The organism is Chitinophaga sp. Hz27, from assembly GCF_042263525.1.
Lineage (GTDB): Bacteria > Bacteroidota > Bacteroidia > Chitinophagales > Chitinophagaceae > Chitinophaga.
In genome coordinates, this window is sequence record NZ_JBHKFJ010000004.1 from 115343 (window position 1) to 230685 (window position 115343).

87 protein-coding genes (2 of these 87 running past the window's edge) are annotated in these 115343 nt (G+C 41.9%); 24 read left to right on the forward strand and 63 right to left on the reverse strand.

Translation table 11 applies throughout. From position 1 onward, the window contains the following. The 8 genes from ACE38W_RS10035 to ACE38W_RS10070 all read right to left on the reverse strand — a co-directional run. Positions 1–63, reverse strand: the 5' end (the start) of a protein-coding gene (locus ACE38W_RS10035) for an RHS repeat domain-containing protein (protein ID WP_375830532.1). The gene continues 1170 nt to the left of window position 1, outside the view; only the first 63 of its 1233 coding nucleotides appear in the window; the start codon lies at positions 61–63; the stop codon falls past the left edge of the window. 327 nt (positions 64–390) lie between these two features. Continuing rightward, positions 391–864 carry a hypothetical protein gene (locus ACE38W_RS10040; RefSeq protein ID WP_375830533.1) on the reverse strand — a complete coding sequence of 158 codons (474 nt, stop codon included), beginning with the start codon at positions 862–864 and terminating at the stop codon, positions 391–393. Positions 865–874: 10 nt separating this feature from the next. Next, complete coding sequence (locus ACE38W_RS10045) at positions 875–2113, reverse strand: RHS repeat-associated core domain-containing protein (RefSeq protein ID WP_375830534.1); 1239 nt, start codon at positions 2111–2113, stop codon at positions 875–877. A 344-nt stretch (positions 2114–2457) separates the two neighbouring features. Beyond that, the gene (locus tag ACE38W_RS10050; RefSeq protein WP_375830536.1) at positions 2458–4176 is read right to left on the reverse strand and encodes an RHS repeat-associated core domain-containing protein; all 1719 of its coding nucleotides are present in this window, start codon (positions 4174–4176) and stop codon (positions 2458–2460) included. Positions 4177–4546: 370 nt separating this feature from the next. Then, a complete protein-coding gene (locus ACE38W_RS10055; RefSeq protein ID WP_375830538.1) occupies positions 4547–4864 on the reverse strand; it encodes a hypothetical protein in 318 nt (105 codons plus the stop codon). 115 nt (positions 4865–4979) lie between these two features. Continuing rightward, positions 4980–5513 (reverse strand): hypothetical protein, encoded by a 534-nt coding sequence (locus ACE38W_RS10060; RefSeq protein WP_375830539.1) that lies wholly within the window; start codon positions 5511–5513, stop codon positions 4980–4982. A 369-nt stretch (positions 5514–5882) separates the two neighbouring features. Beyond that, positions 5883–6224, reverse strand: coding sequence for a CHC2 zinc finger domain-containing protein (locus ACE38W_RS10065; protein ID WP_375830540.1), 342 nt, complete (start codon positions 6222–6224; stop codon positions 5883–5885). Continuing rightward, positions 6211–6420 (reverse strand): SymE family type I addiction module toxin, encoded by a 210-nt coding sequence (locus ACE38W_RS10070; protein ID WP_375830541.1) that lies wholly within the window; start codon positions 6418–6420, stop codon positions 6211–6213. Before ACE38W_RS10070 ends, ACE38W_RS10065 begins: the two co-directional genes overlap by 14 nt. Before the next feature lie 152 nt (positions 6421–6572). On the opposite strand from ACE38W_RS10070, the gene ACE38W_RS10075 reads away from it, so the two are divergent. Beyond that, positions 6573–6914 (forward strand): helix-turn-helix domain-containing protein, encoded by a 342-nt coding sequence (locus tag ACE38W_RS10075; protein WP_375830542.1) that lies wholly within the window; start codon positions 6573–6575, stop codon positions 6912–6914. 63 nt (positions 6915–6977) lie between these two features. Here the strand turns inward: ACE38W_RS10075 and ACE38W_RS10080 are convergent, their stop codons facing one another. The 8 genes from ACE38W_RS10080 to ACE38W_RS10115 form a co-directional block, all read right to left on the reverse strand. Next, a complete protein-coding gene (locus ACE38W_RS10080) occupies positions 6978–7406 on the reverse strand; it encodes a hypothetical protein (RefSeq protein ID WP_375830544.1) in 429 nt (142 codons plus the stop codon). Further along, positions 7396–16032 (reverse strand): RHS repeat domain-containing protein, encoded by an 8637-nt coding sequence (locus tag ACE38W_RS10085; RefSeq protein ID WP_375830545.1) that lies wholly within the window; start codon positions 16030–16032, stop codon positions 7396–7398. Before ACE38W_RS10085 ends, ACE38W_RS10080 begins: the two co-directional genes overlap by 11 nt. A gap of 11 nt (positions 16033–16043) precedes the next feature. Beyond that, a complete protein-coding gene (locus ACE38W_RS10090) occupies positions 16044–16781 on the reverse strand; it encodes a hypothetical protein (RefSeq protein ID WP_375830546.1) in 738 nt (245 codons plus the stop codon). Positions 16782–16785: 4 nt separating this feature from the next. Further along, on the reverse strand, positions 16786–18021 hold the full coding sequence (locus ACE38W_RS10095; RefSeq protein ID WP_375830547.1) for a hypothetical protein: 1236 nt from the start codon (positions 18019–18021) through the stop codon (positions 16786–16788). Positions 18022–18031: 10 nt separating this feature from the next. Further along, positions 18032–24562 (reverse strand): DUF5977 domain-containing protein, encoded by a 6531-nt coding sequence (locus ACE38W_RS10100; protein WP_375830548.1) that lies wholly within the window; start codon positions 24560–24562, stop codon positions 18032–18034. Between the two features lie 40 nt (positions 24563–24602). Further along, the gene (locus ACE38W_RS10105; RefSeq protein ID WP_375830550.1) at positions 24603–25709 is read right to left on the reverse strand and encodes a hypothetical protein; all 1107 of its coding nucleotides are present in this window, start codon (positions 25707–25709) and stop codon (positions 24603–24605) included. Between the two features lie 5 nt (positions 25710–25714). Continuing rightward, positions 25715–27934, reverse strand: a complete 2220-nt coding sequence (locus ACE38W_RS10110; RefSeq protein ID WP_375830551.1) for a hypothetical protein — start codon at positions 27932–27934, stop codon at positions 25715–25717. A gap of 959 nt (positions 27935–28893) precedes the next feature. Continuing rightward, the gene (locus ACE38W_RS10115) at positions 28894–29649 is read right to left on the reverse strand and encodes a carboxypeptidase-like regulatory domain-containing protein (RefSeq protein ID WP_375830552.1); all 756 of its coding nucleotides are present in this window, start codon (positions 29647–29649) and stop codon (positions 28894–28896) included. 180 nt (positions 29650–29829) lie between these two features. On the opposite strand from ACE38W_RS10115, the gene prs reads away from it, so the two are divergent. From prs to ACE38W_RS10135, 4 genes are all read left to right on the forward strand, one after another. Further along, entirely contained in the window at positions 29830–30765 is a 936-nt protein-coding gene (prs, locus tag ACE38W_RS10120) for a ribose-phosphate diphosphokinase (RefSeq protein WP_375830553.1), read from the forward strand. Between the two features lie 369 nt (positions 30766–31134). Continuing rightward, complete coding sequence (locus ACE38W_RS10125; protein WP_375830555.1) at positions 31135–34599, forward strand: SusC/RagA family TonB-linked outer membrane protein; 3465 nt, start codon at positions 31135–31137, stop codon at positions 34597–34599. Positions 34600–34610: 11 nt separating this feature from the next. Next, positions 34611–36095, forward strand: coding sequence for a SusD/RagB family nutrient-binding outer membrane lipoprotein (locus tag ACE38W_RS10130; RefSeq protein ID WP_375830556.1), 1485 nt, complete (start codon positions 34611–34613; stop codon positions 36093–36095). A gap of 196 nt (positions 36096–36291) precedes the next feature. Then, on the forward strand, positions 36292–37011 hold the full coding sequence (locus ACE38W_RS10135) for a DUF2490 domain-containing protein (RefSeq protein WP_375830557.1): 720 nt from the start codon (positions 36292–36294) through the stop codon (positions 37009–37011). Positions 37012–37167: 156 nt separating this feature from the next. On the opposite strand, the gene ACE38W_RS10140 is transcribed toward ACE38W_RS10135, so the two are convergent. The 3 genes from ACE38W_RS10140 to ACE38W_RS10150 all read right to left on the reverse strand — a co-directional run bounded on the left by ACE38W_RS10140 (position 37168) and on the right by ACE38W_RS10150 (position 42278). Further along, entirely contained in the window at positions 37168–37650 is a 483-nt protein-coding gene (locus ACE38W_RS10140) for a YcxB family protein (protein WP_375830559.1), read from the reverse strand. Positions 37651–37678: 28 nt separating this feature from the next. Beyond that, entirely contained in the window at positions 37679–38203 is a 525-nt protein-coding gene (locus ACE38W_RS10145) for a hypothetical protein (RefSeq protein WP_375830560.1), read from the reverse strand. A 748-nt stretch (positions 38204–38951) separates the two neighbouring features. Further along, on the reverse strand, positions 38952–42278 hold the full coding sequence (locus ACE38W_RS10150; protein ID WP_375830562.1) for a vitamin B12-dependent ribonucleotide reductase: 3327 nt from the start codon (positions 42276–42278) through the stop codon (positions 38952–38954). Positions 42279–42625: 347 nt separating this feature from the next. On the opposite strand from ACE38W_RS10150, the gene ACE38W_RS10155 reads away from it, so the two are divergent. Next, positions 42626–43381, forward strand: coding sequence for a geranylgeranylglyceryl/heptaprenylglyceryl phosphate synthase (locus ACE38W_RS10155; RefSeq protein WP_375830563.1), 756 nt, complete (start codon positions 42626–42628; stop codon positions 43379–43381). A gap of 169 nt (positions 43382–43550) precedes the next feature. On the opposite strand, the gene ACE38W_RS10160 is transcribed toward ACE38W_RS10155, so the two are convergent. Together ACE38W_RS10160 and ACE38W_RS10165 are read right to left on the reverse strand one after the other, a co-directional pair. Beyond that, on the reverse strand, positions 43551–44279 hold the full coding sequence (locus ACE38W_RS10160) for a LytR/AlgR family response regulator transcription factor (RefSeq protein ID WP_375830565.1): 729 nt from the start codon (positions 44277–44279) through the stop codon (positions 43551–43553). Between the two features lie 99 nt (positions 44280–44378). Further along, positions 44379–45401: a sensor histidine kinase gene (locus ACE38W_RS10165; RefSeq protein WP_375830568.1), complete on the reverse strand. Its 1023-nt coding sequence runs from the start codon at positions 45399–45401 to the stop codon at positions 44379–44381. 278 nt (positions 45402–45679) lie between these two features. On the opposite strand from ACE38W_RS10165, the gene dxs reads away from it, so the two are divergent. The 3 genes from dxs (at position 45680) to ACE38W_RS10180 (ending at position 50037) form a co-directional block, all read left to right on the forward strand. After that, the gene (gene dxs, locus ACE38W_RS10170; protein WP_375830570.1) at positions 45680–47605 is read left to right on the forward strand and encodes a 1-deoxy-D-xylulose-5-phosphate synthase; all 1926 of its coding nucleotides are present in this window, start codon (positions 45680–45682) and stop codon (positions 47603–47605) included. An 82-nt stretch (positions 47606–47687) separates the two neighbouring features. After that, complete coding sequence (locus tag ACE38W_RS10175; RefSeq protein WP_375830571.1) at positions 47688–48734, forward strand: flavin reductase family protein; 1047 nt, start codon at positions 47688–47690, stop codon at positions 48732–48734. Positions 48735–48870: 136 nt separating this feature from the next. After that, complete coding sequence (locus tag ACE38W_RS10180; RefSeq protein ID WP_375830572.1) at positions 48871–50037, forward strand: PAS domain-containing protein; 1167 nt, start codon at positions 48871–48873, stop codon at positions 50035–50037. Here the strand turns inward: ACE38W_RS10180 and ACE38W_RS10185 are convergent. The 12 genes from ACE38W_RS10185 to ACE38W_RS10240 form a co-directional block, all read right to left on the reverse strand. Continuing rightward, positions 50024–50401, reverse strand: coding sequence for a hypothetical protein (locus tag ACE38W_RS10185; RefSeq protein WP_375830574.1), 378 nt, complete (start codon positions 50399–50401; stop codon positions 50024–50026). The genes ACE38W_RS10180 and ACE38W_RS10185 overlap by 14 nt on opposite strands. A 147-nt stretch (positions 50402–50548) precedes the next feature. Continuing rightward, positions 50549–51283 (reverse strand): HAD-IIB family hydrolase, encoded by a 735-nt coding sequence (locus ACE38W_RS10190; RefSeq protein WP_375830575.1) that lies wholly within the window; start codon positions 51281–51283, stop codon positions 50549–50551. Positions 51284–51421: 138 nt separating this feature from the next. Beyond that, a complete protein-coding gene (locus ACE38W_RS10195) occupies positions 51422–52135 on the reverse strand; it encodes a pirin family protein (protein ID WP_375830577.1) in 714 nt (237 codons plus the stop codon). A 225-nt stretch (positions 52136–52360) separates the two neighbouring features. After that, positions 52361–52771, reverse strand: coding sequence for an OsmC family protein (locus ACE38W_RS10200; RefSeq protein WP_375830579.1), 411 nt, complete (start codon positions 52769–52771; stop codon positions 52361–52363). 163 nt (positions 52772–52934) lie between these two features. Continuing rightward, the gene (locus ACE38W_RS10205; RefSeq protein WP_375830580.1) at positions 52935–53564 is read right to left on the reverse strand and encodes an NAD(P)H-dependent oxidoreductase; all 630 of its coding nucleotides are present in this window, start codon (positions 53562–53564) and stop codon (positions 52935–52937) included. 64 nt (positions 53565–53628) lie between these two features. Next, positions 53629–54156, reverse strand: coding sequence for a YceI family protein (locus ACE38W_RS10210; RefSeq protein ID WP_375830581.1), 528 nt, complete (start codon positions 54154–54156; stop codon positions 53629–53631). Between the two features lie 59 nt (positions 54157–54215). Further along, positions 54216–55088, reverse strand: a complete 873-nt coding sequence (locus tag ACE38W_RS10215) for a pirin family protein (RefSeq protein WP_375830582.1) — start codon at positions 55086–55088, stop codon at positions 54216–54218. A gap of 99 nt (positions 55089–55187) precedes the next feature. Continuing rightward, a complete protein-coding gene (locus ACE38W_RS10220; RefSeq protein ID WP_375830584.1) occupies positions 55188–56063 on the reverse strand; it encodes a helix-turn-helix domain-containing protein in 876 nt (291 codons plus the stop codon). Positions 56064–56085: 22 nt separating this feature from the next. Beyond that, positions 56086–56877 (reverse strand): segregation and condensation protein A, encoded by a 792-nt coding sequence (locus tag ACE38W_RS10225; protein ID WP_375830585.1) that lies wholly within the window; start codon positions 56875–56877, stop codon positions 56086–56088. A gap of 91 nt (positions 56878–56968) precedes the next feature. Continuing rightward, entirely contained in the window at positions 56969–57916 is a 948-nt protein-coding gene (locus tag ACE38W_RS10230; protein WP_375830587.1) for a DUF3078 domain-containing protein, read from the reverse strand. Between the two features lie 93 nt (positions 57917–58009). After that, positions 58010–58441: a large conductance mechanosensitive channel protein MscL gene (gene mscL / locus ACE38W_RS10235; protein ID WP_375830588.1), complete on the reverse strand. Its 432-nt coding sequence runs from the start codon at positions 58439–58441 to the stop codon at positions 58010–58012. A gap of 74 nt (positions 58442–58515) precedes the next feature. Beyond that, the gene (locus tag ACE38W_RS10240) at positions 58516–59262 is read right to left on the reverse strand and encodes a PPK2 family polyphosphate kinase (RefSeq protein ID WP_375830591.1); all 747 of its coding nucleotides are present in this window, start codon (positions 59260–59262) and stop codon (positions 58516–58518) included. A gap of 109 nt (positions 59263–59371) precedes the next feature. On the opposite strand from ACE38W_RS10240, the gene ACE38W_RS10245 reads away from it, so the two are divergent. Next, positions 59372–60247, forward strand: coding sequence for a DMT family transporter (locus ACE38W_RS10245; protein WP_375830593.1), 876 nt, complete (start codon positions 59372–59374; stop codon positions 60245–60247). A 95-nt stretch (positions 60248–60342) separates the two neighbouring features. Here ACE38W_RS10245 and frr read toward each other — a convergent pair whose 3' ends face one another. Together frr and ACE38W_RS10255 are read right to left on the reverse strand one after the other, a co-directional pair. Continuing rightward, positions 60343–60906 carry a ribosome recycling factor gene (gene frr / locus ACE38W_RS10250; RefSeq protein WP_375830594.1) on the reverse strand — a complete coding sequence of 188 codons (564 nt, stop codon included), beginning with the start codon at positions 60904–60906 and terminating at the stop codon, positions 60343–60345. A gap of 126 nt (positions 60907–61032) precedes the next feature. Continuing rightward, a complete protein-coding gene (locus ACE38W_RS10255) occupies positions 61033–62178 on the reverse strand; it encodes a glycosyltransferase family 4 protein (RefSeq protein ID WP_375830595.1) in 1146 nt (381 codons plus the stop codon). A 166-nt stretch (positions 62179–62344) separates the two neighbouring features. Here ACE38W_RS10255 and ACE38W_RS10260 point away from each other — a divergent pair, with 166 nt between their 5' ends. Continuing rightward, a complete protein-coding gene (locus ACE38W_RS10260; RefSeq protein WP_375830596.1) occupies positions 62345–63181 on the forward strand; it encodes a transketolase in 837 nt (278 codons plus the stop codon). Positions 63182–63256: 75 nt separating this feature from the next. On the opposite strand, the gene ACE38W_RS10265 is transcribed toward ACE38W_RS10260, so the two are convergent. Further along, positions 63257–64483 (reverse strand): ABC transporter permease, encoded by a 1227-nt coding sequence (locus tag ACE38W_RS10265; RefSeq protein WP_375830598.1) that lies wholly within the window; start codon positions 64481–64483, stop codon positions 63257–63259. 42 nt (positions 64484–64525) lie between these two features. After that, positions 64526–64924, reverse strand: a complete 399-nt coding sequence (gene rbfA, locus ACE38W_RS10270) for a 30S ribosome-binding factor RbfA (protein ID WP_375830599.1) — start codon at positions 64922–64924, stop codon at positions 64526–64528. A gap of 211 nt (positions 64925–65135) precedes the next feature. Between rbfA and ACE38W_RS10275 the strand changes: the two genes are divergently transcribed. Both ACE38W_RS10275 and ACE38W_RS10280 read left to right on the forward strand, forming a co-directional pair. Beyond that, the gene (locus ACE38W_RS10275) at positions 65136–66968 is read left to right on the forward strand and encodes an ABC transporter ATP-binding protein (RefSeq protein WP_375830600.1); all 1833 of its coding nucleotides are present in this window, start codon (positions 65136–65138) and stop codon (positions 66966–66968) included. A 191-nt stretch (positions 66969–67159) separates the two neighbouring features. Further along, positions 67160–68677, forward strand: a complete 1518-nt coding sequence (locus ACE38W_RS10280; protein ID WP_375830602.1) for a glycosyltransferase — start codon at positions 67160–67162, stop codon at positions 68675–68677. A gap of 109 nt (positions 68678–68786) precedes the next feature. Here the strand turns inward: ACE38W_RS10280 and ACE38W_RS10285 are convergent, their stop codons facing one another. Beyond that, a complete protein-coding gene (locus ACE38W_RS10285; protein WP_375830603.1) occupies positions 68787–69830 on the reverse strand; it encodes a TraR/DksA C4-type zinc finger protein in 1044 nt (347 codons plus the stop codon). A gap of 6 nt (positions 69831–69836) precedes the next feature. Next, the gene (gene ileS, locus ACE38W_RS10290) at positions 69837–73163 is read right to left on the reverse strand and encodes an isoleucine--tRNA ligase (protein ID WP_375830604.1); all 3327 of its coding nucleotides are present in this window, start codon (positions 73161–73163) and stop codon (positions 69837–69839) included. Between the two features lie 354 nt (positions 73164–73517). Here ileS and ACE38W_RS10295 point away from each other — a divergent pair, with 354 nt between their 5' ends. Beyond that, positions 73518–73886, forward strand: a complete 369-nt coding sequence (locus ACE38W_RS10295; RefSeq protein WP_375830605.1) for a PepSY-like domain-containing protein — start codon at positions 73518–73520, stop codon at positions 73884–73886. 440 nt (positions 73887–74326) lie between these two features. Here the strand turns inward: ACE38W_RS10295 and ACE38W_RS10300 are convergent, their stop codons facing one another. Next, a complete protein-coding gene (locus ACE38W_RS10300; protein WP_375830606.1) occupies positions 74327–75250 on the reverse strand; it encodes a helix-turn-helix domain-containing protein in 924 nt (307 codons plus the stop codon). Positions 75251–75423: 173 nt separating this feature from the next. On the opposite strand from ACE38W_RS10300, the gene ACE38W_RS10305 reads away from it, so the two are divergent. Together ACE38W_RS10305 and gyrB are read left to right on the forward strand one after the other, a co-directional pair. Then, positions 75424–77097 carry a hypothetical protein gene (locus ACE38W_RS10305; protein ID WP_375830607.1) on the forward strand — a complete coding sequence of 558 codons (1674 nt, stop codon included), beginning with the start codon at positions 75424–75426 and terminating at the stop codon, positions 77095–77097. Between the two features lie 133 nt (positions 77098–77230). Continuing rightward, positions 77231–79210: a DNA topoisomerase (ATP-hydrolyzing) subunit B gene (gene gyrB, locus ACE38W_RS10310; RefSeq protein ID WP_375830608.1), complete on the forward strand. Its 1980-nt coding sequence runs from the start codon at positions 77231–77233 to the stop codon at positions 79208–79210. Between the two features lie 78 nt (positions 79211–79288). Here the strand turns inward: gyrB and ACE38W_RS10315 are convergent, their stop codons facing one another. Both ACE38W_RS10315 and ACE38W_RS10320 read right to left on the reverse strand, forming a co-directional pair. Continuing rightward, a complete protein-coding gene (locus ACE38W_RS10315; RefSeq protein ID WP_375830610.1) occupies positions 79289–80509 on the reverse strand; it encodes a tetratricopeptide repeat protein in 1221 nt (406 codons plus the stop codon). Between the two features lie 3 nt (positions 80510–80512). Further along, positions 80513–81838, reverse strand: a complete 1326-nt coding sequence (locus tag ACE38W_RS10320; RefSeq protein ID WP_375830611.1) for an AAA family ATPase — start codon at positions 81836–81838, stop codon at positions 80513–80515. A gap of 343 nt (positions 81839–82181) precedes the next feature. Between ACE38W_RS10320 and ACE38W_RS10325 the strand changes: the two genes are divergently transcribed. Then, positions 82182–82640, forward strand: a complete 459-nt coding sequence (locus tag ACE38W_RS10325) for a hypothetical protein (protein ID WP_375830613.1) — start codon at positions 82182–82184, stop codon at positions 82638–82640. A 322-nt stretch (positions 82641–82962) separates the two neighbouring features. Continuing rightward, a complete protein-coding gene (locus ACE38W_RS10330) occupies positions 82963–86184 on the forward strand; it encodes a carboxypeptidase regulatory-like domain-containing protein (protein ID WP_375830614.1) in 3222 nt (1073 codons plus the stop codon). An 83-nt stretch (positions 86185–86267) separates the two neighbouring features. Here ACE38W_RS10330 and ACE38W_RS10335 read toward each other — a convergent pair whose 3' ends face one another. From ACE38W_RS10335 to ACE38W_RS10355, 5 genes are all read right to left on the reverse strand, one after another. Beyond that, positions 86268–86972, reverse strand: coding sequence for an SIMPL domain-containing protein (locus tag ACE38W_RS10335; protein ID WP_375830615.1), 705 nt, complete (start codon positions 86970–86972; stop codon positions 86268–86270). A gap of 344 nt (positions 86973–87316) precedes the next feature. Continuing rightward, entirely contained in the window at positions 87317–90694 is a 3378-nt protein-coding gene (gene mfd, locus ACE38W_RS10340) for a transcription-repair coupling factor (protein WP_375830617.1), read from the reverse strand. A gap of 111 nt (positions 90695–90805) precedes the next feature. Then, positions 90806–91633 (reverse strand): hypothetical protein, encoded by an 828-nt coding sequence (locus ACE38W_RS10345; protein WP_375830619.1) that lies wholly within the window; start codon positions 91631–91633, stop codon positions 90806–90808. Positions 91634–91761: 128 nt separating this feature from the next. Further along, entirely contained in the window at positions 91762–92550 is a 789-nt protein-coding gene (locus ACE38W_RS10350) for a hypothetical protein (protein WP_375830621.1), read from the reverse strand. 224 nt (positions 92551–92774) lie between these two features. Beyond that, entirely contained in the window at positions 92775–92960 is a 186-nt protein-coding gene (locus ACE38W_RS10355) for a hypothetical protein (protein WP_375830623.1), read from the reverse strand. Positions 92961–93128: 168 nt separating this feature from the next. On the opposite strand from ACE38W_RS10355, the gene ACE38W_RS10360 reads away from it, so the two are divergent. Further along, on the forward strand, positions 93129–93848 hold the full coding sequence (locus tag ACE38W_RS10360; protein WP_375830624.1) for a ferredoxin--NADP reductase: 720 nt from the start codon (positions 93129–93131) through the stop codon (positions 93846–93848). Positions 93849–93906: 58 nt separating this feature from the next. Here ACE38W_RS10360 and ACE38W_RS10365 read toward each other — a convergent pair whose 3' ends face one another. The 8 genes from ACE38W_RS10365 to ACE38W_RS10400 all read right to left on the reverse strand — a co-directional run bounded on the left by ACE38W_RS10365 (position 93907) and on the right by ACE38W_RS10400 (position 101340). Continuing rightward, complete coding sequence (locus tag ACE38W_RS10365; protein WP_375830626.1) at positions 93907–95334, reverse strand: glycine--tRNA ligase; 1428 nt, start codon at positions 95332–95334, stop codon at positions 93907–93909. Positions 95335–95417: 83 nt separating this feature from the next. Beyond that, positions 95418–96365 carry a YihY/virulence factor BrkB family protein gene (locus ACE38W_RS10370; protein ID WP_375830627.1) on the reverse strand — a complete coding sequence of 316 codons (948 nt, stop codon included), beginning with the start codon at positions 96363–96365 and terminating at the stop codon, positions 95418–95420. Position 96366: 1 nt separating this feature from the next. Beyond that, positions 96367–96693 (reverse strand): nucleotide pyrophosphohydrolase, encoded by a 327-nt coding sequence (locus tag ACE38W_RS10375; protein WP_375830629.1) that lies wholly within the window; start codon positions 96691–96693, stop codon positions 96367–96369. 132 nt (positions 96694–96825) lie between these two features. Next, on the reverse strand, positions 96826–97308 hold the full coding sequence (locus tag ACE38W_RS10380; RefSeq protein ID WP_375830631.1) for a hypothetical protein: 483 nt from the start codon (positions 97306–97308) through the stop codon (positions 96826–96828). Between the two features lie 86 nt (positions 97309–97394). After that, the gene (locus tag ACE38W_RS10385) at positions 97395–97886 is read right to left on the reverse strand and encodes a hypothetical protein (RefSeq protein ID WP_375830635.1); all 492 of its coding nucleotides are present in this window, start codon (positions 97884–97886) and stop codon (positions 97395–97397) included. A gap of 166 nt (positions 97887–98052) precedes the next feature. Next, positions 98053–98505 (reverse strand): D-aminoacyl-tRNA deacylase, encoded by a 453-nt coding sequence (gene dtd, locus ACE38W_RS10390; RefSeq protein WP_375830637.1) that lies wholly within the window; start codon positions 98503–98505, stop codon positions 98053–98055. A 32-nt stretch (positions 98506–98537) separates the two neighbouring features. After that, the gene (locus ACE38W_RS10395; protein ID WP_375830639.1) at positions 98538–99914 is read right to left on the reverse strand and encodes a hypothetical protein; all 1377 of its coding nucleotides are present in this window, start codon (positions 99912–99914) and stop codon (positions 98538–98540) included. 61 nt (positions 99915–99975) lie between these two features. After that, positions 99976–101340 carry a hypothetical protein gene (locus ACE38W_RS10400; protein ID WP_375830641.1) on the reverse strand — a complete coding sequence of 455 codons (1365 nt, stop codon included), beginning with the start codon at positions 101338–101340 and terminating at the stop codon, positions 99976–99978. 76 nt (positions 101341–101416) lie between these two features. Between ACE38W_RS10400 and arfB the strand changes: the two genes are divergently transcribed. Then, positions 101417–101818, forward strand: coding sequence for an alternative ribosome rescue aminoacyl-tRNA hydrolase ArfB (gene arfB, locus ACE38W_RS10405; protein WP_375830642.1), 402 nt, complete (start codon positions 101417–101419; stop codon positions 101816–101818). Between the two features lie 21 nt (positions 101819–101839). Continuing rightward, positions 101840–103369: a lipopolysaccharide biosynthesis protein gene (locus ACE38W_RS10410; protein WP_375830644.1), complete on the forward strand. Its 1530-nt coding sequence runs from the start codon at positions 101840–101842 to the stop codon at positions 103367–103369. Between the two features lie 59 nt (positions 103370–103428). Here ACE38W_RS10410 and ACE38W_RS10415 read toward each other — a convergent pair whose 3' ends face one another. After that, complete coding sequence (locus ACE38W_RS10415) at positions 103429–104067, reverse strand: MBL fold metallo-hydrolase (RefSeq protein WP_375830647.1); 639 nt, start codon at positions 104065–104067, stop codon at positions 103429–103431. A 56-nt stretch (positions 104068–104123) separates the two neighbouring features. On the opposite strand from ACE38W_RS10415, the gene ACE38W_RS10420 reads away from it, so the two are divergent. Beyond that, positions 104124–107588, forward strand: coding sequence for a hypothetical protein (locus ACE38W_RS10420; protein WP_375830649.1), 3465 nt, complete (start codon positions 104124–104126; stop codon positions 107586–107588). Positions 107589–107643: 55 nt separating this feature from the next. Here the strand turns inward: ACE38W_RS10420 and ACE38W_RS10425 are convergent, their stop codons facing one another. The 6 genes from ACE38W_RS10425 to ACE38W_RS10450 form a co-directional block, all read right to left on the reverse strand. Next, the gene (locus ACE38W_RS10425) at positions 107644–108198 is read right to left on the reverse strand and encodes a DUF1361 domain-containing protein (RefSeq protein WP_375830651.1); all 555 of its coding nucleotides are present in this window, start codon (positions 108196–108198) and stop codon (positions 107644–107646) included. Positions 108199–108372: 174 nt separating this feature from the next. Next, on the reverse strand, positions 108373–108735 hold the full coding sequence (locus tag ACE38W_RS10430; RefSeq protein ID WP_375830653.1) for a diacylglycerol kinase family protein: 363 nt from the start codon (positions 108733–108735) through the stop codon (positions 108373–108375). Positions 108736–109004: 269 nt separating this feature from the next. Continuing rightward, positions 109005–109178: a hypothetical protein gene (locus ACE38W_RS10435; RefSeq protein WP_375830655.1), complete on the reverse strand. Its 174-nt coding sequence runs from the start codon at positions 109176–109178 to the stop codon at positions 109005–109007. Positions 109179–109235: 57 nt separating this feature from the next. Next, entirely contained in the window at positions 109236–110618 is a 1383-nt protein-coding gene (creD, locus tag ACE38W_RS10440) for a cell envelope integrity protein CreD (RefSeq protein ID WP_375830656.1), read from the reverse strand. Positions 110619–110670: 52 nt separating this feature from the next. Then, positions 110671–110973 (reverse strand): winged helix-turn-helix domain-containing protein, encoded by a 303-nt coding sequence (locus ACE38W_RS10445; RefSeq protein ID WP_375830658.1) that lies wholly within the window; start codon positions 110971–110973, stop codon positions 110671–110673. Next, positions 110970–111614 carry a hypothetical protein gene (locus ACE38W_RS10450; protein WP_375830659.1) on the reverse strand — a complete coding sequence of 215 codons (645 nt, stop codon included), beginning with the start codon at positions 111612–111614 and terminating at the stop codon, positions 110970–110972. The genes ACE38W_RS10445 and ACE38W_RS10450 overlap by 4 nt, the downstream gene beginning before the upstream one ends. 133 nt (positions 111615–111747) lie before the next feature. On the opposite strand from ACE38W_RS10450, the gene ACE38W_RS10455 reads away from it, so the two are divergent. Both ACE38W_RS10455 and ACE38W_RS10460 read left to right on the forward strand, forming a co-directional pair. Next, on the forward strand, positions 111748–114255 hold the full coding sequence (locus ACE38W_RS10455) for a DUF5686 family protein (protein ID WP_375830661.1): 2508 nt from the start codon (positions 111748–111750) through the stop codon (positions 114253–114255). Between the two features lie 57 nt (positions 114256–114312). Continuing rightward, entirely contained in the window at positions 114313–115062 is a 750-nt protein-coding gene (locus ACE38W_RS10460) for an SDR family NAD(P)-dependent oxidoreductase (protein ID WP_375830663.1), read from the forward strand. Between the two features lie 55 nt (positions 115063–115117). On the opposite strand, the gene ACE38W_RS10465 is transcribed toward ACE38W_RS10460, so the two are convergent. Further along, positions 115118–115343: the 3' portion of an aspartate aminotransferase family protein gene (locus ACE38W_RS10465; RefSeq protein ID WP_375830665.1), read on the reverse strand. 956 nt of this gene lie beyond the right edge of the window; only the last 226 of its 1182 coding nucleotides appear in the window; the start codon falls outside the window, past its right edge — the gene reads right to left on this strand; its stop codon occupies positions 115118–115120.

Sequence of the window (115343 nt, forward strand, 5' to 3'; positions counted from 1 at the left end):
GGCATCATCCAAATTACCACCACGGTTAGGCATCAACGAACCAAATGGATAATAGTCATGCACTCCCAAAAGGATAGGATCGTAATGATCTATGGTGCTGCCATCCAGCGATATAGGACGCTTACGATCAGATACCGTAGCGAGTACGTTGCCTAAGTGATTGCTTAATTCAAAGAGCTATACTTATTAAAAATAGAAAAAGAACCAGGAACCCCCTCAAATAAATGTAGCACAATGATTGAGAGGGAGAGTTGCAAACAATATAAATAAAAACTTGGTAAGCATTGTACCAGATTATCGATACAATGCTTACCAAAACTTACTTTACATCGATTCTTTTTTAAAAGAGTGCATTCCAAATCTAAACCTTATCTGTTTTTATAATAACAATTACATATTCCAAACAATCTTAGATATATCAATAGATTCATTATTTATAATATTAAATCCTTGAGGATTCTGTATGATTTTATTCAAAATAGAATTAGGTATATTATGTAAATCTAAAACCTTACTAGGTTTTACCACTAAATGATATCTTGGATCGATTGGCCTTGAAGTATACGTCCTATCATAACATACTAGCCCTCTCTTTGCAAAAAATAGAAAATTTTTCAGATAGTTATTTTTTTCATCAACAGTTTTCAATTTCGCAATCCATTCTAATTCTGGATTAACGATTAACTCATTATCAGCCATCTCCGTTAAGTTTTCAAAGAAATCATAAACAGGATCCATATCAATTCCTTCTAATTGACATGGAATTCCTCCGCCATTAGACTTAAAAAGACAAATACGTTTGTTGTGATCTAATGCATACCACTGAAGATCAAGCCAGCTAATAGGTGCAGTAATATTATCCATAAATCTTAAATTATTTATTTAATGTAGAAACACCAATATTCAAGTACCATAAATTCGCTGTCGCCCTCGGCATAGGTGTTTGGAATAGTGTACGGCAATTTCCACACATTGGTATTATTCTCTGACCATAAGGTCGAATTGCATCTGTCCATCTTATGTCTTTAGGACCATACTGTGGATAAGGGCGAAGCAAATCATCTGCGACATGAAACTCTGCACAACAGCCAATCGTATTTCCTGTTTGTGGAGTAACGGTTCCAATTGGCCCCAAATCTCTTTCGGCAGTGTTTTTCAGAATTGGTACAATCTTCTCACGCATTGAACCAGTTACTCCAATCTTGGACACCCCATTAGGCAACATACCTCCAACCATTGCACTTTTTGAGGTATACTTTTTACGCTGCGACTCTGTAACTACTTGGTCAAACAATTCTTCAAGTTCGTGAAATGTGACCTTTGATGCTTTCATTTCAATAACAGGCAACAGAACATTCGACAACGCGTTAAGGTTGGCACCCATTCTCTCCTTATAATTTGTTACTGCAGTACCATCTAATCCATAAGCATGGTTCTTCCCATTAACAATAGTATTATAAGTAATTGTAAACTGATCAGCAATATCATATATATCGGCAGTAAATTCCTTAGCTCCACTCAGCCAGATACCATCTGAGTGTGCCCACTCTTTAATCCTACTTGCCCAATTAGGAGTGTATGTGAAAATCCGATTTTTAGGTGTTACAGCAATTTCTACCTGCATATCTATTTTTTGCCTATTGGCAGAACCGAATTGCACCAATTCTTCTTCTGCTCCATCTCTATCTATTGCTTGAATGGGCTTGTTTCCTGCGAATTGATATGGAGTATACCAAGGATACTCCTTTGTCAATGGATCCTCACTCAAAAACTTTCCCAACCTAGGATCATAAATCCTCATTCCATAATCCTGCTGATTCCCTTCACCCTTCACTTCATTATCATTCTCCTTCCCATTGAACCCATACCTATAACCACCCGCCGTCGCAGTGCCGCTGCTACCACTTCCACCATCCGCAGCTACAACCCATGCGTCAAAAGTATCGGCCTCCTCGGATTCAAAGCCTTCATCAAATGTAATAGAAGACGAAGCATTGTAGACACCAGGCTGGTTGCCCGTACGGCTGTTCACCACCAGGTCCACCGGTATCTGCATGCCGGTGTTCACATTCCAGTTGCCGGCATCATCTAAACTACCACCACGGTTAGGCATCAACGAACCAAATGGATAATAGTCATGCGCTCCCAAAAGGATAGGGTCGTAATGATCTATGGTGCTGCCATCCAGGGATATAGGACGCTTACGATCAGATACGCGAGTACGTTGCTTCAGTGATTGTTTAATTCAAAGGGCTATACTTATTAAAAATAGAAAAAGAACCAGGAACCCCCTCAAATAAATGTAGCACAATGATTGAGAAGGAGAGCTGCAAACAATATAAATAAAAACTTGGTAAACATTGTACCGGATTATCGATACAATGCTTACCAAGTCTAAGTTTAAAGATTTCTTTCAGAAGAACATGCTGGATTGAGATACGGTAGGGAATATTTCATCTACTTTATCCCGCTTACGTAAATAATAGAATCCGGTAAACCATCACGTTTCGCCATAGCCTCAATAGTATCTAAAATTTCATGCTGGAATCGATTTTTCACACGCTGCTCCTCTTTCGGTGACATAAGACTTCTAAGTGCCACATATTCATCTTCTCGAATCGTAGGATTATAGACATCACTCAACACAAGCATACCGCCAAAAGAAACTAAATACATTTCTTCTGGCCCTTGTTTAAAATATATCCTTTTATTATAAACACTATCAAGATCAACCAATTTATTATAATATTCCCATTTTGCAGGCACAGCATATCCTCTTTTTTGAATTAATGTATCTAGATATTGCCTGATTAGTGTTGAGTTCAATGGCGTCTGAATAGGATAATCTAAATCAACTAGGTTCCCTGCCTTATAAATAGAGTTACAGCCAACAATAAACCAGTTCGAAACTATTACAAATAAAATCAAGATGTTTTTTAGCATAAAAATCAATTTATCCTCTTTTTTTGACGGGACAGGTTGCCAATTCCCTTTTTTATCCTTGGTCCACATATTCTCTCTCCTTATCCAATTTCCATCACCATCCTGCTGCATATACTTTTTAAGAAACAATTGATAGTTACCTTCAATTCCTATACCTGTAGCTTCTTTTGTATAATTCTTAAACATAAAGGCAAAGATTGCATCTTTTTTTCCCTTTATAATTTCCCCGAAACTTGTTTTTCCATTCCAAGCGATACTTCTTTCTCCTTTTGTTACAGGCTGGCCATTAAAAGGATCTTTATCCCCAACTTTATAATTATCTAATAGATTACCCAAACCATTCATGGCAGCTTCGTCATACGGTGTAGTTCCCCAATCATCAAAAAGACCTGTCGCCCCTACCGCACCGACTCTATCATATCCTTGATCATGTAGTTTTGCATAGTTATCCGCTGCATCGACGGCTGGTAAATCATAGTCATATTTTGTAGTAAATTTCCCATCTTTTCCAACCTTAAATAGAGAGGTAGCACCAAGGTAATTTCCATATTCAGATTTAAATCTGATGACCGCTACCAAAGCAGCTCTGGCAACCATAGTTTGAATACTTTTAGCATCAAGGGTTTCAGTCCATGAATTCCATTTGGTAATTGAAATATCATAAAATACGCCTGGCCCACGCTTACCATAATCACTATGCTGTTCTGGATTATTCCATATCATGGATCTTTGCATTGTCCCAGCATCTAAATCTATTTTTATTTTGTAAGTCAAGTATTCTAAACCATCCTGATCAATTCCATCTATTGGTCTATTACTTGCAAACTGATAAGGAGTTAACTCTGGATACTGGGCAGTAATCGGATCCACACTCAAAAACCTCCCCAACCTCGGATCATAAATCCTCATTCCATAATCCTGCTGGTTCCCTTCACCCTTCATCTCATTATCATTCTCCTTACCGTTGAACCCATACCTATAACCACCCGTCGTCGCAGTGCCACCGCTGCCACTACCATTACCACTTCCACCATCCGCAGCTACAACCCATGCGTCAAAAGTATCGGCCTCGCCGGATTCAAACCCATCGTCAAATGTAATAGAAGACGAAGCATTGTAGACACCAGGCTGGTTGCCCGTACGGCTGTTCACCACCAGGTCCGCAGGTATCTGCATGCCGGTGTTCACATTCCAGTTGCCGGCATCATCCAAACTACCACCACGGTTAGGCATCAACGAACCAAATGGATAATAGTCATGCGCTCCCAAAAGGATAGGATCATAATGATCTATGGTACTGCCATCCAGCGATATAGGACGCTTACGATCAGATACCGTAGCGAGTACGTTGCCTAAGTGATTGCTTAATTCAAAGAGCTATACTTATTAAAAAATAAAAAAAGAACCAGGAATCCCTTAAAATAAATGTAGCACAATGATTGAGAAGGAGAGTTGCAAACAATATTAATAAAAAGACTTGGCAAGCACTGTACCGGATTATCGATACAATGCTTACCAAGTCTAAGTTTAAAGACTCTATTACAAAAGGAAAGCATTTATAAATTTGCTATAAAAGCCTTATTTTTTCAATACTTTCTATCCTTTATTTTGCTTTTAGCAGCTCCGTATAAAAGTCCTCTATATCTAATTTCGAAGATTTTTCAATACTCAGCATGGTTTCTTCATCTCCAGAGTGCCATATACAATATCCTGTATTTAATCTTAAAAAATCTGTAGAAATTGGGTAATTGACCAAATCAATTTTCAATTGCCCAACCTCAGCATTTAATAAAAAATAGAATTTCACATTATCAAATGCAAGCCAAATCGTCTCTAAAACATTAGCTAAGTCGGTGCTATTGTTCCCATCCAGAATATATACAACTTTTACCTCTGCCCATTTTGATATCCTGTATGCCATTGATGGCTTACTCGCGATGCCAAGATTAGGGCCGTGTATAAATAACTTAGGTCTATGCTACAAAATCGCATAGACCTAAGTTCAAAAAATGATACTGTTCTAAAAGCTATATAAATTACAATCCTGCAAGCATAGCATAAAAATCGTAATACGCATCTCCCCCTGCTATATGGGCACATCGCTCTACCGTAGCTGCTCTCTTCAGATCGTCATTATAAACAACATCATCTAACAAACATTCCCAAAAATACCCATTACAAACTAATAACGCTTGCAAAAATGCAACACTGTTATTAGCACAATCCCATAAAGTATGATTAGGCTGATCATATTCTAAAACCTGAATAATGCCTGATTTTTTATTAATAACCAATAAATCAACTTCCACCGTCCCTATATAAAAATAGGAATCATCTTCGGTTACCGTTTTACTAAATACGACCATTCCTATCTCAACTTTCGACAAATCATATTTATTCAATAAGTCAATTATAACATTATCTGTCAAAGCCTTACCAAACTGAGTATTCAAATTCTTTAAAGGCTCGACTGTACGTTCAATAGTAAACTCTGATATCTTTTTTTCTGCTAAAATATCATCTGAAGGGACTTGAGACTTCAACTCTTCTATAAATTTACTTGCAGTCATTTTTTTACCTATTTATTTTATAACATTAATTTATCAGCGGTGGTTCTATTGCCATTTTCATCATAGTACCACGTTTCTTTTTGAGTTGCAATCTGGCCGGTTCCTACATATTTTTTTGCTTTATCATCCCATTCATAACCGGAATAAACATTATAAGTAATGGTCTTTGTACTTAATTTATTATTGGAAAAAGTCTCTACAACATTAGAGATAGTATAATAAGTTCCTGATGACCGATCCTTGAAGAGGTTTGTATTATCCTTATTATTGAATAAGCGATAAAAGGAAACAAGTGTTTAGCAATGATTTTTAGCAAATGTGAAAAACTTTTGGATGCAACATTTATACCTCAAAAGATGCATTTATGTCTTAAAGGGGTCGAGTTATTTTTGCGGAAGATCTTAGAGGCTGGATCTCCCGTCTCGCACCATGAATGAACTGACCACTATTGTGGCCAATTTCAAGCACTTCATTATTTAGACCACGGCTCTGGATATACGTTTTCGCAGCAATAACATCAAGGGGCTTACCGTGGGTTTTACAGTTAGCACTGAAGCAGTAGGCGGTATGGGTTTTATAATACACCTGCAGGCTCGGTGTCTTATCATCATGGAACGGGCAGTGTAATCGTAGTGACTTATCTGGCTTTAAGCCGTAATGGTGCAGGATTGTAGCAAGGGTTAGCTGCTGTTTGATTTCAGTGATTTCCATCTGCTGCCACTTTTTTAACAATGAGTACCCCGTTTTCTACGGTAATTTCTATAGCATCGCCCACCTGGAACCCAGCGCGTTCTAACCATAATCCTCGTATATTTAACCAGGGTACATTGCGGCCATGATTCCAATGATCTCGAACAGATTGGTAATGACCATGTAATTTGCCTTTTCTGATAAGTTTGTTAGCCATGTGGATAAATTTTTAATCCGTTCACATTTGACCCAAAAATATAACATCTGACTTATCAAAGCAAATTTATTTGACTTTTTACATCCACATTTGAACAGTATTTTTGTAAAAACACTGTTGTAACAGGCTTTTTAAACCATAAATGACCCAATATGAGCAGCTTCGGTAAAAAACTAAGAGAGTGCAGAGAGACTAAAGACCTTTCCCAGAGCGAGTTAGCCAAGCTCCTGAATACTAATCATTCCATCATTGGTAAATATGAACGTGATGAAGTAAAGCCCACCATCGATGTGGTTAAAAGGCTGGCAGAGGAACTGGATACTACCGTGGGATTTTTATTAGGGGAGACCAAGCAGGTTAACGTACTTAAAGACCCTGCCATGCTTAAAAGACTTAATGATATTGATGCACTACCAGAAGAAGATAAGAAGTATATCCTGTATGCTATTGATGGTTTACTCCGCGATGCGAAAACCAGGGCGGCTTATAAATAAAAATGGTTGAAGGGGTTGGGTGTCCTTCAACCATTTTTATTAAGAACAATAAGTTATTTCATATCACTCTATAGCTTTATCCATTCGATGCAAATATTCCTTTCTTATCGAATCACCTTTTAACATATATGGACAATGATCATTTAAGTACATATAAAGCGAATAGTTAAAATCATTCACACTATCTCGAAACTTTTTATCCAAAGTTCCCATATAACCATTGCCATAAAAAGATTCAATATAGTACGCTCGAAAATACTTATTCTCCAATATAAATTTACTATCACATATAACCCTTGCATTATAAAAGTCCTCTTCAGCATGATGCTTTTCCATACAATTACAGTATTTCTGCCCTAAGGCATTCGCGTCAAAAGATGGATCTTTACATCCAGTAGCCATAAATAAAAAAATAAAAAATCCCACTAAGTAAAATACCGATCCGACAATAGATTTGACTACACCTCGGAATTTATATAAATCAATTTTCATCATCATTATTTTTTGTAACAGACTTATCTCCTTTCTGCCCTTCTGGAACAGGCGATTTTTTCACAATCTGATAATAGTTAAAAAAGTTAGGCGTTGAAGACATACCAACCATTAAACTAACATTCTTTTTATTCTTGTTAAACCATTTCATCGTTACCACTAAATCACGCCTATTTTTAGTATCATCTTGAATTCTAGGATTCCTGTAGCTAAATCGTTCACCAAATGCATATCCCTCAAACATAGCCCCTGCTTCATATACGGGATCATCATCAGGACGTCCAAGATTAAACCTACCATAATGGGCCGATTCATGCATAATTGCAACTGTCATGACAAACATAGCCTCTCCAACCGCATTCTCATCACCTTTTTTCAGAGCAGTTTCCAAGTTCTCAATTTGCTCATACCCAATGAAAAGATTATCTCGGAAAAAAGGATCAAATATTCCCCCTCCATCATTAGTAAAAACGTCGGTCCCTAAAGCCATATACCCCATGGATTTATCCTCAGACTCTCTTCTTCGTGGACTTACCCACGGCCCTTTACCATAAGTAACCATTTCATCAAAGTCTTTTACACCTTGTTCATGGTCTTTATAACCTACAGATTTAATCCAAGCTTCTTTAACTGTCTCATTGGCTTTTAATAATGGCATATAGTATCTTAAAACCTTAGCCAAGGTAGGATAACGCTTAGCGAAGAACGGAGATATTTTAAATAAACCATTATAATCAATATAGGATACAGGATCATTTCCAGCGAAACTATATGGTGTCACAGCAGGAAATTTCTTTTCAAATGGATCTGTGGATAAGAACCTACCTAACCTCGGATCGTATATTCTCGCTCCAAAGTCCAGACTATTCCCTTCCCCCTTCACCTCATTATCATTCTCCTTACCATTGAACCCATACCTATAACCGCCCGTCGTCGCAGTGCCGCTGCTACCACTACCATTACCACTTCCACCATCCGCAGCTACAACCCATGCGTCAAAAGTATCGGCCTCCTCGGATTCAAAGCCTTCATCAAATGTAATAGAAGACGAAGCATTGTAGACACCAGGCTGGTTGCCCGTACGGCTATTCACCACCAGGTCCACCGGTATCTGCATGCCGGTGTTCACATTCCAGTTGCCGGCATCATCCAAACTACCACCACGGTTAGGCATCAACGAACCAAATGGATAATAGTCATGCGCTCCCAAAAGGATAGGGTCGTAATGATCTATGGTGCTGCCATCCAGCGATATAGGACGCTTACGATCAGATACAGTAGCGAGTACGTTGCCTAAGTGATTGCTTAATTCAAAGACCTTGTTACCTCTGATAAAGTTATAATTTATTCCCGATCCTGCACCATCTATTATGACAGTATCCGGTAACTTTTTATTATCTACATCTACCTGCTGATTCAACACACCAAGTCTGCTGCTACCATACAAGTCCGTCTCTGTCAGCGTCATTCTTCCGCTGTTCAGCGCCGTATTCCCCTTGCTGTAAACAGCCATCACATTGCCACTGGCATCACGTACATAATAAGTACCAACGCCATCAACATCCTTACTCACACGGTTTCCGGCAGCATCATACGCATAGGCAATCACCGTACCGTTATGCTTCTTGATACGACTAATCTTACCGTATACTGTCCAGTTTATTGAGTCGATACCACCCGCTATATCACTGGTCATATTACCAATCGCATCATACTGATAGTTGCCAGCTTGCTGATTATCTATATCTGATAAGTAATTAGCATCTGCTATGGCATCTTCCACATATTGCAGCTGGTTATTACTGCTGTTGTAATGATAGGTCAGCTTGTCCATGTCCAGCTGATTACCAGCACCGTTACGGTTATACGTTAATATATTCCCGTTGGCATCATAGGTCACATCTTCTTTATAATCACTGATCGCCTGCGGCAGCCAGGTATTATTGGTAGTCGTCAGACCTTTAGCAGCAGTCATTCCGCTGATTCTATTCAACACATCATATTGATAAGTATACAACAATGGATCTCCCAGAGAAGGTAGACTAACACCCATCGCAGCAATATTTCCATTATACAGCGGTTTGAATAAACCATTGGCTCCGGCCGCGCCACGGGTCATCTTATCAGAAGTACCTATCGACTTATAATCACTGTCGCCAAAATAATGCAGGTTAAATCCGAAAGCATCCGTGGCCGTAGTGGCGCCCGCTGCTCCGTCATGGCCCATATCATTGGCCGCGCCTGCGCTGGTACCGTTGATACCTTTCAACCAACCTTGCAGCGTATAGGCGTAATCGATACCCTGTACCTGCTGTGGCCCTAATATGGTACGCGCCAGCGGACCATGCTTGTAGTAATTGTAATGTGCTTCATTCTCCCAATGGAAATCATCAGAACTGGTTTCCACATCTGTGATACGGTTTTCTGCATCATAGGAGTACCTGTGATAGAAAGCATCTACGCGCCCAGGCTGATAGGATACTTTATTTACTTTTCCGGAAATCAGGTCATAATCATAGGCGATTCGCTTATACTGATTATTACTGTTAAACATTTCTCCTGTTTTATAGTTTTGCAGGAGGGTATCCACATTTCCATGGATATCATAGGTATAGATAGAAGAACGCGTAAACAAACTCATATCACTGGAGTTATCCAGGTATGCTACCCAGGAAACCCTGTTACGCACATTTCTTTGGTATAACAGATTGGCAATATCCAATGTCCCAAAATAAGGAAGATCGTAGTTTGTCTGCACGATCTGCGTGCGGCTTGCGCCGGCGGTGTTCAGCCAGGCTTCAAGGTCAGCCGGTTTTCTGCTTACATCATCCGTCATAGCGATGGCAGAAGTAATCTCTCCCACCTCATTGATACGTCCAATATAATCGTACTTCGTATAGCTATAAGCGTTACTCAAACGCTGTTTTGCATTCTGAGAAGCAACCAGTCTGCCCAAACGATCATACCAGAAATGGCTTTGAGCTCCATCCGGCGATAATTGATCTACCACCTGGTTCAAGGAATTATAACGGTAGTTAGTAACCTTTGAATGCAGTGGTGTCAGCTCAGTTCCTGCCGCCCTGGCAGCACTTACGCGTTGTAACCAGGATGCAGTAGTATCCAGCAATACACCTGCCGGAGGTACTGTTTTGGTAAGATTACCCGCCTGATCATAATAATATAAAGCGTAGTGATATTCACTTTTCTTGTGAGCAACTGTGAACTGCTCATTCATCGGCGCTTTCATACAGTTATCTATATAGCGCGCCATGAACTCGTTTTTCACAGAATCCATTTTCGCCAGATATATCTCTGCAACAGTATTACTGATAAAGAAGGTGCTATCAGAGCAATTGTTGATAGTATCACGCGTTGTTGATTCAAATATGGATCTTGATGCACCACATAACAGCGGCCCATAATAAGCATGCACTTCATCACCGCTTCCCGCACCACAACTGGAAGAGCTAACGGTGGATGTTAATGGAATCTGATTAAATGTAAGCGCACCAAATGTACCCGCGTTCAACAAGTTTGATTCAGATGCCGTATAAGAAGAAGTAGAGTACGTGTTTTGAACTACCACAGGTGTGATAGCCACTGTCGTTTCGCAATTCAATGCTGGTGAAAGCTGGAAAAAATACATCGTAGGCCTGCCATTGTTAACACCCAACGAAATGCCCTTATTATTAATACTTCCAGTCCATTTTATATTACCAAATAAATTGGTCAGTTTTTTAGACCAGAGAAAAGTACCATTGCTATTGAGGCTTGCTAGATAGGCAGGGGAATTTCCCGTGCTCCACTCTGGCGCCCACAACATAGTTCCATCAGACTGTAAACTAGTTGTCAGCCAGCCGATCAGCGTATTTTCCACATTGCTAATCTGCGACTGTCTTAAAATATTGCCAGTCCTACTCACATCTACCCAAACAGCCGGTCCGCTGGTAGCGCCATTGTTGGAAGACTGGATCATTCCAAATCTGTAGGCACCGTCAGGCATTAATGTGAAGCTACTGATATCTGATTTCTGACTACTTGTAATTGAATATGTTCCTAAATAATTTCCTGATAATTTATTCCAACGAATAATGTATGGCTGGAATAAGCCATCGTCGGTCATCAGACCCGCCACCGCCACTGTATCGTGGTCTTCAATAATCCGCTGTGCAAGAAAGTGTCCTGTTGTTGTGCCGATCATTTTACGCCATTTCAGCACACCATTAGAACTGATAACACCAGCCATCCAATGTTGGATGTTTCTATAATCATAATCACCAGCAAAAGCATAATCACCATTTCCTAACTCAATTATTTCACGCACCATTTCTGCAGCACCTGCATTCATACCACGACTCCATAATACCGTACCAGCCTGATTAAATTTAAAAATAGAACCTACACCACCTCCTGATGTTGGCAAATCATCAATCGTTACTCTACTACCATCCGCAGCACCACAGGCAACAATACTTCCATCACTGGTCACCATTACCCGATAGAAGAACCCTAAGGTCAAATTGCCTGGTTCTACGGTTTTTTGCCATACCGGATTACCGCTTCTATCAACTTTCAAAATAAATGGCACTGTTGTAGAACTCGCATTGGACATATCACCCACGAATACATATCCACCATCCTTTGTAGGCTTGGCATCTCTTACATTAATACTTCTGGAATAAGTAACAGCTGCTGTCGTCAGATTTGGCATCGATACCAATGAATCTACATAATAGGAGCGCTTACAGCTATCCAGGAATTCCAAATAATCACCAGACTGGTAACCAAATCCAAGCCTGCTGTTCATATAATTCGCAAACACCTGGTTATAGGCAGCATGCAGCGAATCCACGCCTACGCTATCAGGCGTAATGCCAGGATAGGTATTCCTGAAATTATCATAGAGATTTTTTACAACGACACAATTGGTACAAGGCGGCTGTGTATAACACTGGAATGCCGGCGGAATCACCAGCGTTTTCTCAGTGTATGTGCACTTGCTGGTATTAGCACAGGCAGATATCAGGTCATTCAATTGGTCATCTGTCAATTGAATATGTTGTGTTCTGGAAAGATATTGAGAGAATGATTCACCCGTATTTTTCCCATACTGATAAGCTGATTGAGCGGCAGTAATTTTTGCACACTCGCAATCAGCCGGCGGCATGAGGGTATACTTAGTCACCGCGCCGTTCTGTGCATAATATGGCGCAGGTATTGTCAACATGGTTGCACAACCAGCAGGGATATTAAGCGCTGGATTATTCTTAATGAAATCAGATAATACTTTCTCGAAAGAAGTATCTGTCATGGAACTGCTACGAGGTACGGAACTAGCGCCAAATGGATGATCGACATCAGTTCCTGCTCTGCACACAGCCAGTAGCTTATCTTTCAGCGCACCCCAATAAGCTGTAGGTATGTTACATGGCGAAAGTTGTTTCATCCAGGTATCTACATAACTATCACAGGCACTATTGTTGAGCGCTGCTTTTGCAGAATCAGCATAGTTCTTTGCTGTTGTCGAGGTGTTACCAGGAGTTAGCTTACCAAGTCCATTGGCAGTCAGGATATCGGTAGCCGTTCCAAAATGGGATTCCTTGTGATCAGCTATCAGATCTCTTACACTTGGCGAACAACTGTTACTATTCGTAACGGTATTGGCAATCAGCGCATCGCGGCTCTGAATGTACATCTCACGGAACGCTCTCCAGATCGCGTTCTTATCTCCTGCACATAAATTTGAATTAACAGTAAATACATTCGTAGTACCCTGGTAAGTATCTGCACAGCTGATTGGATCAGTCGATTTACAAGCCACGCTCGATGCGGCAGTGGCCCAAATGTTGTAAGTCCTGCCATTACCGCTGACATACTTCGTCATAAAGGCTTCTATAGCGGCAGCATTACTAACTGCAAACGGATCTTTATCCGCAGCAACAGGCATACCATAAACACTATACGAAGCATTACCGGTTGGGTTGAGATAACCTTTAGCTAATGCATCCTGGTAAGTATCCACTGCACGCACCTTATCAGACCAAGCCTTTGCAGGATCATAACTCTTACTCAGGTTATACCTGCAGATCTCAGGATGGTAAGGGAATAACTGTTCCGCCCATGAAGCCTTAAACTTAGCAGCAAACTGCCCCGGCGATAGTTGCTGCGGCTTTACCATCTGCTGCGCCTCTTCGTCAAATACCATATCTACCTGCCCTTCTTCATTCAGGTAAGTGATTGCAGGATTACGATAGATAGCAACAGGCTGCGCATCTGTAGAATAATAGATAGAATAAATATTAGCTACACTATCAGGATTTGCATACTGCCCAGTAGGAGGCGTCAGGTCCTGTAGCATAGCAGCTCTGATACCGTCGCTTTCTGAAACCTTGCCGCAAAGCATATTGCAAAACTCCAGTTGCTTAGCATATGCATTAGCTATTTCAGATCTGTATTTAGCAGAATCCGTAACGTTCAGTCCTGCTCTGTTCAAATACACCGTTGCAAAAGTGCCCAGCGTACCAAGCTCCGTCAAACAAGCACTGCATGAAGGCGTACACTCAGTACTATTTAGTAAAGCACGCTGCTGCAGGGTAATGGAGTCTTTACTCACACAAGCACTCCCTTTCAGAAATACATTGTCCCGGTAATTATTCATTTCCGTTTCATCGATCTGCAAAGTCTTGGTGATCTCATAGTTACCTTTCTTCAGCAGAATCGAAAATGTATCTGTAAGCGGTCCATTAATAATATACTTCTTGATGAATGGCTTATTACCTTCCAACAGCAAGTTCTGTACATCATCTGTAATCCTTATCTCCAGCACATATCTGCCGGTATAACTTACATCTTGTTTATTACAATCTTTTAATATTAATACCGGTGGTACCAGGTTATATTTAAATGAATAAATCGCATCAGATTCTACCAACAGGGATTTCCTGGTGGTGAGAGAAAAATCTTTCACCTGCGTATTGGTAGGTCCACTCAATGTATCCAACGTAACACCAGGCGTATTGGACGGCAAGCTTTTCAACTGGCTGTTTTCATCCGTACCCGCCAGGGCAGTAGCTATGGTACGGCCATGCATATCGGTATATGTCACAGCCATCTGTCCGTTCGCATCCTGCACCATGTTTTTGAAATAATGAGATGCTACACCCGCCTCTGTACCAAACAAACGGTCTAACTCTTGCTGACTTGGGCTACCATAGTAATATTTCACCGCATGACCACCGTTTGCCCTGAATGCCTCACCTACACCACTTTGTCTGCTGATCCTCCCTGTATTATCAGATGTATATACTGTTTCAGTAAAAGGATAACCATTTGCATCCGGAATATTTCCATGAATGCTATCATTCTTCAACGGGTTATTAGGAGAATAATAACCCGCAGCACCCGCATCCTGCTTCATTCCTGGGGCAGCCGCTTCAATCAGGTCTCTTGCTGAAAGAATGGTATCATATAACGACTTATCATATTCCTGGCCGTTGATACCGGCATTAAATCGTGCGGTATATTTAATAACATTAGACAGGGTAGGAGCAGGTAATACCTGTATAGCCGGCCTTCCCTGGCGATCATAAAAGGTTTCTGCAACAGTGGTAGTCTGGGTAGTATTGTCTTTGGTGACGGCTTGCCTGTTCATCATGCTACCATCGAAATAACTGACTACAGCCTTGCGCTTGCCTTCTTCTGCATAGGAAACAGAAGACTGCCAGTTCATATTACGCTGGTGCCCCAGGTACGGCATAGTAGCTACGCTGCCACCATTCACATTACTCCATACTGTTTCAAATCTTGACTTATCCGACTTGTTGGAAACTGCTCTTGCTCTTACATACAGATACCCACTGTTGTCATACAGTAAGGGAATCTTATAATTATTTGCTGTTACAGTTACGCGTGTGGCATTGTTCCGGAACAGATTATCATAGTTAATAGGGCTACCATAGCGGTTATTGGCTATCACAGAAGAATCTACATAAGCCCATTCCACATCATATTCATCTGCACCTAAAACATAATCCCAGCTAACTGTGGCTTCATCATCATCAGTATTTTGAAGGGCTGCAATTTTGATATTCTTAACTACATCAGCGGTTCTATCCAGCTTATAGGTTGGTTTTACCAACATCTCATTCTCCAGCAAAATGGTAGCTAGTGCACCAGTTACCGACGAAGAAATATTTACGATCTTAACCGTTACCTGGTGGGCATTACTAAATACAAATGATGCCCTGTTCGTATAGGCCTTAGCGGGATCATACTGCAATTGCAATTGCCGGGTAAAAGTACGTTGTACTTTATCGTCACCCATATACGTCACCAAGAGATCGGCAGTTACTGTAAATGCAGTATTGATATAGGTTTTATTGAACTCATTAATTCGAAGTGTTATAGCATTTTTTAATGGATACTGGCCTTCGAGCTTGTTCGTCAGCGCTGCGTTGAAATACACCGCATCTTGTACAGTGGTTTCAGCGTTGACAACTAGTTCATTCGAAGCGCCGTCGAGTACCTTTTTTATGGTGGTATAGGACTGTGACTTAGCCACTACAGTGGTTAACACCTGCAACAGCATCAATCCAAAGATGGCTAATAATTTCTGTTTGAAACGCATCAAAATAACTTTTAGATATTAGGGCTTGCAAGGAATACCTGGTAGTCGGCATAGGCAGGGGAAGGTTTAAAAGTTTCCCCATTCCTTGTAAAAAATATTTTTTCATCAAAGGCGTTGCTGTTGCCAGTTTCGTTCTTAAAACCCGTGAATACCGTTTTTACGATCACATAGGTATCAGCTTCCGGTGGCGCAATAGCATCGGGATCAGCAGGCTTTTTCACCTTTACCGACATAGACAGAATCCGCAAACTGGGTTCATCTATGGTCATTTCAAGGCTTTTGTAAGGAGCGAAGTCACTATAATCCATCTGAATAGTAACCTTACCTTTTACGTTCCGCAGCTGACAATTGGTAAGCCCCGCATTTTTCAACGCAGAAATGATAGCATCTGCCGGCAATTGTGCATCTTGAGTTAATTGAGATGGCTTGCCCAACATGATCAGCTTATCATCCTTGAACACTGTGATATTGTATTGCTTATTCTTCAGCAGGATAACATTTCCCAATGTCATGTAGCTGTTTCCACCGAAGATATGCGCATCACCACTCAATGAATCAGTAACTACAGAAGGCTTATCCGCAGTGGCATAGCTGTAAGTAAGATGAAAGGACATATTTACCGAATCATAAGCATGTTTCACTCGCTGCATGAGCGTGGTGGCCTTTTCGATATCGCCCTGTGCTGCCACATTCCCTGCAAGAAACAAGGCAAGCAATAGCAGTAGGTATTTGGAAATAAATAATTTCATATGATTAGAGGTTTTCATCTTTAATCAATGCGCTTCTGGTTTCTTTGATCGTTTTGATACCTCTTTCTGTCTCTTTCTTGAGTCTCACCAAGGTACCTTCATCATCATATTCATAAAATGAAGCGAAATTATTTTCATCTAACTGCGCCATCAGTCTTAATGTAACAGGATCATATATGTATGACTGCATATTGGCATTGAAAGGATGTATACGGATATCATCAAAATAAACCCCTGTACCGGCGCCCGCATAAAGAGCCACAGAAAAAGAAGTGGCAGTTGCCGGCACATCTATCACCTCTTCAATCCTTTGCCAGCCGTCTATAATAATACCCTTAGGCTTGCATGTTACAGAGGTACTGCCTGATAACAAAACGATCTGCGCATTCGTATATGCATTACAGTTACAATCTGTTTGCTCTTTCACCCAGGCGCTCACCAACATTTTCTTACCAGGAAAAGGACTAAAAGAAGGCAGCACAACCTTTGTGTTGGCCCTGATACTCTGCAATCCTTCACCCGGCGAGCAGGCCATGTTTCTCTTATTGACTGCAAAGTCAAAGTCAATAATATCGGTATCCGTAATGATGGCGCCTTCTGAAGTATGCATGTCTTTAGGAATCAAAAGAGAATATCGCCCGGTATGGGCCGCAGAAGAATCAATCCATGATTTATACTTTTGAAAATCCAGGTTACGACCCGTTTCACAGGCAATATTGGCGGGTGTCAGTCCATATCCATAGTCTTCAAATCCTTCAAATACAACTTCTCTGTACCTGGCATTTTGTACTACAGCTACCGGCAATTCATTGTCATAGCCATATATACCTGCATTGTATCTGCCTAAAGGATCTTTATTTTCCAGTTCAAATCCTTTGGTATTAATAAGTGTAGATTGTTGATTCCACACCCATTTAGAGGTATCAAATGCTGCTTGCCAGCCCGTTCCAGGGTTTAGTTTCCAGAAAGCATCAAAGGAGGCAAGGGTACCTGCCTGACGGATATTCGTTTCCTGTGCAGCATTAGATTCCGTTCTGCTGCCATAAAACACATAGGTTGCCTTAGGGCGCCAGTTGCCGGAAATACCCATGTTATAAGGATTTACAGCTGTATCCAGCAAGGCACTGTAACAGGTACCGCTGGTATCCACCTTGTAGGTAAGGTGGATACTGCGGGCGGATATACTATCGACAGTAAGTAATACTACTGCCAGCATTATTATTGATCTTAATTGTTTCATAGGTAGTAGTTTACTTAATCTCAAATAGCGGGTTTGGATATAAACTAAAGTTTACCGTCGTGGTATAGAATAATTTGGATTGACTACCCTGATTACCACCTTGTATCTGTTCATGATATAACACATGGTTAAGCACCAATGCAGCACTTTGGTTTACAATGAAAAAATTTAACGGTGTTTGCGAGTGTTCAAAAATCTGCTGACCAAATTCGTCTGTACCGGTTTTTGTATAATCTTGTACGACGATTATTTGCATGTTTTGTACAACATACGGAATGGTACAAGCCGCATCTGAATAGAATCTAACACTTATATTTTCATATCCTCTGTCACCAGTCAGATCACCATCCTGTACAAGCTCCCCATCCTGACTATCAATAGTCAACTTGGCGTAGAACATACATTTCCCGTTAGCGTCAGCATATGCCTGTCCTTCCGTACGCAGGCGGGCCTTCGCTTTTGCAGTGGCAGTGGCCACATCTACATCTGAGGAGTCAGCTCCTGCCGGTAAACTATAAGCGATAGGTATTGGTGTTAAACCATTAGGACATCTTGTACTGGTAAACATGCTATCCACAGGATCACTGTAGAACAGACATTTACCTCCGCTGTTAGCGATATCTCTGCCGATACTGTTCAACTGCGCTACCGCCTTGATATTGGCATCTTCCACACTGATCTGTGAACTAACCGTACCTGCATCAACAGTCACTAATACCCAAGAACCTTGTCCACCCACACAATTTGTTTTCTGGAAATAACCAGATTGAGTGGTATTCCAATAAACCTTGCATGGCGACTTGCTATCTGCCAGGAACCTACCGTTCATGATTACATACAATCTCGCAAGGCTGTCAGCCGCACGCTGGCTAATCACAGACTGGTATTCTTTTTCTGGCACTGTGATGGTTACCGGCGTTGCCGTTCCGTTACAGTTAACATAGAAAGTAGAGTCAAATTTTTTATTGTAGAATGTATCAATGATCATCGCATAGACCTTACGATCAGCGACTTTCCAGAACTGATCATAGGTAACCATAGATGCATTAATTACCTGTGCACTCTGGTCTATCTTCAACAGGTTAGCCACAACAGGATTACGCTTCATTGTTGCTTGCCCCGCCGAAGCTGCAATATTCCTGCGGCCGGAACGGATGATCTTCATCGTCATATTATTACCAGACAAAGCAGAACCATCCTGGTTAACAAAGTAGAGATCAGGTACGCCACCTTTAAGCATATTGGCATCTACCACCCATACTTTATAGGCTGCTGGCCAGCGCGCCAGGTTATAATCACATTCCGTTCCATATACTTTTCGCTTGGAATATACCAGGAGTTCATCACCACTAAATAAGTAGTCGCCCAGATTACCGCTGAAGCCAGCCGTGATTTTACCATTAACTACATCAATTCCATCTAATAAAGTACCGATGTTTTTATAAGCACCCGCCATCCCTTCATACATCCAGGCAGCCGGATAATTGAAGTTATAGACTTCGTCATTATACTCATTCTGTACGCCAGTCAGTACCGCATCGCCGGTTTCTTCGTCAAACAACAGATTATGAGTGACTACTTTACTTCCTTTATCAATAACAACAACACTATCCAGGATCCCATGCCTGTTGATTACCTTAGTAGTACCAACAGAACGGAATCGGTTGTCTTCATGCTGCGGCAGCGGAATTAAAGAAGGTATCATGGCAGGCAAGATACCAACGGTAAATACATCCGCATTCACACCGAATGTTCCTGAATTGGTGATAGTACGCTGTTCACGCATATCCACCATCAACTCTACATCTTTGCCAATAACACTCGTTTTGATAATACCATCATTAGAAATAGTAGGCACATCATTTTTCAAGTGTTTTTCAGCAACATTCTGATTATCTACTTTATAAAAATTCTCTGTATAAGCAATGTAGTTAGTAGGATCAGACTCTCCATATACTGCATGTGATTTCATCTGACCATGCATATCATTCAGTTCAATTTTAAAACCCTGAGATATTGTCAGATAGTGGGCTGCATTTATTTTCAGCAGATCCAGTAAGTCATTTTTGAAACGTTTTTTTGTAGCGCTGTTAATGGTGGTACGCTCCGTAATAACAGGAAAATCTTTCGCTGTATAGAAACAGGTTTCTTCAAAACCATTCGCAGATCTTGCTTTTTCTGTATTGATAGATCTCACACGAACCTTGGAATATCCAACGGATGCAGAAGGGAATAAGTTTTCTCCTAAAGGCTCTTCCGTATAACCCATTACCACAGGCGCAAGCGGTGTTACCTCTTCCATATATTCAATAGGCATACGGAAAGGATTTTCTTCTCCGCCGGCGAGCGGCTCATAACTAGCCACGCCACTACTGATCGTAAGTGTATCTGTACCTACCACTTTTGTAGTTGTGTACGTATATTCTTTACCGTATTGAGATTCGCGCTGACCAGTCATTTTATTCCAGTGGTCTGCACTCACAATACGCTTTACACGTAAGCCACCACCATATTTCTTATAAGTTGGATTGTTCAGTCGTACAAAAGAACGCACAGGATCAAACTGCTGTGCCATTAATTTCAACTTAGCTTCCTTCTCAAAACCATGCAGCAATTCCGCCATATTAGATACCTGGTTGTACAGGAGTTTTACCGCATCCATGATAGAACCGCCATCATCATTCTGTGAGCCAGGGTAAGCCTTGGAAGGCAGGTTCTGCTTCAGGAAGTTAAAAGCAGTAACCACTAGTGGACTCGATGGACCAAAAGAATTACCCAGTTTATCTATTCCCTGTATTTTAAACCAGATGGTTTTACCATTATCAAAATAGCCATAGTCGCTGCTTGCATCCAGTCGGGCGTAGCAAGGAATAGCTTCATACCCACTGCCGAAGTCATCTGAAGGCACCTTTACGTACATACGGAAATAAATCTTGCTGATCCCTTCCATATATTTATTGTACATATCCTGCTTGGAAGTAACCGCCACCGGTACTTTTACAGCAATATATTTATAATCCAGACCAGTAATACCATACATATTATTGGAGAGGTCAGAAGAAGAACTCGGCTTATTCAGGCTCATACCGGCAATGCTAAACATCTGCATCGCGCGTCTATTCTGAACATAGCCATAGTCATCGCTTTCATAAGTCACTTTCAGATTACCCCCTGCTGGCGTAACAATAGAATCCAGCGTCCACGCAGCGGCATTACGCGCTGCAATAGCACTATCCTGCACTGCATATGGGAAATCTACGTTCTGTACTATATTGCCAGCCACTGAACCAGGGTTATCTGTAGCCGGTTTGTAATTACCCCAACGATCGTAGCTCTGCGAATTATAACAAGGATTAGGTGTATTATAATAGAAGAGATAGGCATTATTACGGCCTTTCGTATTCCCATTATAGCTAAACCAAACTCTGGAAAGCGTTAATCTGCCGCTATCTGCTACACCAGCACCCCAGCCATTGGAACCAGGTACTAACTGGTACGTATACTCGAAATGTACTGTTTTTATCGGCGTTGCTTTGGCCGGATTTTTTCTGTAATCAGCCTTTGTATAGAGATCTATCTTTTCGAGGCGTTTGGCTCCATTACTGGATTTCACGCCATTCCTGGTTATTTGCTGCTGGTCTTTACGATCTGCAAGCGTAAATACCGCGATCATATTTTTAGACTCAACAGAATTCATGTACCATAGCTCTTTGGAGCCACTGACATAACTTCCTCTGTCATCACGGTAGTCGGTTTTCATCCCCATGTTGAAGGTAGCACTGTCATTATACGGCGTCCTCCATTTATAAGGATTTGCCGCACCCGCCGTTTTTGTATAGTTAAAACGAATAGCATTCCCCGCATCATCATCACTAATTCCGTCGCCAGTTACATCTACATAATCCGGCGATAAGATACCCGTCAGCAGAAAAGAGTGAGGGTAGGAGGGAATTACTTCTGCAGAATAATACTTATCCTCGCCACCAATCTCATCATCCTGACCTTTATTATAAGTCGCCAATGCTTTGATAGGATCGCCAGCGCCCTTCCTTACAGCGAAAGAAGCTTCTTTTTGTTCCAGGTTATATACCGGAATACCATAAACGTATTTCTTTCCATCAGGATTTAATACATCTATCTCTGAAATATGATTGGGTTTTCTATAAGAAGTAATGCGCTTTTCTAAGGTCACAGTTCCATTGGTGCTGATAGTATCACTCACATCGGGCAGGAAGAAATAATCTGGCGCAATTATCTGAAAAGTATCAACGCCCAGCGCCGCTGATCGCCAGGACACACGTAGTCTGGCGCTGCCTCGTCTATTGGAATACAACATTTTGATAGGGTACATCCCATTTTCCATATACACCGTATCAAGATCCCCACCAGTAACCCTGTCCGCACGGGAAATGGAATCCCCATTCAGATAAAAAGAATAGGCATCATCACAATCGACCTTGAAAATATACCTGCCGGATTTGGGCACTTTCAACCTCCCCTCATACTTTCCGTTGAACCAATCACCTAATTTAACCGGGTCAGTCGGCTTGCCAAACTCACCTACTTCATTGAAATAAAGTTGCGGCACAACCCTGCTCACAATAGAATCTTTTGCAGAATAGCCTGTAGAATGGTAATAAGTAGCAAACAACCCGTTTTTCATGCCACTGATATTCTGGTCAGCACCGGCACGTAGAAAGGAACTAGGATAGGTATTTGTTGAATAACTCTCAATATACCTGGACAGCCCTACTTCTGCGGCTTCTTTAGCTGTTAAATAAGATATAACCTGCGTACGTTTTTCTCTTGCCGGTTTTACAGAAGTAGCAGCACTTACAGGAATATCCGCCTGCGGAGATGCATTTTTATAGGGTGTTAATTTAGCTTCTGAATAAATAAAAGGAGATAAGTTCTCCTGCTTTAATTTAGTGGTAACCACCATATCTCCGCCTAAATTATCATAGAAGCTTTTGGAGTTGATAGTCTTCTCTCCTGGACTTCTGAAATAGGCAGCTTCTCTGTTCAATTTTGTTTGTGTAAATGGAATCGCGGCACGCATAGGATTTTCACTTTCCCACATACCAGTTCTGGTATAAGCTCTTGTTACACCGAGGTCAACACCGGCATGTACCAGCGCCGGGGTTCCGAAGTCCAGGCTAAGGTTGGTGGAATTATCCTTGGTGGTTACCTGCGGATCAAATACATAACCAACATCATTTCTATAAGCCCGGAATGATCCACCTACGCCTTCACCACTGATAGAAAACACATCGTAAGTATAGGATGGCACGGCAATATTAGGCACCGCAGGTTTATCACGATAGGCAATATCCCGCTCCCGGTTGAAATCCATTAAGGCAGTATTATTCGTATAGCCGTTCTGGTAATTCAGATATCCATACGCCGGAAAGCTTAGACGCTGATCATCCTTTTCTACTTTCTGGGTATTCATATAACCACTCACAAAAAAATTAGGGTCTGCTGCAGTTATTGCCGTTCCTATTTTTAGCGTTACCAGATAATTCTTGGCGGTATAAGGCACAGACGCAGAAGGGACAAAAGTTGGCGACACAAAACTGATAAAGCCAGACCTGCTATAATTTCCGCCTTGAGCTCTTCCTCTATCATCAACTCCATACTTTCTAATACCTGCTGAGTACTGAAATCCTTGCATGCCAGATCGTGAGTTGTATGGAGTACCAATAGACATACCACCCGCTCCATATACCTTATCTTGGTTTTGCTTCTCCGCAAAGGAATAATCCACGGATGGTGTTATTGTAACGCCATTCTGCGAACTATTAGCCATAGAAAGACCACCAGTAAGTGTTCCATTAGATCTTGATCCAACCCTAATACTGGTATTTGTAGCTGTCTCAAGACCCCATCCACGGATGGAATTTTTATAAACACCTATACTCGCTCCCAGTGATATCTTTCCGAGGTTCTGTGGAAAACCAACCAGCTCAAAATCAGCACCAGCAGTAACTCCAATCGTCTTATTTTCCTCAATCTTATTCTCCTTGGTAATAGAATCCGTACCATTAAATTCATCCGGTACGCCACGAAGATTTCGCGTTATTGAACCAGGATTAAGGTTCCAGCCAAGGCCAACCCAGCTGGCTTCCTGATCCATACTGACACCACTATTGTAACCTAACGTCAACGGATATCCGCCAACATCCAATAATGGAATGGAATAATTGAAATCTCCTGAAAAAAGATTAACCACATTATCATTATTAGCCGAATGGAAAGTCTCCATCTCCGGCTGCGTCGGGCCTCCATCATTATCCGCTTTCACCACTGCATTATTCCCTGAAATAGCCGCCGGCTTATGCGCAGGTTCCCATTCCATTGGAATGACTTTCGAAAATCCACTCGGCAAGGCGCCGGTTTTCTTACTTTCCTTAACTGGTGCATACGGGACATATGGCACCGCTGCCGACAAATGCAACGGTATAATGGCTTCCACATAAAACACTACGAGTAACACGCTGGCAATAACCTTTCGGGCTCCAGCAATTCTTGCCAATATCATTTACTAAATATTTATAGGTAAGGGCATAGTTTTTCAAATACTAACGGGCAGATTGATACATAAACTTCAACTCCCAATTCTCATTCCTCCTGTTCTGAAATCTGAATGCATACAAATTCCCAGCAGAAAAATTCCCCACTTTTTGTAACGGAATACTGATCATATTCAAACCAGGTTGTAAAGCCAGACTCCCATGCGCAACAATTTTATTCTGCTGCTGTAGTGCTACAATTTCATAGTTAACAACTTGTTCTCCTGTTTCATTATTATAAGAACATTTCAATGTATTCCCTATCTGTAAAGGCTTTGTGGTACCATTGCGCGTTAGTCCAACAAAAGAAGTAAGATCTTCCTCCATTACCGGAGCAGCCTTGGCTATACGAAAAGTATGTACATCTGTTTGTGTTGAATACTGACGGCCATTAAGCGCAGTTATCATCCATGCATAGTTTACACCAGTATCTAATGTTGGTGCACCAGCGGGATAATTAAGAAATGGCTGACGCAACGCTGCACCATGATACATAGGAATATTCTGCTGGATCGCTTCTGCTGGCGCCTGACCAGGCAACACAGCCACCACTGTGATGTCATAATTCAAATCGCTATACAGATTTAATGGGGCAGGAGGGATCCACGTAAATGCCGGCAAGGAAGTTTGCAGCGTATCTTTATCCGCTGGCAAATTCAAAATAGGCGGACTCACAGGCTCCACTACAAACTTGATACAGTCCTCTGTTCCAGGAGTTCCCGTCTTATCGCCTTCTACGATTACACTGTAACAAATGATATACTTTCCTGGCACCAGCATAGCATTAGGCCGCTGATCCTGTACCGGCGATAAATACTCTGTAGATATCGGCTGAAAGTCTGCCAGATGCAACATGGAAGCACCTGTTGGTAATTCTACTGTACGCGTGATACCCGTCATCACACCATGGCCGGTAGTCGCATCTGTTAATCGCATGACCACCTTTGCATAAACTTTACTTTTACTGGCATTCGTTAACAGAATATTCCAAAGCTGCGACTGCTGCATAATTCCGGCAGGGGGCACCTGGGGCGCAATAACTACCTGCGCCTTAACTTTTAGCATCGTTATCATCACAAACAATGCTGCAAAAAATTGGATCTTTAGGTACTTCATAGTATTTAAAATGTCTTGGTATAGGTAATTCTTCCTGTATTGTTTGATACCAGTTGTCTCGCACTTCCTGGCATATAGCGCTTTTCCGCCCTGCCACTGATTTCACCAACATATGGAATGACAAATCGTAGGTTCATACCATATCCATACTGTGTGATATCATATCTCGATTGATAATTATGCTGAACAGATCCACCCGCTTCGAACCAGGAACGAATCTTCCAGCTTACATCCCCGGTGGTACTGTAAAGGTTGTAATCCGCTGTCAGCGAGGCATTAAATTGGCCTGTGATGGTGATTTTTTTCAGAAATATTGTTTGGCTGCCCGTGATATTCCGGCTATTATAGTACACAAATGAAGTATCCCTTTGCTTATTGTAAAAGCGCGAATACATCAACATACTGTTCATCGTCATACCTTTATATTGGTAATTATAAACCGCAGTGCCAGAAAGGGTATTGAAGATTTGCTGTGTAAAACTTCCATCGCCAAGCTTCACTAATTGAGAAGTAGGTTGATAAGCAAGGGTTATAACTGGCAGCTTAGGAATGCGCATCGTCGCCTGCAAACTTTTGAAAATGGTATTGCTTTCGAAAACCGCCGGCTCATAAAAAGTAGCATAACTATTTTTCCGTAAGGCTGCAGCCACCGTAAGTTGCCGTTTAAAAAAAGGTTGCTCTGCCTGCAATGTCCACGCTGTTTGCTGTGAACCGGTTGTATACATACTGAACGACTGAAAGTCTCCACCCATCCGCTTATACATAGCACCCAGCTTCGTTTCCGCACGAGGTAGCACCGTTTCAGTACCAATACTCCAGGCCTCATTGGTATGACCTGAAAAATTCAACATACTGGAAAAATTATCCTCTCCATGTATTCGCCTGATATTATAAGGCAACGAAGATTTAGCCACTTCACCGGTAATAAATGTCTGGCGTCCCAGTTTCCATTGCCCCTCCAGAGAAACGCCCATGAGATGATTATCCAGCCCCACAGCAGAATCTATTGGTAACGCATTGGCCCCATACAATTCCTTTTTACCTGTATAATAAGTGAGATAAATATGATTGGTTTCTTTTTGTCCGAATCCCGCTCTGATTAGATTAATATATTGAGGCGAACGCTTTTCCTTAACAATAAAATTGCGGAAAGTATAATCCACGGCACCACTGGCCACCGCCAGATACCAGGAAGGATTCAGTTCCAGTTGCATACCGGTAATGCTGATATTCTTCGCCGTTAGCTCCGAATAATCAAGCATAGTTCTGCCTATGCCAACACTACGTATAGCCAATAACGTTCTATATCCTTTCGGCAATACGGTATCAGGCAAATGCATGCCATCCAGCGCATCTATCAGCTCTTTGTTATTTCTGCTATGCTGTAACGCATCCAATAGCTGTAATTTTTGAGCACCTATTTTCGTGTTAAGTTTATCGTACTTCCGTTTCAGGCTTGCATAAGTTTCCTGCAAAGAATCCACTTCTGCTTTATATCGTTTGCCATTATCTAATATGGCCAGGCACGCCGAATCCTTTTCAGTTAATGGCTTGATGATGCCCAATGCAGAATCCCTTTTCCATCGATACATATACTCTCTCGCCTGCACAACCAATTGTATGTATGCCTCGCTATTATATTTCGTATGTAACCCTGAAACCTGCATGCGCAAGCTATCTAGTAGCAACTTCATCTTATCTGCTTCTAACTGCTGTTTGTATTTTGATACAACCCAGTTACGCGCATTCATTAAAAGTTGATTTTTGAAATCACTGCTGTTATAAAATAAACGAGCCCCAGTCAGGTTTCTGAATAACGACGAATTTCCTTGTTGCGTGCTGAACGCCACCCTCAACGGATATTGGTTCTTTACAGTAACAAGAAGATTTGTTTGAAGTGTGTGCTGATGAATATCCCTTTCTGTAAAAGGTGTATCAATATTCGACTGATAAAAGAAATCATACGTAACGTTACCCTTTATGTCCAATAAAGGCGTTTTAGGCGGTGCTACATAGGCCGGCTTTATTCTCGGACGATATGCCACAAGATCTACACGCTGTCCAGGACCATAAAGCATTACCTTCATGACATCCTGCATCTTACATCCCCTGGGGATAAGAATATAAGCCGAATCAACAGGCATACTGCCTGGCAGATGTGGCATCTGTCCCGACACAGACAGGCAACAAACGATAAGGGTCGCAATTAGGACAATTTTTTTCATAGGAACACTAAACCACTTCATTCGTTAATAACTTGATGAATTTATTTAGTGATGCCAGCATTCTCATAGACATAGGCTCAATGACATATTAATGTTAGTTGGTTACATCGCTAATATCCAGCCCAATCAGGCTTTTTCAATAGGCAACAGGATAGAGCATAACAACATGACTATTTTTTTAGTTAATATAATTACAATGAATAGTTCCTATGTAGATTTTCAGTACGCTCGATTTGAATATTTCAGGCATAAGACATTCACACGGGCATATCAAACAGAATTCAATATCAGAAAGACTTTCAGCTTAATGACATTACCTATACTCCCTTTTCGATCACAGAAAAAATTTTCACATAACAGTAAATCATACCTCTTTTAGCCAGGTATAAGAAGAAAGGTGTATTAATATGCTGGTTACAATTATGGCGTCATCAACGGATGACTGATTTCTAATGCGATACTTATTATCAGGATTCAAAATTAGTTCTCTTCGAATTGCCTAACAATACAACTAAGATTTTATTATTGGTACTTTCATACAACAATAAATTTCTTGATAACATATTTCTACAATAGTCATCACAAAGAAAAATTAAATGGAAAAAAATAGCTGATTAAATCACGACGAATACATCATTAACAAACAAAATATTAAATGGGTATTAACAATACGAAACTCAGTATAAAAGAATGAATCTTAATAAGATACAAACAAGAATGCAAGCTACATTTAAAAGATAACAAATCTAATTTTTTCTCAAACTAGATAAGAAATTAATTTGATTTCTTGCATGTAGCAATAAAACGAAGAATAAAAAATGAATGGATTTTTCTGAAGTTCGATATACTAAATCGACCAGGTAAAACAGGCAATTTACTTAATGCTTTAGGGAGATGCCAAACATTTCATTCCAACATTATCTGTTGAAATAAATAAAATAAAATTATTGTTGTTGATATTATTGTTTTGCGGGAGATGCACCTGCAGTATCTGCAGTCTGTACTTTGGTCTTCTTATATTCCTCGAAAGAATTCTTAATATAGAGCAACAGATCATACTCTGATGCACTATTCAGAAACTCATAACCTGGGCGATACTTGTACATAAAAGAATCCAGTTCTGGACTCTGCAACTTCGTCATTCTACCAACAATTTCAGGCGAATAACGATAATCTATATACTTCTCTTTCTCCCAATATTCGAGTTGTCCGCGGAATTCTTCCTTACGTTTACGCGCCTTGCTGGGAACAAGGTATGTCAATGCAGTAACAGGATTTGCAGGAAGCGTTTTTAAGACATCCAACGCACCTGGCTTTTTATAATTAAAATATCTACCATACTCTGCACGCATGGCAAGCGAATCTTTATAATGGCTCTTACCTTGCACATTTACACCTTCCAGTTCATACAAACGCTTTTGCAACAGGATGTCCATTGTGGCAGACATACCAGGCGTCACAAGCACTTTCGTGGCATAACCTATCATAGAAAACTCAATAGTATCTCCAGCCATCGCCTCAATATAGAAACGACCACTCTCTGTACTGAGTGTTCCTGTCATCGCCCTCTTATTAACGATTGAAACAAACGGTATCCCTGTTTTTGTATCCTGATCCGCCACCATACCGGAAAGCCGGACCTGTGCAACAGTATCCTGCAGGTTGATGAAAAAGAAAAGAAACAATGCTCCGATATATGCAAAAAAACGAATCATGAAAATAGTAATCTCTCAAAATTAACTTTCCACTAGCAAATGAAACGTTAAAATAAAATCTATTAAATCCCGTATTTGCTAGTTTTTGACAGTGCTCAACAACAAAAATATTAATTCTCAGTGGGATAAATATCCCGCCTATCCATATTATTAGGTATTTTTGCTATAGACCTTTATCACATGTCACAAAAAATCATCTTCGCGACGCAGCATTACCAGTACCTGAAAGAAAGACTCCTGGCCATTTCCGTACCTCAATGGGAAAACGGAGAACTGGATATTCGCGATTTTCCGGATGGAGAACATTATCATCGTATTCTCTCCAACGTCAGAAACAGAGAAGTAATCCTCCTCGGTGGCACCATTGATGATAAAGAAACACTCGAACTTTACGACCTCGCCAGCGGCTGCATTCAGCTCGGGGCCTGCGCTATCACCATCATCATCCCTTACTTCGGATACTCCACCATGGAACGCTCCGTTAAATACGGCGAAATCGTGAAAGCTAAAACCCGCGCCGTACTGTTCTCCAGCCTGCCTACCACCGCCCAGGGCACTCAAATTATCTTGATAGACCTTCACGTGGATGGCATCACCCACTACTTCGAAAGCGGTGTACGCCCTATACATCTCTATGGCAAAGAAATCGTCAAAGCTGCTGCCATGGAGCTTGTAGATGGCGCTCCATTCGTCCTCGCCAGCACCGACGCCGGCCGCGCTAAATGGGTAGAATCCCTCGCAAACGACCTCCACGTACCAGCAGCATTCGTTTTCAAACGTCGCCTATCCGGCGAAGAAACCGCTATCACCGCCATCAGCGCCGATGTTCAAGATAAAACTGTCATCATCTACGATGATATGATTCGTACTGGAGGCTCCCTCATTCACGCCGCCGAAGCATATAAACAAGCCGGCGCCGCCGATATCTACGTCATCACTACACACGGCATCTTCGCTGGCAACGGTTTCCAAAAAATTAAAAATAGCGGTATCATAAAAAAAATTATCTGCACAGATACACATCCAAACGCACTCACCATCCAAGACCCACTACTGGAAGTACGTTCCGTGGATAACATGATAATCAGCTTCTTCGAAGACAACCAATTCATCTGAAATATAACAACCACTAAATAACAAACAATACTCTTCTCTTATACTACGTATAACCGATCACGTAGTAATTCGGCATGCTCACCAACATAAACCATCACAAAAAACTCAACTTCTCTTGTAGACTGCAATAGCATCGCAGCTACACCCACATAGCTCGCAAACCCTTAACACACCTATATTCCACAGTATAATCGCATGCAACATTAAAATGATAAAAAATTTAAATTAATTTTTTTTGTGCCCCAACACATTGTACAACGCCGCTCGATTGTATAGTAATATGGATAGACAAAGCAATGTAACTGTAGGCGTTCAAGTGCATGCTCATCCGCCTGAAAAAAAATTTGTAACCAAATCGCGCAATATATAATGAGAAGCCAAGTACAAGCCTGGTTGGGGCTGTGCTATGCCCTTTTCTGCCATACCACGAGTAGTGCATACACAATCCCTCACGGGCAATTACAAATACAGCCCAAAGCTGATACCACTACGCCCGTGGTAATAAAACCCGCTACCGATACAACGGTAGTTCCATCAAAAGATTCCGGAAAAACAAAACCAATAGACCCTGCACAAAAACAGGATTCCTCATCTGGTACTAAAAAAGATTCCGGCCTCATTCTTCCTCCTGATCCTAAAACACAAAAGGATGATCTGAAAACTTTTACGCTCAACGGTACTGTAAAAGACGAAAGCGGCACACCAATTCCTGGTGCCATGATTAAAAATAAAAATTCTAATCTGGTCGCTCAATCCTCTCCTAATGGTAAGTTCTCTATCAAAGCCGCTATCAATGATCAAATTTCAGTAAGCGCTCCTACCTATGCTGAACAGACGATCACTGCTGCTAAAAAAGAAACCACCATCAAACTAGGCACCGCCAGCTCTTCCAAAAAAGTACTGAATGAAGTAGTAGTAACAGCACTTGGCATCAAGAAAAACCCACGCAGCGTAGGTTTTGCCATGCAAGAAGTAACAGGTAACCAGGTACAGGAAGCAAAAGAAGTAAACTTCGCAAACGCCCTCTCCGGAAAGGTACCTGGCCTCCAGGTAAATACCAATACCGGCTCCATGGGCGGTTCCTCTAAAATTACCATCCGTGGCGTTAAATCCATCCTCGGCGATAACAACGCTTTCTTCGTTGTGGATGGAGTTCCCATCATGAATAACAACACCAATCAAGGCGGACAACTCAATGGTGGCGGTGGCTATGATTACGGTAGCCCACTGCAGGATATCAATCCGGAAGATATCGAAAATATCTCCGTACTGAAAGGCGCCGCCGCTACTGCATTATACGGCAGTCGCGGTGCTAACGGCGTACTCCTGCTCACCACCAAAAAACGCCCCGACGCAGAAGGTGGTATCGGTGTCACCTACAGTCTCAACGCACAAATGGACCAGGTATCCGTCCTGCCTAAATACCAAAACCAATACGGTGGCGGTGCTAACGGCCGTTTCGATACACTCTACTATAACCAGCACCCAGAAGGATTTATCAGCGAATCAGCTGCTACCTACGATGATAACAACGGTAAAGGCCGCTATGACCTCATGCCTCAGTACTACGAAGACCAATCATGGGGACCTAAACTGAACGGACAAGTCATCCGCCCTTACTGGTCCTGGGGAAAAGATAAAAACAATCCCTACTTCGGTCAAACAACTAAATGGGTAGCCCAACCTAATAACGTTCGCGATTTCTATAAAACAGGACTCACACTCACGAACAATATCTCCATGAGCGGCACCAACGAGAAAGGCGCTTTCCGCCTCTCCTACGGCAACATGGACCAGAAATTCGTATTGCCTAACGCCTCTCTGAAACGTAATAACCTGAGCTTTAACGGTAACTATAAAGTAGCCAAATTCCTGACGGCTACCGCCGCCATAAACTATAGCTCCCTCAGTGCCACTGCACGCCCGGGTACCGGCTTCACCGGCCCTAACCCAACCCTCCAGTTCACCATGTACGGCCAACGCCAACTAGAACTGGACAAAGAAAAAATCTATAAATACCCTGACGGCTCCCAAATGACCTGGAACCGCCGCGCATGGAACAACGATACCATGTCCTCCAGCAACGGCCCTTACTGGAACCGTTATATGGACTACGAAACCGATAGCCGCAATCGCCTCTTCGGTTATGCAGGCCTCGACCTCGATGCCACCAAATGGCTCCAGATCCGTGGCCGCGTGTACATGGACGACTATAACACGCTGGAAGAAGAAAGGACCGCTAAAGACTACGTAGTAGGTGGTTATATCAAACGTATACGCACCTCCCGTGAGCTGAACTACGAACTGACAGCCAATGCACATAAAGACCTTAGCAAAGACTTACTACTCAATGCTACTGTCGGTGGTAACGTCATGAACCGCAGATGGACAGTAACAGGTGGCTCCTCCAATGGTGGCCTTATCACACCAGGTGTGTATAACCTCAATAACTCCGTAGCACCAGCTACTCCTATTGATGAATACTACGAAAAACAAATCAACTCCGCTTTCGCTACCGCCAACCTCGGATTCAGAAACTTCCTGTTCCTCGATCTGACAGGCCGCAGCGACTGGAGCTCTACACTCGCAAAAGGAAATAACCAATATTTCTATCCTTCTGCTTCCATGTCTTTCGTATTCTCCGACCTACTGAAAGACTGGAAATGGCTAAGCTTTGCGAAACTGAGAGGTAGTATGGCCGCCGTAGGTAACGATGCTGATCCTTATCGCTTATATGATACTTATCAGTACGTACTACCTTTTGGCAATAACCCGATCAATACCTTCTCTCCAACTAAATTCAATGTTGATCTGAAACCTGAACGTACTTCAGAATTTGAAACCGGTCTCGAACTGAAATTTCTGGATAATCGTATAGGGGTTGACGTTACCTACTATAACAGAACTACCAAGGATCAGATCATCACCCTGCAAATACCTGCTGCTACAGGATTTACAGGCACTTATGTAAATGGTGGCAGCGTGCAGAACCAAGGTGTGGAACTCGGTATCAACCTAAACCCAATCCGCCTGAAAAATGGTTTCCGTTGGGATATCAACGCCAACGTTGCACGTAATAGAAACAAATTACTCAACCTGAATATCGACCAATACAATACCTCTCTGCCTATGCTGACAATCGGCACCGACAGACGTACACAAAAGGTATCCGTAGTGGCTAAAGTAGGAGAGGCCCTCGGAACAATCATGGGCACCGACTATAAATACGATGGTAACGGTAATAAACTGGTTGATGCAAACGGCTACTACCAGGTAAGCGATATCAAACCTATCGGTAACGCATACCCTGACTATGTTGGCGGTATTACCAACAGCTTCTCTTATAAATGGATCTATCTCTCTGCACTCATCGACTTCCAGCATGGCGGTAATTTCTTCTCCTACACCAACCTGTATGGCGAGAAATCCGGCCTCCTGCAAAGCACAGTGGAAAACAATATCCGTGAAAATGGCATCATCGTTCCGGGTGTTACCGACGACGGTAAACCTAACACCACTGTCATCACTGCACAAAACCACTTCAACTTCAACGGCGGTAATGTGATCAGTAAAGCAAACCTCTATGATGCAAGTTATATCTACCTCAGAGAAGTAAAAGTTGGCGTTAACATACCACAGGCATGGTATAGCAAAATCAAGGCACAGGCCGCACGTATCTCCTTATACGGTCGTAACCTCTGGCTGATTAAATCAAATGCACCGAATGTAGACCCAGCAAACATTCTCAACTCCTCTTCCAACGTACAAGGTATTGAAGGCGGTGCATTACCATCTATCAGATCCCTCGGTGTTAACCTGAATGTTTCATTCTAAAATTTGTGAAGATGATTAGTAAGATATTCAAATATAGTAGCGTAGTAATGGTAGCAGCAACGATAGCCATCACCGGTTGTAGCAAACTGGATAACATGAATCGTGACCCTACCAAACCAACTACCACACAACCACAAATATTATTAACCGGTGCGCAGAAATCCGCGATGGACATCCTTTACAGCGGATTACAGAACGGATATATCGGAATGGAATATGCACAATTCTGGAGTGGCAACTCTCGCACCAATGATGCACAATACAACCTGGACGAAGGAAATAATTCTTCCTTCTGGAATACACTGTATACATCCGCATTACATAACCTGGATGAACTGGTAAAACAGAATAATTCCAAACCTGCTCAGGCCAGCACCACCAACCAGAACGGTGTAGCGCTGATCATGAAATGCTGGATTTACCAAATGCTGGCAGATACTTATGGTAACCTGCCATATACAGATGCCTTTCATGTCACCTCCAACATCACACCTAAATATGATGATGCACAAGCTGTTTACAAATCGCTCCTCGATACCCTGCAACAGCAGATTACGGTAATGGATGAAAAGGAAAGCAGCTTCAATTCAGGTGATGTGATCTACAACGGTAAAGTAGGTGCCTGGAAAAAACTGGCCCATTCGCTGATCCTTCGTATGGCTATCCGTATGGCAGATGCCAACCCACAAATGGCGCAGCAGCTCATTGAAGCTAACTACCAAGGCGCATTCACCAGTAACACAGATAATGCGCAATTCCAGTATATCAACACCGCGCCTAATAAATTCCCATATAATGAGTCAGAGAGAGAAATCAGCGAATTTTTTGTAACAACTACCCTGACCGATTACATGAAGAGCATCAACGATCCTCGTTTGCCAATGTATGCACGTCCTGCAAAAAATTCTGATACCATCAAAGGTATGCCTTACGGCACCGCCGCATCTGATGCAAAAAGGCTCTCTCCAAATGATTACTCCTTCCCTGGTACACAGGCCTATAGCGCCACCATGCCAGGCATTTTGATGACTTATTCAGAAGTAGAATTTATTTTGGCAGAAGCAGCCGCCAGAGGTTACAATGTAGGGGATGCAGCTACCCACTATCAGAATGGTGTGAGATCTTCGATTTTATACTGGTCTAAGCTCAGTAATACACCTGTTTCAGAAACAGAAATCAGCGATTATCTGCAGCGCGTACCATATGCCGCCGCTGATTGGAGAAACGTCATCGGTACACAGAAATGGTTATCACTCTATCTGCAAGGATTCCAGGCATGGTTTGAAAGGACCAGACTACACTTTGCAAAACCAGGTGGTAGTCCGCTCTTCATTGCGCCTGTATCCGGCTCCGTTGATCCTAGCGTAACAATGGTACCATACCGCCTCACCTACCTGAAATCAGAGGCCACACAAAATGCCGCCAATTACCAGTCTGCTGCTTCCGCAATAGGAGGAGACAAACAAGGTACTAAGCTCTGGTACAATAAATTTTAATTGAGGAAAGACATGCATATAAACTAACAACTATAACACAACTACAATCAACAGGCGCCCGGATCAGTTTTATACTGGTTCGGGCGTTTCCCTTTTTTAAAATAATAGTTTCCGTTCCTAACCCTTCATCCGTTTATCGCTTTTCTTATTTTTTCTAAAAACCTATCTTTAGCCCAACCTATATTCAAAATAAGACATGATCAAAAAACTTTTATGCCTGCTGCTATTGGTATTTGCAGTGCGGATGGCAGGCGCCCAGGACATTACTCATCTTTACCAGAACTGGTATACTTATTTCGGGACAGCAAAAATCAATAGTAAATGGGCCGTTCCATTCGACATTCAGCTCCGCCTCCGCGATGGTATCAGTGATAAAGGCCAGCTACTCATGCGCGGTGGTCTGCAATACTCGCTGAACAAACAGAATCATGTGCTGCTGGGATATGCCTACGTGCCTACTTACAACAACACCGCCGACTCCTGGTTACCAGAGCACCGTATTTTTGAGCAGTTTATTCACAAAAGCAAAAAAGTGGATATGACACACCGCTTCCGGCTGGAACAACGCTGGGTAGGACAACCAGATCCCACTGGCAACCACAAACCTGTTACCAACTGGAAATACGGTAACCGTACCCGTTATTTCAACCGTACACAGTTGGCTATAAAGCACAAACAGACCACCACACCGTTTTATGTAGCATTACAAGATGAAATCTTCTTAAATCTCTGGGGAAATCAAATCAGCAATTTGCTCTTTGATCAAAACCGCTTCCTGGTGGCTGCTGGTTATCAATTCAATGCCAATCTAAAAGCAGATATCGGTTACATGAATCAACTACTGCAAGTTACCACAGGGGCCAAAACAATGAATCATATTTTGCACCTCTCCGTTTTTCACACTTTTGAACTCTAACAACTAAGAAACTTTGTTTTGGGAACATCCCCGACTTTGTCGAGGGCATTCCCAAAACAAAAACAAAACCCGATACCGCCGGCATCGGGTTTTGTTTTTAGCGAAATAAAATCGCTGCTTATATCACATAAAAAAAAGCGCCAGCAGGCGCCTTTTTTATACTAATATTTTCGCTTTCAACAAACTGGTACAGTCATTATACGCTTCTGTCGTTTTAAAAGCACTGACTGGTATCAGAAAGAAAGTTTTTTGATCTCTGTATAAGTAGATGAATTTTTTCGTTTCCACCACCTTGGAGAATTTATTCCAACCAATTACCCTTTCATGATAAGTAGCACCAGTGGAAATCATTAACCCTTCCTCATTAAATTTTAGACGGATATCGTCTTTAAAAGTGGCAGCCTTGTTATATATGGAAACAGGAAGAAGATACCAGAATATCCATACCAATACCAAAATCATAATGGTAATACCAGTCAACGCATTGATGGTCACCAGGTTGAATATATAACCTGCAAAAGTGGCAAGTAAGAAGATAATGATGGTATTGCGAAATACTTTGATTTCGCCTCGATGCATAAAATGATACCGCAATGCACTCAACACCTCATTTCTATCGTAGTTAAACTCTAAATGCATTAGGCAATTCCCGACTTTCTTTTATTTACTATCTGTTTACAGAAATGGATAACGGATTATCCATATCATCACGTCTGGTAACTGGTTCGTTCTTACGCGGACGCTTTACATTACTCAGGTCGTCTTCACTGAAACCTGGAAAGTTCTTTTTTACAAAGAGGAAATATTGTTGCAGCACCTTAGGATCCACTTTAAATGGAAACAGGGGAGAAGTACCATCCGTCTTGAGAAAGTCGTTGGCATTGATCTTATTTTCGTTCTGCAGGTACCACTTGTACAGGTCCACAATCGCTTTTTCCAACTCACCCTCATCTACCTTCTCGGTAGCTTCGGCTTTGGGAAACAATAACAAAAACTCTTCTACACGAATAGGTTTGTTATTTGTAGTAACGGTCTTGGAATTATTACGGTTATCGTTGTTATCCCCGTTTTTATCTCCATTGTTATCTCCGTAAACGAAGATTTTTTCACCGTACTTAATTACCCCAGTGTTGGCATTTGCTGATGCGGCTGCGGCCAGTACTACCAACAGCAAGAACAACAGCTTCTTCATAAGGCGCAAAATTTTCGGATCTAAAAATACAAATTATTTTCAGAAATCCTGCCACGCCCCAAAAATAGATCAGGAATGCTAATGTCTTGTTTTTTGCCAAAATCTATAAAAAACATCGAATTTCATTCGATTTCAGACCATAAAAACGATCTCATCAACAAAAATTTTTCTGAAATGGCTATAAATCAAACCTCCGGCATTACTACGGTCTTTGCTAACCTTGACAAGCTTTGCGAGACAAAACCCCTTAAAAAAACAAAAGCAATGGGCGAACCATTGCTTTCGAGAGTCATTTACAGTGCATGAAGAATCACGCGGTGTAGGAATATTTGGTTTTTCATAGGACAGTAACCATAATAAAAATTAATACAATAACAAATATAATAAAATTCTATCATGACGATCAGGTCACGACAAATATTGAAAAACGGAAAAAATAAAGGGAAGATTTTTCGATATCTCGAAAAAAAAGGCTCTTTTTTAAATGAAAATGAAAATCCTGATCCACCGATAGGACATCGGAGATAGAGCAGATGGTAATTAATAAACTACAAATAGTAGTCTTCCAGGAAAAAACACCCAAAAACTGGTGTCTCTATTAAAAAGTAAAAGGGCGCCTAGAAAAGCGCCCTCAATTTGTTACTATCCTATGAAAACCCTATTTGAATACAAAGGTAAGGGCATGTTATTTTTCTTTGAAATTTTAGAGCCTAAATAACATATCATTAACAAGAGTTGCAACACCAAATCAGCTACAACCCATACTGTTACCGCAGTTCAGGCATTTATAGCACGTCCCTGACCTCACTGTAATATGCCCACATACATTACAAGCAGGCGCGTCACTTTGCATACTTCTCATATAATCTTGCGTACTATTTTCACCTTTTGGGAGGCCGGCCAGAGATTGCTTGACTACCCTGGAAGCCGGCTGGCCCGTATTTCCAGCTCCACCTGCTGCCATTACCCTCACATTCGATAATGATGGCGGCGGCAACTCCTCCGCTGTACCATCATCCTCACCGGTATTTCCTGGCGCATCCAGTAAATGAACCAAATCCGTACGACCCAGATATTCATACCCCAATACCCTGAAAATATAATCCACCAACGAAGTAGCCGTCTTGATATTTGGGTGGTCCACCATGCCCGCAGGCTCAAACCTCGTAAACACAAACTTATCCACAAACTCTTCCAATGGCACCCCATACTGAAGCCCCACCGATACCGCTATGGCAAAACAGTTCATCAAACTTCTCAATGTAGAACCCTCCTTCGCCAAATCAATAAATATCTCTCCTAATGTCCCATCATTATACTCCCCGGTACGTAAAAAAATAGTTTGTCCTCCTACCTGTCCCTTCTGCGTAAAACCTCCACGCTTACCTGGCAACGTCTTATGCTCCACAATACGCGATAACTGACGCTTTAAAGTCGTATCCTTGCTGGCAATCATCCGCTTACTTACTTCATCCAATAAATCCTCCGTACTCAGCTGATCCAGGTCTATCAACTGCACCGGCGCCTCTACTGTTGCATCCACCTTTTTCTTTTTATCCGCCTTATTACTTAAAGGCTGACTGAGCTTACTTCCATCCCTGTACAAAGCACAAGCCTTCAATCCCAGTTCCCAACTCAGATAATAAGCATCCGCAATTTCCGCTACTTCTGCTTCATGCGGCAGATTAATAGTCTTGGATATAGCCCCTGAAATAAACGGTTGTGCAGCGCCCATCATGCGAATATGCCCATGCGGATGTATATAGCGCTGCCCATTCTTTCCACATTTATTCGCACAATCAAATACTGGTAAATCGGTATCTTTCAGATACGGCGCACCTTCTACCGTCATAGTTCCACACACATAATCATTTGCTGCATCTATCTGATCATCGTTAAATCCTAAGGCATGCAACAAGCTAAATTCCAAACTGAAATATTGCTCAGGTATAAAACCAAGCCTTTGCAAACACTCTTCTCCTAAAGTATGTACATTAAATACAAAAGTTATATCAAAGGAAGATACTACCGCAGTATCCAGTTTCTTCAGTTCTTCTCCTATAAAACCTTTCTCACTCAGCGTTTGATGATTGATGTAAGGCGCTCCTGCAAAGGATCCTGTTCCTTTCGCATAATCCACTATCGCTTTTATTTCCGCGGATGTATAACCAAGATTTTTTAATGCAGTAGGAATAGATTGATTGATGATTTTGAAATATCCTCCACCTGATAATTTTTTAAATTTCACCAATGCAAAATCAGGCTCCACCCCGGTTGTATCGCAATCCATTACTAAACCAATCGTTCCTGTCGGCGCAATAACGGTAGCTTGTGCATTACGATAACCATGCTGTTCTCCTAATTGCACGGCTTCGTCCCACGCCCTGGTAGCTGCTTTCAATAAATAATCTGGACAATAAACCGCATTGATCCCTCTGGGCTTAATCTCTAATCCTTCATAGGCATCGGCCGCATCATAAGCGGCCGCACGATGGTTACGCATCACACGCAACATATCCTGCTTATTCTCCATATACCGCACAAATGGCCCTAAATGAGCCGCCAGCTCTGCAGATGTTTTATATGCCACACCAGTCATGATAGCTGTAATAGCCCCGGTAATACCACGCGCCTCCTCGCTGTCATAAGGAATCCCACTCACCATTAGCATAGAACCTAAATTAGCATAACCCAACCCCAACGTGCGATAATCATAACTCAACTGTGCCACTTCCTTTGATGGAAACTGCGCCATCAATACTGATATCTCCAGCACAACTGTCCATAACCTCACCGTATACTCAAATCCACCTACATCAAACAAGTTCTTTTCTTCATCAAAAAACCGGCGCAAATTCACAGATGCCAGGTTACACGCGGTATTATCAAGAAACATATATTCCGAACACGGATTAGATGCATTGATCCTGCCACCTTGCGGACAAGTATGCCACTCATTGATCGTAGTATCATACTGCGTACCTGGATCTGCACAACGCCACGCAGCATAAGCTATCTGATCCCATATTTCGCGCGCTGCAATAGTTTTAACAGGTTTGCCGGTAGTGCGCGCAATCAACTCCCAGTCTTCACCACTTTTCAGCTGCTGGAAAAATTTATTAGGAATGCGAACCGAATTATTAGAATTCTGTCCGGATACAGTTCTATAAGCCTCACCTTCATAATCAGAAGAATATCCCGCAGCTATCAGCGCGGCCACTTTCTTTTCTTCTTCTACTTTCCAGTTGATAAAATCCAGTACTTCCGGATGGTCCAAGTCCAGGCAAACCATTTTGGCCGCACGGCGAGTAGTTCCGCCAGACTTTATAGCCCCAGCCGCACGATCGCCAATCTTCAGAAAACTCATCAAACCACTGCTGGTACCGCCTCCACTCAATTTCTCACTTTCGCCCCGGATGGCGGAAAAATTGGTACCCACGCCGGATCCATACTTGAAAATCCGGGCCTCCCGCATCCAGAGGTCCATAATGCCCCCATCATTTACCAAATCATCAGAGACGCTGAGAATAAAACAGGCATGCGGCTGAGGCCGCTCATAGGCAGAAGTGGATTTTTCCAGTTTTCCTGTATGCTGTTCTACATAATAATGGCCCTGGGGCTTGCCTTTAATACCATAGCTTTCGTATAATCCAGTGTTGAACCATTGGGGAGAGTTAGGCACACAGCCTTGGTTCAACATACTAAATACTAGTTCATCATAGAATATCTGTGCATCTTTTTCCGTAGCAAAATAGCTGTATTTTTCACCCCAAACCCGCCAGCAGTTTGCCATTCGGTGAACAACCTGTTTCACCGAAGTCTCTTTACCCAAACTTCCATCCGCTTGTGGCACACCTGCTTTCCGAAAATATTTCTGCGCAAGAATATCCGTCGCTATCTGCGACCATCCCGACGGTACCTCCACATTATTCATCTCGAAAACTATATCACCACCAGGATTTCTGATTACAGAGGTCCTGTAATCATACTCAAACTGATCGAACGGACTTACATTTTCCTTCGTATATTGACGTGAAAATGTAAGCCCGGCGCTTGTGTTTGCTGGATTTTTCATGCTGAAATTTTTCTAGGATTAGACAATAGTTAACAGTTCTTAAGTATTCAACGCGGTTACTACTAAAATAATTTTTTAATTGCGGAGAGCAACGCATTTATTTTGCACAAGTTGTGGATAATTCTACAAACTCTTTCAGGGCTGAAATTGTTATAGGAGAACTGATACGATAGCCCTAATTCGGCTTAAATTTTGACAAACACCATCTGATACAAATAACCTTATATAAAAAACTATTTATCATGAACTTCATGAATAAAAAATGAATCTCATGCATATTTATTTATCAATGTAGGTTATTAACAAAAAAATTATACATTTGCGACAACCGGAACAATGCGCTATTGATGTACAATAAAATTTACAATTCGTTCATCGAAAGGAAGGCTAAGAAGGAAAAGGCATTCGCGGTTTTAATAGATCCCGATAAGGTTACTCCTGCGGGTATTATTGAACTAGCTGCGAAATGCACCGCTGCCAAAGTGGACTATATCTTCCTTGGTGGCAGCCTTGTTATCACAGACCATTTGGATGAATGTGTTCAACAACTTAAAGCCAGTTGCGATATCCCGGTTGTTTTATTCCCGGGAAGCCCTTCACAGGTATCGCGATACGCTGACGCCCTGTTGTATTTATCTATGATCTCTGGAAGAAACCCTGAACTACTCATCGGACAACATGTGGTTTCCGCCGCTGCTGTCAAAAAAAGTGGTCTGGAAGTCATTTCCACAGGTTATATGGTTATAGACGGAGGTGCGCCTACTACTGTTTCTTATATCAGTAACGCAACCCCAATTCCTGCAGACAAGGCTGATATAGCCATGTGTACAGCGATGGCGGGCGAAATGCTGGGTATGAAAGTAATCTACATGGACGCTGGAAGCGGGGCACGTATCCCGATCTCAGAAACCATGATCAGTAGAGTATCCAGCCAGGTAAGCGCCCCTATCATCGTAGGTGGCGGTATCAGGGATGCCGAAAAGGCCTACCGCAATTGCAAAGCCGGCGCCGATATTATCGTCGTAGGTAATGCCATAGAAAATGATCTCTCTCTCATCAAAGAACTGGCAGACGCCGTACATTCCGTACCTGTCAACGCCTGATTCAATATCTGATCTGAAACGCTTTAATAGAAAAGGGCCTCTACGGAAGTAGAGGCCCTAATATTTTATTTAGCAACTTTTACAAGCCAGGCCTTAGCCGCCTGTTTACAACACACTTTTTAAAGGCCACCCAAATGTTACTAGCAGCGGGATACTCGGCCTGATTATATCAGAGACTCATCATCTCTTTAAACTTCACCGCCTGTCTGCGGCTCACTTCAATTTTCTCACCTCCGCGCATTTCAAGTAGCAATCCACCATTGAAATACGTATCAATTTTTTCAATCATACGAAGATTGACGATATGTTTACGGTTGGCACGGAAAAACACTCTTTCGTCCAAACGCTCTTCCAAAGCATTCAGCGATTTTAAAATCAGTGGCTTATTAGATTCAAAATAAACCCTGGCATAGTTTCCTACACTCTCAAAAAGACGGATCTCCTGCAGCTTCACAAACCAGCAACGATCACCATCCTTTACAAATACCTGGTCACTTTCAGATAGAGTAGTACGAATAGCTCCCGAAGCAGCCATACGCTCTTTCTCCTCCTGCTGATGCAGCTTTTGAATGGCGTCTGCTAGTCTTTTGGGCTCAATTGGTTTCAACAGGTAATCCAGCGCATTGAATTCAAAGGCCTTCAACGCATATTCATCATACGCGGTAGTAAAAATAACCTGTGGTGTCTTTTCCAACTCAGCCAACAGCTCAAAGCCAGTCTTATCAGGCATTTGAATGTCCAGAAACAGGAGATCAGGATGTAACGTCTCAATCTTCTCGATACCATCCTTCGCATTAACGGCTTCTCCCACCACCACAATCTCCGGGTGATCGGCAAGCAGCTTCTTTAGCTCACTCCTGGCCAGGCGTTCATCATCTATTATCAATGCTTTTTTCATTGGCAATATGAAGTTTGGTTGAATGATTAATTTAGTTAATATAAAAATGCCATAGCGGGATTCCTCCTGCTATAGCGGTTAAACAATACATTTCCCTTTTTATAATATTGGCATCAGTACCCTCGCTTCCACCATCTGAGCATCTTTATTACGAATCTCAAAAGAGGCCCGGTTCCCGAACAACAGACTTAACCGCTGCCTCGTACTCTCCAGCCCAAAACCATGCCCATTCCTCGGATTCTCCACAAATTGGCCGGTATTCTCAATGGTAATCTCATGCTGCAAACCCTTCAAATGTGAACTGATCATCACATTTCCACCACTGATCGTCTTGGAAATACCATGCTTGATAGCATTCTCCACCAACGTCTGCAACATCATCGGAGGTACCTGCAACGTCAACGTATCCGGATCAATATCATACGTCACTACCAACCGCTCCTCAAAACGGATCGTTTCTAAAGCCAGATAATCCTTCACAATATTAAGTTCCTTTTCCATACTCACCGTCTCCGCTTTCTCCGCCGCCATGGAACTTCTCAGGATATTCGACAATTCTGTTATTGCTGTTCTCGCACGCTGTGGATTCTCATCCACCAACGCACGGATACTATTCAATGCATTAAAAATAAAATGTGGATTCAGCTGTGCCTTGATCGTCTTCAGCTCCAATTCTTTCACTGTCGCCTGTAAGGTTAGCTGGTCCAGCTTCTCCGCCCTCGTACGCTCCACATAATGATAGATGAAGTAAGTCGCCCACCAGATAGTCATCAGGATATAAGCAGAGATCAGCCCCCTGAATGTATCGTCCACCTCTCTCTCCTCATCCATAAAAATAAATCTCATGATGAGATATTTGCAGATAAACAACAATGTCCCAGATCCCACCATTATCCAAAAGAATAACAGTAGCTGCTTGTCCATGGTATATGTTTCCCACTCCAGCCTGCGTACCAGGTACCGGAAAGCATGTGTGGATATCACCCCCATTAAGGTTAATACCACCAAACTCACATAGTATAGGGTATTAGGTGTGCTTGAAAACACGAATGCGTTTACCAGAAAATAGGTCAACCATCCCAGGATCTGGCACCACCAATATTTGGAAATCTTTTCAAACATTAATAAAAATTAGTATATATACTCTTCTTTCAAATATACCGTTTGAACTTTCCGGGTAAAACCTAAATGTTACAAAAGGCATATTGCTATTTTAACTGGTTTAGTTGGTCTCTTATCAACTACGGGGTAGAAAGTATGCAAACAATGCGATCATTTTTAAATTACAATTCTGTAAATTTAGGAAACTTATCAGATAGTCAATAAACCAGCAACCGAACTCCCAAAACAACAGCATTTTTACTTATTTTTGTTTTTCAAAATAAACCCTGAGCCATATTATGAATATTACGGCTGGTCAACTGTTGAGCCAAATAGAATATCCTGCTGATCTGAGGAAGCTCAGTAAGGAACAGCTTCACCAGGTTTGTGAAGAACTGCGTCAGTACATAATTGACGTTGTAAGTGTGCATGGCGGGCACTTTGCAGCCAGCCTGGGAGTGGTGGAGCTTACAGTGGCATTGCACTACGTATTTAACACTCCTTACGATCAGCTCGTTTGGGACGTAGGCCACCAGGCTTATGGTCACAAAATCCTGACCGGAAGGAGAGAAGCATTTCCTACCAACAGGAAATACAAAGGCCTCAGCGGTTTCCCTAAAAGAGACGAAAGCAATTACGATACCTTCGGAGTAGGGCACTCCTCTACCTCCATTTCTGCTGCCTTAGGCATGGCCATGGCTTCCCATTACAAAGGGGAATTCGATCGCCAGCATATCGCTGTTATTGGCGATGGCGCCATGACAGCTGGTATGGCCTTCGAAGCACTCAACCACGCCGGCGTAGCGAACGCTAACGTGCTAATTATCCTCAACGATAACTGCATGTCCATCGATCCTAACGTAGGCGCCCTCAAAGAATATCTGACCGATATTACCACCTCTCCAACCTATAACAAATTGCGCGATGACGTCTGGAACCTCCTCGGTAAATTACCTGTAGGTAAAAACTTCACCCGCGATATGGCCTCCAAACTGGAAGCCAGCCTGAAAGGAGTAGTATCCAAATCCAGCAACCTCTTCGAGTCGCTCAAAATGAGATATTTTGGCCCTATCGACGGTCATAATATCACTAAACTCACAGATACCCTGCTGGACCTGAAAGATATTCCTGGCCCTAAACTGCTCCATATCGTTACCACTAAAGGTAAAGGCTATGCGCTGGCAGAAAAGGACCAAACTACCTGGCACGCACCAGGACTCTTCGATAAAATCACTGGCGAAATTTTCAAAAAAGTACCTGACAGACCTCAGCCTCCTAAGTACCAGGATGTTTTCGGTCATACCATCATTGAACTCGCCGAACAAAACGATAAAATCTTAGGTATCACACCTGCCATGCCTTCTGGCTCCTCCCTCAAATTCATGATGGAGAAAATGCCGGATCGCGCATTCGACGTAGGTATCTGCGAACAACATGCTGTTACCCTCTCCGCCGGTATGGCAACACAAGGCATGCGCGTTTTCTGTAACATCTACTCTTCCTTCTTCCAACGTGCCTTCGATCAGGCCGTACACGACGTAGCTATTCAAAAGCTGCCTGTAGTGTTCTGTTTGGATAGAGCAGGATTGGTTGGTGAAGATGGACCTACGCACCACGGTGTATACGATATCGCCTATATGCGCGGTATCCCTAACGTTATCATCAGCGCGCCAATGAATGAGGAAGAACTCAGAAACCTCATGTACAGCGCCCAGCTGCCGGAAAACGATATGCCTTATGTAATCCGTTACCCACGCGGACAAGGTGTAATGCCTGAATGGCGTACACCGTTCAAAGCCATCAAACCGGGTACCGGCCGCAAACTCCGTGATGGTAAAGATATCGCCATCCTGTCCTTCGGTCACCCAGGCAACTTCGTAACCGAAGCTATCAAAGAACTCATGGCCGACGGCCTCCAGCCTGCGCATTACGATATCCGATTCGTTAAGCCTCTGGACGAAGCTCTGCTGCACGAAGTCTTCCAACAATTTGATAAAGTAATCACTGTTGAAGATGGTACCATCGTAGGCGGTTTTGGCTCTGCCATCCTCGAGTTCATGGCCAAACATAACTATAAGGCAGATATCAGCATGCTCGGCGTTCCTGATAAAATCATCGAACACGGCAAACCGGAAGAACTCTTCCGCGAATGTGGCTACGATGCTGCAGGTATCGCCCGCGCTACTCGCGAAATGATGAAAGAAAAAATCACCGTTACTGCATGAAACTAAAACATCAGTAACAATACCATATTTCATAAGGAGTTACAGGGTTATCCTGTAACTCTTTTTTTATCCACATAGCGCTATGTACCTGCAATTAAGAATTACAGCTATTATCAAGGAAACAGAAGACACCAGGACCTACCTGCTGGAAAATACCGACAACACACCTATCACCTGGTTACCAGGACAGTTTCTCACTTTTCTCATCACCTTACATGGCATTACCCATCGCAGGTCATATTCTATCAGCACTACGCCCGGTATAGATCCCTTGCCTGCCATTACCGTACGCCGTAAAGAGAATGGGGAAATATCACGCCATATCCTGCACAATTGGCAAGAAGGTGATATTATTTCTGCTATTGCCCCTTCGGGGAGATTTACACCGGTTGCACCAATGGCAACGCCCAGAGATATCTTTCTGCTGGCTGCCGGAAGTGGCATTTCGCCGGTATTCTCCATACTGAAATACCTACTCCATAAAGAGCCTACCGCTCATATCAAGCTTATTTACAGCAACTCTTCCCCAGACAGGGCTATATTCCTGGAACAGATACAATTGCTGGAAAAGCAATATCCACAACAACTACAGGTCATCTACCTATATTCCAATGACCCGGATGCTACCCATTCTTATCGGAGATTGAGTAATATTCTGCTGGAAACCATGGTAAAACAATATATGCGCTATCAGCCGGCAGATGCACATTTTTATCTCTGCGGCCCTCCTGATTATATGCGTATGATTATGTTTACGCTCACGTTTACCGGCTTTAGCCAGGAACAGCTCCATAAAGAGAATTTCGTGGTGAATACGGCCGTTAAAATTGAGAAAACAGGCATTCCTGAGGATGCGAGTCTGAAAGATCTTACTATCCGTTTAGATGGACAGGAATACGAACTGAAGATTCCTGGCAACAAAACGATTCTGCAATATGCTTTGGAACATAGTATTGCGATGCCTTACAGTTGCAAAGGTGGCGTTTGCGGCTCCTGCACAGCCCGCTGCCGCGGCGGAAAGATAAGCATGTCAGTAAACGAAGTATTGACTGATAGAGAGATTGGAAATGGCTTTATTCTTACCTGTGTGGGATATGTAAGCGAAAGTCCAGCCATTATAGAACTCTAATTGCATATATCTCTCCACATATTAATAATTTTATCAAATTGAAAATAATTCAATCACAATAGAGAAGGAAATTTTTTAATCTGAGAAATATTTATTTCCAATTTTTTAAGGAAATTCAGACATACAAAGGGCCCCGATGAAATCTATACTCATGTGTCTGTTGGTGATTGTTGCATGCATAAATGGATATTTCCTTGTTGCGGCCAATACCGGTTTACAGAATATAGCTGTCCATTTCCAATACCTGTTTCTTTGCAACGAGTTGTTGTTATTTGCTGCAATTGCAGTGCTTATCCTCATGGCCACCAGGAAAGCAAAAAATAGTGTGCAATATGAACGGCTTTTCTACGATCATCCTATTCCCATGTGGATATACGAAAAAGACACCCTTCGATTTCTTTCTGTTAACAATGCTGCGGTAATTAAGTATGGTTATTCCAGGCGCGAGTTCCTTCAGCTAACGATCAAAGATATACGTGATCCTGGCGAGTTGGGTTATTTGATGAATAACATCAAGGATCGCTGCAATGGTGTTGATTATCGCGGTATCTGGAAGCACCGGCAGAAGAACGGTCATAACTTTTTCGTAGAACTTTATGCCCACTCCGTGATTTATCGTGGAAGGGATGCCAGGTTCATCATGGCGAAAGATGTAGATGAACAGGTGAAATCAGCTCAAAAGGCAACAGAACAGGGCAGTAGGTATGAAGTGCTGGCGCAAACTACGAACGACGCCATTTACGACCGTAACCTCATCACTGGCGAAATTGCCTGGAATCATGGTTTATCAACCATATTCCATCACCATAATGCTAAAACAAATGATAATCTTCACTGGTGGAAAGATAACATACATCCGGATGATCGTCAGAAAGTGGTTAGTCTTATGGAAAATGCCATGCTGAATAGGTTACTTTACTGGTCAGCAGAATATCGCTTTCAATGTGCAGATGGCACTTATAAATACATTTCCGACAGGGCCAGCATTACCTATGATGGGCCTGTAGCCATTCGAATGATTGGTATCATACAAGATATAGATCACCATGTTCGCCAGTCGAAGAAACTGGAAGAACAAAATCGGACACTTAAAGAGATTACGTGGATCAACTCCCATGAAATCAGAAGACCAGTAGTTTCTATTCTAAGTATTGCACAGCTGTTTGATGTAAATAACAGAGATGCACATTTTAATGCACAACTCATGGATTGGCTACAGCAGTCAACATTACAGCTGGATGAAATCATTCATAAAATAGAAAAGAAAGCAAGAGAGATCCACAATGACCCTAACCTTGACTAGTGATGAAGTGATTGAACTCTCCTTTTAATTGCATGTACAGTTTCTGGAATGTTTCCATGCGGTTTTGCAGTGTGGAATAATCATGTACCGGGCGATCGTCGTGTTGTACGTTTGATGGCGCATCAGAATGTTTTTTTGCGCTCTGTTTGATATCGTGGAACATTTCATCAGCTACTTCCCGTTGGCGTAATAGGCGGTTTTCAAAATGCTCCACCTGGCTTAATACTTCTTTAGGCGCCTTGCTTAGTGCAATCTGTTCTAAGCGTTCACGCATAAGGGTTACTTCTTCTTTTACTTCTCTAACTTCTTCTTTCCATGCATTAAGCTGTTCATGCAGCTCAGTTGGTTGTGTTGTTGTACTCATGGTGTATAATTTAAATGATGATTAAAATAACATCATTTCCTACGCGCTTATCTTTATCCTATCAACAGATTACACCAGACTATTGTTATCAGAGATTCTATTCGAAGGTACGTACTTTATTGATCCGATTTAATAAAGCTTATATAACTATTTTATTGTCAGATTACCCAATACAGCAGCCAATTCCGGGAACTTCCCCAGTGCTTCCAGGATACCTCCGGCACCAGGTTGTTGCGACTGAATTACATGCGGCATACTGGCAGTATTCCTTACCAGTTCTTCTTCAGATTCACCTACTACAACACCATTAAATCCTGCTGCAAACATGGCATAATCATTCATAGTATCACCAGCTACCAACACTTTTTCTTTAGGTATTTGCAGATATTGAACGAGTTGTAAAACAGAGAATCCTTTATTTACACCTTTAGGTAAAAAGTCGAGATATTTTCCATCGGAGAGTAGTAGATCACAAGCCAGGTTTTCCGCCATACGGGCTGCATGTTCGAAGTCAGTATTATCATCATAAAAGTAAGAGCAGCGGTATTGCTGGTGCGAATCCAGATGCATTAAACCATTCACGACCTTTAATTCTTCCCGCACATGATCTCCTGGCCATCTGGATGCAATCTGCTGTTGAATGGCAGTAACAGGTTGTTTTGTTTCATAATGGGTAACAGTGCAGCCGACATCACAGATGATGTATTCAGGTCTGGGTATCCAGCTATCTTCTTCCAATAAATGGAGTACACCTGCAACACCCCTTCCGGTTACAAACACCAACTTGATATCTTTATTATCACGAACAAGATCATACAGTATTTTACGGTGTTCATCAGTACCACCCAGGAAGGTTCCATCCAGATCTGTAGCTAAAAGCATAGGCTAATATTCAGGTTAATGCTAGTTATTATAGTGTAAAGTTAGCCCTTTTCAGTGCTATGGCATATTAAAAAAGGGTGAACAGGTTCGAAATCCTGTTCACCCTTATATAATGGGTTAGTAATTAGTACGGCTGTTTTACTGTAGCATTGGCACATCTATCAACAAAAACTCTGCCGGTTTGGTTACATCAATTGTTATTTGATCATAATCAGAGATGCCCATTCCATCTCTGGCACTCAATTTATCTTCTCCAACGGTAGCTTCTCCACTGATCAGGAACAGGTAAGTGCCTATCCCTGGCTGCTTTGGCTTGATAGCAAACTGTTGTCCTGCCTCAAAATTTCCTAAAGAAAACCATGCATCCTGATTGAGCGACAATTTATTTTCTTCTTCACCAGGTGATACAACTACCTGTAATTTATTATGTCGGTTTGCAGGATCAAAAGCCTGCTGATCATACCGGGGCTGCACATTCCTCGATTTGGGGAAAACCCAGATCTGCAGGAAGTTTACGTCCTCCGTTTTGGATGCATTAAACTCACTGTGTACGATACCTGTACCAGCGCTCATGATTTGTATTTCATTCTTCTGAATAATTTTATCTCTGCCTGTATTGTCTTTATGAGCGAGGGCGCCATCCAATACAATGGATACAATTTCCATATTATCATGCGGGTGTGAGCCGAAGCCCATCCCACCTTTCACGGAGTCGTCGTTCAGTACGCGTAATGCGCCGAAATGAATCATTTCAGGATTATAATAGTTTGCGAAACTGAAAGTATGATATGATTTAAGCCAGCCATGATTTGCAAAACCTCTGTCTGCCGCACGATGTATTACCTTTTTCATAATTGCTCCTATTTTTTATTACGATACAAATATCGCACATCCGTAAGCGGTAGAGAATGGACGTAATTGGGAAAAGCGTGAACTTTTTTCTTTTTATCATAGCGCGGAGCAGATTTGCAATGGAGGTCTTAGCACTTGAAATCCTCATATCACAATAAAACACATAAAAAAAGGTTGTTTCTAATCAGTTAGAAACAACCTCTTTAAATAGTATGCTACAATGGTTTACACCAGTGTTGCATCCATAGTAATTTTAGTATTCAGCAGTTTGGAAATAGGGCAGTTTGCTTCTGCATCTTTCGCAAACTCAGCGAATTTAGCGGCATCCAGACCAGAAACGCTAGCTTTTACTTCGAGGTGACTTTCAGTGATAGCACCATTTTCGAAAGTAATAGTGCATTTAGTGTCGATATTACCAGGGGTAAGACCAGCACCTGAAATGATGAAGCTCAGTTTCATGGTGAAGCAGCCTGCATGTGCAGCAGCAATCAGCTCTTCAGGGTTAGTACCTGCACCATCTTCGAAACGGCTGCTGAAAGAATATGGAGTGTTGTTCAGTGCACCTGCCTGAGAAGAGAGTGTTCCTTTACCTTCTTTGCCGGTTCCTTGCCAATTGGCTGAAGCGAATCTTTTCATAGTATTATTTATTTGACTTTTTGCGGTGAAAAAAGCAGTGTAGGCCGCCAAATTACAAATAAATTCCGGGATTTACTGCAGCCCCAACAGATAGAAATATTACCATAACAAAAGGCCCCTCAGCAATACTGAGAGGCCCTATTTATTCCTGTCAATCGATCCCTTATATCATTTCTACGAATTCTTCCAATGGCTTACGTACTTTCTTTGCATGCTGTACATGGTCGTCAACAGCCCTGAATCCTACAGGTGCAATTACGACAGTAGCTAATCCTTTCTCTTTTAATCCCAAAATTTCATCGTACTGCGCCGCATTGAAACCTTCCATTCCACCTGCATCTATTCCCTCTGCTGCTGCAGCGGTTAACAATGTTCCCAATGCAATGTAGGCCTGCTTGGATGACCATACAGCAGCAGCATTTGCATCCAGGTTATTAACAGCACCTTTTAATATTCCTGCAAAATCATTTAACATCGACTGATCTATGTTGCGGGTAGCTGCAATATTTTGCATATAGGCGTCTACGTGAGACTCCTGCAAATCAGCTATACGTGCAAATACTATCAAATGTGATGCATCAGTAACCTGAGGTTGATTATAGGAGGCTGCCCTCAGCTTTTCACGCACTGCAGGATTTTCTATTACCAATATTTTATACGGTTGTAAACCATATGCCGATGCAGATAAACGTGTTGCGGCGATAAGTTTGTTCAGTTGTTCCTCTGTAAGTTTTTTCGTTGGATCATATTTCTTTACACCGTATCGCCACTCCAGCTTTTCTATAATATTCATCTTGATAACTCTTAATTTATAATAGGAAAAACAGTCTCTAAAACAGAGACTGTTTCAAAATATATTACTGTTGTTTAACCATCTGCACACTAGCAAGCAATTTCACATCATCGCTCAGCATTACGCCACCAGCTTCAGTTACAGCGTGGAAAGTAAGACCAAAATCTTTACGATTAATTTTTCCACTCAGTTCAAAACCAGCCTTGGTCTGGCCCCATGGATCAATTACTTCACCACCATATTCAACGTTCAGTTCAACAGGGCGTGTATTATCACGAATAGTCAGATCACCGATCAGTTTATAAGTTTCGTTATCGATTTTCTTCACTTCTTTAGATACGAAAGACAGTTTAGGGAATTTCTCTACTTCAAAGAAATCACCTTGTAACAGGTGTTGATCACGCTGTGCATTCTGAGTAGTGATGCTGTTAACATCTGCTTCAAAAGAAATAGTGGCATTGCTGAAATCATCACCATTGGTTTGCATGGTAGCATCGAAAGTACCAAACTGACCAGTTACTGTTGTGATCATCAGGTGTTTCACTTTAAATTGTACATCACTGTGAGAAGGATCAATTTTCCAGGTTGTCATATTAATTAAAATTTTGAGTATTAATAATTGTTTTTATAGATAATTAGTTATGCTACTTATTAGCTGAGGAAGCCCATTTTACCGGCATTATAATCATTGATAGCCGATTCAATTTCTTCTTCGTTATTCATCACAAACGGACCATATGCGAAGATGGGTTCATCGATTGGTTCACCACTTAACAGCAACAGTGATACATCTTCTGTTGCGGTAATAGTGATGTCTGTACCTTGCTGGTCAAAGAATACTGTTTCCACTGCATTAGCGGCAGTACCGTTGAACTCAGCCTTACCTTGCATCAAAACCGCCATGGTATTGAAGTGTGCCGGGAAAGAAACTGTTACGCTATCTCCTTGTTTCAATTGCACATCAAATACATTTACAGGAGAATAAGTGCTGGCAGCACCTTTCTGGCCATTGTATTCACCAGCAATCACACGCAGATAACTGTTTGCAGATATCGCTACTACTGGTATTTCTGCTTTAGTGAGGTTCTGGTAATGTGGTTGAATATTTTTATAAGCCTTCGGCAGATTCACCCACAATTGCGCCATTTCAACCTTTCCACCTTTTTTGCTGAATTCAGTTTCATGCTTCTCTTCATGCACAATACCGCCCGCAGCAGTCATCCACTGTACATCTCCAGGAGCCAGTTTACCATAACTACCGGTAGAATCGCGGTGTTCCAATGCACCCTGGTACACTACTGTCACCGTTTCAAACCCCTTATGTGGATGCTGATCCACACCACGAGGCCTGTTCGTAGGAGGGAAGTAAGAAGGAGCGCCATAATCCATCAGGATAAAAGGACTCACCTTATTATTCTCATTACGGGTGCCACCTGGAAGTACACTATGTACCCTGAAACCATCGCCCACCATATGAGGTGCAGGTGCTTTATAAATGTTCGTTACATGTTTTATCGTTTTCATATCGTCCTCCGATTAAGACAATACAAAATTACGTGTGACAACATCTATTTGGAATGGATAAATTTCAGCTAGTAATGGACTTTTTTAAGAAAAGGGGATTTATGACTGTGTATTCACAGCTTTAGCAGCTTCTTTGAACTCAGAAGGGCTCTGGTTGGTGTATTTTTTAAAGAAGCGACTGAAATAATGAGGATCTTCAAAGCCAAGCTTGTAGGCTATTTCCTTGGCTGTCAGGTCGGTAAAGTGTAGGTAGCGCTGCGCTTCCAGGATGACCCTGTTACGAATATGCTCCCCGGCAGTGATACCAGAAAGTTGTTTACTGATCTCGTTTAATAATACTGGTTTTATATATAGAAGATTGGCATAATCTGACACATTCTTCAACTCCGTGTATTTTTCTTCAATTAAGTTCTTGAATTTCAGGAAGATAGAACTATTATGCGCAGCATGTTGCTCATTGGTAGCAATAACGCTTTCTCCTTTTACGCGGGAAGCCAACACCAGGAAATACCGAAGCAATCCATGCAAAGCGGTATCAAAGTCTGGTTCCTGCAAGGATAACTCCTTCATCATCAGCTTAATCACGGAATCAAAATCTTCGGTATCACTCTCTGATAGCTGGATAACAGAACTAAACTGGCTATTGAAAAATAAGCTGGATTTAATGGCTGAGGTTTGCGATTGATCACGTAAACACATAAACGAATCCTGGAAGGCAATCATATAACCTTCAATTTTTTCGCTGGATTGAATATTGTGTACTTGTCCTGGCGCAAGGAAGAAGAGCGTATTATCTTTTACTTCGTGCGATACAGAATCAATAGAATGGCGCAATTTGCCCTTCTTAATCCAATATATCGTATAGAAATCATGGCGATGCGCTTTTCCGATCTGCTCAAAAAAGCTATCACCTAATTCACACAATCCTGATACTATAAAAGAAGGATTAGTGTGATTGTATTCCGGTAAGGACAAGATTTCTATTTTTCCACGTTTATCAGCCATCTATAACAACTCCTGCGGGTTCTTCCTCCCTGTTGGAAGGATCTATATAATCAATAATAAAATTATTTCTGCCTTCACCGACCATTATGGTCAGGTGTTTCATTTGTACTAATTCCAACATGCTAAGGAACAGGAAAATAGCATGCACACGGTCTTTACAATGATCGAAGATCTTCTCGAAAGACAATGTACGCTCGGCTCTTGCCAGTTCTTCCATGTACATCCTGGAGCCTTCCATGGTGTAATCATATTTGTACACCACATGTTGCGGCTTATTATCGCGCTCTTTCATGCGCTGCATCACCTTCTCAAAGGTTTTAGCCAATTTGAAAAGTGTGAGTGTTTGCACTTCAGTACCTTCACTGGTAGCCTCCCCGATTTCAGCCAGCTCTTTCTGGATATTACCACGTTTGATGGCCAGCATCCTGTCGGCCTCCAATTCGGCCAGTTCGATGGCAGCCTGCTTATAGCGCTTATATTCCAGGATTTTATCAATCAGCTCTAAGCGAGGATCAATTTCATTCCCCTGTTCATCCAGCTCCTTACGAGGCAGCAGCATTTTAGCTTTGATACGCATCAGCGTCGACACGAACAAAATGAATTCACTGGCCAGCTCTATGTTCAAAGCCTCCATTTGATGGATATAGCTCAAAAAGTCCTGCGTAATATTATTGATCGGGATATTGTAAATATCCAGTTCATCGCGTTCAATAAAGAACAGCAGCAGGTCAAATGGCCCTTCAAACTGTGGTAGTACAATTTTGTATGTCGATTGCTCAGTCACGTATATCTGTTTAATTGTGAACAGCAGCAGGCGTCTTTTTAGGACACAATTCTGCTGCTGTACATATCAAAAATAACAAAAATCCGGCGAATTAGAACTTAGCGGCAAACCCGACGCCAATCACCTGCTTAATCTGCAGTCGTGGCCCCATCACCCCAGTGTCCTTATTCTTAAATACTTTCACATCATCATCATAGATCATATCTAAGGTCAGTAAAGCGGAGATATACTTATTCACCTTCAGTTCCAACGCGTTAGTAAAGAATACGTCTATATTCTGCGGATTATGGCGATAGTCCGAAAACAGGTCCAGCCGGCCTTTATAGGCAATATTTTTTCCTATCGTTTTAATATAATTGGCTGATAAATAAGCACCCATTTCATATTTCACTGTTTTGCCGGTATCCACACCATATGCACCCTGGTTAGACAGATACTTATTAAATACTGTTACAAATCTCGCTGTGATAGGCGATAAAAACAGGGAGAACTCCTTATTTGGCCTGTAATCAAAACCTGGAGATACCAGGATATAAGCAGGAGAGAAGAAAGTAGAGGAAAATGTATGAGAGGTATCTGTATACAGATAACCATCTGTAAACTGCGTACGGAGGTTCACTAATCCACTAACGTACCAGTTTCTCCCGATATCATAACCATACTTGGTGGTCAGGTCTATACGGTCGTCGCTTTTGCGGCTACCCAAACTGGTGGTACTAATATAACCATAAGCCAGATCTGCAACATTGCTCCATTCTCTTCGGCCTTCTTTGTAATTAGCCCATGCAAATACTGTTGACCCAAGAGAGAAAGAGAAGTTGTCACCACCCGCAGCCCAGTTACTCAATGATCCCTGGTTGATATTGATATTCAGGTTTAGCCCCTTATCCCATAACTTAGGGATAGTATCTTTCGCATCTCTGGCTTTAAGTTTTTTGGCGGCACTTTCACGATCTGTCTTCATCCAGTCATTTTGTGCTTGTGCTGTCATTGTAAAGATCATCAGGCAGCAGGCAATGGATAAAGTAAATTTTCTCATCAATTTGTTTTTACTCATTAGGATTAATAATAAACGTATGATGCCTGCTGCTTCTAAAAAGAAGTAGCAGGCACAAAAATATTAGTTAGGAAATTAATTTTTTGATTTGAGCGTATCGCGGATCTCTGTCAGCAATTTCTCCTGGGTAGTCAGTTCAGCAGGAGCAGGGGCTTCTTCTTTTTTCTTCATCAGCCTATTCATTCCTTTCACGATTAAGAAGATACAGAAGGCAATGATGACAAAATCTAACACACTTTGTAAAAAGGCGCCATAGGCGAAAGCATTCTGGCCATGTGCTTTTGCTTCAGCAAGCGTTGCGTAATCTTTACCATCCGAATGGCCAATGACAAGAAACTTGTCTGTGAAATTTGCGCCATTGAGAAATACGCTAACTAAAGGCATCAGCAAATTATCTACCAACGATGTAACAATCTTTCCAAAAGCTCCTCCAATAATCACACCCACAGCAAGATCCATTACATTGCCCTTTAAGGCAAATTCTTTAAACTCCTTAATGAATGACATAATGCAAGGTTTAAGTGGTTAAATCTAGAACGAAATTAGTATATAAAATGCGGAACACCTTCATTAACAAGCTATTATTTCTTCAGACGTGGATATTTCATCTTCAAAGATTTCAGTGTATCCCTTAACGTTACTGCGATAAGATATTCTTTATACCAGTTTTGATCTGCCGGTATAACCATCCAGGGTATATAATTACAGTTATTGAGCGCATCTTCGTAGGCAGACATATACTTATCCCACAGTTTGGCTTCCTCCAGATCTTGCTCATTATATTTCCACATCTTTCTGGGATCTTCTGTACGCTCTATAAGCCGTTGCTGTTGCGCCTCACGCGATACATGCAAATAGAATTTCAATATTTGCGTATTTCCATGTACGGCCAGTAATTTCTCGAAATCATTGATAGCATCCATGCGCTTATAGGCCATCTTATCATCGATCCATTTATGCACTCTTTGTATCAGGATATCTTCGTAATGTGAACGGTTAAACACCTGTATCATGCCTTTTCCGGGCGTTTGTTGATGGACTCTCCATAAAAAGTCGTGATCAGATTCTTCCTTGGTAGGTGTCTTAAAGGAATGGACGGTACATCCCTGTGGATTCAATGTACCTGTAACGTTCTTAATCACCCCATCTTTTCCGCTGGCATCCATTCCCTGGATCACCATTAACACGCTATGCTTATGTTCTGCATATAAGAGGTTTTGTAATTCGTCGAGTTCCAGTAAGATCTCTTTGGTTGCTGCTTTGAGCTTTTCTTTATCTGCTTTTTTTGGAGCTGTAGTGCTGATATCTGCGAGCTTGATTTTACCCATGGCTATGCATTCTTATGATTAAATTTAACAAAAACAACCCGGATCTGTTGAGTGCATCACCAATCTTTTGCAGAAATAATCGGAACTTTGCTGCTTAAATTTCTCCTCCTTGAACCAACGAATCGCCAATTGGGGTATATTTCTGCTATTGTCGCTTACCTGGGGTAGCTCCTTCATATTGATGAAAATCGGGCTGGAATCATTCAGTCCTTACCAGGTGGCCAGCTTAAGATTAGTGGCGGCGGGCGTAGCATTGCTGCCATTTTTGCCCAAATATTTACGTCAGACACCTATCAACAAACTGCCTATTATCATTCTTTCAGGACTATTAGGGAATGGTATTCCAGCCTTTCTTTTTTGTCTTGCAGAAACTAAAATCGACAGTTCACTTGCTGGTATATTGAATTCATTGACACCACTGATGGCGCTATTAGCAGGTTTCCTGATTTACAAGGCACCGATCATGAAAGCACAGCTAACAGGTGTTTGCGTAGGTCTGTTAGGGGTAGTATTGTTATTCATGAACAAGGGAATTGCTGCTAATGAATACTGGTATTATGGCCTGCTTGTTATTGTTGCTACAGTGAGTTATGGTGCTAATATCAGCCTGGTGCATCATCATCTGAAGGGTTATGCTTCCTTACAGTTGGGATCTATTGCAATGTTTTTCTGCGGACTATTTACTTTGCCCATTCTTTTATTTACGGGCTTTTTTCAGCAGTTCACCACTGAAAACGCGCCATGGCGCTCTCTTTCAGCAGGTTTGGTGCTAGGTGTAATGGGAACAGGAGTAGCGGCAGTATTATTTTATCTGCTGATACGCAGAGCAGGGGCCATGTTTGCATCTATGGTCACATATGCGTTACCGATAGTAGCAATGGGATGGGGCTTTCTGGCAAATGAACCAATTACCTGGTTACAAATCTTATGTATGTTCATTATTCTCTTCGGGGTATTCTTGGTAAACAGGGCAAAGAAAGCCTGATAAAAAGAGAGCAAGCGCTATAAAAAAAATACCCGGACTGTGTAAGTCCGGGTATTTTTTTTATTTTTTTTATGTCTTGAGATAATCTGTTAAGATTAGATAGACATAATTTCTTTTTCCTTGACTTCACAGTGCTTATCTATAACGATGATATTTTTATCAGTCATAGCCTGAACATCTGCTTCGGCATCTTTAGCGGTATCTTCACTCAGACCGTCTTTCTGCAATTTTTTGATTGCTTCGATCGCATCACGACGAATATTGCGGATGGCAATTTTAGCCTGCTCACCTTCATTGTTTACTCTCTTCACAAACTCTTTCCTTCTTTCTTCTGTCAAAGGAGGGAGGAAGAGGCGAATGATAACACCATCATTTTGAGGGTTCAAACCAATATTAGCGGCGATGATCGCTCTTTCAATTGGTTGAAGCATATTTTTTTCCCAAGGTTGTATGGTAAGGGTACGCGCATCAGCAATAGCCACATTTGCCACCTGGTTCAGTGCAGTAGCAGCACCATAGTAATCAACATTGATACCATCCAGGATTTGTGGGTTGGCTTTACCAGCCCTGACTTTAGTCAGTTCCACTTCCAGGTGCCCGATTGCTTTCTTCATCGAGTCTGTTGCATCATCAAGGATAAGCGTTAGATCATCTTGCATAACAAAAGTAGTTAAGTGCGTGCAAACCTACAGGTTTTCTTTTAATCGTCAAAGAGAGGCCTTAATTAACCTATTAAAAAAGGGCCTCTACGCGGTAGAGACCCTTCAGATATATTATAATATTATCTATTTATCTTGTAAGATACCTTCTGTGCTCACCTTCAGGATTTTCGCCTGTGCAGCGGCAGTAGCTACCACCGCTTCTGCGGCAGGCGCAAGTATCGGCTGAATAGCAGCCAGACGGCGTTTGCGAACAATATATAACATGGCCGTAAGAATCATAGCTGAGGCAATCACGCCCATTACCATAGCCGTTGTTCCGATAGATTGCAGGGCAAACGCCACCGCAATGAAGATGGCATTAACAGTTACAGCAACCAGAGTTGTCTGTTTATGATTCAGCTTTAGATCAAGTAAGTAGTGATGAATGTGATTTCTGTCTGCAGAGAATGGAGATCTTCCATTCAGCATACGCACTGTAAATACGCGGAGTGTATCAAATAAAGGTACGATCAGAATAGCGAAGGCAACACCTGGGCAAGAGCCAATTGGCATTTTACCGGCAGGGTTACCAGCTACATCAATGAACTTTAATACTAGTACTGCATTTACTAACCCAATCAGCAGGGAACCAGTATCACCCATAAATATTTTTGCAGGAGAGATGTTGTAGATAAGGAAACTTGCCAGACCACCCGCCAATGCAAACCCCAGCACAGCATAAGTGATTTCGCCTACATGTAAGAAATATGCACCTAACAACGCACTAACCAGTAAGCCTATACTACCTGCTTGACCGTCTACCCCATCGATCAAATTGAAGGCATTAATAACCACTATAAAGGTGAAATACGTCAGCATGAGACTGATACTAGGCGGAAGTTCGTATATGCCCAGGAAACCGTACATGTTTGTCAGTTGGATATTTCCCAGATATACGATGGCAAATGAAGCCATCAATTGACCTATCAGTTTTTTGAGAGGAGAGAGACCTACGATATCATCTTTCAAACCAACCATGAAGATGATAAAGAAAGCAGCCATCATGTACTGGAAAGGAGAGTTTTGCAGCATAGGTACGCATACCGTAGCGGCAATGATGAAACCGGAAAAAAATCCGATTCCTCCCAATGTAGGAATTCTCTTTTTATGAGCCTTTCTCTCGTCCGGTTCGTCGTAGAGATGTTTTAATTCCGCAACCTTGATGAGTATTGGAATTGAAAAATAGGTAACAACAAAACTTAGGACGGTAGCAATTAATACATTCTCCATTTAATAGGGGGGTTAGAGTTGCAAAGATATTAATTTCAATGAAATGTGAAAAGAATCGCTGAAAAAATAAAGATTTTGTGATATTTTGGGCTCGCAAAAAAAACATTCAACAGCTTCAATTCTATGAAATTCTATTAGTTTTGCGGCTCATAAAATTACAACTATCATGCCACAGCTTCAAGATATAGCCACGCAAGTAAGAAGAGATATCGTACGAATGGTACATGCTGTACAAAGTGGTCACCCAGGTGGCTCCTTAGGTTGCACCGACTTCCTCACAGCACTCTATTTCAAGGTAATGGACCACCAACCTTCTCCATTTGATATGGACGGTAAAAACCAGGACCTGTTTTTCTTATCGAATGGTCACATATCTCCGGTATTTTACAGTGTACTGGCCCGTTCCGGTTACTTCCCGTTAGCTGAACTGAGCACTTTCCGTAGGTTGAACTCCCGCCTGCAAGGTCACCCAACTACCCATGAACATCTTCCTGGTGTTCGTGTAGCCTCCGGCTCTCTGGGTCAGGGTATGAGCGTTGCTATCGGTGCCGCCCTAACGAAAAAACTGAATGGCGATAAACACCTCGTGTTCTCTCTCCATGGAGATGGCGAACTCGAGGAAGGACAAATCTGGGAAGCAGCAATGTTCGCTCCGCACCACAAAGTGGATAACCTGATCATTACCATTGATGCAAATGGTCAACAGATAGATGGTACAACAAATGATGTTGCCGGCCTCGGTGATATCGGCGCTAAATTCGAAGTATTCGGATGGCACGTACTGCATATGGACGGTAATAATATGGACGAAGTGGTTGCTACACTGGAAAAAGCTAAAGGCCTCACTGGTCAGGGCAAACCAATCTGTATCATCATGAAAACCGTAATGGGACAAGGTGTTGACTTCATGGAAGGCCACCACGAATGGCATGGTATCGCCCCTAACGACGAACAACTGGCTAAAGCATTAGCTCAGCTGCCTGAAACATTAGGTGATTACTAATAACGTTATCTATCAACATAAAAAAAGGCGTCTTTACAGAGTAAAGACGCCTTTTTTCATTTATATTATTTCTTATCAAGTCGCTTTTAAAGCAATGATTTCATTGGCCGCTTTACGGGCAGGATACCAACTAGCCAGCAAGCCTATCACCATAATCGTTACAAATACCAACATAAAATCTCCAATATGCATACTTACCGGATACGCATCTACGAGAAATGAATCCCCACCCAACTTTATTAAGCCAAAATGCTGCTGAACAAGACAAAATATTACTCCCAACGCAAAACCAATCAATGTTCCCAAGCCGGCAATGATGAGCCCTTCAGCCAAAAATATCTTCATAATTAAAGAACGGCGTGCGCCCATGGCCTTTAGGATGGTAATATCTTTTTGCTTCTCTATAACCAACATGGATAATGAACCGATCATATTGAAAGCCGCAATCACCAGGATAAAGCTAAGTATGATATATACCGCCCATTTCTCGGTAATCATCACCGCATATAATGATTGATTTTGTTCGAATCGGGTTTGCACCTTATAACCTGGGCCCAATAAACGTTTCAGACGGTCACGTAATTCATCCTCACTCACACCTGGCTTAGCGGCTACTTCCAGGGCAGACATCTCATCCGGCCCCATTTCCAGCAGCTTCCGCATAAAGGCAATGTTTGTGATCACATACTTGCTGTTGAACTCCTGCTGAATAGCAAAAGAACCCTTAGGATAAACGATCCCACTGTTCAGGGCTTCCTCAGGGATGGTATATGATGTTGCGCTTCGTCTTGGTACATACACCGTAACGGGAGCGATACTACGTACCACATCTACGCCTAACGCACCTTCCAACTCTAGTCCTAAGACAGCCCCATAGCCATTTTCATCATCGCCAGTGTCAAACGAACCGCGAACTATCTTGTTCTTAACATCGGTGACCTTGTTATAATTACTATCTACCCCTTTCAGAATGGCAATTGTTGGGTCATCCGCATAACGGATCACCGCCTTTTCTTCTACCACGGCAGCATAAGCAAATACACCAGGTGTCTTTGCAATACCTCCAAGTTGGGTAGCATCCAGTTTGATAGTCTTTCCTGAAACAGGAGCAACCTTTACGGAAGGATAAAAAGAAGAATAAAGGGATTTCACCAGACCCTCAAAACCGTTAAAAACGCTCAAAATCACTATCAGTGCCCCGGCCCCTACAGCAATCGCACCTACACTCACCCAGGCAATGATATTGATAGCATTGGTCGATTTCTTGGCCCAAAAGTAACGGGAAGCAAATTGCCAGATCATATATTACAAGCCAAAAGCCCCTCTACGGAAGAGGGGCTCTAATTATTTTGTGTCGTTTTTTGTATCGTTATTTCCTTTGATATTAGAATCATCTTCTTTTATCTTCTTAAATAACTCTTCCATCTTAAACACATAATCCAGGGTATCATCCAGGAAGAAGGTCAGTTCAGGTACCCGGCGCAGCTGCTTACCTACCCGCATCCCCAGCAATTTGCGGATTTCGCCCATACGCTCATTGATACGGTCCAGCATTCCGTCCTTGTCCTTTATCTGAAACATGCTCAGATATACCTTGGCTTCCAGCAGGTCAGGAGTCATTTTTACCGCTGCTATAGAGATCATTCCTCCTTCCAACACATTGAAACCCATGCGTTGAAATATACCACTTAATTCCTCCTGTATCAGCTGTCCTATTTGTTTTTGGCGCTTTGTTTCCTGCATGTCAATCAATTTTTTCGTTAAAAAACGGGACTATACGATTATAACCATTTTGTCCCAAAATCCCAAACCACACCTAAGCTCTTACACCTCTTATGACGCGAAATTAACCATTTCCGGGAAAGAATAACCCGAATTCAAGCTGTCGCCTCTCATTTCTACTATATTATCCTATTTTTGCCTGTTCTTAAAAATTAAGATTAAAGCAACAGGAATGAAGACGTTTAAGCGATTATTAAAATATGCTACCCCGCTGCATCATTACCTGCCCGAATATCTGATCTATACTATTATCGGTATTATTTTCGGTCTGGCCAATTTTTCAGCACTCATACCATTACTCAACTTATTATTTGATAAGGTAAGCCCGGAAGAAGCTGCCAAAAACCTCATTCAGCCACATTTCGAATTTTCGATATACTATTTTATAGCCCTTTTTAAATACCACCTCAGTACTTTTATTGTAAGGGATAAGATGCAAGCCCTCGTTTTCGTAGGTGCATTTATTGGCTGCTGTACCTTTATCGCCAACTTCGGCCGATATATGAGCGCCCGCGTAATTGTTCGGCTGAGAATGACCATGCTCAGAAGAGTCCGTGATGATCTCTATTCAAAACTGACTGAACAATCACTTTCGTTCTACCACGATAAGAAAAAAGGAGAGATATTGACCATTATGGCGAGTGACGTACAGGAGATAGAATCAAACGTGGTCAACTCTATACAGGTATTTCTTCGTGATCCATTTATCATCATTGCTTATTTCATTGCATTGTTTTTCTTGTCAACAAAACTGACATTGTTTACCATCTGGTATTTCCCGATTTCTGGATTTATCATTTCTTACATCAGCAAAAAACTTAAGCAGAAAGGACATTTCAGCCAAACCTTACTGGGTAGGGTGTTAAGTATTTTTGATGAAAGCATTGGTGGGATACGTATCATTCAGGCTTTCGGTGCAAAAGGTTTTATGCGCAAAAAATTCGGCGATGCCAACTCCGAATTCATTGGTATTAGTAGATCCATGTACAACCAAAGAGAGCTGGCATCTCCCATCACTGAAATCCTCAGTGTTGCAGTTATTCTTATTCTGATATTATACGGTGGTAGCCTTGTGATCGGCGAAAGTCCTGTACTGACGGGTGCTGTATTCATGACTTATCTTGTATTCTATTCACAGATCATGCAACCAGCGAAGAATATTTCTACCGCTATTACAACCATCCAGAAAGGCCTGGTATCCAGCGAAAGAATCTTTGATGTACTCGATGCACCTATTGCTATAACAGAGAAACCAAATGCGGATTCGATCAAAGATTTCAATAACGAAATCGTTTACGATAACATCAATTTCTCCTACGAACAGCAACCTATTCTTAAAAATGTGAACCTGACAATTAAAAAAGGTCAGATCATTGCATTGGTAGGACGTAGTGGCGCCGGCAAGTCTACCATGGCCGATCTTCTCCCAAGATTCTATGATGTACAAGGTGGCGCTATTAAGATAGATGGCCATGATGTACGTGATCTGAAAGTAGAAGACCTGCGCAGCCTGATGGGCGTTGTTTCTCAGCAGGCTATACTGTTCAATGATAGCGTATTCAATAATATCGCGTTCGGTTATCCAAATGCGAATAAAGAAGATGTTATACGCGCGGCAAAGATTGCCAATGCGCACGAATTCATTGAACATCTCGAAAATGGATATGATACCAACATCGGCGACGGTGGCATGAAACTTAGTGGTGGCCAGCGTCAGCGCCTGACCATCGCAAGAGCAGTGTTTAAAAATCCTCCTATTATGATCCTGGATGAAGCTACTTCTGCACTTGATACCGAATCAGAGAAACTCGTACAAGGTGCATTGGACAAACTGATGGAAAGTCGCACCAGCATTGTAATTGCACACAGGCTAAGTACCATTCAATATGCCTCAGAAATTATTGTTATGGAGCAAGGCGAAATTGTGGAAAGAGGTAATCATAACGAACTGCTTGCTAAAGGTGGTATTTACAAACGCTTAGTAGAGATGCAGGAATTCAAATAATGTACATCTAACGATAATGCATATATGTAAAACGCTTCAGGATTTACCTGAAGCGTTTTTTTGTTTAGGTTAATAATTGCAAACTCGCTTCAGTGGCCGGTTATGGCCTCGTTTTTGTTATACGTCCTATTGATAATGCCAACCAGCTCTTTGCAGCTTTATTTTATTAACCTTTAACATAGCGAACTCCTATGATTTCAATCGTAATTCCTGTATTAAACGAAGGCACTACCATACGCCAGGTTATTAAAACGATAAAGAAGACATCCCGTAAAATTGAGATTATCGTAGTAGATGATAATTCAACCGATAACACTGTAGCAGAAGCTATGAAAGAAGATGTTCGGGTAATTACCAGTAGCCAGCGAGGCAAAGGTATATCCATGCGGGAAGGGATGATGGCCGCTAAGGGAGACATCATTGCCTATGTAGACGGAGACATCCTGACCTACCCAGAAAATATTGTAGACTTATTAACCATTCCTATTGAAAAAGACGAAGCTGATTTCGTCAAATCCTACTTTGAAAGGCAGGCTGGCAGGGTCACACAATTAGTGGCCAAGCCGCTGCTTAGTATCTTGTTTCCTGAGCTCGCACATTTTCAGCAGCCACTTAGTGGTATGATTGCAGCACGTAAATCATTACTGTCCAGCGTTCATTTTGAAAACGATTATGGTGTAGACATAGGCCTGTTAATAGATGTACACCTAAAAGGCGCACGTATTACCGAAGCCAATATAGGTAAAGTGGAAAATGCAATGCAAACATGGGAACAGCTAAGCAAGATGTCGAGAGAAGTATCACGTACCATTCTTCGTAAAGCAGAAAACATTCCTTCAGAAAACCTGGAAACACTAGGTAACATCAATGTGATCAGGGAACAAATGGAATATTCTATTCTTGAATCTATTGAGAAGATGGAGAAGATGGTCATCTTCAATATGGACCATGCGGTATTTACACAGGATTATCTTCATTGGGCAGCAATAGCCTTTGATGAAGAGTCTACCTATCTGCGTATACAGGCCAGCGTTAGTGATCCTATTGAGCGCATGATACAGATTACGGCTTTATTTGAAGACAGGAACCTGGCGGAGTTACTGGAAGTAGCAGATGCGATCCCGATTGTTCCAGGCATTGCAGCAGTGGTGAAAGAATTGAAACGACGTGGCTATGTATGTGGTATGATTACCGACAGCTATGGATGTGTAGCACGTCATATCAAAAACAAGCTGGGAATGGATTTCGTCTTTGCCAATAAAATTCAATTGGTCAATAGTATTTCGACAGGTGTGTTTACAGCGGCGGATTATTTTGTGAAAGATGATGTTTACGATAAACTACATCTCTTCAACTATATCACTGCAGAATATGGCATTCATGCACAGAATATCGTGTATGTGGGAGATGGTAAGCAAGACGAACAATTATTGGTACATGCGGGGATAGGTGTTGCATTTTGTCCACAATATCAACGATCAGCTGTAGAAAAGATTGCTGATAAAATTATTACGGGACTTTCATTACAGCCATTATTGGAAATCGTTCCGGATGTTTCTGTAGAAAAGAAAAAATTAAGGATACCTCCTGTAAAAATCGATAAGCGCCAAGCCAAGCGTATTGGTATTGGGAGTTTGATGGGATTGGGTGCAGCAGGATTGATATATCTGGCGATGAGAAACAGGGGAGAGGAGAGAAAGCGTGTCTAAAATTTTTCCAGATAGAACTGCCATTGATCAGCAGTCCCTAAAAAACAATACGCCCTTCCAACTAATGTGGAAGGGCGCTTTATTTTTTACGCTTATGCGTGTTTAAAGCTTATTTGCTTTTAGCCAATTTGGCTTCGATGCTAAGGGTTGCATGAGGTACCGCTTTCAGACGAGCCTTATCGATCAATTTGCCGGTTACGCGACAGATTCCATAAGTCTTGTTTTCGATACGTACCAATGCTTTTTCAAGGTGGTCGATGAACTGAATCTGACGGCTGGCCATTTGGTTAAGCTGCTCTCTTTCCTGGGAGCCGCTACCATCTTCCATGCTCATGTATTTATTTTCAGTATCATCAGTACCAGCTTCGTCCTTGCGAGTGATAAGTCCTTGCAGGTAAATCAATTCTTTCTTAGCTGCTTCCAGTTTCTTAAGAATGAGGTCTTTGAATTCCTGAAGGTCGGCATCACTATACCTAAATACCGGCCCTGTGGGTTGTTCTGGCTGATCCAGTACAGATTTGGTAAATTCAGGTTGGTAAGCCACCAGCGCAGCTTTGCCGCTTTTCTTTTCAGTTTTTTCGGCTTTCTCAGTTTTTTCGGGTTTCACGGTTTTGTCCTTTTCCGCTTTTACTGACTTTTCAGCTTTTACAACTGGTTTATCCGCTGCTTTTTTTGTGGATTCTTTCTCCTTAGCAACTTGTTCCTTTTCTGCTTTCTTTACTGCCATCGTTTTAAGTTCTTTTTCTTCTGACTTAGAAATTAATGGTTTCTTTGTTTCAGCGGAAACGCTTTTGGTCACCACTAGCTGCTTTGCAGCAGGTTCTTTTTTTACGGTCGATTTTGCAGGTACAGCAACATTTTGTTTGACGGATGGTGCTTTGCTTTGGAGGGCAGAAGCCTTTTTGGCAACAGGTGCTTTTGCCGGAGCTGCCGCTTTCGCTGGCTTTTTAGCTTCGTTTTTGGCACTGGAGGCCGCTGGCGTTACAACTTTCGCAGCAGTTTTTATACTTGCTGCCTTCTTGGGAGCGGGTGATGCCTTTTTTGCCGGTGCAGGAGCAGTTGCCTTTTTTGATGGCGATGCTTTTTTCGCTGCTGGCTTTGGCGCCGCTGCCTTCTGGGTCGATTTGCTAGCAACCTTCTTGTTTGTTGCCATGGGGGATTAGCTTTTTTTGTTAACTAATACATTGAATTTGAGGTCGTTTACCTCGATTTCTGTACCATCTTGTAGCATCGCTACTAAATCCAAGCTATCTGCCAAAATTTCCGTGCAAATATAGTCATTATAGTTAATAATCGCCGACTTCAGAGAGTCTACCACCGCTACTTTTACATCAATTCTGTCAGTCAGTTCAAAACCACTGTCTTTACGGATTTTCTGAATACGGTTTACCAGCTCTCTCGCATTACCTTCATCCTGTAACTCAGGTGTAATAGTAATATCGAGCGCTACTGTCAGTGCACCCTTATTCGCTACTGTCCATCCAGGTATATCTTCGGAAATGATCTCAACATCAGAGAGTTGGATTTGTAAATCCTCTCCATCCACACGCAATACATAGTGACCGTCCTTTTCGATAGTGGCAATATCTGCATCTGTAAAGGCGCCGATAACGGCTGCAACAGATTTCATTTTCGCCCCCATCTTACTCCCGAGAGATTTGAAGTTTGGTTTAATCTTTTTCTTGATAAAACCAGCAGTTTCTGTAAGATAATCAATTGCTTTGACATTTACCTCACTTTTTATCAAATCTCCCACTTTAGCAATCTGTTCCTGTTGGTGCGCATTTGCCACCGGAATCAAGATTTTTTGCAACGGTTGGCGAACCTTGATATTCACCTTCTTACGTAAACTCAATACCAAAGATGATATATCCTGCGCCAACTGCATCCTTTCTTCCAGATCCGGATCGATCGCTGCCACCTCTGCCACAGGGAAATCTGTATGGTGAACAGACTCTGCCTTACTACGGCCTGTCACACTATTCAGATTGTTAAACATCCAGTCTGTAAAGAATGGAGATACCGGTGCCATCAGCTGGATCACTTTCTCCAGACATTCATACAGGGTCTGATATGCACTAATCTTATCATGTTCGTATTCACCTTTCCAGAAACGGCGACGGCATAAACGCACGTACCAGTTACTCAGGTGCTCGTCTACAAAACGCTCTACAGCACGGCCCGCCTGCGTCGGCTCATAGTCGTTAAAATAGCCAGTCGCTTCTTTCACCAGGGAATTCAATACGGAAATGATCCAACGGTCAATTTCAGGACGTTCTTCCAATGGGATGTATGCTTCCTTGAATGTGAAATTATCCAGGTTTGCATACATAGCAAAGAAGTTATATGTATTATACAGTGTACCGAATAATTTACGCTGCGCTTCACCCACACCTTTCACATCAAACTTGAGACTATCCCATGGAGATGCATTGGTGATCAGATACCAGCGGGTAGCATCGGCACCATACTGTGCAATAGTTTCAAATGGATTCACCACGTTACCGAGGCGCTTACTCATTTTCATACCCTGTGCATCCAGCACCAGACCATTGGAAACAACGGTCTTAAATGCTACATTATCAAAGAGCATTACACCCAGTGCATGCAATGTGTAGAACCATCCACGTGTCTGATCCACACCCTCAGCAATGAAATCCGCAGGGAACGCTGTGCGGCCGTCGATTGCTTCTTTATTTTCAAAAGGATAATGCTGTTGCGCATAAGGCATTGCACCTGAATCAAACCATACATCTACCAGATCTGGTTCACGATGCATCGGTTTACCTGATTCACTTACCAGGATGATATCATCTACATAAGGTTTATGCAGGTCCAGGATACCTTCATGCAGATATGACTTATTCACATCACCACCTAGCACTTCGTTGGCTTTGCGGATTTCGGTGTTCAGTTCTTCGATGCTACCGATACATTTCTCTTCGGTACCATCTTCCGTACGCCAGATAGGCAGTGGAGTACCCCAGTAGCGACTGCGGCTCAGGTTCCAGTCTACCATGTTTTCCAACCAGTTGCCAAAACGACCAGTACCTGTGAATGCAGGTTTCCAGTTGATCGTTTTGTTGAGTTCTATCATCCTGTCTTTTACTGCAGTGGTTTTGATGAACCATGCATCCAGCGGATAATACAGTACTGGTTTATCGGTACGCCAACAATGTGGATAGGAGTGTTCATACTTCTCTACTTTGAAAGCGCGGTTTTCCTTTTTCAGTTTTACCGCGATATCCACATCTACATCTTTGTAATCAGGATCATCTTTATAATTCTTCACATAACGGCCGGAGAATTCTCCTACGTTATCTGTGAATTTACCGGCTTTATCAACCAGTGTGAGGATACCAATACCATATTTTTTACCTACACGATTATCGTCTGCACCAAAAGCAGGGGCAGTATGAACGATACCGGTACCATCTTCTGTAGTAACGAAATCGCCGATCAGCACGCGGAAAGGATCTCCTTCTTCTGGCTGTGCATAAGGCAGCAGCTGCTCGTATCGGAGGTTTTCCAGGTCTTTACCTTTAAAAGTGCTAAGTATTTTCCAAGGGATCACCTTGTCGCCTTCCTTATATTCAGCAAAGTCTGCGTTTTCTCCTTCTGCCTTGAAATACTTGTGTAACAGCACTTTAGCCATTATCACATTGATTGGCAGATGGGTATATTGGTTGAAAGTACTTACAAGTACGTAATCTATATTAGCACCAACAGTCAAACCGAGGTTGGAAGGTAAGGTCCATGGGGTGGTTGTCCAGGCGAGAAAGAAAACTTCGTCGTTGCCTGCTGCGTTGAACAGGAACTGGGAGTTTTCAGCTTTGATGGCCTTGAACATAGTTACCACGGTAGTATCCTTTACATCCTTGTAGGTGCCTGGCATGTTCAGCTCAGCAGAGCTAAGGCCAGTACCAGCGGCAGGAGAGTAAGGCTGAATACTTACGCTTTTATAGAGTAATCCTTTTTTATAGAGGGTTTGAAGTGCCCACCAGAGGGATTCGATGTATTTATTGTCGAATGTGATGTATGGGTCGTTCAAATCTACCCAGTAACCCATTTTCTGGGTCAGCTCATCCCATTTGTCTTTGTATTTTAAAACTTCACGTCGGCAGGTATCGTTATAATCAGCAATAGAAATTTTCTTACCGATATCTTCTTTGGTGATACCCAGCATTTTTTCCACACCTAATTCAACAGGCAGCCCGTGTGTATCCCAGCCGCCTTTTCTTTTTACCTGGAACCCCTGCATGGTTTTGTAACGGCATACGAGGTCTTTCAGGGTACGGGAAATTACGTGGTGAATACCAGGTAATCCGTTTGCGCTTGGAGGGCCTTCATAAAATACAAAGGGAGTAGCACCTTCACGAACTTCTACGCTTTTCTCAAAAGCCCGTCGGAGCTCCCATTGCTGGAGTATATCTTTCTCTATCTGAGGTAAATTCAGTTGGTTATATTCCTGATATTTGCTGGACATAAAACAATTCCCCGTCCTTTGATGTTATATGATACAATAATTGATTAAAATTGTGCGAAGTTAATAAAATAGGCTGGGACGAGAAGCCGTTAGTTTCTTAAAATCGCAGTTATTTCAACTTTTTTTGTTCTTTTTTTAGTAATTTACAATAAAGAGTCCTTATTTTGCGTTTTTGGCATTGTTTTGGTGTCAGAGAGGAGGAATTGAGAAACCTTTGTAATTAATTTAACCCAACGCAAAACCATATCATTCTTTATGAAAAAGTTGACGTTAATTATTTGCGCGGTCTTAGTCTCTTCCGGCATAACTTTTGCACAGCAAAAAAAATCAGTTAAGAAAACAAAAACTGCTACAGTGAAAGTTGTAGAAGCTCCGGTGGCAGTTAAAAGCTCTTTTGAACAGAATTTTGCAGGTACAACTGACGCCAAGTGGACAAAGACTAGTGCTGGACTCTGGAACGTTAGTTTCCTGAAAGATAATATAAAGACTGTTGCGCAGTATAACGCGGATGGAAGCTGGGTAGCGACCAAAAGCGAATACGACGCACAAAACCTGCCGGAATCAGTGGCAACAACACTGAAAACAAAATACCCGGCTGCCACTATTAAAGATGGCTGGAAAATTGAAAGGGCAGATGTTGCTGCCTACTACAAGGTTAATATTCAGAATAATGGTGCAGATAAGGCAGTGCTACTGAACGACGCAGGCACCATCACTGAATAGCATTAAATTCGTATTTCATAGGTATAGGGATAAATAGGACAGACCCTGCTCTTTTGGGCGGGGTTTTTTCATTTTTAAGCGCCACTGGCGCTTTTCTTTTTTTAGTCAAAAGCTATTGAGGAAAAGTAGGTATTGAGTAAAAAAAAGTCGCCCCGCGGAGGCGAGGCGACTTTATATGTGGTCGAAATCTTTCCTGGCAAAAATTGCACTTTTATTCAACGGTGTTTGATATGAAAGGCAAGTATTTTTGGCTTTACTTACTTAATTGCCAGTTAAAGTTTCTTCCATGGTCAAATCTGATAAGGAAGCTTATGGAATTGCGGATAGATATCTGCTTATCGTCTTACAAAGAAACGACGATATTCCGGCTTCGTAATATCGGATCGGGAAAACTATTAATCAAAATGGGAAAATACTTTAGACCCTTTGTGGTAGCGGGTTTAACGAAGCAGCAATTCACAAGGCTTGAGGCCGGTGTGCTTCTTAAATGCAGTAGAAAAATGGGAAATACAGGAATATCCCATCAACATAGCTACTTCCGACACTGACATACCCTTTTCATACAACAAACCTTTCGCCTTTTCCATACGCTCTTTCTGGAAATAATCGTAGATAGTTGTACCATACATAGCCTTGAAACCTTTCTTCAGGTAACATTCATTCATGGCCACTCTGCGGGCAAGATCACGAATGGTAACCGGCGAATCCAGCTGTTCCAGTAATATAGAACGCGCTTTCTCAATCTTCTCACGGTCTTCCATCTGTGTCAGGAAACGACAACCATAACGCTCGTCGGTATCGTTCTCTATAAACTGATCAGAGCTAAATAATAACAGCTCTAGTGCTTTACTTTGTAAAAAGATGTTCTTCAACATCCCTTCGTAATTGTGATGGACCATCGTCTCTAATACACCTTTGGATTTGGTGCATGGCTGGATAGTTTTCACAAATGGTTTTCGGCTCTGCATTTCCAGGAAGGAAACCGTTGTAGAGCCCTTCTGTAGGGATTGTATAAACGCAGGCTGGAATCGTACGGTAATCAGGTCAACAGTAGGCGACTGATCTTTACATTCACCTTTCTTGCCATCTGCGCAAGCCTGGTCTGTACAAGTTGGATTTTGGCAGTATTTATTACCTGCCACACAGTATCGTAGTTCTATCGCTGCAGAACTGCCACGCTTAGCAGGCTGATATACCACCATAGCAACGTCTTCCACCGGCAATGGCTTATCGTAAGTAAACCGCTGTAAGGTGAAATCGAGACAGTCAGGCACCGACACATTGTCCTGCTCAACCATTTGCAACTGATCGCTCATGGCAGGCTGAGGAATGGCCAGTGACAATATTTCCTGTACTTCTTTCATCGCGCTAGTGTTAAATCCGTCACAAATTTAGGAATTCAGAATTAATTCAAAATGGATATGACAATTGAGTTACAATTCATCGATAATTTTCGATGTATTCAACAAAGCTGAATAAATTTTTCCGTATTAGCAAGACAACCATTTTCCGTAATTTTCGTTTACTTCCATTATACATGAAAAGGAAATTTCATATTAATAAGGGTTTAAAAGTATTGCTGATCGTACTGGGGGCGCTTATCATCCTGATCTTAGGCCTGGGTATTTATCTGAATATACATTGGAACAAAACGATAAGAAGTGAGCTTAAATCTTATGTACATGATATTTCAGATGGTCTATATATCGCTGAATTCAAAGAGGTAAGACTGAATGTATTTACTGGCAGCCTAACCGTAGAAAAAGCCAGTATGCGCCTGGATACCGTGGTATATGAGAAAATGTTGGCACTGCATATCGCTCCCGCAGAAACCTATCAATTTACTGTAGAAGAACTACGTCTGAAATACTTTAGACCCTTGCGATATTTCCGAGGGAAAGAACTTCGTGCCGGTTCTCTAACGGTAATTGCTCCTGATCTCATCATAGAGCATAATGAAAATATAGTAGACACCAGTAAGCCCGAAACAGCCTACCAGCATATATCTTCCAAAATGAAATTTATTCTGATAAAAACCTTGCAATTGGATAGTACCAATCTCAAGTACACGTTTATCAGGAAGGATTCCTCTCGAATTATACACCAGTTCCGGAACCTGGGAATCCAGGTTAATGATTTTCTGATAGATTCGCTGGCACTGGAAGATCCAGGTAGAATTCTATATGCCAGGAATTACGTGGTTAAAATGAAAGATTATCGTTTCAGAAGTAAGGATAGTCTGTATTGGATAAATATCCGCAATATCAGCTATGATGCGGCTGCACAGGTATTTAACATTGGTCAGTTTGAGCTATCGCCAACCCTTAACAAGGAAGATTTCCAGCAAAAACTGGGCTTTCAGCAGGATTATTACAACCTTTCATTTGAAGACATCAGTACCGAACACCTGAATATCAAAAAGCTGTTGCAGGAACAGCAGATTTGGGCAGATAAAATGGTTATCCACGGCGATATTGATATTTACCGAGACAGAAGGCCCCCTATGCCATCTGGGAATAAACTCGGTAAATTTCCTAACCAACAACTGGCTAAAGTTCCAATTCCTCTATTTATCGATACGCTGGAAGGCAGGCGGGTAAATATTCAGTATACCGAGACCAGTCCACTCACCCATCAAAGTGGCACGTTGCGATTCAGTAATGTGAATGGGAATTTCAGGAATATTACCAATATAGATTCCATGGTGAAAAGCAATGATCAGCTGACTGCCGACTTGGATGCTATTTTCATGGGTAGCGGTAAGCTTAAAGCTCATTTTGACTTTACTTTAGGCAGTAAAACCGGTAACTTTGCAGTATCAGGAGAACTAAGTAACATGAATGGCAGAGATCTCAACCCGGTTACTAAACCGTTAGGAAAAGTAGAGATACGTTCCTGTGACCTGAAAGAGTTAACCTTCCACCTCAAGGGGGATGAAATGAAGGCCAGTGGTACCCTGAAATTACTATACAGCAATCTGAGAATCGCGATATTGGAGCAAGACAAGGACAGCAAGGGGTATGTACGAAAGGGTTTAATCAGCCTGGTAGCCAATATCCTGGCCTTGCATGACAGTAATCCTGGCCAGAATGGGGTAGTAAGGACCGCAAAGCCGGTACTGCAGCGGGATATTCATAAGTCCTTTTTCAATCTTGTCTGGAAAACCATCCTGGAAGGGGTTAAAGAGACGGTAGGAACCGGAAAAATATAGAAAGAAAAACACACATCCATCCGGCTTAAAAACAGTATCTTTTTTATGGAAATGAGCCTTATTTTTCGTACTTTTGCATGATTGTCGACTTATTTTATTTCAAACAGATTTCTAATAGATTTTACACCAACATATGAGCGAAGAATTAGTGCAAGCAACCAGCCCCAGCAACGGTTATGATGCGGGGAGTATCCAGGTATTGGAAGGACTGGAAGCCGTGCGCAAGCGCCCGGCCATGTACATTGGCGATATCGGAATCAAAGGTTTACATCACCTTGTTTACGAGGTGGTAGACAACTCCATTGATGAGGCTTTGGCCGGATATTGCAAAAACATTGATGTAACTATCTTAGAAGATAATTCCATCCGTGTTGTGGACGATGGACGTGGTATTCCTGTCGGTATTATCCCGAAAGAAGGCCGTTCTGCGCTGGAAGTGGTAATGACCGTACTTCACGCCGGTGGTAAGTTCGACAAAAACACTTACAAGGTATCCGGTGGTTTGCACGGGGTAGGTGTGAGTTGCGTAAACGCATTAAGTAGCCGTCAGCACGTAACTGTACGTCGTGATGGTAAATTATTCGAACAGGAGTATCATCGCGGGATCCCGCAGTATGCTGTTCGTGAAGTTGGTGTGAGCGACGACACTGGTACAACTGTACATTTTAAACCAGATAACGAGATCTTCAAAGAAACTACCTATAACAGGGAAATCCTGGCAGGTCGTTTACGCGAACTGGCTTATCTGAACCGTCAAATCCGAATCACCCTCACTGACGATCGTGATAAAGATGAACACGGACACCCATTCAAAGAAGTTTTCTATAGTGAAGGTGGTATCCAGGAGTTTGTACAAATGCTGGATAAAAACGGTCGCAGAAATGCGCTGGTTCCTGCGCCTATCTTCATTGAAGCTCACGATAAAGACGCTAACGTAGCCGTAGAAGTAGCTTTGCTGTATAATGATTCATTCAGCGAAAGCATCTTCTCTTACGTAAACAATATCAACACCATTGAAGGTGGTACACACGTAGCTGGTTTCCGCCGTGCTATTACACGTGTTTTCAAATCTTATGGTGATAAGAACAAATTATTTGAGAAATCTAAGGTAGAAGTTACCGGAGATGACTTCCGCGAAGGTTTGAGCGCTGTTATCAGCGTAAAGGTTCCTGAGCCTCAGTTTGAGGGACAGACCAAAACCAAGCTGGGTAACTCTGATGTAATGGGTATTGTGGACAGCTCTGTTGCCAACGTACTGGAAGCCTACCTGGAAGAACATCCTCGTGAAGCCAAAACCGTTATCAACAAGGTGGTATTGGCAGCGCAGGCACGTGAAGCAGCACGTAAAGCACGTCAGCTGGTACAGCGTAAGAGTGTAATGACGGGTAGCGGTTTACCTGGTAAACTGGCTGACTGTTCTGATAATGATCCTCAAAAATGTGAGCTCTACCTGGTTGAGGGTGACTCCGCGGGTGGTACTGCTAAGCAGGGCCGTAACCGTCAGTTCCAGGCTATCCTGCCGCTCAGGGGTAAAATCCTGAACGTAGAAAAAGCTATGGAGCATAAGATCTACGAAAACGAAGAGATCAAAAATATCTTCACGGCGCTGGGTGTTACCATCGGTACCGAAGAAGATGATAAAGCCTTGAACCTCGCTAAACTACGCTATCACAAGCTGATCATCATGACGGATGCCGACGTGGATGGTAGCCACATTGCGACGTTGATCCTGACCTTCGTATTCCGTTATATGAAAGCGATGGTAGAACAAGGTTATGTATATATCGCACAGCCGCCACTGTACCTCGTTAAGAAAGGTAAAGAGCAGGAATACTGCTGGACAGAAGAGCAACGTAAAGCAGCTATCGCTCGTATTGCGGGTAATGGCCGTGAAGACAGCGTAACTGTACAGCGATATAAAGGTCTTGGTGAGATGAACGCAGAACAGCTGTGGGATACTACCATGAACCCAGAGAACCGTACGCTGAAGCAGGTAACTATTGAAAGTGCTGCAGAAGCTGACCGTGTGTTCAGCATGCTGATGGGAGACGAAGTACCTCCACGTAGAGAGTTCATCGAATCTCACGCTAAATACGCGAAGATCGACGCTTAATAAGACGATTAACCTGTATTATATAAAAAGGTCTGGCAGACAATGCCAGACCTTTTCTTTTTATATCTTCTTACCAGATTATCTCTCTCTGGTGAGTACAAAGTTTGCCATTAGCTGGTAGATAAATACGCCAATGACCATAACGGTCATGCATATATTAAATGGATCATTATCGAAGAATGTCCAGGTGATACCTGCAACAGACAATGCGGACAAGGTCAGTGTATAGATCAGGAAAATGCGTCGGCCTTTAGGCGTGCCAGAGCTATAAAGGCTTGAAACCGGCAGCAGCATTACAGCGCTTGCGATAGCCAGCGCCAGTAAAGGAGTGAAGGCCGTCAGCCAGAATGAAAATCCTGCTATGATAGCTACAGCCATGAGGACACCTACCAGGGAAGATACCTGTGTTTGTTCTTTGGTGAGTGCATATCGTCCGTAGGGATTCAGGCGTAGGAACAGGTTACTCACTGGCCCTATCAGCCATGTAGAAACCGCCACGATAGCCAATAATACGGCCAGCGGAAAAAACAATGTACTAGCGACCCTGGTGATGATGAATAGTCCTATGATAACGCCCCATTGCATTCCTGAGCTAAGGCGGCCCATGAAAAACTGGTATTTCAGGAACATACGAAATAGCCAGTAGCGGGCTTGCATGGCTTGTACCATACCGCTTTTAGCCCATTGCTGGTTAGGGTCGATTTTTAAAGCTTCGCGGAAATGTTCCAATGCTTTTTTATGATCACCATTTTCCAGCAGTTTCCAACCGAGATTGGCGTGGGTATAGGCATTTTCAGGATTATGTTCCAGTGCGATGTGGAGATCTGAAAATGCTTCTTCTTTTTTGCCCAGGTTAAAAAGGGCGGTGGAGCGGAGGTTCAAGCAGGTTTCATTTTCCGGGTCGAGAGCCAGGCCTTCTTCTGCTTTTTCCAGTGCTTCTTTATAATCGCGTTTAAGTATCAGTATTTGGGACCACATTCCGAAGTAGCCGGCCACGTTAGGGTCGATGGCTACAGCCTCGCTGATGGCCGTAATAGCGGCATTATACTGGCTTTTATTAAATGCGATACGAGAGCGCAGGTAATAGAAGCGATCGTCGGCAGGCGCCATACCAATGGCGTTGCTGATAATGTTTTCTGCTTCTTCTACATTATCCAGCTCCAGGTAACAGATTGCCAGTAGATATAGTCCGTCTATATCATTGGCGTAGGTACTCAGGTGCTGTCTTAATGTGGTAACAGCATCCTGAACGCGGCCTTGTTGCAGCAGCAGGTGAGCCCGTTGTATCAAAAAAGCCATAGTTTATTTCTTAATATCAAGATATTTCAAAACGTCGTCGTAGAGGCCGGCCTCATTGGAATAGAGCGCGTAGTTGCGCGCTGTGTTAAACCATTCCCTGGTAGTAGCCTTGTGGGTTTTAGCCGCCTTCAAGAGTTCTTTTTGTGTAATTGGTTGAGGGATTCCTTTCTGTAGTGCCTCCATGAGTTTATCTTCTATCGCCAGGTCTACGATGGCTTTCAGGTCGGCGCCTGAGTATCCGGCAGTAACTTTAGCGATAGCGCGATAATCAATATCTTCTGTAGGTTTATTTCTCAATTGAATTTTAAGGATTTCTTCGCGGCCTTCCTGGTCGGGAGGAGCTACAAATATGATCCTGTCGAAACGGCCAGGGCGGCGGAATGCCGGGTCCAGGCTCCATGGAGCGTTTGTTGCACCGATGATGAGTACATTATCGTTGTTGGCGGCGATGCCGTCCATTTCTGACAGGAATTGGTTGATGAGGTGACTGGCGCCACTATTACGCATAGAAGTGCGGTTAGCGCCTAAAGCATCTACTTCATCGAAGAACAGTACACAAGGTTTGGACTGGCGGGCCAGTTCAAATAAGCTATGGAGGTTCTTTTCACTATTTCCTATCCACATATCCAATACATCATGGATGCCTACATTGATGAATTCAGCCTGTATTTGACCGGCCGTAGCTCTTGCCAGGTAGGTTTTACCACAACCTGGAGGACCGTATAATAAAATACCGCCGCCGGCTTTTTTACCGTATGCTTTGTAGAGATCAGGAAATTGTAATGGCTTGATGATTTTCAGATCGATTTCCTGTTTTTCTCTGGTCATCCCCCCCACATCATTGAAGTTGATTTCTGGTTTTTCCAGTGTGAAGATTTTTTCTATCTCTTCATCTTCTTCATCTTCAGCAGCTGCGGAATACTGTTGTTGCGGCATTCTGAAGATACCATCCAGGGTTTCATCTCTGAAGCCAGGGTTGAGTTGCAGCATGTGCTGATAGAGATCGCGGGCAGCTTCCAGGGAGTTTTCCTTCACGAGGATGCGGCAATGCAGCAGCAAAGCGTCGAAGTTGTCTGGCTCCTGGTGTTCCAATTGTTCCAGCACTACTATGGCAACAGAATATTTCTGCTGATGGTAGAAAGTGCGGGCGAGTCCCAGTTGGGCGGCTATATTATCATGGGAAAGTTCGAGGACTTTCCTGTATTGTTCTTCGGCCTGAATGTATTGGTAATCCTGAAGGAGCACCTGTGCAAGATGTAAACGCAGGGGCACATTTTCCGGAGAAAATTGCACGGCTTCCTGTAATTGTTTTATCACTTCCGCTGACATAATGTGCGCTATTGATTATTAGGGGCGTAAGATCGTAATTATAGCCGATTAGGTTTAAAAAATATTGTTAAATATGGGTTTATGGGAGAAAAGGTTATTACCATTCATTGTATAATAAATATTTTTTATAATTTATTTATATAATTTATAATATATGCAGTATATTGCAACTGCATTTTATCCCTATGCCAAATGGCAACCGGCAGACCTATGTCGATTTAAAAAGATTGCTGGTCGAGCCTGAAAAATGACAGTAACGGCCAGCAATTTACCATACCTATGAATTGACACCTTATACATTCCGGTGAATGGTAAAAGCATATCATCTCAAAAAACTGAAATTATGCGATTTAAACTATGGTTAGCGGCAATACTTGCTGTGGGACTGTTTATCACCGGATGTGATACCAAGAAAGATGTAACGCCTAAGAGCTATTTTACCTTTAGGATTGGCGATAGTATTTATCAATCTTCTTCTACGGAGGGTTCATTAGGAGTGGACAAGGAAACGGGAAGGCCTACCCTGATTATTGATGGTGTTACTAACAATTTCAAACAACATATGGATTTGCAGATATTATTTCCGGATACGGCTATTGCGGGAAAATATACTACAGACATCTTCATAACCTTATCAGATATTAACACTGGTACTGTATCATATTATAATGTGAGTACCGGAGTTACAGTTAATTTAACTAGCATCAATAGTAAACACGCCGAAGGAACATTCTTCGGTACTTTAACCAGTGGTGAAATTGAAAAACCTTTAACGGACGGAACTTTTCAAGTTAATTATTAGTAAATCATCGTTTTAAGTTTTTACGCCGCCCTGCTTATATAAGCGGGGCTTTTTGTTATGCATTTGTGTTCAATGCATTAGCGTATATTGGTCTCCGTTATAAGTTACGGCAATTGGTTCTCATGAAATTAAAATTTAACATAACCTAAGGAATCTGTTAACACTAACTTCATCGAACTGATACTTTTTAAACCATTTAAAATATAAAAACCATTTAAATACGTTAACCAAATCGCTCTCTTAACAATTCCGTAATGATTCGTTAACATTCTGGTTGTATTGCTTTGCGTGCTTTGCGGAGTAAATACAGACAGCAACTTTTATGAAATCATTTATTACGTTATTAGCTAGCTTTATAGTATTGTTCTTTTACAGTGCGCAAGCTCAGGTAACTACATCAACAGTATCCGGGAAGGTGTCCGACAACAAAGGACAGGCTATCCCTGGCGCAACGGTAGTAGCACTCAACGTTTCAACTGGTATCAAATCTGGTACTCAGACAAATGCTGAAGGACGCTATATCCTCACTAACCTCAATCCCGGTGGTCCTTATACCATCACTGTTTCTTTCATCGGTTACAAGAGCGAAGAGAAACCAGACATCAATCTGGGATTAGGTTCTAATAACTTCACTTTCAAACTGGGCGAAGAAAGCAAATCCCTGAATGAGGTAGTAGTTACTGGTGCTGCTGGTAACAAACAAGGTACAAGAGTAGGTCAGGAGCAGATCAAACGTATTCCTTCCCTGAACCGCAGCTTACAGGACATGACTAAAATCACTCCACAGAGCAGCAACAACTCTTTCCTTGGTACTAACTATCGTTACAACAACGTAACCCTGGATGGTGCTATCAACAATGACGCTATTGGTTTCAGCCCTTCACTGGGTGGACAGAGTAACACCAGCGGTCAGCCAGGTAGCTCTACCCGTACAAACCCAGTATCTCTGGATGCAATCCAGGATGTGCAGGTTTTACTGGCTCCATTTGATGTTAAAGTTGGTAACTTCCTCGGTGGTAGCATCAATGCTGTAACCCGCAGCGGTACCAACGAATTCCATGGTTCTGTATATGGTTATGGCCGTACTGCTGGCATGATCGGTAAAGATAAAGCTGGCGACGGTTCTAAACTGCCTAGCGATTTCCATGATTACCAAACTGGTGTTCGTTTCGGTTTCCCTATTATCAAAAACAAATTATTCTTCTTCACTAACGAAGAGATTACACGTCGTGTAGATCCAGTGATCCTGGCTGCAGGTTCTAAACTGTCTTCAAACATTCTGAGCGAAGCTGATGCACAAGCTATCAGTGCTAAAATGAAAGAATATGGCGTAGACGCAGGCACTTATGGTAACACCAGCATCTATTCTAACTCCAACAAATTCTTCAACCGCCTCGACTGGCATATCAATGCTAAGCATACCCTGTCGCTGCGTAACAACACTATTACTTCTGAAGCCACTAACCTGGAGCGTGATCAACAGAACTTCCGTTTCAAAGGCATTGACTTCAAACAAACCAACAATCAGACTTCTACAGTAGCTGAGCTGAAAAGTAACTTCAACCAATCTGTTTCCAACAGCTTGATCCTGGGTTATTCTTCTGTACATGACTATCGTACACCACTGTCTGATCCTGCTACTCCACAGATCCAGATTGCTGGTAGAACTCCTGGTACTACTATCTTCCTGGGTACTGACCGTGAAGCAAGTATCTTTAACATGAAACAGAAAACTTTTGAAGTAACCGATAACGTTACCATCTTCAAAGGTAAAAATACATTCACCATAGGTACTCACAATGAGTTCTACAACATCACCTATGGTTTTGTTAACTCCTGGAACGGTCGTCTGGACTATGCTTCAGTAGAAGACTTCCTGAATAACAACCCATCTCGCGTTCGTGGTAACTACAACTATACCAACAACTCACGTGATGCGATCATGGCTAATCCTCCAGCGCAGTTCAAAGCTAATCTGTTGAGCCTGTACGGACAGGATGAGATCCAACTGACTGACCGTTTCAAAATCACTCCAGGTATCCGTTTAGACTATACTGGTATTCCTAACAAGCAACCACTGAGCGACAAGACTATCCACGCTCCAGTTGATCCTAACTACGGTACCACTTATACCTATACTAAGCCTTCAGATATTAAGAATGACTTCCTGAATAATGTACAGATTTCTCCACGCTTAGGTTTCAACTACGATATCAAAGGTGACAACACTATGGTATTACGTGGTGGTAGCGGCTTCTTCACAGGTCGTATTCCTTTTGCATGGTTAGGTTATGCGTTCTACAACAACGGTGTAACTTATGGTGCATATGATCAGAAAGCTGCCAGCAAACCTTTTGTAAACACGCCTAATCCAGCAGCTAAACCATCTCCAAATGGTATCGCTGATTTCGCAAAACAGAATGGTGTAGATGTTAATAATGCTGCAGGTGCTACTCAGGTAGACTTAATCGATAACAACTTCAAAATGCCACAGGTATGGAGAAGCAGTCTCGCATTCGATTATACAACTGCTGATCAGTGGAAATTCACTGTAGAAGGTATCTATACAAAAGTTATCAAAGACCTGATGTTCCAGCAAGTGAACCTGGTTGACAACCCTACTTACTATGCATATGATGTAAATAAGCAACAGCCTATCTACTCTGGTAAAGGTATCAACCCACTGTTCACCAACGCTTATCTGTTATCTAACACAGATAAAGGTTACCGTTATAGCATCACCGGTCAGATCACCAAAACATTCCCTTGGGGTCTGAACTTCATGACTGCTTATACTTACGGTCAGGCTAAAGATATCACCAACGGTATTCGTAACTCAATGGAGTCTAACTGGCAGCTGAACCAAGCCCTGAATCCTAACAATCCAGGTCTTGCTTACTCTAACTTCGACATCCGTCATCGTATCGTAGGTACTGTTAACTACAGACAAGACTGGGGTACTAAAGGCAAATGGGTAACTAACTTCAGCCTGTTCTTCAATGCGCAGTCAGGTACTGCATTCACTTATGGTTTCGTGAACGCTACTATCCAGGGTACTCCACAACAGGTTAGCTTAGCTTATATCCCTAAAGATGTAACTGAAGCAACTAAGTTCTTCGCGGATATCGCTGGTGGCAAAACTGCTGCACAACAAGCTGCTGACTTCATGACTTATGTTGATGGCAACAAATACCTGAGCGGTCGTAAAGGTAACTTCACTGAGCGTAACGGTGGTCGTACTCCTTGGAACTACCAGGCTGACTTCCGTCTGACACAGGATTTCAACATCAAAACTGCTAAACGCACTCACACTATCACATTAACTTATGATATCGTGAACCTGACTAACCTGCTGAATAAAAACTGGGGTGTACAGACATTCTCTCCAAACACCTTCAACTCTACTTCCAGCGTTGGTCTGAAATCTAAATCTGTGGCTAACAACCAGCCAGTTTATACTTGGTCTAACCCAGGTACTCCTTACGCAACTGACTTCTTCGGATCACGTTCTCAAATGCAACTGGGTCTGAGATATAGCTTCTAATCTGAGTTAGTAAGATTTATAAATAGAAAGAGGGCTGTCCGTATGGACAGCCCTCTTTTTTATTGAAAACAGTAACTGATTAGTTATTTGATAGAGAAAACAGTTCTTACTTCCGCGCGAACTTTGATAGTTTTAAACTCGACATCAGAAGTATAAGCATCGCTCATAGCAGCTTTAGCACTGTACTGTGCCATTACCGGAATAACATCAGAATAGTTATCTGTGTTGATTTCCTGGATTTCGATGATGCTACCCATTTTTTCGCCCAGGGCAGCTACCATGTATTCAGCTTTTGCTTTCGCAGCCTGTAAAGCTTTTATTTTAGCTTCTTTGCGGTATTCCTGCATTTTAGAAGAGCTGTAAGAAATGATGCGGGTGTTTTCAATACCTTCAGCATCTACTGCATCGAGGATCTGATTGATTTTGTCCAGTTTGTTCAGTTTAAGACGATATTGTTTGCTCGCCATATATTCTACTGGATCTTTCTTTTTACGAGGCCAGGTATAGTTAGAACCAGCAACGTTTTCGATGGTCAGATTTTCTTTAGGAATACCAGCATCTGCAACGGCTTTCACCAGCTGTTTTTCCAGTGTGGAAATGTCCACTTTGTTTTTATTTTTCTGGTATTCTTTCAGGGAGATATTCACGTAGATTTCGTCAGGAGTGATTTCTATTTCTGCAGAACCAGTTACTTCGATTTTCTTCTCAGGTTCTTTAACATCTGCTTTCTGTGCAAAAGTGCTAACGGCTAAAAATAATCCTGCGGCTAATAACATTACCTTTTTCATGATTCAACTTTTTTCTTGTAAATAAATGTGCTTTTTTGTTTTAACACCCTCATGATGCTATGTACAGACAGGATTCCATAAGGGGTCGAAAAAATTTTTTAAATAATTTATTTAATAATCTGTTATCAATTATTATTGAAACGATTGCAAAAGAAAAAAAGTTACAAGGGTAGGCATACTTATTATGCTTAGCGGCCTATTTTTATTTAACGGCGAAGATGGCTCTTACCTGAGCGGACAGATTTTAGTAAAAAGGAGCTATAATCTCATGCAGGCATTCATGGACATGAATAAATTTCCGGATGCGGGCATCCGGGTTATAAAGATGGATTATAAATCGCTAACTATTTTTCATTTCTGCTATCGGTCATACCTCTGAGAAAGTCATAGAGGTCGTTCATATTTTTGATACGACTACCTACGAGCATGAAGTTTTTACCAACTTGTTTGAGTTTGGCGTTGTTGGTACGGGTTTGAATATACGTCAGCAGGTGGTTGAATGTAGGAGATTCGAAGTAAGGAGAATCCGGGTTATTGATGAAATAACAACGGAGATTTTCTTCTTTGAGCATCATTTTTTCGAAGCCAAGCTGGATAGCCATCCAACGGCAACGGATCATGGTGAGCAAGTCTTTTACTGGTTCCGGCAATGGTCCGAAACGGTCTACGAGTTCCGCTTCAAAGGCTTTCAACTTGGTTTCTTCAACGATATTGTCCAGTTCCTGATAGAGATTCAAACGTTCCTGGATACTTTCTATATAAGTATCAGGGATGAGTATTTCCAGGTCTGTATCGATGGTACAGTCACTAACGAAGTCTTTTTTCTCTTCCAGTTGTTCTTTAAAGAGCTCGCGGAATTCGTTTTGTTTGAGTTCACGGATAGCTTCGTCCAGGATTTTCTGGTACATATCGAAGCCGATTTCGGCCATGAACCCGCTTTGTTCACCACCGAGCAGGTTACCGGCGCCGCGGATATCGAGATCGCGCATGGCTATCTGGAACCCGCTACCCAGCTCACTGTGTTGTTCCAGTGTTTGCAGGCGCTTGCGGCTATCGGCGGGCAGCGTACTCATTGGAGGTGCGATGAGGTAACAGAATGCTTTCTTGTTACTACGGCCTACACGTCCGCGCAGCTGATGAAGGTCGCTGAGGCCGAAGTGATGTGCATTATTGATGATGATCGTATTGGCGTTAGGGATATCCACACCGCTTTCTACAATGTTGGTACAAACCAGTACATCGTATTTACGATCAATAAAATCGAGGATTACTTCTTCCAGTTGATGACCTTCCATTTGACCATGGGCCGTAGCAATGGACAGGTCAGGGCATAAACCCTGGATGAGTGCCGACATTTCTCCAAGACCTTTTACACGGTTGTATACGAAGTATACCTGGCCGCCGCGTTCTGTTTCATAATAGATCGCATCGCGGATCATATCCTGGTCGAACACGTGGACTTCAGTTTCGATAGGCTGCCTGTTAGGTGGCGGCGTATTGATGATGGAAAGGTCGCGGGCGCCCATCAGAGAGAACTGCAAGGTTCTTGGGATAGGCGTTGCCGTTAGTGTTAATGTATCAACATTGTGTTTGATTTGTTTCAATTTCTCTTTAGCGCTTACACCAAATTTCTGTTCTTCATCAACGATAAGCACACCGATATCCTTGAATTTCACATCTTTCCCCAGCAATGCGTGGGTACCAACGATGATATCTATTTTTCCTTCTTCGAGGCGTTTAAGTGTTTCTTTCTTCTCTTTTGCAGATTTAAACCTGTTAAGATAATCCACTGTACAAGGGAAGTCTTTCAGGCGGTCAGAAAAGGTTTTGTAGTGCTGGAAAGCCAGGATGGTGGTAGGTACCAGAATCGCGGCCTGTTTCCCATCGACAACGGATTTGAATGCCGCGCGAACGGCTACTTCTGTTTTACCGAAGCCTACATCGCCGCATACGAGGCGGTCCATAGGAGAGGGTGATTCCATATCACGTTTCACATCAGCGGTAGCCTTGCTTTGATCCGGGGTATCCTCGTAAATGAAGGAGGCTTCCAGTTCTGTTTGCAGATAGGTATCCGGAGTGTGAGAGAATCCTTGCTGAGCTTTACGAACGGCATAGAGTTGGATCAGGTCTTTGGCAATGTCTTTAACCTGTGTTTTAGCCTTTTCTTTCAGCTTATCCCAGGCATCACTACCAAGCTTATTCACTCTTGGCTCTACACCTTCTTTGCCGGTATATTTACTGATTTTGTGCAGGGAGTTGATATTTACATACAACAGATCGTTGTTTTTGTAAATAATACGAATGGCTTCCTGCATTTTTCCACCAGATTCAATTTTTTGTAAACCACTGTATACACCTACACCATGATCGATATGGGTCACATAATCGCCAGGTTGCAGTTCACGCAGGGTTTTCATGGTAATAGCCTTGTTCTTGTTATAGGCTTGTCTTACCCTTGATTTATGAAAACGTTGGAAGATCTGATGATCTGTATAACATACCAGTTTCAGCGTGTGATCAATAAATCCTTTGCTGATAGGCGTTGGTATGGGATAGAATACAAAAGAAGCTTTCAGGTCTTCGAAGATGGAGCGTAAACGTTCCAGCTGACGTGGATTGTCAGCAAATATGAATAGTGAATACTTATTGTTGTTGTGCGTAGCCAGATCTTTCAACAGCATATCGAACTGCCTGTTAAACACAGGTTGTTCATGCGTTTCGAAAGATATATCTGTTGCCTGGAGGCCGTTTTCGGTGAACCAATTTTTGCTACCAAAGGTAATGGCTGTTCTTTTGAGCAGCTGTTCCATGATAGGTGCGGCTTTCACGAAGTCTTCCTCTGTGATGGTCATTTCATCATCTTCATCTACCCGAACTTTATTACCTGTTTGCAGGAAATCATCCAGTCGTTGTTCCATCTGTTCGATCACACCACGGATATACTCTGGATCTTTCATCCATACGATAGTATTTTCCGGAAGGAATTCGAGCAGGGAAGTTTTCTGGTGCTCTACTGTGCGGGTATCCATGTTAGCGATGAGCGTAACCTGGTTCAGTTTGCGCTCGGACAGCTGTGTTTCCGGATCAAACAAGCGGATGGAATCAATATCTTCCCCAAATAATTCTAAACGATAAGGTTTATCATTACCGAAGGAGTAAATATCCAAGATACCACCTCTTAATGCATACTGGCCTGGCTCATATACGAAATCTGTATAATGGAAGCCCCATTCTACGAGTTTTTCCAGCAGGGGATCTACTTTGAGTACATCACCTACTTTGAGCTGGATCATGTTGGAATTAAACGCCTTACTGGCAGCAACTTTTTCCCAGAGAGCCTCAGGATAGGTTACCAGTATTTTCTTCCGGGAAGCATCTCCTGAAAACTTCATCAATGCTTCTGTTCGCAACATACTATGACTGCTGTTGAGATCAGTGAATTGGCCAGTTTTCTTGAAAGAGTCCGGAAAATAGAAGATATCGAGTGCCTGGGAGAGTTGTTCCAGGTCGTTTTGAAAATAGGCCGCCTCCTCTTTATCGTTGAGGACAAAGAGATGGTTTGCGTCTGCCTGTGCCCAGGTGCTGACCACCACAAAATTAATTGAACTTCCATTCAGGTTAGACAGCTGGAAGTACTGTGGGGTGGGGGTTTGTATCCCTTTCACCAGGGGCTGCAGGCGTGCATCCCGTTGATATAGATTTATTACGGCCTGTAAATTCATGAAGATTGCAAAGATACGAAGAAAATAAATTTCTCCTTACAGGAGAACGTTAAAAATAGAAAGAGATGCCTCTTAAGCATCTCTTTCTATTTTTAACGTTGATATGTTATCCTATTTTCTAAAATAATATTTGATAGTAAAATCATCCGAACCATATTCCTCTGTGCTTCCGTTATTAAGCCAGCCATAGTGCGCGTTTGCTGTTGCTGTTTTTTGGCTGGAATCAAACTGATAAGCATAAGTAACGCGAAGCGTGTCGCCGTAGATTATCCAGTCAACTTTAGTTACATTGTTGGGGCTAGTAAAATGTTGATGGAATACATAGTTTTTAAACCACCCAGGCATACTAAGCATCTGAATACTTGCATAAATATTCGGACTATTATCATAGGTATATTTATACGTCTCAATTAAAACATTATGTTCAATAGTTCCATTATACGTCATAATTTCTAATAATTTCAATCCATCATAAATTAAGGTATCTGTTTTGAATGAGAACTCACTTACGTTGATCGCTTTCGTCACCTGCCCGGAACCATTATATAAAAGCGTGTCTGTTGAAGATAGTTTACCTGAAAAATAATGCTGTACAATCTGTTTTTTTGTATTTATATAGTAGGAAGTATCCTGATAATGACCAGTTGTATAATCAGTGTTAATTATGCTCAATTGCTTATTAGTATTGTATTTGAGAGTCCAGTTTATTGCATTCCAATCAGGATGTTTAGAAAATGGCAGAAATTGCCCACTGATCAACTGTAAATCTGCATTGTAATTAAATCGTATCACTGTATTGCTATCATTTTTGGGATGCATTTCTACAATTGAATCTAAAACAGAAAATGGTATGAGAGGATCAATAACGATTTTAGGATTATCTTCTTTTGTACAGGATACAGCAAATGCACATAATCCAATAAGTAGTAATCTTTTCATTTAAGGATAAATAATATTAAATTTTATATATAAAAAACAAAATCATGCATATTATTTATTTACAATTAGTTGAAAATCTTACTGGATAAGAAAATACAAAACATTAGTACAAGGCAGTCTACATAGCATCATTTATATGAAAAGGAATAATCTATGTAGCTTGTATCAATTTTGTTATTCACATGCAGCACCTTGTCTGCCAAGGGGTAATTGTTGCTGCTGTATGTATAGGAATGAACGTCTTTGCTTATTAGTATGCCCAGATCATCGGTTACCAGAACTTCTATTAGATTATTGGGGCCTAAATTGTAAAATAGCTGATTAGCCAACAGATATCCGGTTCCTAATGAAGCCCACGCATTGAATTTATCATCATACCTATATGTTATTTTCAATTTTCCACCTCCAGCGTCAATCTGCTCTTTTTTCACAAGATTACCACCATTATCATACTGAAGGGTGGCCACACCTGTTTCAACATCCTGTAAGAGGTAATGCACCTTTGTAACCTGTCCTTTGCTATTATACTCATATAGAAAGCCGGATTTTCCATTACCAAAGACGACTTTTGTCAGCAATCCTTTATTATCATAGGAAAAATCGAGGTTCCTGGTGGTATCCACGGGGGAGGTATTATACTCCAGGCTATAATTCAACTGATTTACTGGGTTATATTTAAAATACAAGCCGTACACGTATGGTATTGGGCCGGCACCGTTTAATTGCAAGTTATTTAGCGTACTATCACTATTAAAAAAGTAACGAGTAGTGAACGGGCCATTTTCAGCACCATTGAGCGTTACAGCATCCAATAATGCAAATGATTTTTTAGGTTTGGAAGGCTGTGGATCGTCCGATTTACTACAAGCGGTAGTATACAATGATACCAGTAAACTGATATAGGCTAACTTTTTCATCTTTCTTATTTGGTTTTAGCAGAAGCACATGGTTACTACAAATATAGATCCGTTACTCAGCGAAAGCTGCAAGAATATTAAGCATGATAAATTGGCGTTATTCCCTGGTTACTGAATTACTAAAGGAAGGCTAGCGGCCTTCCTTTAGTAATTCAGTATTAGACAACCAAACTATTTTTTATAAACAAAACGCTGCGTTCCTGTTTTATTAATCGCATTTCCTTTCACAGTATAGTAGATGTTACCGGATAACCTTTATCATTATACGAAAAGGTGAAATTGGTTGTACCAGGGTTGGTTTGTGTTTCAATTATTTGCGTACAATTATTTGTTGAGTTGTCAGATTTAGAACAAGAATAAATGGCTAACATGACAGCTACACTACCAACCAGGAGTTCAACATTTTTCATTTGAAACAACAGTTAGATATAGGATATTTTATATAAAAAATATATTTATTTATTATTTATTTAATTTTCAATCATTTAGATAAAATTACAGGAAGATATTTTTTATAACTGCTCTCGTCAAAATGCACTGGATAATGCTTAAATTCAGTGAAGAAAATTCCACTTTACATGATTGAAAACTGGCATACCGGCATTGTTACCAAGATTGTGGACGAAACCCACAACACACGCAGGTTTTGGATCAGCATTCCAGATATGGATGTTTTTGATTTTAAGCCAGGACAGTTTGTAACATTGGATCTTCCTATCCATGAGAAAAAGAACAAAAGATGGCGTAGTTATTCTATTGCATCACATCCCGATGGCAGCAATGAAATAGAGTTGGTAATCGTACTACTGGAGGGAGGTGCAGGCACTACTTATCTTTTCAATGAAATTAAAGAAGGGAGTGAATTGTTACTTCGTGGTCCGTTGGGCGTATTCGTATTGCCGGAAACGTTAGACACAGAAATTTTTCTTATCTGTACTGGCACAGGCATTGCGCCATTCAGGGCCATGGCAAAATTTTTGAAATTGCATAGCATTCCTCACAAAGATATACACCTGATATTTGGATGCAGGTATGAAAAAGATTTATTGTATGCTGATGAAATGCGGAAGTTAGAAGCCGAATTTCCAGGCTTTCATTATATACCTACGCTGAGTAGGGAAGAGCAATGGACGGGCCGTAAAGGCTATGTACATAGCATTTACGAAGAGTTATTACAAGACAAGCGTCCTGCCAACTTCTATCTCTGCGGCTGGAAAGCCATGATAGATGAGGCGAAACAAAGAATTACCGCCATGGGTTACGATCGTAAAGCCATTCATCAGGAGCTTTACGGATAGTCAATAAAAAAGCCGTCTCTACTAAGTAGAGACGGCCTTGCAATTATATTAATATTGATTAGAATATTGCATTCATCACCAAATTCCTCACTTCAGACATTGGGATACGTTCCTGCTCCATGCTATCGCGATGACGAACAGTGACAGTACCATCTTCTTTGGTCTGGTGGTCGATAGTTACACAGAAAGGAGTACCAATAGCATCCTGGCGGCGGTAACGCTTACCAATAGCATCTTTCTCTTCGTAGAAGCAGTGGAAGTAAGGTTTGCACTGATCCATCAGTTCTCTTGCCAGTTCAGGCAGTCCATCTTTTTTAGTTAATGGCAGAATAGCCAGTTTAGTAGGCGCCAGTTTAGCCGGCAGACGTAATACTACACGGGTATCTGGTTTTTCTTCTGTACCAATCTGCTCTTCTGCATAAGCATTGCAGATAACCAGCAGGAACATACGGTCCAAACCAATTGAAGTTTCAATTACGTAAGGAACATAGTTCTGATTGATCTCTGTATCGAAGTATTGAATTTTCTTTCTGCTGAATTCCTGGTGTTGTTTCAGATCGAAGTCTGTACGAGAGTGGATACCTTCCACTTCTTTGAAACCGATAGGGAATTCGAATTCGATATCCACAGCAGCATCAGCGTAGTGCGCCAGTTTCACGTGATCTTTGAAGCGGTATTTAGCCGGATCAATACCCAGGCTCAGGTGCCATTCCATACGAGTCTGTTTCCATTTCTCATACCACTCTTTCTGTGTGCCAGGGCGTACGAAGAACTGCATTTCCATCTGTTCAAACTCACGCATACGGAAGATAAACTGACGAGCAACGATTTCGTTACGGAATGCTTTACCAATTTGCGCGATACCGAAAGGCACTTTCATACGGCCGGTTTTCTGCACATTCAGGAAGTTCACGAAGATACCCTGTGCAGTTTCAGGACGCAGATATATTTCACTTGCTTCATCTGTAACGCTTCCCAGCTGGGTAGAGAACATCAGGTTGAACTGACGAACATCTGTCCAGTTAACGGTTCCGCTTACAGTGCAGGCAATTTTTTTCTCTTCAATCAAGGATTTCAGACCCGCAAAGTCATTTTCGGCCAGCAGTTTATCCATAGTAGCCAGCAGCTCATCTGCCTGCTCTTTTGCTAAATTTTCCGCAAAGCCTTCGATGAGATGATCAACACGGTAGCGTTTTTTGCTATCCTTGTTATCGATCATTGGATCAGAGAAGTTATCTACGTGTCCGGAAGCTTTCCAGGTTGTTGGATGCATAAAGATAGCAGCATCGATCCCGACGATGTTCTCATGCAGCTGGGTCATGCTTTTCCACCAGTAGTCCTTAATGTTCTTTTTCAGCTCGGAACCATTCTGACCGTAGTCATATACCGCGCTAAGTCCGTCGTATATTTCGCTGGACGGAAAGATAAAACCGTATTCTTTACAATGCGATATGATCGCCTGGAATAAATTCTGTTCTGTAGACATAGTTGCGCAAAGATAATTGCCAATTTTGAAAATACAGTTGTAATTATTTCAACATCTGTATGATACTGATTAATAATATTTCCTCAACCTTCACCTGTATGCTCACTGTTTTCTTCGGGTACTGACACCTCCTGCATCCAGATAGCATACTCATTTGGATATATACGAGAGCCGAAGTATTGTACCCACACCCGGGTGAATACTGCCCCAAAATAAAGAATAGCTGCGGAATAATACACCCACAGGAGAATGATCACAATAGACCCGGCAGCACCATAAGCAGATGAAATTTTACTGGCGCCGAGATAAAATCCAATGGCAAATTTCCCTATCATGAAAAGGGTGGCAGTGGCGATAGCCCCTACCAGCACATCTTTCCAACGGATCTTAGCATCTGGAAGTACTTTAAAGATGATGGCAAACAGCGTAGTAATAACAAGGAAAGTTATGACCAGGTTGGCTGCATAAACGGCTACATATTCCACCTCCGGGAAAACCGCCAGCAGCCGATGATTCATCACCTCCATCAGGCCATTCAATGCGAGAGAAACCAGCAGAATAAAGCCCATACTTACTACCAGCGAAAAGGAGAGTAGTCTGTTTAGCAACAGCTTCACGATACCGCTCTTCTTCGGTTTGGCTTTTAGTTTCCAGATGAAATTAATAGAATCCTGTATTTCAGCAAATACTCCAGTAGCGCCCACCACCAACATAACGCCACCAAAAATAGTGGCCCAGCTTACATCATTGGATAAGGTAGCATTTGTGATCATTGATTTTATCTGTAAGGTAGCATCGTTGCCTACCAGCGAGCGAATCTGAGAATAAACACTGCCTTCAATTGACTCCTTACCCAGGAATATATCACACAGAAAGATGATGATAATAAGCATGGGCGCAATAGAGAATATAGTATAGTAGGAGAGGGCAGCACTCAACTTCAGCACCTTGTCATCCAGGAAATCGCTACCGGACTGTTTTAGCACATGCCAGATGACTTTCAGTCTGCCAGGAATTTTCATAGGACGCATATTATTTCAGCTTAGGGTTATTCAGATGTCGATTTGCATCTCGGATGTTTTTCTTGTCGAAATTTTTCTCCAGGGCAACGGTCATATCTACACCAGTTTGATTGGCAATACACAGCAATACCCACATTACATCAGCCAGTTCATCGGCCAATTCCTTTTTGCTATCACTTTCTTTGGAAGACTGATCGCCATATTTGCGGGCCATCACACGGGCTACTTCCCCTACTTCTTCAGTGAGTATAGCCATGTTCGTGAGTTCACTGAAATAGCGAACTCCGGTAGTATTAATCCAGTTGTCTATTCTTTCCTGTGCTTCTTTTATCGTCATTTGGATAACTGTTTTATTATCCTAAAGATAACGATTGGAGCAAAACAATGTTCAGCTGAAATTAGTGGGGTTAACAGCTGCGTTAGGATCCGGCATGCCGGATAGACTGTATATGTAGATTGATATAAGCTTTTACTCTACTGGAATATCGATAACATAATCTGTTTTATTAGCTTTTGTCAAGGTGGTGCTATTATTGAGATAAACACCGGTTACTACCTGTCCACAACAGCCTACTGGCTCACTAACCGGCCTAATAGATATAACGGTAGTATCTGTACTGTTAGCTTTTTTAAACTTAACATCTAACTTCATAGGCATCGCTGACATCATTAAACTATATGCCATATTCAGCATATAATAGCCTTTGCTATTGTTGGCATTAGCGGTTCCTAATTCAACCATGGCATTGTAATACCACATGCTTACGTTCTTTTTGTCGATTGTAGCATCGGTTCCAAATACGAGATTCTTTTGCGTCGTTTTGTCTACCAGTCTAAAGTAAAAAGTATGCGAATAGTCGCAAATAACCCCTTCACAAGCGGGGCCCTTTGCGCTTTTCTTACAGGAAAAAAACAATGCTGCTACAGTAAGAATAAGGATAACATTTCTCATTAAATGTAATTTAGTCAGATAATAAAAGAAGACCCGCTACATACATCTGCAATACAAAGATGTATAACGTTATAGCATATACGAATTTAATTTTGGCTTACAGGAATATCCACCACTGTGGTTTGTGATGAATATTCAACTCCATTTAGCCATACATGATCTGCGAAACCACCGCAGCAATTGACAGTTTTAAAATCTGTAGTAAGATTAAGTGTTTTAACTACACCAGAGTTGAAGTCCAGTCGCAGGGAAAGGTTCGTCCTTACAGGATTCCCCTTAGGTATCACAGTTGTAAGTAAGTACTTATTCGTTGTATCACCCAACGTATTAATAATAGGGTGACTCAATTGTGAAGTATCAGAAATTGAAATAAAGATACTATCTACCTTTAACTGAGGGGAGCTACCAAACACCAGATCTTGTTTGGTTGCAGCGTCTATTAACCTAAAGGACAGGGTGGAAGTAAACACACGGCATTCCAAATTGCATGGAAGGACTTTCTCATTTTCTTTGGAGTGACGGCAGGCAGCAGCCGCGATAAGCAGCACTGCTATCACCAGGGTTTTGGCAAATTTCATAATAGTGTTTTTAGGGGTAAAACCTAAACATGGAATTAAGTATTGTCGATATATCAGCATCACCTTTCTTGTAAGCTTGATAAGCTCACATCCGCAACAGCAGCCAATCTATGTATGAATTTAAAACGGGGTCACAAACCAAAAGTTACAGGGGAGTGAAGAAAAATTATTCTCGGTTTTGCGTATCAATAATTATGGTTACAGGGCCATCATTTAACAATTCTACTTTCATATCAGCGCCAAAAATACCGCGTTGAATAGTGGTTTCCATGTCTTGTTCTAATCTGGCTATCATCTTTTCATACATTGGGATGGCAAAATCAGGCTTGCTGGCACGGAGATAGGAGGGCCTGTTGCCTTTTTTCGTAGATGCATGTAAAGTAAACTGGCTGACCAGCAATATGTCGCCGTTGGCATCTTTAACGGAAACATTCATCACCCCTGCATCATCATTGAAAATCCGCAGGTTAACGATTTTGCTGCTCAGCCAGTGAATATCCTCATCAGTGTCAGCATCTTCTATGCCCAACAATACCAGCAATCCAGTTTCAATAGCGCCGGTAACAGCACCTTCCACTGTCACAGAAGCGCGACTAACTCTTTGTATTACAGCTCTCATTAATTTTCCTTTTTCATGGAAAATTAATGGAATCAGTTCATATCCACAACTAGATCTTCTCCAATGGCCGTTTCTTCCTTCAGGTAAATTTCTGCATCAGCATCTTCCAGTGAAGGGTGGTATATTTCAAGAAGATATTGAACAGCAAATGCTTCCATCATAATAGTAATACCTCCAAATACAACTCCAAAATCCCTGCTAAATATTACTATTGCTACAGAAATTGCAGGCAGCAAAAACGCAGGAAATTCTTTTTTAAATATCACTATATATAAGATAATACGGATAAACGCAAGTGCATAAAATATTGATATATCATTATTCATAGTTGCATCCAGGATAATCATCTGGTATACCAGGATAGCAACTCCTAGTCCGGTCATCACATATCTTAATACAGACATTGGCTGCTTCATATAACTGACGCCGTTTTCACCAGCTGAGGCATGCACATCCGGCGCAGAAAAACTGCGAATGACAGGGATAATATTGACAACAGGGATAAAGTGAAGCAGGAACCATATTTTCCCAGGACTGTTGATTGTAAGGCTTCTTGCAACAATAATATTTTTCAGGATTAACGGAACAAGCAATATTACTCCCAGGCTAAATAAAAATCGGATCAATACAAACACATCACTAACAAAAAACTTTTGAATTTCGCGCATGCCACCAAGTGCAAATATATGTGCGCATACTTTTCCGGCAGGAAGCATTAAACTATAAAGACCGATGAATAAAAACAAGTAAGTGCGTTTATCCATTACGGTTAATTTAGATCTTATTGTATTGATGTAATCCTTACCTGACAATACATCTGACACATTATCGCCTATGAACAATATCAAATAATAGATTACTGGAACAAGTAGATTTCCGTAAACAAATTCTGCGAAGCCGCTTTCCTGATACAGGAACCGTTGAAGCATAAAATTAAATACTGATTCACTGTAAGGAATAATCGTAAATACTGCCGCCATAGCAATCGCCACAATCGCATTATTTTTATCTTTCTTCTCATATGCAAAGTTCCGCATCAGCAGTAACACGAACAGCAGAAGTGCAGTAATTATTTCACTCTTCGTAATAGAAAGCGCAGTAGTGGACACCTTTTCAAAGTACCCCCATGCTCCTCCTAATAGGATGAAACTAGCGATAGCAATAGAAAATCTATGCCTATTCTCCAGAATAAAAAATTCCAGGTTATAGGTTAAATATAGAATAGGCAGAAAGATGATCAAAGGGCCACGGAAGTTGCTAAAAAGCCTGGTGCCATATCCACTACTATAGCTCATTATGTCACCATAATTCCTCAACACAATATAGCCAGCAGCCAACGCAGCAGCTAATAGTATTGGAATCCAAATTTTATCAATAACCCTTAGCTGATTGGTAGTAAATAATTTCATAGGAAGAAATAGACAATAGTTTGAAGAATTGTGCTGTTATAATATTTAAGAGAGAAACAGATCAATCAATACCGGCAAGCAGATCTTCACCTATTACTGCTGTATCTCTATGATAAATTGCTGCATCTTCATTATAAAGAGCAGGATGAAATATCTCCATCATGAAATGGAAAGAAAGAATAGCCTGCATAATTATCAGTCCACCTATGCTGTGATAGCTAACTATAAAAGTAGAAAGGATAGACAACCCGCAGAGTATATACAGTGGCCATTTTACCCTAAGAACCACTATCAGCATCAACATTCTGAAACTCAGGTATGCTATAGACACCGCACCATTGTAGTATACACCTCGGCTGTATGCAATTATGTATGTGCAGAATAACACCAGACCACCCAATGAAACGATTACATATCTGATATTGGACATTGGTTGATCGATATATAGATTGGCATTATCTTCCTGTCTGCTATTAACATCTTCACTAAAGAAGAAAATTGAGATGATAATAATATTGACAATAGGAATAAAATGTAATATCAGTAATATTTTTTCAGGCCTGTTGATGGTCAGTGCTCTTGCCACCACAATATTTTTAAGGAGATATGGAACAACTACCAGTATACCTATAGCCAGCAATGCTCCAAGTATGAGGAATGGATTGTTTAGATAGTATTTGAAGTATAATCCCCTGGCCCCGCAAACATAGGACATCGTCACCGAGCCTGCCAGAATCAAGGCATAATATCCAACAGTAAAGAATAAATAATTACGTTTATCCAACACCGTTATCTTTGACTTTAGTACTTTAATAAAATCTCCACTGGAAATATTATCTGCTACATATACGATCAGATAATATATCACAGGATAAACTGCGAAGTTGTATACATAATTAACCCAAAGCAGATATTTAGTCTGATATAGGTCTGAGAGCATAAAAATTATTGTATTTCTCCATGGCAGCAATGTGAGAAGGCTACCAACTATGATGGCAGTGATCAATTCCGTTTTGCTTTTTTTATCCAGTAGATAAGTACGTAATAGCATCAGCGACACCCAGGCTATCCAGGTGACGCCGGTATTCAGTAGCTGTTCATTTTTATAGTTTCTGTAGTCGTTATGATTATACTGAAACCATAGTAATCCAGCAATTATGACGCTACAAATGATTGCAGCTATTGGAGCGTGCTTATTTTTGAGGAGAAACAGCTCTAGGCTAAAAGTGATAACATAGATGGGCGTTAAAACTATCAAGTTCATTGGAATACCACCCAGGGTGCGCGCCATGCCGGCATAAATGTTAGATTGTTCTTCAGCGGCGTTTGTATGCATCAGATACGCCAACATGCAGCATATAGCTGCCAGTACAGCAATCCAGATTTTGTTAATAACTTCTTGCTGGTTGTAGGTAAATAATTTCATAGGGATGAATAGCTCGAGTTTTAATAAATTGCTTTCTAATATAGCACTAGTTTATTAATTTTTATAGTAATACGTAATGAGTATAGATGTAACTCCCGAGATCAGTTTCCGCACGGCGCGTAGTGGGGGCAAGGGAGGACAAAACGTGAATAAAGTAGAGACAATGGTGGAGGGATACTTCGACATTGGAGCATCTGCATTGTTAACCCCTGAGCAACAAGTAATTATTAGAGAAAAGCTTGCTAATAGAATCAACGCTGATGGTGTATTGCTGGTTAAATCACAAACAGAGCGGACACAGTTAGGCAATAAACAGCAAGTAATCCGGAAAATCAATGAATTAATTAACAAAGCACTGATTCCCCGGAAGAAACGTATTGCAACAAAACCATCCAAAGCTATGGTGGAGAAACGTATACAGTTTAAGAAGCGCTTGTCTGACAAAAAGCAGCAACGCAGAGGCGGAAACTTTGAATAACTTAGCAAAAAATTTTAGGCTTTGAGCATAAAGAACCTGGCAGGACAAACGATTTATTATGGCCTTAGTAATATAGTGAGCAAGCTGCTCAACTATTTCCTGACACCGTTTTATCTGCAAATACTTACTTATAAGGCGGTAGCCGAAATGAACATTGCGTATGCTTACGTGCCTTTTGCCAATATCGTATTGACTTACGGTATGGAAACGGCGTTCTTTCGTTACGCTAAAAAAGACAATGAGAACATGGTACTGAGTACCTCTATGATCTCATTGATATGTAGCACTATCATCGCTACCATTTTGCTTTTTTTGCTACAAAACCCCGTAATTCACTCAAATTCGGGCCAATTGGCTGGCTTATTGACGCATCCTGAAAGCTATATTTATCTGGTGATGATCATGGGCTTTGATGCCCTGACGGCTATTCCGTATGCCCAGCTCCGTTATGAGAACAGGCCATTGAAATATGCTGCCATCAGAGTGGCCAACATTATTACCAATGTATTCTTCAATGTATTTTTCCTGATAGGTGTTCCTTACTTTTATGCCAAAGGCTACCACTGGCTTCCGGATATCATAGGCACCAACTCACAGGTCAGTTATATCTTTTTGAGTAACGTGCTGGCTAGCGGCCTCACTTTCGTTATGTTCCTGCCTCAACTCAGGAAACTCAGATGGGTGTTTGACAAAGTGTTATGGAAAGATATGATCTCCTATTCGCTGCCACTCATTATCGTTGGGATGGCTGGCATGGTGAACGAAACCATGGACAGAGCCTATTTCCTGCCTACTTATTTGAAGGGTACTCGTTCAGACCAGGAAAAAGCTATCGCCATTTATAGCGCTAACTATAAACTGTCGATGCTAATCAATATGTTCATACAGGCGTTTAAGTTAGGAGCGGAGCCTTTCTTCTTTAAGCAAGCAGAAACCGACAATCCACAACGGACTTATGCCCGTATAATGAAAATATTTGTGGCACTGTTATGTACCATGTTCCTTTTTGTAGCCTTGTACCTGAATGTCTGGAAGATCTTCCTGCGTAAACCTTTCTACTATGAAGGATTGGCCATTGTGCCGGTATTGCTGATGGGATATATCTTTCTGGGCATCTATTATAACCTGACCATCTGGTTTAAATTAACTAACCAAACCAGGGCAGGTGCGGTAATTACCATTATTTCTGCCAGCCTGGCGTTTTTCCTGAACTGGTGGTGGATACCTGTTATGGGCTACTTTGGCGCAGCCCTGGCAACGACTGTATGTTACCTGGTGCAGATGATCATTTGTTATGTATGGGGACAGAAATACTACCCGGTGGCTTATCATCTCCCTAAACTCATTACGTATATAGTATTGGCAATAGGTATATATTTTATCTATAACTGGATCAATACTACGTTCCTCTCACCAAAAAACATATATGCGATCACGGTAGGTAACCTGGTCCTGGCTACAGTACTATTCTTTGGTTATCTGGCCTTTATCTTACGCATGGAAAAGAAAGAATTTGCGCGCCTGCCGGTGATTGGTAAGTTTTTACGATAATAAAACAGCCATCCCTATACGAAAATAGGGATGGCTGTCAAATATTAATTCCCGGTTAATTATACCAGGAAAGGATTATTTCTCTTTTCAAAACCAATGGTGGTTGCCGGCCCATGGCCTGGAAATACCCTAACGTCGTCCGGGAGTACGAAAAGTTTTTCCCGGATGCTGGCCAGCAGCGTTTCATGGTTTCCACCCGGAAGGTCGGTACGTCCTATACTTTGGAAGAACAACACATCCCCTGCAATCAACAATTTCTGATTGGCACAATAAAATGATACACTCCCCGGGGAGTGTCCTGGCGTCAGGATTACTTCAAGTTCCTCTTTTCCAAACTGGATGATTTCTCCTTCCTGTAGGTACCTGGAGGGCATGGGAGAAGGATCAAAAGGCATGTTATACATAGCGCCAGCCTGCTGCGACCTATCTAAGACCACCTGTTCCTGCGGATGAATTTCAGGGCGGACTTTATAAGTTTCGGAAACTAATTTGTTACCAAAGATGTGGTCCAGATGGCAGTGAGTATTCAGCAACCGTGTAACAATTAGACCTTCCGTTTGTATATATTGTAATAATTCTTTTCTTTCGTCCTGAAAATAACAACCCGGGTCTATAATTATACATTCCTTTTTTTCGTTAATAAGCAGGTAGGTATTTTCCTGCATGGGACTAAAGGTGAATTGGTGAAGTTCGATCATGATACCCGTTTTTTTAGCTAATTTTAAACAGATCCAAAATTATCAATACTTTCTGTATGAACAGATTTATTACCAGGTTATTATTCCACGGAGCCCTATTACTTGGAACGATGGTGTCGTTTGCCCAGACAAATACAGTAGAATTCGGCCAGAATCGTGTGCAGTTTAAGAATTTTAAGTGGAGATACTACCAAAGTCGGCATTTCAATACTTATTTTTCCCAGGGAGGTCTGGAATTAGGAAAATACGTGGTACAGATTGCAGAGAAAGAATTGCCTCAGCTGGAACAGTTTATGGAAACCACCCCACGTCAACGCATAAACATTGTTGTGTACAATAGCTTCAGTGAAATGAAGCAGTCCAACATCGGGATTGGCGTCGACTGGCAGAATACCGGTGGTGTTACCAAACTGGTTGGTAATAAAATGATCGTTTACTTTGATGGCAATCATGATAATCTCCGCAGGCAAATCCGCCAGGGTATTTCCCGTATCATGTTAGAAACCCTTCTCTTTGGTGAAGATATCGGCGAATTTGCCGGTAATGCCGCATTGATCGACTTCCCTAAATGGTTTACCGACGGTTTCATTGCCTACGCTGCAGAAAACTGGAGTGCTAAAGAAGATGAAGAACTGAAATCTATTATCCTTTCCGGTAAATACAGCAACTTTAACCAACTGGCCTATGATCACAGCCTTCTCGCTGGTCATGCCTTCTGGTTCTATGTGGAAACCAAATACGGAAAAGATGCCGTGCCTTACCTTATGTACATAACACGTATCAACCGTGGACTGAAAAAAGGTTTTGAGCAGGTATTGAGCCTGACGCCTAAAAAAGCGACACAGGACTTCATGCTCTATTATCAGAAACGTTTTGCAGATGATAATAAACGTAGAAAAACTTCTGCCAAGGGACGTACTATCGTAGCCCAGGAAATTGGCAAGGCTGATTACTACCGTTTCAATGCCAACCCTAAGAATAACTCCTACGCAGTAGTAGAATTCAAGAAAGGTCTTTATAAAGTACAAATACAACTTGGCTGGAACAAGCCGAAAGTCTTGCTGAAAAGCGGCGTTATGCAGCTGGCAAACCAGATGGATCCTAACTATCCACAAATGGCCTGGAATCCTAAAGGTAACCGCCTGGCTGTCGTGTATGAACATGAAGGACATACAAAACTGATGATCTATGACCTGATCACGCATATCACCCTGCGCCAGGACCTTCCTCAATTTGATCGTGTGATCGACTTCAAATACATGCCTGTTCAGGAAAACACCCTGTTGCTATCTGCCGTGAAAAACGGTCATACAGACATCTTCACCTATAATATCAGCAATTCTAAAACAGAGCAGATCACCAATGATGTATATGATGATCTGGATCCATCATTTGCGGCCTTCCCTGGAAAAAGCGGGATTATCTACTCTTCCAACAGACCAGGCCCTAAAGGACGTGGTACCGATACCTCTATGCTGGGTAATCCGTACAACATCTTCATGGTGGACAACTGGAATAAGAGCGCTGATAAACAAATCACGCAACTGACAGATATGAAGTACGGCAATGCCCGTCTTCCAATGCAGTATAACACGACTCACTTTACTTTCGTTTCCGATGCAAATGGTATCCGTAACCGTTATGCCGGCTTCTTCAAATCTCAAAACGTAGGTGTAGACTCCCTCTTCTATGTGGGTTCTGAAATCCTGCACAATCCTGAAAAAGAAGAGCTGGATTCCGCACTGGCAGCCTATGGCAGCAGTACACCGGATTCTGTGGAAGCTGTGATCATTACTAACGACTCCACCTATACGTTCCCACTCTCCAACTACCCTTATGGTATCCAGGAGTCAAGAGTAACCGGTGAACAGGGAGAAGTATCAGAAGTAGTAGGTTATGCAGATATCAAGCGATTGATGAAGCTAAAAGTAGACACCACTACTTTGCGTAAACGTAATATTTCTGCTCGTCCTACGCATTTCCGCCAGGACCAGATGCATGCCGATAGTATCAGACAAGGACTGCCAACTTTTATGGCGCCACCTAAAAAAGATACAACCTCGCATCCGAACTTCTTCCAGAACGAATTTGCCAATGACCCGGCTGATTCTACCAGCAATAACAACAATAGCAGTAGCACGCCTACACTGGTAAACCTGGCAGCAGATGATAAGGATAATAATCGCTTGTCGCTGTTTGGTGATAAATCATCCGGACAAGGACAACGTCAATCTGTCTTGAAATCGTCGAAGTTGTTCCCTTATAAACTGAAATTTGCGTCAGATTACCTGATCCTTCAAATTGATAACTCCGTATTAATCAATAGGTATCAGATCTTTACCGGTCCTCCAAGTGGCCCTATCCGTCTTACCGATCCAGTGAATGGATTAATTCGTTTAGGCGTAAGCGATCTGTTTGAAGATATAAAATTCAGTGGCGGGTTCCGTATTCCTTCAAGCCTGCAAGGCTCCGAATACTTCTTCACGGCATCTTACCTGAAGAAACGTTTTGACTATAAACTCACGTATTACCGCAAGGTAGATAAGAGCGGAGGAGTTCCTTGGGCAGATACAGCTACCAATATGCAAACCATCTTACCTGTGAGGTTGATCACCAATCTCTATCAGGCGGAAGTACGTTATCCATTCGACCAGGTGAGAAGCATTCGCTTGCAAGGTGGTATCCGTATGGATAAAATGGTGCCGCAGGCAATTGATAAGCCTAGTTTGAATTTTAAAGATTTAAAAGAGACTTATGCTTTATTAAGAATAGAGTATGTGTATGACAATACCATCAATCCGGCGATCAATATCTGGAATGGTACCCGTTATAAGATTTATGGAGATTTGAATTCACAATTAACCAATAACGGCTTAAATGAATTCTTCAACCCACATGCACCAGCAGTAAACGGTCGTTTTACTTATAACTGGGGCGTGGATATCCGTCACTACAAGAAAATCTACCGCAACTTCATCTGGGCTACCAGATTTGCAATGGATATGTCGTGGGGTAGCCGTAAAATGATCTATTACCTGGGTGGTATCGACAACTGGTTAAATCCACAGATTAACCTGAATACCCCTGTGAGCACCAACGCTAACTATGCTTACCAGACACTCGCTGAAAACCTCCGTGGTTATAAGCAGAATGCTAAAAATGGTAACAACGTGATGTTGCTGAACACAGAGCTCAGATTACCAATCTTCGCCACATTTATTGATAAACCAATTAACTCAGCATTCCTGCGTAATGCACAGCTGACCAGCTTCATGGACATCGGTACCGCATGGAATGAGAAACTGTCGTTTAAAGATGCAAACTATGCCATCTATAACGACGGAACAGGAGTTGTTACCCGTATCAAGGAAGGCTTCCTCGGGCCATTTGTAGGAGGTTACGGATTTGGTGCACGTACTACTATCGCAGGTTATTTCCTTCGTGTAGATGCAGGCTGGCCAATGGTGAACTTCTTCAAAAACAGCCCTATCTGGTATTTCGGAATGGGAGTTGACTTCTAAGAGAAAGAAACTGTAAAATTTAAAACGGGTCTCTACTATGTAGAGACCCGTTTTTTTATTGCACATCTTTAGAAAGACGTTGCTTGACCAGTGGGTACATCAGGCTTAGGAATACGCCCATGCATATGGTAAAAGCCCAGGCGTGACGGTTTTCCCATGGATGGGTAAATAGAGCTATTAAATCTTTACTGAGGGTAACAGGATCTTTTACTATATCCCAGCTATTATAACGCAAATAACGACCGATATAAACACCCAGACTGCTAAGGAACAATACTGGGAAACTAAACAACCAGGCAGGCCAACGGGTATACCTGTTGCTCCACATCTTCTCCATACTCCTTATCGACATATATCCCATCAACATACCGCTGAAAGCGAAAGAACATATCAGGAAAAGCTCAAACCATACCGGCACACCACCGTCGAATAAGTGAAATAGATCCGTGATAATATAAGGCGCATTAGGAATGAACAGCAACCACACCACAAAGCAGATATACCAGTTGAGTCGATGTTTTATTTCGGAAGGATTCCTTTCCATCCAATTAGTCATCGCAAAAGGAATATAGGCAAGGAAAAGGTTCCATACTAAAGAGGCTCTTAACATACTACCGGTATACCATATACGAAAAGTAACCAGTAACAAACTAAATGCAATGCATGCATAAAGTATATGTATAAGTTTTGGCCTTTCTGCGAACAAGCCGATCTTTCTGAACAAATTTTTTAAAAACTGCATGATTCTTCGCTATTAACGGTGAAACAGTATAGGGATAACAGGTTAACGGAAGATGAAAGGCCAGAAGATGACAGCACCCGTTATAGCTGCGGCAAAAGCCGCTACCAGCACAGCACCTGCTGCCACGTCCTTAATAAACTTCACAGTAGGATGAATAGCTGGCGATAAATGATCCATCATCTTTTCGATGACAGTATTCATCATTTCAGTAATCCAAACGATAGACATAGCCCATATCAGCCAGAGCCAATCCTGCTTGCTTACATGAAACCAGCAACCAGCGGCAATTACAACCACCGTAGCTACTGCGTGTATGCGTGCATGTGGTTCTGATTTTACAAAAGAAAAAATTCCTGTAAATGCATAACCGAAACTGGCTACTCTTCTTTGGAAATAATTTGACATGTCAAAGCTATCTGTTTGCAGTGCAGCAATTTGTGCACTGAGTGTTAATGGAAATGTAAAAATGCAGATAAACAAATTTACTGAATTCCAGACGGTTGGGTACTAGTTTAAAAACCGTTCTATAATCCTCAATACCAATCCGATAATAAAGAAAAGCAAAATGCTGCCAAGGATAGGTAGTAGGAAAAAGAAGAAAAATACCGCAACTATAATCCAGCATGGCCCATTAAAGTCTGAAATATCCAATAAGGGAAAGAGCATGCTTCTAATTAGTCCAGTTTGTCGATATAATTTGCTGTGAACGTTTTATACTCTTCTCTTACGATAAAAAAAACTGCTACAATAGAGATGATGGAAACAAAAAATATCACTGGATTTGTTTTCATCATTTCAAGCATAAAGCGCAGAAAAAATCTGCCCAGGGATTCTTTATCTGAATACATAAAACATTGTTTTAAAAGCCTGTTACGCCGCACTGCAGCGCAACAGGCTGGCTGAGGTTATGAATTTAATGCAACACTCTTCCTTACATTGTTCCAATTAATTTTCCTGCTATAAAACATAATACCGGCGAGTGTAATAAACAATCCAAAGCTACCCATCAGCAGTGCATAATCTTCCGCACTGATAATGATATACACAAACCCATATATTAAGGAAAGCACAATACCTATGCTAATGGCTATCCGTCTCGTAAGCACAGACATGGTATACACCGTAATCAAACCGATCGTCATGACGCTGGCAATAAGGTAAGCCAGACCAAATCCAACCTGCTCTGAAACAGACAGCAGCAACACATAAAAGATGCAAAGTGCGACCCCAATCAAACCATATTGAACTGGATGAACGCTGCGTTGCTGCGCCGTTTCAACGATATAGTACACAAAGAAAGTGAGACATATCAGCAGGAATGCATACTTGACAGATCTGCTGGTTTGCTGATAAGTATCCACCGGTGTAATCAAACTCACGCCAAAATCATCTTTGTTGATGTTATACTTATTATCGATCCATGCTTGCGGAAAACTTCTTTTGAAGTCCTGCGATTTCCAGAGTACGGAAAAGCCACTATCAGAAACAACCCTGTCTTTAGGGGTTAATACATCATCGAAGCTTGGGCTTTTCCAGGTGGATTTCATGGCTACTGCGGTGGATTTACCGGTAGGAGAGAAGTTCACCGAGGTAGATCCGTTAACACCTAAATCCAGGCTAAAATTCAGTAAGCTGTCAGCGCCAGCTGCAATAGGAATGGCAGCCTGCAAGCCATCTGTGGCAAAGGTTTCATTAGGCGTTTCTGCTGTAGATACAGTATACTCTCTTCCTGAGTCATGATATTTTGCAGCATGAAAAACAGGAGCAGGGGTACCGGCATTCATCGTATATACATGACCGTTCCATTTAACCTGCACCTGGTCTTTCAGTCCTTTTAAATCACTGACCCCAACAATCAATACCGCTTTCTCCAGTTGAATGGCGGAAGGAGGAAGGTTCAATTGCTGCAGGTCATCCAGCGAGAAACTACCATTCATTTGCATGTTGGCAGTGTATACGTTGATGTTATATATACCACGATTCAGTGATTGCGGGATGATATCTCCATTGATTTTCAGATCATGGGGCATGAGATAGGCGTAATGCTTGCCAGTGCTGTCGTTAGGTAAAGGGATCGCCAGTACAGGCCCAGTAATGGTTTGCTGTCCTCCCCAGCTTTCCCCTATTTTGGCAGCAGCCTCACGAAAGCGTGTACCACGCTCCGTTACAAGCTCCTGTACCATAACGATGGGTATTAACAGAACAAGTGTCAGGATGAAAATCAGGATAGCCTTGATAGCAAAGGCAAAACGGTCGTAGAAAGATGATTGTGGTATTTCGTTTTCCATGTTTTTTATATTTAAAAGCACTTTGTATTTCAAAGTAAAAGGGCAAAAAAAATTATTTTGTGAACCGGATCATGTTTTCCAATGCTGCGAGATGACCTTTGAAAGCCTTTTCCCCGGCAGCAGTAATAGCATAAGTGGTATTGGTTTTACGTCCTATAAAACCTTTATGAACTTTGATATAGCCGTTTTCTTCCAGCGTGTTCAGGTGAGATGCCAGATTACCATCGGTAACTTCCAGCATCTGTTTAAGATCGTTAAAGTTGATCTCATCGTTCACCATCAGGATGCTCATCACACCCAGCCTGATACGACTCTCAAAAATCTTATTTAAATTACCGATCGGGTTTATATTCATGACTGAAGATTCTCCTTTCTATCATACTTCCACCACATCAAAATACCATAAATAATGTGACAGCAGCCAAATCCAATGGCCCAAAAATAAAGCCCTTTACCCAAAAAGAAAAGATTTAGCAATCCCAGTACTGTTTCTGTAAGGCCCAGATAGCGTATCTCCGGCACCGTATACTTACTGGCATTGATCAACGCCAGCCCATAAAAAATCAGACAGGAAGTACCCACAAGCCACTCTGCTCCATTATATAGTAATCCTAAGATAAATATACCGCCTATCGCCATCGGTATGGCACCATTGATAAATACTTTCCGCGCAGTCATATCCCATACCGGCAATCCATTCTTCCTCGCTTTACGATAAGTAAACAAAATGCCCAGTAAAAATGCCATTGCCATCACACCCAAACCCAATAAAACCAAACCGTTTCTTAAGTACACATAGTCACTTACATCATAACCACCCCTCGCAGACCAACGGGCATAATAACTGTTAAACATATGCTGTGCTACACCGGCACCCACTAATGCTACAACGCCCGCAGATATGCTACTGAGGCCACTTAGCGAAATAAATCGACTACTCCGCTCCATTATCCGACGAATGTCTGTTATAGCCTGAAGATGTTCGTGTTCTGTCATATAAAAAGCACTTTGCAATACAAAGCTAGTTTAAATTTTAATATCTCAAAATATATTTTTTTGTCATTGGAACGTTAAGGTATCCGGGAGAGTAAAAGTTTAGCGCTAAATGCTATAATATTGTTCTCAGAATATGACAGACTGGAAAAGAATCATAGCAACCATTTTTATTGTATTAGCCTGGCCCGCAGGTTTGATCGCTCAACAATATAAGATCAAAGGAGTAATCAGAGATGCGCATTCACAGGAAATTATACCTTTTGCCACATTACAATTCACTAATACTCAAACAGGTATGGTTAGTGATATGGAAGGGAAATACCTCTTTGAATTAAATGTTATACCCGCGGATACGCTGCAGGTACGAGTAATGGGCTACAACCTCACCAAAATGCCCGTCAATCGCAGTCTCAAAGAGCAAACCATCAACTTCGATGTTTCCCGATCTGATGTATCACTCAAAGTTCATGAAGTAAAAGCCAACGTAAACTTTGCACTGATACTTCTTCGCCAGATCATCAAACACAAACCAGAGAATAACTATAACAGACTGGATAACTATAAATACGAAGTTTATAATAAACTGGAACTGGATATGAAAAACCTTAACAAGGACAAATTATCCAGAAACAGATTTACAAAACCATTTGCGTTTATACTAGATAATATCGATAGTACTTCGGAAGACAAACCTTTTCTACCCATCTTCCTAACTGAATCTTTATCTGATTACTATTTCCAGGCAAAGCCTCATAAAACAAAAGAAGTCATCAAAGCGGCACGCACTTCAGGGATAGATAACGAAAGCGTACACAAGTTCCTGGGCGGAATGTACCAAAACATCAACATCTACGATAACTTCATACCCGTATTCGATAAACAATTTGTAAGCCCGATCAACAACAGCGGCGCTTTCTACTACGATTATAAAATTGCAGATACCCAATATATCAGCTCTCAACGATTTATCAAGCTAAACTTTACGCCTAAACGTAAAGGCGAAAACGTGTTTATCGGAGATATCTGGGTACATGATACGACCTACGCCGTTTATAAAACTACCCTCAGCGTACCTTCTGCAGCCAATCTCAACTTCGTTCGAAAAGTCAGTCTGGTACAGGAATTCAAACAGCTGCCTGACAGCACCTGGTTTCTGTATAAAGATAAATTCATTGCCGATTTCTGGGCTCCTAGCCCCAACCCGGCAAAAACACTTGACTTCATAGGCCGTAAAACCACCACCTATTCTGACGTCATCACCAACGATACGGCTGCTACCAACATCTTCTCTGATAAAAGATATCCAGAGAACATAACACTGCTGGATAATGCACGCTTTCAGAAGGATTCTTTCTGGCTTAATAACCGTCCGGAAGACCTCAGCAAGAACGAAGCTGGCATTTATAAAATGGTGGATAGTCTGCAGAAAATGCCACTGTTTCAGAAGTACTCTAACACCATCCGTTTCCTCGCTACCGGCTACAAGCCTTTCGGAAAACTGGAATGGGGGCCTTACTATTATGCATTTTCACAAAATACCCTGGAAGGTTTCCGCCTCCGGCTGGACCTCGGTACCACACCGAAATTCAGCAAAAACGTATACCTCTACGGCTACCTTGCATACGGTTTCAATGACGCAGCCTACAAAGGAAAAATAAGTGCGTTGTGGCTCCTGAAAAAACATCCGCGCATGTACCTCTATGGTGCCTACGCCCGTGATTTGGACAATGGCTCTCACTATTACGACGAAGTAGGCTCAGATAACATTTTCACGCTCGCTATTCGTAAAAACGGTATACCACAGAAGTTTTTGCTGGTAGATGAAAAACGTGTAGAGTTCTTCAAAGAATATTATAGCGGATTTTCTCACCAGGTATCTCTGGTACATAAATGGGTACGACCTTTCGCACCACTGCCTACCGTTGATGCATATAAGTCGATGACGGACAAAGGCGATCCGCTCACCAGTGCAGAAGTAGAAGTTAAACTCCGCTATGCATTCCAGGAAGAATTCCTGGAAGGGAATTATTATCGTTATAGTCTGGGTAGTAAATACCCTATTGTAGAATTCAAATACGCCTTGGGTATTCCTGGTATCGCCAATAGTAGCCAGCAATATAACAAGGTAAGTCTCAGTGTTTCTGATTATGTAAAAATCCCTCCTTTCGGTACACTGTACTACAACGTTTATGGCGGCCGCATCTTCGGCAACCTGCCATATACTTCGCTGGAAGTACACCCAGGTAACGAAATTTACTACTATAACAAGTATGCCTTCAACATGATGAATCGCTTTGAATTCCTCAGCGATCGATATGCTGGCTTCAACGTAGAACATACTATCGGCAACGGTATCTTCGCCTATATTCCGCTCATCAAAAAGCTGAAATGGCGCCAGTTCTGGGAAGCCAAAGGCGTAATCGGTTCGCTCTCTGCACAAAACAAAGCATTGAATCTTAATAACGGTTATCCATTCAAAACTTTGGAACACGATCCATATGTGGAAGTAGGTACCGGTATCGAAAATATCTTTAAATTCCTGCGTGTCGACTTCGTATGGCGCGTATCTCCGGGCGTATTACCCGATGATACAAATAGCAAGAGATTCGGCGTATTTGGCAGCTTTAAACTACAATTCTAATCATAACCTTTCAGGCTTTTCCGGTGTTAACATGATATATCCTAAACAGATAATATCATGGGAAAGCTGGACAATAAAGTTGTTTTCGTTACCGGCGGCAATTCCGGTATCGGCAAAGCCTGCGCCATAGCTGCTGCTAAAGAAGGCGCAACTGTTATGATAGCTGATCTGGCCACCGCAGATCATAGCGCAGTACTCAAAGAACTTACCGACTTAGGCGCTAAAAATGCATTCGTACCAATTGATGTGAGTAAATCTGACAGCGTCAAAGAAGCGATAGCAGCCACTGTAAAAGAGTTCGGACGCATAGACGTTGCACTCAACAATGCTGGGGTGGGAGGGCCCTATTCGGGCATTCATGACATGCCGGATGAAGTATGGCAACGCATTATCGATATCAATCTGACCGGACAATTCTACTGTGTAAAATATGAGCTGCAACAGTTCCTCAAACAAGGTGGCGGCGTAATCGTGAACCTTAGCTCTCTCGCCGGATTAGTGGCAGAACCAGGGCTGGTGCCTTATACCGCCGCCAAGCATGGCGTATTGGGACTCACAAAAAATATTGCAGCACAATATGGTGGGCAGCATATTCGCGCCAATGCCATTTGCCCTTATTATATCGATACACCACTTTTAGCAAATTTGCCCACAGAAATACGTAAGAAATGGGAAGACAGGACTCCTATTCATCGATTAGGTACAGCCCAGGAAGTTGCGAATGCGTTTATCTTCTTTGCTTCTGATGACAGCAGTTATTGTAATGGTAGTATTCTAACGCTGGATGGTGGGGTATTAGCGAGTTAAAAAAACGGGCAGGATAGTGTATCCTGCCCGTTTTTTTATTTATTTAGTAAGATGTTTATATTCTGTCTAATCCTTCACAAATAATCTTACACGCAGCAATAATCTCTTCTTCTGTAATTATGAGTGGTGGCGCGATTCGCATGCACGCTGGCGCAAAGAGGAACCAGTCCGTCAGCACGCCATTAGCAATACAATAATCGATCGTTTTTTTATTCGCTTCAAAGCTTTCCAATTCAATAGCCATCATTAATCCGAGAGAACGGACCGCTTTGATAGCGGGG

Excerpts from the sequence above, each read along its gene's own strand:
- ACE38W_RS10040 (WP_375830533.1), bottom strand. The coding sequence starts at position 864 with ATGGATAATATTACTGCACCTATTAGCTGGCTTGATCTTCAGTGGTAT.
- ACE38W_RS10045 (WP_375830534.1), bottom strand. The coding sequence starts at position 2,113 with ATGCCTAACCGTGGTGGTAGTTTAGATGATGCCGGCAACTGGAATGTG.
- ACE38W_RS10050 (WP_375830536.1), bottom strand. The coding sequence starts at position 4,176 with ATGCCTAACCGTGGTGGTAGTTTGGATGATGCCGGCAACTGGAATGTG.
- ACE38W_RS10055 (WP_375830538.1), bottom strand. The coding sequence starts at position 4,864 with ATGGCATACAGGATATCAAAATGGGCAGAGGTAAAAGTTGTATATATT.
- ACE38W_RS10060 (WP_375830539.1), bottom strand. The coding sequence starts at position 5,513 with ATGACTGCAAGTAAATTTATAGAAGAGTTGAAGTCTCAAGTCCCTTCA.
- ACE38W_RS10065 (WP_375830540.1), bottom strand. The coding sequence starts at position 6,224 with ATGGAAATCACTGAAATCAAACAGCAGCTAACCCTTGCTACAATCCTG.
- ACE38W_RS10070 (WP_375830541.1), bottom strand. The coding sequence starts at position 6,420 with ATGGCTAACAAACTTATCAGAAAAGGCAAATTACATGGTCATTACCAA.
- ACE38W_RS10075 (WP_375830542.1), top strand. The coding sequence starts at position 6,573 with ATGAGCAGCTTCGGTAAAAAACTAAGAGAGTGCAGAGAGACTAAAGAC.
- ACE38W_RS10080 (WP_375830544.1), bottom strand. The coding sequence starts at position 7,406 with ATGAAAATTGATTTATATAAATTCCGAGGTGTAGTCAAATCTATTGTC.
- ACE38W_RS10085 (WP_375830545.1), bottom strand. The coding sequence starts at position 16,032 with ATGCGTTTCAAACAGAAATTATTAGCCATCTTTGGATTGATGCTGTTG.
- ACE38W_RS10090 (WP_375830546.1), bottom strand. The coding sequence starts at position 16,781 with ATGAAATTATTTATTTCCAAATACCTACTGCTATTGCTTGCCTTGTTT.
- ACE38W_RS10095 (WP_375830547.1), bottom strand. The coding sequence starts at position 18,021 with ATGAAACAATTAAGATCAATAATAATGCTGGCAGTAGTATTACTTACT.
- ACE38W_RS10100 (WP_375830548.1), bottom strand. The coding sequence starts at position 24,562 with ATGATATTGGCAAGAATTGCTGGAGCCCGAAAGGTTATTGCCAGCGTG.
- ACE38W_RS10105 (WP_375830550.1), bottom strand. The coding sequence starts at position 25,709 with ATGAAGTACCTAAAGATCCAATTTTTTGCAGCATTGTTTGTGATGATA.
- ACE38W_RS10110 (WP_375830551.1), bottom strand. The coding sequence starts at position 27,934 with ATGAAAAAAATTGTCCTAATTGCGACCCTTATCGTTTGTTGCCTGTCT.
- ACE38W_RS10115 (WP_375830552.1), bottom strand. The coding sequence starts at position 29,649 with ATGATTCGTTTTTTTGCATATATCGGAGCATTGTTTCTTTTCTTTTTC.
- prs (WP_375830553.1), top strand. The coding sequence starts at position 29,830 with ATGTCACAAAAAATCATCTTCGCGACGCAGCATTACCAGTACCTGAAA.
- ACE38W_RS10125 (WP_375830555.1), top strand. The coding sequence starts at position 31,135 with ATGAGAAGCCAAGTACAAGCCTGGTTGGGGCTGTGCTATGCCCTTTTC.
- ACE38W_RS10130 (WP_375830556.1), top strand. The coding sequence starts at position 34,611 with ATGATTAGTAAGATATTCAAATATAGTAGCGTAGTAATGGTAGCAGCA.
- ACE38W_RS10135 (WP_375830557.1), top strand. The coding sequence starts at position 36,292 with ATGATCAAAAAACTTTTATGCCTGCTGCTATTGGTATTTGCAGTGCGG.
- ACE38W_RS10140 (WP_375830559.1), bottom strand. The coding sequence starts at position 37,650 with ATGCATTTAGAGTTTAACTACGATAGAAATGAGGTGTTGAGTGCATTG.
- ACE38W_RS10145 (WP_375830560.1), bottom strand. The coding sequence starts at position 38,203 with ATGAAGAAGCTGTTGTTCTTGCTGTTGGTAGTACTGGCCGCAGCCGCA.
- ACE38W_RS10150 (WP_375830562.1), bottom strand. The coding sequence starts at position 42,278 with ATGAAAAATCCAGCAAACACAAGCGCCGGGCTTACATTTTCACGTCAA.
- ACE38W_RS10155 (WP_375830563.1), top strand. The coding sequence starts at position 42,626 with ATGTACAATAAAATTTACAATTCGTTCATCGAAAGGAAGGCTAAGAAG.
- ACE38W_RS10160 (WP_375830565.1), bottom strand. The coding sequence starts at position 44,279 with ATGAAAAAAGCATTGATAATAGATGATGAACGCCTGGCCAGGAGTGAG.
- ACE38W_RS10165 (WP_375830568.1), bottom strand. The coding sequence starts at position 45,401 with ATGTTTGAAAAGATTTCCAAATATTGGTGGTGCCAGATCCTGGGATGG.
- dxs (WP_375830570.1), top strand. The coding sequence starts at position 45,680 with ATGAATATTACGGCTGGTCAACTGTTGAGCCAAATAGAATATCCTGCT.
- ACE38W_RS10175 (WP_375830571.1), top strand. The coding sequence starts at position 47,688 with ATGTACCTGCAATTAAGAATTACAGCTATTATCAAGGAAACAGAAGAC.
- ACE38W_RS10180 (WP_375830572.1), top strand. The coding sequence starts at position 48,871 with ATGAAATCTATACTCATGTGTCTGTTGGTGATTGTTGCATGCATAAAT.
- ACE38W_RS10185 (WP_375830574.1), bottom strand. The coding sequence starts at position 50,401 with ATGAGTACAACAACACAACCAACTGAGCTGCATGAACAGCTTAATGCA.
- ACE38W_RS10190 (WP_375830575.1), bottom strand. The coding sequence starts at position 51,283 with ATGCTTTTAGCTACAGATCTGGATGGAACCTTCCTGGGTGGTACTGAT.
- ACE38W_RS10195 (WP_375830577.1), bottom strand. The coding sequence starts at position 52,135 with ATGAAAAAGGTAATACATCGTGCGGCAGACAGAGGTTTTGCAAATCAT.
- ACE38W_RS10200 (WP_375830579.1), bottom strand. The coding sequence starts at position 52,771 with ATGAAAAGATTCGCTTCAGCCAATTGGCAAGGAACCGGCAAAGAAGGT.
- ACE38W_RS10205 (WP_375830580.1), bottom strand. The coding sequence starts at position 53,564 with ATGAATATTATAGAAAAGCTGGAGTGGCGATACGGTGTAAAGAAATAT.
- ACE38W_RS10210 (WP_375830581.1), bottom strand. The coding sequence starts at position 54,156 with ATGACAACCTGGAAAATTGATCCTTCTCACAGTGATGTACAATTTAAA.
- ACE38W_RS10215 (WP_375830582.1), bottom strand. The coding sequence starts at position 55,088 with ATGAAAACGATAAAACATGTAACGAACATTTATAAAGCACCTGCACCT.
- ACE38W_RS10230 (WP_375830587.1), bottom strand. The coding sequence starts at position 57,916 with ATGAGAAAATTTACTTTATCCATTGCCTGCTGCCTGATGATCTTTACA.
- mscL (WP_375830588.1), bottom strand. The coding sequence starts at position 58,441 with ATGTCATTCATTAAGGAGTTTAAAGAATTTGCCTTAAAGGGCAATGTA.
- ACE38W_RS10240 (WP_375830591.1), bottom strand. The coding sequence starts at position 59,262 with ATGGGTAAAATCAAGCTCGCAGATATCAGCACTACAGCTCCAAAAAAA.
- frr (WP_375830594.1), bottom strand. The coding sequence starts at position 60,906 with ATGCAAGATGATCTAACGCTTATCCTTGATGATGCAACAGACTCGATG.
- ACE38W_RS10255 (WP_375830595.1), bottom strand. The coding sequence starts at position 62,178 with ATGGAGAATGTATTAATTGCTACCGTCCTAAGTTTTGTTGTTACCTAT.
- ACE38W_RS10260 (WP_375830596.1), top strand. The coding sequence starts at position 62,345 with ATGCCACAGCTTCAAGATATAGCCACGCAAGTAAGAAGAGATATCGTA.
- ACE38W_RS10265 (WP_375830598.1), bottom strand. The coding sequence starts at position 64,483 with ATGATCTGGCAATTTGCTTCCCGTTACTTTTGGGCCAAGAAATCGACC.
- rbfA (WP_375830599.1), bottom strand. The coding sequence starts at position 64,924 with ATGCAGGAAACAAAGCGCCAAAAACAAATAGGACAGCTGATACAGGAG.
- ACE38W_RS10275 (WP_375830600.1), top strand. The coding sequence starts at position 65,136 with ATGAAGACGTTTAAGCGATTATTAAAATATGCTACCCCGCTGCATCAT.
- ACE38W_RS10280 (WP_375830602.1), top strand. The coding sequence starts at position 67,160 with ATGATTTCAATCGTAATTCCTGTATTAAACGAAGGCACTACCATACGC.
- ACE38W_RS10285 (WP_375830603.1), bottom strand. The coding sequence starts at position 69,830 with ATGGCAACAAACAAGAAGGTTGCTAGCAAATCGACCCAGAAGGCAGCG.
- ileS (WP_375830604.1), bottom strand. The coding sequence starts at position 73,163 with ATGTCCAGCAAATATCAGGAATATAACCAACTGAATTTACCTCAGATA.
- ACE38W_RS10300 (WP_375830606.1), bottom strand. The coding sequence starts at position 75,250 with ATGAAAGAAGTACAGGAAATATTGTCACTGGCCATTCCTCAGCCTGCC.
- ACE38W_RS10305 (WP_375830607.1), top strand. The coding sequence starts at position 75,424 with ATGAAAAGGAAATTTCATATTAATAAGGGTTTAAAAGTATTGCTGATC.
- gyrB (WP_375830608.1), top strand. The coding sequence starts at position 77,231 with ATGAGCGAAGAATTAGTGCAAGCAACCAGCCCCAGCAACGGTTATGAT.
- ACE38W_RS10315 (WP_375830610.1), bottom strand. The coding sequence starts at position 80,509 with ATGGCTTTTTTGATACAACGGGCTCACCTGCTGCTGCAACAAGGCCGC.
- ACE38W_RS10320 (WP_375830611.1), bottom strand. The coding sequence starts at position 81,838 with ATGTCAGCGGAAGTGATAAAACAATTACAGGAAGCCGTGCAATTTTCT.
- ACE38W_RS10325 (WP_375830613.1), top strand. The coding sequence starts at position 82,182 with ATGCGATTTAAACTATGGTTAGCGGCAATACTTGCTGTGGGACTGTTT.
- ACE38W_RS10330 (WP_375830614.1), top strand. The coding sequence starts at position 82,963 with ATGAAATCATTTATTACGTTATTAGCTAGCTTTATAGTATTGTTCTTT.
- ACE38W_RS10335 (WP_375830615.1), bottom strand. The coding sequence starts at position 86,972 with ATGAAAAAGGTAATGTTATTAGCCGCAGGATTATTTTTAGCCGTTAGC.
- mfd (WP_375830617.1), bottom strand. The coding sequence starts at position 90,694 with ATGAATTTACAGGCCGTAATAAATCTATATCAACGGGATGCACGCCTG.
- ACE38W_RS10345 (WP_375830619.1), bottom strand. The coding sequence starts at position 91,633 with ATGAAAAGATTACTACTTATTGGATTATGTGCATTTGCTGTATCCTGT.
- ACE38W_RS10350 (WP_375830621.1), bottom strand. The coding sequence starts at position 92,550 with ATGAAAAAGTTAGCCTATATCAGTTTACTGGTATCATTGTATACTACC.
- ACE38W_RS10355 (WP_375830623.1), bottom strand. The coding sequence starts at position 92,960 with ATGAAAAATGTTGAACTCCTGGTTGGTAGTGTAGCTGTCATGTTAGCC.
- ACE38W_RS10360 (WP_375830624.1), top strand. The coding sequence starts at position 93,129 with ATGATTGAAAACTGGCATACCGGCATTGTTACCAAGATTGTGGACGAA.
- ACE38W_RS10365 (WP_375830626.1), bottom strand. The coding sequence starts at position 95,334 with ATGTCTACAGAACAGAATTTATTCCAGGCGATCATATCGCATTGTAAA.
- ACE38W_RS10370 (WP_375830627.1), bottom strand. The coding sequence starts at position 96,365 with ATGCGTCCTATGAAAATTCCTGGCAGACTGAAAGTCATCTGGCATGTG.
- ACE38W_RS10375 (WP_375830629.1), bottom strand. The coding sequence starts at position 96,693 with ATGACGATAAAAGAAGCACAGGAAAGAATAGACAACTGGATTAATACT.
- ACE38W_RS10380 (WP_375830631.1), bottom strand. The coding sequence starts at position 97,308 with ATGAGAAATGTTATCCTTATTCTTACTGTAGCAGCATTGTTTTTTTCC.
- ACE38W_RS10385 (WP_375830635.1), bottom strand. The coding sequence starts at position 97,886 with ATGAAATTTGCCAAAACCCTGGTGATAGCAGTGCTGCTTATCGCGGCT.
- dtd (WP_375830637.1), bottom strand. The coding sequence starts at position 98,505 with ATGAGAGCTGTAATACAAAGAGTTAGTCGCGCTTCTGTGACAGTGGAA.
- ACE38W_RS10395 (WP_375830639.1), bottom strand. The coding sequence starts at position 99,914 with ATGAAATTATTTACTACCAATCAGCTAAGGGTTATTGATAAAATTTGG.
- ACE38W_RS10400 (WP_375830641.1), bottom strand. The coding sequence starts at position 101,340 with ATGAAATTATTTACCTACAACCAGCAAGAAGTTATTAACAAAATCTGG.
- arfB (WP_375830642.1), top strand. The coding sequence starts at position 101,417 with ATGAGTATAGATGTAACTCCCGAGATCAGTTTCCGCACGGCGCGTAGT.
- ACE38W_RS10415 (WP_375830647.1), bottom strand. The coding sequence starts at position 104,067 with ATGATCGAACTTCACCAATTCACCTTTAGTCCCATGCAGGAAAATACC.
- ACE38W_RS10420 (WP_375830649.1), top strand. The coding sequence starts at position 104,124 with ATGAACAGATTTATTACCAGGTTATTATTCCACGGAGCCCTATTACTT.
- ACE38W_RS10425 (WP_375830651.1), bottom strand. The coding sequence starts at position 108,198 with ATGTTAAGAGCCTCTTTAGTATGGAACCTTTTCCTTGCCTATATTCCT.
- ACE38W_RS10430 (WP_375830653.1), bottom strand. The coding sequence starts at position 108,735 with ATGTCAAATTATTTCCAAAGAAGAGTAGCCAGTTTCGGTTATGCATTT.
- ACE38W_RS10435 (WP_375830655.1), bottom strand. The coding sequence starts at position 109,178 with ATGTATTCAGATAAAGAATCCCTGGGCAGATTTTTTCTGCGCTTTATG.
- creD (WP_375830656.1), bottom strand. The coding sequence starts at position 110,618 with ATGGAAAACGAAATACCACAATCATCTTTCTACGACCGTTTTGCCTTT.
- ACE38W_RS10445 (WP_375830658.1), bottom strand. The coding sequence starts at position 110,973 with ATGAATATAAACCCGATCGGTAATTTAAATAAGATTTTTGAGAGTCGT.
- ACE38W_RS10450 (WP_375830659.1), bottom strand. The coding sequence starts at position 111,614 with ATGACAGAACACGAACATCTTCAGGCTATAACAGACATTCGTCGGATA.
- ACE38W_RS10455 (WP_375830661.1), top strand. The coding sequence starts at position 111,748 with ATGACAGACTGGAAAAGAATCATAGCAACCATTTTTATTGTATTAGCC.
- ACE38W_RS10460 (WP_375830663.1), top strand. The coding sequence starts at position 114,313 with ATGGGAAAGCTGGACAATAAAGTTGTTTTCGTTACCGGCGGCAATTCC.